Annotated in this window: 104 protein-coding genes and 1 pseudogene (1 of these 105 running past the window's edge); 62 read left to right on the top strand and 43 right to left on the bottom strand. The window is 66.0% G+C overall.

The annotated features are described in order from the left end of the window. The 5 genes in view from AC1D3B_RS24605 to AC1D3B_RS24585 are tightly spaced (at most 3 nt apart) and all read left to right on the top strand, a layout consistent with a single transcriptional unit that may run on beyond the window. A protein-coding gene (locus AC1D3B_RS24605; protein WP_478193294.1) for a glycosyltransferase crosses the window boundary here: on the top strand, positions 1-594 show its 3' portion. It extends 489 nt beyond the left edge of the window; the window shows 594 of its 1083 coding nt (coding positions 490-1083); its start codon lies beyond the left edge, outside the window; the stop codon is at positions 592-594. Further along, positions 591-1631 (top strand): glycosyltransferase family 2 protein, encoded by a 1041-nt coding sequence (locus tag AC1D3B_RS24600; RefSeq protein WP_478193293.1) that lies wholly within the window; start codon positions 591-593, stop codon positions 1629-1631. The genes AC1D3B_RS24605 and AC1D3B_RS24600 overlap by 4 nt, the downstream gene beginning before the upstream one ends. 3 nt (positions 1632-1634) lie before the next feature. Then, the gene (locus AC1D3B_RS24595; protein WP_478193292.1) at positions 1635-2354 is read left to right on the top strand and encodes a class I SAM-dependent methyltransferase; all 720 of its coding nucleotides are present in this window, start codon (positions 1635-1637) and stop codon (positions 2352-2354) included. Further along, on the top strand, positions 2347-3501 hold the full coding sequence (locus AC1D3B_RS24590; protein ID WP_478193291.1) for a DegT/DnrJ/EryC1/StrS family aminotransferase: 1155 nt from the start codon (positions 2347-2349) through the stop codon (positions 3499-3501). Before AC1D3B_RS24595 ends, AC1D3B_RS24590 begins: the two co-directional genes overlap by 8 nt. Next, positions 3501-4100 carry a sugar transferase gene (locus AC1D3B_RS24585; protein ID WP_478193290.1) on the top strand — a complete coding sequence of 200 codons (600 nt, stop codon included), beginning with the start codon at positions 3501-3503 and terminating at the stop codon, positions 4098-4100. The genes AC1D3B_RS24590 and AC1D3B_RS24585 overlap by 1 nt, the downstream gene beginning before the upstream one ends. 111 nt (positions 4101-4211) lie before the next feature. On the opposite strand, the gene AC1D3B_RS24580 is transcribed toward AC1D3B_RS24585, so the two are convergent. From AC1D3B_RS24580 to moaC, 7 genes are all read right to left on the bottom strand, one after another. After that, positions 4212-8198: a pilus assembly protein gene (locus AC1D3B_RS24580; RefSeq protein WP_478193289.1), complete on the bottom strand. Its 3987-nt coding sequence runs from the start codon at positions 8196-8198 to the stop codon at positions 4212-4214. Positions 8199-8243: 45 nt separating this feature from the next. Then, the gene (locus AC1D3B_RS24575; protein WP_478193288.1) at positions 8244-8936 is read right to left on the bottom strand and encodes a pilus assembly PilX family protein; all 693 of its coding nucleotides are present in this window, start codon (positions 8934-8936) and stop codon (positions 8244-8246) included. Positions 8937-8944: 8 nt separating this feature from the next. Then, the gene (locus tag AC1D3B_RS24570) at positions 8945-10084 is read right to left on the bottom strand and encodes a PilW family protein (RefSeq protein WP_478193287.1); all 1140 of its coding nucleotides are present in this window, start codon (positions 10082-10084) and stop codon (positions 8945-8947) included. A gap of 10 nt (positions 10085-10094) precedes the next feature. Next, positions 10095-10484 carry a type IV pilus modification PilV family protein gene (locus tag AC1D3B_RS24565; RefSeq protein ID WP_478193286.1) on the bottom strand — a complete coding sequence of 130 codons (390 nt, stop codon included), beginning with the start codon at positions 10482-10484 and terminating at the stop codon, positions 10095-10097. Positions 10485-10558: 74 nt separating this feature from the next. Then, positions 10559-11143: a GspH/FimT family pseudopilin gene (locus AC1D3B_RS24560; protein ID WP_478193285.1), complete on the bottom strand. Its 585-nt coding sequence runs from the start codon at positions 11141-11143 to the stop codon at positions 10559-10561. Positions 11144-11161: 18 nt separating this feature from the next. Further along, positions 11162-11653: a type IV pilin protein gene (locus AC1D3B_RS24555; protein WP_478193284.1), complete on the bottom strand. Its 492-nt coding sequence runs from the start codon at positions 11651-11653 to the stop codon at positions 11162-11164. A gap of 283 nt (positions 11654-11936) precedes the next feature. Beyond that, on the bottom strand, positions 11937-12419 hold the full coding sequence (gene moaC / locus AC1D3B_RS24550; RefSeq protein ID WP_478193283.1) for a cyclic pyranopterin monophosphate synthase MoaC: 483 nt from the start codon (positions 12417-12419) through the stop codon (positions 11937-11939). Between the two features lie 54 nt (positions 12420-12473). On the opposite strand from moaC, the gene AC1D3B_RS24545 reads away from it, so the two are divergent. Then, positions 12474-14048, top strand: coding sequence for a M48 family metalloprotease (locus tag AC1D3B_RS24545; RefSeq protein ID WP_478193282.1), 1575 nt, complete (start codon positions 12474-12476; stop codon positions 14046-14048). 21 nt (positions 14049-14069) lie between these two features. On the opposite strand, the gene AC1D3B_RS24540 is transcribed toward AC1D3B_RS24545, so the two are convergent. Genes AC1D3B_RS24540 through AC1D3B_RS24530 form a run of 3 tightly spaced genes read right to left on the bottom strand, consistent with a single transcriptional unit; the run spans position 14070 to position 15694 of the window. Beyond that, complete coding sequence (locus tag AC1D3B_RS24540; protein WP_478193281.1) at positions 14070-14423, bottom strand: phage holin family protein; 354 nt, start codon at positions 14421-14423, stop codon at positions 14070-14072. A gap of 15 nt (positions 14424-14438) precedes the next feature. Further along, complete coding sequence (locus tag AC1D3B_RS24535; protein WP_478193280.1) at positions 14439-14906, bottom strand: hypothetical protein; 468 nt, start codon at positions 14904-14906, stop codon at positions 14439-14441. A gap of 50 nt (positions 14907-14956) precedes the next feature. Beyond that, a complete protein-coding gene (locus AC1D3B_RS24530) occupies positions 14957-15694 on the bottom strand; it encodes a TerC family protein (protein WP_478193279.1) in 738 nt (245 codons plus the stop codon). A 416-nt stretch (positions 15695-16110) separates the two neighbouring features. On the opposite strand from AC1D3B_RS24530, the gene AC1D3B_RS24525 reads away from it, so the two are divergent. Both AC1D3B_RS24525 and AC1D3B_RS24520 read left to right on the top strand, forming a co-directional pair. Beyond that, positions 16111-16572: a DUF3717 domain-containing protein gene (locus AC1D3B_RS24525; RefSeq protein ID WP_478193278.1), complete on the top strand. Its 462-nt coding sequence runs from the start codon at positions 16111-16113 to the stop codon at positions 16570-16572. An 8-nt stretch (positions 16573-16580) separates the two neighbouring features. Then, complete coding sequence (locus AC1D3B_RS24520; protein ID WP_478193277.1) at positions 16581-16886, top strand: DUF2007 domain-containing protein; 306 nt, start codon at positions 16581-16583, stop codon at positions 16884-16886. Between the two features lie 150 nt (positions 16887-17036). Here the strand turns inward: AC1D3B_RS24520 and AC1D3B_RS24515 are convergent, their stop codons facing one another. Genes AC1D3B_RS24515 through AC1D3B_RS24500 form a run of 4 tightly spaced genes read right to left on the bottom strand, consistent with a single transcriptional unit; the run spans position 17037 to position 21216 of the window. Continuing rightward, positions 17037-17597 (bottom strand): YaeQ family protein, encoded by a 561-nt coding sequence (locus tag AC1D3B_RS24515; protein WP_478193276.1) that lies wholly within the window; start codon positions 17595-17597, stop codon positions 17037-17039. Continuing rightward, a complete protein-coding gene (gene purB, locus AC1D3B_RS24510) occupies positions 17597-18976 on the bottom strand; it encodes an adenylosuccinate lyase (protein WP_478193275.1) in 1380 nt (459 codons plus the stop codon). The genes AC1D3B_RS24515 and purB overlap by 1 nt, the downstream gene beginning before the upstream one ends. Positions 18977-19012: 36 nt before the next feature. After that, positions 19013-20077, bottom strand: a complete 1065-nt coding sequence (locus tag AC1D3B_RS24505; protein ID WP_478193274.1) for a M48 family metallopeptidase — start codon at positions 20075-20077, stop codon at positions 19013-19015. Beyond that, the gene (locus tag AC1D3B_RS24500) at positions 20074-21216 is read right to left on the bottom strand and encodes a YjgN family protein (protein ID WP_478193273.1); all 1143 of its coding nucleotides are present in this window, start codon (positions 21214-21216) and stop codon (positions 20074-20076) included. The genes AC1D3B_RS24505 and AC1D3B_RS24500 overlap by 4 nt, the downstream gene beginning before the upstream one ends. Before the next feature lie 102 nt (positions 21217-21318). Here AC1D3B_RS24500 and AC1D3B_RS24495 point away from each other — a divergent pair, with 102 nt between their 5' ends. Continuing rightward, complete coding sequence (locus tag AC1D3B_RS24495; RefSeq protein WP_478193272.1) at positions 21319-21930, top strand: glutathione S-transferase N-terminal domain-containing protein; 612 nt, start codon at positions 21319-21321, stop codon at positions 21928-21930. A 379-nt stretch (positions 21931-22309) separates the two neighbouring features. On the opposite strand, the gene AC1D3B_RS24490 is transcribed toward AC1D3B_RS24495, so the two are convergent. Further along, entirely contained in the window at positions 22310-22891 is a 582-nt protein-coding gene (locus AC1D3B_RS24490; RefSeq protein WP_478193271.1) for a glutathione peroxidase, read from the bottom strand. A gap of 128 nt (positions 22892-23019) precedes the next feature. Between AC1D3B_RS24490 and AC1D3B_RS24485 the strand changes: the two genes are divergently transcribed. After that, positions 23020-23877 carry a ferritin family protein gene (locus AC1D3B_RS24485; RefSeq protein WP_478193270.1) on the top strand — a complete coding sequence of 286 codons (858 nt, stop codon included), beginning with the start codon at positions 23020-23022 and terminating at the stop codon, positions 23875-23877. Between the two features lie 122 nt (positions 23878-23999). Here the strand turns inward: AC1D3B_RS24485 and AC1D3B_RS24480 are convergent, their stop codons facing one another. Together AC1D3B_RS24480 and glnE are read right to left on the bottom strand one after the other, a co-directional pair. Further along, entirely contained in the window at positions 24000-25052 is a 1053-nt protein-coding gene (locus tag AC1D3B_RS24480) for a septal ring lytic transglycosylase RlpA family protein (RefSeq protein WP_478193269.1), read from the bottom strand. A gap of 7 nt (positions 25053-25059) precedes the next feature. Beyond that, positions 25060-27840, bottom strand: coding sequence for a bifunctional [glutamate--ammonia ligase]-adenylyl-L-tyrosine phosphorylase/[glutamate--ammonia-ligase] adenylyltransferase (glnE, locus tag AC1D3B_RS24475; protein WP_478193268.1), 2781 nt, complete (start codon positions 27838-27840; stop codon positions 25060-25062). A gap of 25 nt (positions 27841-27865) precedes the next feature. Here glnE and AC1D3B_RS24470 point away from each other — a divergent pair, with 25 nt between their 5' ends. The 4 genes from AC1D3B_RS24470 to AC1D3B_RS24455 all read left to right on the top strand — a co-directional run bounded on the left by AC1D3B_RS24470 (position 27866) and on the right by AC1D3B_RS24455 (position 35794). Then, positions 27866-32032 (top strand): YhdP family protein, encoded by a 4167-nt coding sequence (locus AC1D3B_RS24470; RefSeq protein ID WP_478193267.1) that lies wholly within the window; start codon positions 27866-27868, stop codon positions 32030-32032. A gap of 22 nt (positions 32033-32054) precedes the next feature. After that, complete coding sequence (locus tag AC1D3B_RS24465; protein ID WP_478193266.1) at positions 32055-32870, top strand: carbon-nitrogen hydrolase family protein; 816 nt, start codon at positions 32055-32057, stop codon at positions 32868-32870. A 113-nt stretch (positions 32871-32983) separates the two neighbouring features. Then, positions 32984-34936 carry a two-component system sensor histidine kinase NtrB gene (locus AC1D3B_RS24460; RefSeq protein ID WP_478193311.1) on the top strand — a complete coding sequence of 651 codons (1953 nt, stop codon included), beginning with the start codon at positions 32984-32986 and terminating at the stop codon, positions 34934-34936. Between the two features lie 231 nt (positions 34937-35167). Then, on the top strand, positions 35168-35794 hold the full coding sequence (locus tag AC1D3B_RS24455; protein ID WP_478193265.1) for a response regulator transcription factor: 627 nt from the start codon (positions 35168-35170) through the stop codon (positions 35792-35794). On the opposite strand, the gene AC1D3B_RS24450 is transcribed toward AC1D3B_RS24455, so the two are convergent. Further along, complete coding sequence (locus tag AC1D3B_RS24450; RefSeq protein WP_478193264.1) at positions 35791-36441, bottom strand: YiaD family glycine zipper/OmpA-like lipoprotein; 651 nt, start codon at positions 36439-36441, stop codon at positions 35791-35793. The genes AC1D3B_RS24455 and AC1D3B_RS24450 overlap by 4 nt on opposite strands. Positions 36442-36646: 205 nt before the next feature. Beyond that, a complete protein-coding gene (locus tag AC1D3B_RS24445) occupies positions 36647-36802 on the bottom strand; it encodes a hypothetical protein (RefSeq protein WP_478193263.1) in 156 nt (51 codons plus the stop codon). On the opposite strand from AC1D3B_RS24445, the gene mltA reads away from it, so the two are divergent. After that, entirely contained in the window at positions 36801-37943 is a 1143-nt protein-coding gene (mltA, locus tag AC1D3B_RS24440) for a murein transglycosylase A (RefSeq protein WP_478193262.1), read from the top strand. The genes AC1D3B_RS24445 and mltA overlap by 2 nt on opposite strands. Positions 37944-37961: 18 nt before the next feature. Continuing rightward, positions 37962-38336, top strand: a complete 375-nt coding sequence (locus tag AC1D3B_RS24435; RefSeq protein ID WP_478193261.1) for an SMR family transporter — start codon at positions 37962-37964, stop codon at positions 38334-38336. A 21-nt stretch (positions 38337-38357) separates the two neighbouring features. Here the strand turns inward: AC1D3B_RS24435 and AC1D3B_RS24430 are convergent, their stop codons facing one another. Further along, positions 38358-40757 carry a PhoX family protein gene (locus AC1D3B_RS24430; protein ID WP_478193260.1) on the bottom strand — a complete coding sequence of 800 codons (2400 nt, stop codon included), beginning with the start codon at positions 40755-40757 and terminating at the stop codon, positions 38358-38360. 214 nt (positions 40758-40971) lie between these two features. Between AC1D3B_RS24430 and AC1D3B_RS24425 the strand changes: the two genes are divergently transcribed. The 6 genes from AC1D3B_RS24425 to dctA all read left to right on the top strand — a co-directional run bounded on the left by AC1D3B_RS24425 (position 40972) and on the right by dctA (position 47046). Continuing rightward, positions 40972-41127, top strand: coding sequence for a hypothetical protein (locus tag AC1D3B_RS24425; protein WP_478193259.1), 156 nt, complete (start codon positions 40972-40974; stop codon positions 41125-41127). 192 nt (positions 41128-41319) lie between these two features. Beyond that, a complete protein-coding gene (locus AC1D3B_RS24420) occupies positions 41320-42180 on the top strand; it encodes an HTD2 family dehydratase (RefSeq protein WP_478193258.1) in 861 nt (286 codons plus the stop codon). 32 nt (positions 42181-42212) lie between these two features. Continuing rightward, entirely contained in the window at positions 42213-43403 is a 1191-nt protein-coding gene (locus tag AC1D3B_RS24415) for a CaiB/BaiF CoA transferase family protein (protein WP_478193257.1), read from the top strand. A gap of 10 nt (positions 43404-43413) precedes the next feature. Continuing rightward, complete coding sequence (locus AC1D3B_RS24410) at positions 43414-44244, top strand: HpcH/HpaI aldolase/citrate lyase family protein (RefSeq protein ID WP_478193256.1); 831 nt, start codon at positions 43414-43416, stop codon at positions 44242-44244. A 41-nt stretch (positions 44245-44285) separates the two neighbouring features. After that, entirely contained in the window at positions 44286-45632 is a 1347-nt protein-coding gene (locus tag AC1D3B_RS24405) for a class-II fumarase/aspartase family protein (protein WP_478193255.1), read from the top strand. Positions 45633-45711: 79 nt separating this feature from the next. Continuing rightward, the gene (gene dctA / locus AC1D3B_RS24400; protein WP_478193254.1) at positions 45712-47046 is read left to right on the top strand and encodes a C4-dicarboxylate transporter DctA; all 1335 of its coding nucleotides are present in this window, start codon (positions 45712-45714) and stop codon (positions 47044-47046) included. A 40-nt stretch (positions 47047-47086) separates the two neighbouring features. On the opposite strand, the gene AC1D3B_RS24395 is transcribed toward dctA, so the two are convergent. Next, positions 47087-48016, bottom strand: a complete 930-nt coding sequence (locus AC1D3B_RS24395) for a LysR family transcriptional regulator (RefSeq protein WP_478193253.1) — start codon at positions 48014-48016, stop codon at positions 47087-47089. Between the two features lie 158 nt (positions 48017-48174). Between AC1D3B_RS24395 and AC1D3B_RS24390 the strand changes: the two genes are divergently transcribed. After that, positions 48175-49146 (top strand): Bug family tripartite tricarboxylate transporter substrate binding protein, encoded by a 972-nt coding sequence (locus AC1D3B_RS24390; protein ID WP_478193252.1) that lies wholly within the window; start codon positions 48175-48177, stop codon positions 49144-49146. A gap of 112 nt (positions 49147-49258) precedes the next feature. On the opposite strand, the gene AC1D3B_RS24385 is transcribed toward AC1D3B_RS24390, so the two are convergent. Then, complete coding sequence (locus AC1D3B_RS24385) at positions 49259-49723, bottom strand: Lrp/AsnC family transcriptional regulator (RefSeq protein WP_478193251.1); 465 nt, start codon at positions 49721-49723, stop codon at positions 49259-49261. Between the two features lie 107 nt (positions 49724-49830). Here AC1D3B_RS24385 and mdeB point away from each other — a divergent pair, with 107 nt between their 5' ends. The 7 genes from mdeB to AC1D3B_RS24350 all read left to right on the top strand — a co-directional run bounded on the left by mdeB (position 49831) and on the right by AC1D3B_RS24350 (position 58187). Continuing rightward, a complete protein-coding gene (gene mdeB, locus AC1D3B_RS24380) occupies positions 49831-52488 on the top strand; it encodes an alpha-ketoglutarate dehydrogenase (RefSeq protein WP_478193250.1) in 2658 nt (885 codons plus the stop codon). Between the two features lie 160 nt (positions 52489-52648). Further along, the gene (gene ltnD, locus AC1D3B_RS24375; RefSeq protein WP_478193249.1) at positions 52649-53551 is read left to right on the top strand and encodes an L-threonate dehydrogenase; all 903 of its coding nucleotides are present in this window, start codon (positions 52649-52651) and stop codon (positions 53549-53551) included. Then, entirely contained in the window at positions 53548-54816 is a 1269-nt protein-coding gene (otnK, locus tag AC1D3B_RS24370; RefSeq protein WP_478193248.1) for a 3-oxo-tetronate kinase, read from the top strand. The genes ltnD and otnK overlap by 4 nt, the downstream gene beginning before the upstream one ends. An 85-nt stretch (positions 54817-54901) precedes the next feature. Further along, on the top strand, positions 54902-55579 hold the full coding sequence (locus AC1D3B_RS24365; protein WP_478193247.1) for a class II aldolase/adducin family protein: 678 nt from the start codon (positions 54902-54904) through the stop codon (positions 55577-55579). A 141-nt stretch (positions 55580-55720) separates the two neighbouring features. Further along, a complete protein-coding gene (gene otnI, locus AC1D3B_RS24360; RefSeq protein ID WP_478193246.1) occupies positions 55721-56545 on the top strand; it encodes a 2-oxo-tetronate isomerase in 825 nt (274 codons plus the stop codon). Beyond that, a complete protein-coding gene (locus AC1D3B_RS24355; protein ID WP_478193245.1) occupies positions 56542-57732 on the top strand; it encodes an amidohydrolase family protein in 1191 nt (396 codons plus the stop codon). Before otnI ends, AC1D3B_RS24355 begins: the two co-directional genes overlap by 4 nt. Continuing rightward, on the top strand, positions 57729-58187 hold the full coding sequence (locus tag AC1D3B_RS24350; RefSeq protein ID WP_478193244.1) for a RidA family protein: 459 nt from the start codon (positions 57729-57731) through the stop codon (positions 58185-58187). Before AC1D3B_RS24355 ends, AC1D3B_RS24350 begins: the two co-directional genes overlap by 4 nt. Before the next feature lie 6 nt (positions 58188-58193). On the opposite strand, the gene AC1D3B_RS24345 is transcribed toward AC1D3B_RS24350, so the two are convergent. The 5 genes and pseudogenes from AC1D3B_RS24345 to AC1D3B_RS24325 form a co-directional block, all read right to left on the bottom strand. Next, positions 58194-59609 (bottom strand): XVIPCD domain-containing protein, encoded by a 1416-nt coding sequence (locus AC1D3B_RS24345; RefSeq protein ID WP_478193243.1) that lies wholly within the window; start codon positions 59607-59609, stop codon positions 58194-58196. Continuing rightward, positions 59606-60157, bottom strand: coding sequence for a hypothetical protein (locus AC1D3B_RS24340; RefSeq protein ID WP_478193242.1), 552 nt, complete (start codon positions 60155-60157; stop codon positions 59606-59608). The genes AC1D3B_RS24345 and AC1D3B_RS24340 overlap by 4 nt, the downstream gene beginning before the upstream one ends. A gap of 258 nt (positions 60158-60415) precedes the next feature. Next, the gene (locus AC1D3B_RS24335; protein ID WP_478193241.1) at positions 60416-61075 is read right to left on the bottom strand and encodes a TetR family transcriptional regulator C-terminal domain-containing protein; all 660 of its coding nucleotides are present in this window, start codon (positions 61073-61075) and stop codon (positions 60416-60418) included. 37 nt (positions 61076-61112) lie between these two features. Then, the gene (locus AC1D3B_RS24330) at positions 61113-61469 is read right to left on the bottom strand and encodes a 2Fe-2S iron-sulfur cluster-binding protein (protein ID WP_478193310.1); all 357 of its coding nucleotides are present in this window, start codon (positions 61467-61469) and stop codon (positions 61113-61115) included. Next, positions 61469-61951 (bottom strand): annotated as a pseudogene (locus AC1D3B_RS24325) (creatininase family protein); the annotation flags it as partial. The pseudogene AC1D3B_RS24325 and the gene AC1D3B_RS24330, both read right to left, overlap by 1 nt. A 257-nt stretch (positions 61952-62208) precedes the next feature. Here AC1D3B_RS24325 and AC1D3B_RS24320 point away from each other — a divergent pair. Then, complete coding sequence (locus AC1D3B_RS24320) at positions 62209-62592, top strand: VOC family protein (RefSeq protein ID WP_478193240.1); 384 nt, start codon at positions 62209-62211, stop codon at positions 62590-62592. Continuing rightward, positions 62576-63826 (top strand): NAD(P)/FAD-dependent oxidoreductase, encoded by a 1251-nt coding sequence (locus tag AC1D3B_RS24315; protein ID WP_478193239.1) that lies wholly within the window; start codon positions 62576-62578, stop codon positions 63824-63826. Before AC1D3B_RS24320 ends, AC1D3B_RS24315 begins: the two co-directional genes overlap by 17 nt. 1 nt (position 63827) lies before the next feature. Here AC1D3B_RS24315 and AC1D3B_RS24310 read toward each other — a convergent pair whose 3' ends face one another. Together AC1D3B_RS24310 and AC1D3B_RS24305 are read right to left on the bottom strand one after the other, a co-directional pair. Then, positions 63828-65453: an MFS transporter gene (locus AC1D3B_RS24310; protein WP_478193238.1), complete on the bottom strand. Its 1626-nt coding sequence runs from the start codon at positions 65451-65453 to the stop codon at positions 63828-63830. Between the two features lie 6 nt (positions 65454-65459). Next, positions 65460-65954, bottom strand: coding sequence for an Lrp/AsnC family transcriptional regulator (locus AC1D3B_RS24305; RefSeq protein ID WP_478193237.1), 495 nt, complete (start codon positions 65952-65954; stop codon positions 65460-65462). A 172-nt stretch (positions 65955-66126) separates the two neighbouring features. Here AC1D3B_RS24305 and AC1D3B_RS24300 point away from each other — a divergent pair, with 172 nt between their 5' ends. The 5 genes from AC1D3B_RS24300 to AC1D3B_RS24280 all read left to right on the top strand — a co-directional run bounded on the left by AC1D3B_RS24300 (position 66127) and on the right by AC1D3B_RS24280 (position 75887). Then, positions 66127-69744 (top strand): indolepyruvate ferredoxin oxidoreductase family protein, encoded by a 3618-nt coding sequence (locus AC1D3B_RS24300; protein ID WP_478193236.1) that lies wholly within the window; start codon positions 66127-66129, stop codon positions 69742-69744. Positions 69745-69949: 205 nt separating this feature from the next. Beyond that, a complete protein-coding gene (gene yajC, locus AC1D3B_RS24295; RefSeq protein WP_478193235.1) occupies positions 69950-70282 on the top strand; it encodes a preprotein translocase subunit YajC in 333 nt (110 codons plus the stop codon). Positions 70283-70464: 182 nt separating this feature from the next. Further along, positions 70465-72342 (top strand): protein translocase subunit SecD, encoded by a 1878-nt coding sequence (secD, locus tag AC1D3B_RS24290; RefSeq protein ID WP_478193234.1) that lies wholly within the window; start codon positions 70465-70467, stop codon positions 72340-72342. Positions 72343-72354: 12 nt separating this feature from the next. Then, a complete protein-coding gene (gene secF / locus AC1D3B_RS24285; protein ID WP_478193233.1) occupies positions 72355-73308 on the top strand; it encodes a protein translocase subunit SecF in 954 nt (317 codons plus the stop codon). Between the two features lie 146 nt (positions 73309-73454). Next, the gene (locus AC1D3B_RS24280) at positions 73455-75887 is read left to right on the top strand and encodes a DUF1631 family protein (RefSeq protein ID WP_478193232.1); all 2433 of its coding nucleotides are present in this window, start codon (positions 73455-73457) and stop codon (positions 75885-75887) included. 225 nt (positions 75888-76112) lie between these two features. Here the strand turns inward: AC1D3B_RS24280 and AC1D3B_RS24275 are convergent, their stop codons facing one another. From AC1D3B_RS24275 to AC1D3B_RS24265, 3 genes are all read right to left on the bottom strand, one after another. Beyond that, positions 76113-76628: a Smg family protein gene (locus tag AC1D3B_RS24275; protein ID WP_478193309.1), complete on the bottom strand. Its 516-nt coding sequence runs from the start codon at positions 76626-76628 to the stop codon at positions 76113-76115. A gap of 81 nt (positions 76629-76709) precedes the next feature. After that, on the bottom strand, positions 76710-77849 hold the full coding sequence (gene dprA / locus AC1D3B_RS24270; RefSeq protein WP_478193231.1) for a DNA-processing protein DprA: 1140 nt from the start codon (positions 77847-77849) through the stop codon (positions 76710-76712). Positions 77850-77867: 18 nt separating this feature from the next. Next, positions 77868-79091 carry a LysM peptidoglycan-binding domain-containing protein gene (locus tag AC1D3B_RS24265; protein ID WP_478193230.1) on the bottom strand — a complete coding sequence of 408 codons (1224 nt, stop codon included), beginning with the start codon at positions 79089-79091 and terminating at the stop codon, positions 77868-77870. Positions 79092-79254: 163 nt separating this feature from the next. On the opposite strand from AC1D3B_RS24265, the gene def reads away from it, so the two are divergent. The 5 genes from def to AC1D3B_RS24240 are packed head-to-tail and all read left to right on the top strand — an operon-like array spanning position 79255 to position 82315. Further along, a complete protein-coding gene (gene def / locus AC1D3B_RS24260) occupies positions 79255-79788 on the top strand; it encodes a peptide deformylase (RefSeq protein WP_478193229.1) in 534 nt (177 codons plus the stop codon). After that, positions 79788-80276, top strand: coding sequence for a hypothetical protein (locus tag AC1D3B_RS24255; protein WP_478193228.1), 489 nt, complete (start codon positions 79788-79790; stop codon positions 80274-80276). The genes def and AC1D3B_RS24255 overlap by 1 nt, the downstream gene beginning before the upstream one ends. A 7-nt stretch (positions 80277-80283) precedes the next feature. Next, a complete protein-coding gene (gene fmt, locus AC1D3B_RS24250; RefSeq protein ID WP_478193227.1) occupies positions 80284-81234 on the top strand; it encodes a methionyl-tRNA formyltransferase in 951 nt (316 codons plus the stop codon). After that, the gene (locus AC1D3B_RS24245) at positions 81234-81974 is read left to right on the top strand and encodes an AzlC family ABC transporter permease (protein ID WP_478193226.1); all 741 of its coding nucleotides are present in this window, start codon (positions 81234-81236) and stop codon (positions 81972-81974) included. Before fmt ends, AC1D3B_RS24245 begins: the two co-directional genes overlap by 1 nt. Next, positions 81971-82315: an AzlD domain-containing protein gene (locus AC1D3B_RS24240; protein WP_478193225.1), complete on the top strand. Its 345-nt coding sequence runs from the start codon at positions 81971-81973 to the stop codon at positions 82313-82315. The genes AC1D3B_RS24245 and AC1D3B_RS24240 overlap by 4 nt, the downstream gene beginning before the upstream one ends. Here AC1D3B_RS24240 and AC1D3B_RS24235 read toward each other — a convergent pair whose 3' ends face one another. The 6 genes from AC1D3B_RS24235 to AC1D3B_RS24210 are packed head-to-tail and all read right to left on the bottom strand — an operon-like array spanning position 82316 to position 87836. Continuing rightward, a complete protein-coding gene (locus AC1D3B_RS24235) occupies positions 82316-83287 on the bottom strand; it encodes a Bug family tripartite tricarboxylate transporter substrate binding protein (RefSeq protein WP_478193224.1) in 972 nt (323 codons plus the stop codon). Between the two features lie 32 nt (positions 83288-83319). After that, positions 83320-84279, bottom strand: coding sequence for an MBL fold metallo-hydrolase (locus AC1D3B_RS24230; RefSeq protein ID WP_478193223.1), 960 nt, complete (start codon positions 84277-84279; stop codon positions 83320-83322). Further along, the gene (locus AC1D3B_RS24225; protein ID WP_478193222.1) at positions 84276-84494 is read right to left on the bottom strand and encodes a DUF2783 domain-containing protein; all 219 of its coding nucleotides are present in this window, start codon (positions 84492-84494) and stop codon (positions 84276-84278) included. Before AC1D3B_RS24225 ends, AC1D3B_RS24230 begins: the two co-directional genes overlap by 4 nt. Before the next feature lie 15 nt (positions 84495-84509). Next, positions 84510-86150, bottom strand: coding sequence for an FAD-dependent oxidoreductase (locus tag AC1D3B_RS24220; protein ID WP_478193308.1), 1641 nt, complete (start codon positions 86148-86150; stop codon positions 84510-84512). A 17-nt stretch (positions 86151-86167) separates the two neighbouring features. Next, positions 86168-87289, bottom strand: a complete 1122-nt coding sequence (locus AC1D3B_RS24215) for an alpha/beta hydrolase family protein (RefSeq protein ID WP_478193221.1) — start codon at positions 87287-87289, stop codon at positions 86168-86170. After that, entirely contained in the window at positions 87282-87836 is a 555-nt protein-coding gene (locus AC1D3B_RS24210) for a VOC family protein (protein WP_478193220.1), read from the bottom strand. Before AC1D3B_RS24210 ends, AC1D3B_RS24215 begins: the two co-directional genes overlap by 8 nt. A gap of 93 nt (positions 87837-87929) precedes the next feature. Here AC1D3B_RS24210 and AC1D3B_RS24205 point away from each other — a divergent pair, with 93 nt between their 5' ends. The 7 genes from AC1D3B_RS24205 (at position 87930) to AC1D3B_RS24175 (ending at position 95497) form a co-directional block, all read left to right on the top strand. Then, complete coding sequence (locus AC1D3B_RS24205) at positions 87930-88838, top strand: LysR family transcriptional regulator (protein WP_478193219.1); 909 nt, start codon at positions 87930-87932, stop codon at positions 88836-88838. 84 nt (positions 88839-88922) lie between these two features. Next, entirely contained in the window at positions 88923-90113 is a 1191-nt protein-coding gene (locus tag AC1D3B_RS24200; RefSeq protein ID WP_478193218.1) for a phosphoglycerate kinase, read from the top strand. 169 nt (positions 90114-90282) lie between these two features. Continuing rightward, positions 90283-91731 (top strand): pyruvate kinase, encoded by a 1449-nt coding sequence (pyk, locus tag AC1D3B_RS24195; protein WP_478193217.1) that lies wholly within the window; start codon positions 90283-90285, stop codon positions 91729-91731. Positions 91732-91945: 214 nt separating this feature from the next. Further along, the gene (gene fba, locus AC1D3B_RS24190) at positions 91946-93010 is read left to right on the top strand and encodes a class II fructose-bisphosphate aldolase (protein WP_478193216.1); all 1065 of its coding nucleotides are present in this window, start codon (positions 91946-91948) and stop codon (positions 93008-93010) included. 102 nt (positions 93011-93112) lie between these two features. Then, positions 93113-94018 (top strand): phosphoribosylaminoimidazolesuccinocarboxamide synthase, encoded by a 906-nt coding sequence (locus tag AC1D3B_RS24185; RefSeq protein WP_478193215.1) that lies wholly within the window; start codon positions 93113-93115, stop codon positions 94016-94018. Positions 94019-94135: 117 nt separating this feature from the next. Further along, the gene (locus tag AC1D3B_RS24180; RefSeq protein WP_478193214.1) at positions 94136-94801 is read left to right on the top strand and encodes a helix-turn-helix transcriptional regulator; all 666 of its coding nucleotides are present in this window, start codon (positions 94136-94138) and stop codon (positions 94799-94801) included. A gap of 51 nt (positions 94802-94852) precedes the next feature. Further along, complete coding sequence (locus AC1D3B_RS24175; protein ID WP_478193213.1) at positions 94853-95497, top strand: Crp/Fnr family transcriptional regulator; 645 nt, start codon at positions 94853-94855, stop codon at positions 95495-95497. Between the two features lie 26 nt (positions 95498-95523). Here AC1D3B_RS24175 and AC1D3B_RS24170 read toward each other — a convergent pair whose 3' ends face one another. Together AC1D3B_RS24170 and AC1D3B_RS24165 are read right to left on the bottom strand one after the other, a co-directional pair. Then, entirely contained in the window at positions 95524-96018 is a 495-nt protein-coding gene (locus tag AC1D3B_RS24170) for an META domain-containing protein (protein ID WP_478193212.1), read from the bottom strand. Between the two features lie 23 nt (positions 96019-96041). Further along, the gene (locus AC1D3B_RS24165) at positions 96042-96962 is read right to left on the bottom strand and encodes a tetratricopeptide repeat protein (RefSeq protein WP_478193211.1); all 921 of its coding nucleotides are present in this window, start codon (positions 96960-96962) and stop codon (positions 96042-96044) included. Between the two features lie 36 nt (positions 96963-96998). On the opposite strand from AC1D3B_RS24165, the gene purE reads away from it, so the two are divergent. Genes purE through AC1D3B_RS24150 form a run of 3 tightly spaced genes read left to right on the top strand, consistent with a single transcriptional unit; the run spans position 96999 to position 99711 of the window. Further along, entirely contained in the window at positions 96999-97541 is a 543-nt protein-coding gene (gene purE / locus AC1D3B_RS24160; RefSeq protein WP_478193210.1) for a 5-(carboxyamino)imidazole ribonucleotide mutase, read from the top strand. Beyond that, entirely contained in the window at positions 97538-98704 is a 1167-nt protein-coding gene (locus AC1D3B_RS24155) for a 5-(carboxyamino)imidazole ribonucleotide synthase (protein ID WP_478193209.1), read from the top strand. Before purE ends, AC1D3B_RS24155 begins: the two co-directional genes overlap by 4 nt. 5 nt (positions 98705-98709) lie before the next feature. Further along, on the top strand, positions 98710-99711 hold the full coding sequence (locus AC1D3B_RS24150) for an L-threonylcarbamoyladenylate synthase (RefSeq protein WP_478193208.1): 1002 nt from the start codon (positions 98710-98712) through the stop codon (positions 99709-99711). Positions 99712-99718: 7 nt separating this feature from the next. Here the strand turns inward: AC1D3B_RS24150 and AC1D3B_RS24145 are convergent, their stop codons facing one another. Together AC1D3B_RS24145 and dacB are read right to left on the bottom strand one after the other, a co-directional pair. Then, complete coding sequence (locus AC1D3B_RS24145; protein ID WP_478193207.1) at positions 99719-101266, bottom strand: alpha/beta hydrolase family protein; 1548 nt, start codon at positions 101264-101266, stop codon at positions 99719-99721. Positions 101267-101375: 109 nt separating this feature from the next. Then, complete coding sequence (dacB, locus tag AC1D3B_RS24140) at positions 101376-102806, bottom strand: D-alanyl-D-alanine carboxypeptidase/D-alanyl-D-alanine endopeptidase (RefSeq protein WP_478193206.1); 1431 nt, start codon at positions 102804-102806, stop codon at positions 101376-101378. A 138-nt stretch (positions 102807-102944) separates the two neighbouring features. Between dacB and AC1D3B_RS24135 the strand changes: the two genes are divergently transcribed. The 9 genes from AC1D3B_RS24135 (at position 102945) to AC1D3B_RS24095 (ending at position 111432) form a co-directional block, all read left to right on the top strand. Further along, positions 102945-103961: a DMT family transporter gene (locus AC1D3B_RS24135; protein ID WP_478193205.1), complete on the top strand. Its 1017-nt coding sequence runs from the start codon at positions 102945-102947 to the stop codon at positions 103959-103961. Continuing rightward, positions 103954-104643, top strand: a complete 690-nt coding sequence (gene tsaB, locus AC1D3B_RS24130; RefSeq protein ID WP_478193204.1) for a tRNA (adenosine(37)-N6)-threonylcarbamoyltransferase complex dimerization subunit type 1 TsaB — start codon at positions 103954-103956, stop codon at positions 104641-104643. The genes AC1D3B_RS24135 and tsaB overlap by 8 nt, the downstream gene beginning before the upstream one ends. Then, the gene (gene rimI / locus AC1D3B_RS24125; protein WP_478193203.1) at positions 104640-105224 is read left to right on the top strand and encodes a ribosomal protein S18-alanine N-acetyltransferase; all 585 of its coding nucleotides are present in this window, start codon (positions 104640-104642) and stop codon (positions 105222-105224) included. Before tsaB ends, rimI begins: the two co-directional genes overlap by 4 nt. Positions 105225-105365: 141 nt before the next feature. Further along, complete coding sequence (locus AC1D3B_RS24120; protein ID WP_478193202.1) at positions 105366-106169, top strand: uracil-DNA glycosylase family protein; 804 nt, start codon at positions 105366-105368, stop codon at positions 106167-106169. Between the two features lie 11 nt (positions 106170-106180). Next, complete coding sequence (pyrF, locus tag AC1D3B_RS24115) at positions 106181-107005, top strand: orotidine-5'-phosphate decarboxylase (protein ID WP_478193201.1); 825 nt, start codon at positions 106181-106183, stop codon at positions 107003-107005. A 180-nt stretch (positions 107006-107185) separates the two neighbouring features. After that, on the top strand, positions 107186-109042 hold the full coding sequence (locus AC1D3B_RS24110) for a DUF1800 domain-containing protein (protein WP_478193200.1): 1857 nt from the start codon (positions 107186-107188) through the stop codon (positions 109040-109042). Between the two features lie 11 nt (positions 109043-109053). Beyond that, complete coding sequence (locus AC1D3B_RS24105) at positions 109054-110526, top strand: DUF1501 domain-containing protein (RefSeq protein WP_478193199.1); 1473 nt, start codon at positions 109054-109056, stop codon at positions 110524-110526. Positions 110527-110575: 49 nt separating this feature from the next. Continuing rightward, positions 110576-110926, top strand: coding sequence for a GFA family protein (locus AC1D3B_RS24100; RefSeq protein WP_478193198.1), 351 nt, complete (start codon positions 110576-110578; stop codon positions 110924-110926). Further along, positions 110926-111432: a GFA family protein gene (locus tag AC1D3B_RS24095; protein WP_478193197.1), complete on the top strand. Its 507-nt coding sequence runs from the start codon at positions 110926-110928 to the stop codon at positions 111430-111432. Before AC1D3B_RS24100 ends, AC1D3B_RS24095 begins: the two co-directional genes overlap by 1 nt. On the opposite strand, the gene AC1D3B_RS24090 is transcribed toward AC1D3B_RS24095, so the two are convergent. Continuing rightward, positions 111374-112201, bottom strand: a complete 828-nt coding sequence (locus AC1D3B_RS24090; protein ID WP_478193196.1) for an IclR family transcriptional regulator — start codon at positions 112199-112201, stop codon at positions 111374-111376. The genes AC1D3B_RS24095 and AC1D3B_RS24090 overlap by 59 nt on opposite strands. Positions 112202-112320: 119 nt before the next feature. Here AC1D3B_RS24090 and AC1D3B_RS24085 point away from each other — a divergent pair, with 119 nt between their 5' ends. Next, the gene (locus AC1D3B_RS24085) at positions 112321-113280 is read left to right on the top strand and encodes an MBL fold metallo-hydrolase (protein ID WP_478193195.1); all 960 of its coding nucleotides are present in this window, start codon (positions 112321-112323) and stop codon (positions 113278-113280) included. The last annotated feature ends 38 nt before the right edge of the window (positions 113281-113318 follow it).

The raw sequence follows: 113318 nt of genomic DNA, 5'->3' as shown, positions 1-113318 counted from the left end.
ACTCCGTGGAGCGACAAGGCCGGATTTCAGATCGTCAGCTTGCGGGCGTGGGAGCCGAACTACCGCGTCGACAAGATCATCGAAGGGCTAAGCCTTTTCTTGAAGCGCAATCCCGAAGCAGATGCACATTTGAATCTGCTGGGCGGCGGCAGCCTGGAAAATGCACTGACCGCTCAAGTGCATGCCCTTTGTCTGGCTGACCGAGTGACCTTTGCCGGACGTGTCGACGATGCAGAGATGGTTGCCACGCTCCAGAAGAGCAAGGTTTCGATCTCCATCCCAGCAAGTGACGCGACGTCGGTGTCGGTACTCGAAAGCATGGCCTGTGGTCTGCCGGTGATCGGCTCCGACCTGCCTGCCAACCGCCAGTGGCTGCGAGCCGACAGCGGCCTCCTGATTTCGGAGGACAGCGCCGCGGGAGTTGCCGCGGCCTTCGAACGCTTGTGGCGTGACGACGCCGATGCTCGGAGAATTGGCGAAGAGAACCATTCACGAATGCTCGAAAAGGGCGCGCGTTCGGTACAGATGGATGCCGTCGTGAAGCTCTACCAAGGTTTGCTGCGAAATCACCCGCAGGGAGCACGACTCGCATGACTGAGGCCACCAGGACCGTGACGGTGATTGTTCCCTGTCGCAATGAGAGCCGCTACATCGAAGCCTTCTACAGAAGCGTTCGGGCGCAGGTGTTGCCGCCACATTGGACACTCGAACTCTTGATCGCCGATGGACTGAGCAGCGACGGCACCACCGAAGTGTTGAGTCGCCTGAGCGCCAACGATCCGAACATTCGATGCATCGACAATCCCGGGCGCATCGTCTCGACGGGTCTGAATCGAGCGTTGGCCTTGGCGAATGGTGAGGTCATCGTTCGAATGGACGTCCACACGGAATACGCACCGGACTATGTGGCGCAATGCATCGCCGTGCTGGCGGAAACCGGTGCCGACAATGTGGGTGGCCCGTGGCACGCGCAGCCGGATGTCGATGCGGGTCCGATGCAGCAAGCCGTCGCAGCCGCATTTCAGTCTCGATGGGTTGCCGGTGGTGCGCTATCTCGCAAACTCGACCACAACGGCTGGGTCGACACGGTCTATCTGGGTTGCTGGCCGAAGTCGACATTCCGGCGCTTTGGCGGATTCGACGAGTCCTTGGTCCGAAACCAGGACGACGAGCACAACCTCCGACTGTCGCTGACGGGTGCTCGGATCTGGCAATCGTCGCGAATACTCAGCGTATACCGGCCCAGATCATCGTTCCTGCAAGTGCTTCGTCAGTACTTGCAATACGGGTACTGGAAGCCCTTCGTGATCCGCAAGCATGGACAGGTAGCTTCGCTGAGGCATCTCGCGCCATCCATCTTCGTGGGGCTGCTCGCGCTATTGGGTCTTGCTGCGATCGTCGGGGCGCCCGCGTGGCCATTCCAGGCGTGGCTGCTGCTCTATGCCTGTGGGGTGTGTGCGCTGACCCTTGGTGTGATCATCGACCGATCTCCTGGCCCGGTGGCTGCGCTCCTGGTCCCCGCGGTCATCGTTGCCAGTCATTTTGGATATGGAATCGGTACGTTCTTTGGCTGGTGGGACGTTCTCGTTCGCGGCAAGGGCCGCCATCGATTCGCGGCCTTGACGAGATAGCCCATGATTGCTGATCCGCATGTGGACCCGGAAGACGAACCGCGACTCGTTCGGGCACGCTACGCTCGTCGTGCGTTGCGAGACGCACGCTACAGCTTGACCAATCCCTCGGCACTTCTCGCCATGCAGGAGCGCCAGCGCGCCATGGTCCGGATGCTTGTTCGCGCGGGTTGCTCGGATGCGTCGGTGCTCGATGCAGTCGAGGTGGGGTGCGGAGACGGTGGCAACCTTCTGGAATTCCTGCGCTTGGGTTTTTCGCCGGAGCGCTTGAGGGGCATTGAATTGCTCGACGAGCGGTACGAATCGGCCAGGGCGCGGCTCCCTGCAGCGGTTCGGCTGATTCACGGTGACGCGGCCACGGCGCCACTTGAGCCGGCGAGCTTCGATGTCGTCTTTGCCTCTACCTTGTTCTCGTCCCTTCTCGACGACGCTTTCCAGCAGCAACTGGCTGAGAGGATGTGGGCCTGGACCAAGCCCGGGGGAGCTGTTCTCTGGTACGACTTCACCTACGACAATCCGTCCAACCCCGATGTCCGCGGCGTGTCCTTGGCTCGGGTTCGACAACTCTTCCCGCTCGGAGAAATTGCCAGCAATCGCATCACCTTGGCGCCCCCGCTCGCTCGGAGGGCGTGTGCATTGCATCCATCGTTCTACGGTCTTCTAAACAGCATCCCTTGGCTGCGCACCCACGTACTCTGCTGGATCCAAAAACCCAATGAGTGAATCATTCCTGCCCTTCGCGCTGCCGGACACCGATGAAGAGGAGATCGCGGCTGCGGCGTCAGCGCTGCGATCCGGTTGGGTCACGACCGGCCCGAAAGCCAAGGAGTTCGAACAGGCCTTCGCGGCGTATCTCGGTGGATCACTGGAGGCGGTCGCAGTCAATTCCGCCACGGCAGGTCTCCACCTCGCCCTGGAAGCCCTCGGCATCGGCCCCGGCGATGAAGTGATTACGACCACGCACACCTTCACTGCCACCGCGGAGGTCGTCCGCTACCTCGGCGCCGATGTGGTGCTGGTGGACGTCGATCCGGTGACCCTCTGCATCGATCCGCGACTGGTGGAAGCCGCGATCACGCCTCGCACCAAGGCGGTCATTCCGGTCCACTACGCCGGACTGTCCGCCGACATGGATGCGTTGCTCGCAATCGCAAAACGGCACGGACTGAAGATCGTGGAAGATGCGGCGCACGCGCTGCCGACGACCTGCGGCGGGCGCCTCGTCGGAACGCTCGATACCGACGCCACGGTCTTCAGCTTCTACGCCAACAAGACGATGACGACAGGCGAGGGGGGAATGGTCGTCACACGCGACGCCGACATCGCTCAGCGGATGCGGATCATGCGCCTGCACGGCATCAACCGCGATGCGTTCGATCGCTTTCGATCGAAAACGCCCAGCTGGTATTACGAGGTGGTCGCGCCCGGCTTCAAGTACAACCTGACCGACATTGCCGCGGCCATCGGACTGGTTCAGTTGACCAAGCTGCCCCGCTTCCTGGAACGTCGGCAGTACTTGGCCCAACGCTATCGCGAACAGTTGTCGTCCTTGCCGCTTTTATTGCCCGCTCATGCGCCGCAGGGCGATCTGCATGCCTGGCACCTGTATGTCATACGCCTCTCATCATCCGCGAAGGTGACGCGGGACGAACTGATCCAGTCGCTGTCCGATCGAGGGATCGGCACCAGCGTGCACTACGTCCCGCTTCATCGCCAGCCTTACTGGCGCGACCGCTACTCGCTGACAGCAGAAGCGTTCCCGCACTCTGAGGCCGCGTACCAGTCGATGGTCAGCATTCCACTGTTCACTGCGATGAGCGACGAGGACCAGGATCGCGTCATCGCGGCCTTGCACGAGATCCTGGGCTGATGCTCAAACGCCTGTTCGACATCTGCTTTGCGCTGTGCGCGCTGGTGGTGTCGGCGCCGGTGCTCGTGGGAGTGTCGCTCTGGATCAGATTCGATTCTCGCGGGCCGGCACTGTTCAGGCAGCAGCGGGTGGGCCTGCACGGCAAGCCCTTCGAGATCTACAAGTTCCGCACGATGCGGGCGGAACGGGGAGACACAGGCTCGCAAATCACGGTCGGCGCCGATCCGCGCATCACCCGGGCCGGGGCGATGCTTCGCAAGTACAAGCTCGACGAACTCCCACAATTTTTCAACGTCCTGATTGGCGACATGAGCATCGTCGGGCCGCGACCCGAAGTGCCGCGTTACGTGGCGCTGTATCCACCAGATGTTCGTGAGGTGATCCTCAGCGTTCGCCCCGGCATCACCGATCTGGCTTCGGTGGCGTACAGGGATGAGAGTGCGTTGCTCGGCGCAACGTCCGACCCCGAGGCCCTCTACGTCAGGGAGATCCTCCCAGCCAAGCTGGAGCATTGCCTTCAATACGTGCGCACCCGAAGCCTCTGGCTGGACCTGGTGATTGTTGGGAGGACGGTCGCTGCCATCCTCCGTAAACCGTAGTTTTCGCCGCCCGTCTCGATCCCCGGATGGCCCGCCAGCGACACCGCTACGCAAAGTGGCAGCGCGTGCCGCGATTCAATCGACCAGGTCGATGAGTGACGGGGCCGCGGATCAATCCGTCAGTTCGCGCCACGACGACCGGTGCGCGGTGCCGCCGCTCGGCATCGTCGGGATGGGCGGGATCTCGGTCTTGATGTCGCCGTTGCTGCCCTGAAGAATGATTCGCACATTCCCGTTGGTGTCCTTGATCCAGCTCAGGCCGACGATCAGCGAACTGCTGCTCCATTGGACGCCGGACGGGTTGGTAGTCACCACCCCTCCATTCTTCACATCGAGGAAGTAACGCCAGGACGAACCGCCTGAGGCACAGGCGTCGCCGTTCGGGATGGCGCTGGCAATTGCCAACGTGTTGAACTGCAGTCCCATGCTCGTAACCACCCGCTCGCCCGAATGCGGGAGGTCGACCCACCAGCCGCCTTTGGTCGTCCAGTCGACTTCGGTGTCCGTGACCGCGGCGTCGGTTGCGCTCGCTGCGGATCCGTTCAACGTGAATGTCTGCCGGACGAAGTTCGTCGTGTCCGCGCGTACATCGCCCCAGCCGGTGGCATTCAGGTTGTCCTTGATCGCGTACACGCTTTGCTGTGTCGTGTCGGTGATGTCCGAGATGCCCAGGTAGCGTCCCGTCGCCACGACGACCACGGGCTTGTTCATGACCAGTGACAACTCGGGCCTGGTCGTGATTGGCTGCGGTGTGCTTGTGTTGATCTGCAGCGTGGCAAGCAGCAGCGCGGCCTGGTTCGGTGCCACAAGATTGTCGATATCGAAGCGCCAGAGGTTCCCCTTGAGGTCGCCGCCATACAGACGCTTGGCGGTGTTGTCTGCCGTGTTGTCGATCCAGGCATTGATCTTCGCCAGGCCACTCGGGTCCGCGGTGCTGCCGACGCCTGTCGAGATGTTCAGGAGCGAGGCTCCGCTATTGGCGTCGACCACATAGAGGTGTCCCTTGCCGTCGCCGCCCGTGTTGTTGTAGCCGGAAGTGAACGCAACCACCCAGGTACCGTCGGATCGCTTGGCAATCACCGGGTTGCCATAAGTCAGGCCCATGTTCGCATCAGTGAACTCCCAGAGCGCCCGGGGATTCATGGGGTCCGTGATGTCGAGGGCGTAGTAGCCACGACCACCGGAGTTGAGGCCTGCGACGAGGATGGTCTTCCAGGTGCTTCCCACCTTGATGTCGGCCATGACCGGCGCCCCGTCCGCGAAGTACTGGTGCTTCGAAGCGTAGGTCGAATCGGCCAGCTTGTAGAGGTTCGGCATCACCTCGCTGGGCACATAGGCCCAGAGCTCGGTGCCGCCATTGGCGGGATCAGCGGAGAACGCGTGCAGCATGCCATCGTTGGACGCGACATAAACCACATTGGTGCGATTGCTCTGCGCCGTCACGAAGTCGGCGTAGCCGGCGTCGCCGTACTTGAACGGGGGCTTGCCCACGTGGACCGGTGCGCCGTTGATGATGTCGCCTAGCAAGTGGTCGCGCTTGCGATAGAGCGCGGACGAAGTGGCACTGATACCTGTAGAAGCAGACGCCACGGGCGCTTCGTAGCTCCGGACACCCTTCAGGTAGTCGATCAGGTTCGCCCCGGCATTGGCCAGGGCCTTGTCGGCGTCATTGAGCGTCGCGCATTGCCCTGCCGTCACGGTCTTTGAGCACAGATTGTTGAAATAGGCCTGCTGTGCAGTTGATAGATTGTCATAGGCGAGGGTCTGCAGTCCACTCGATCCACGGAAATAGATGGTTCGATTCGCGACCGGCATGCTGTCCAGCTTGGCCTGGGCAGACCAGGTGGGTGTGGCTGCGATCGTGGCGTCCGCACCGTTCAGCGCATAGGCTTGCAAGTCGCCGGTCCAGGCCTCGGTCGTGTAACTGGCCCGGTAGACCTGGTTGTTGTTGCCGGCAACAAGTTCGAGCGAGCTGGTCGAAGCGGCCGAAGCCGAGCCGGAGACCTGTTGAACAGTCGTGATGACGCCGTTGATGGCGTCTGCCAGCAAGCTGGCATTGAGGGCCGAGTAGTACTGGCCCCGGCCATTGACGGCAGCGTGCCACAAGTCGTCGACGTTGGTCGCATTGCCGCCGCCATCTGTTTCCGCGGGCGTCGGCCAGTTCACGCCGCTGGCGGGGTTGCTGAGGTCTACGTAGGAACCCACCGATTGGGTCAGATAGTTCCGGTCGTAGGTCAGGGTACCGCTCACACCCAGGCCGATGGTGAACGAGTTCATGTGCTGCCAGGTGGCCGTGTCGTTGCCCGCCTGTCGGACGATGTTGCTGCAAACGTCCTGGCTGCTGCCTGAGCTGGTCGACGTGCAGTTGCTGAGCGCGTTGGTTCGCAGGTCGGTCTTGTAGTAGTACTCGGCAACGTCAGCCAGCGTGTCCGACGAGCCGCCCGACGTGGAAGGTGTCTCGACTGGCGTGCCAGCCGAGTAGGAGCCTACGGCAGGCGTGGTGTAGCTGGGAGTGCCCGCAACCCAGGGACCCCAGCCTGCTGCGGCGGGAGTCGAATAGCTCGGCACGTCGTTGCCGGCGGTGGTTTGCGTTGTGACAACGGGGGGGGTGCTGCTGTTCGACCAGGTGCTGCTGCCCGACGGTGCTCCCTTGTCGGTGCCAGCGACGATGTTGGAGGTAGCGGCGGCCGTGTTAGTCCATGTGGAATAACTGACCGCGCTGGTGACGGGGCTGGCAGCCACGCCGTCCCTGGTAACCACGGTGACGGTGTACGTGGCCGTTGCCGATTGGGGTGTCGTGTCGGTCCGCGCTTGCGTCTGCTGTGCATAGACCTGCTCCTGTTTCGTGATCTCGTATTCCGGCTTCTTCTTGGTGCCGGTATTTTTAGAGGACACCGTTGTGGCAGTCCGCGTCCAGGTCAGGGCGTTCGAGTAGGGGGAGGTGGCGCTTCGCGTTGCCGTAGCCGTGTAGGTCGTGACCGTAGTCACGATGCTCGCACTGTCGTCCTTCATGGGCCGCACTTCGGTACCGTCCTGGTTGCCCACCCGCGTCGCATTGTCAAGCTGGTAGGGCCCGAACTTCGGCGAGGACGTGCTTTCGTTGTGGGTGTTCCAGTAACCGTCGGTCGACAGCAACGCGTAGTTGCGCTGGCAGGAGTACTGCAGGGGGTCGTAGGTCTGGCCCGACACCTTGTTCGCAAAATATCGACCCGCCTTCGAAAGCGCACCCCGCAGCGGTGTGTACCCGCTGGGCGGAGCGGCGTAGAGGCTGCTATAGAAGTTGGCCTTCTGCGTTGCGTTGAAATCCTTGACGTCGCGGAAATAGTTGGTGCCGTCCGCGGCCGTCTTGTCGCTGATCGTGCTGAAGCCGACGCGATAGCTTGAATCGAGTGCAGCGATGGCCCGTCCCATGGCGGTCCGCATAAGAAGGTACCGCTTGCGATAGTACGAATACCAGTTGGCATAGTTCTGCCAGTCCGTCGAAGCACTCGTCACCGTGACCTTGGTGAACAGCGTCGTGGTCACATTGCTGCGGGTCCTGCACTCCTGAAGGAAGGTGTTGCTGATGGGACCGGTGCTGGTGTACGTCCAATTCATCTTGGGCTGACGGACATTGCTGCTGCCGGTGCCCTGGCCGTTGTAGACGTAGTAGTAGCTGTCTGCCAGATTCTTCGTGGAACTCGTCGACGAAAAGCCATCGCTCTTGGCTGCAGTGAAGCTGGCGTTCGGAAAGGAAGAGCCGTCGGAGTTGATGGGCGGCGCGTAGGTGACCGTGGGGTCGTACGCCACGCCGTTGCACTGCGCCGAACGATATCCGTAGTACTCGTTCGGTTGGTTTTGACTGAGGCCGTCGTCCATGTCGTCCGGCATGAAGTCGCTGTCCATACTGCCGGAGTCGTCCAGGATGAACAGCAGGTTGGGCTTGGCCTGGACGGTGGGACGCGTGGCCAGTGGCTGATTCGACAAGTCGGTCTCGGCGGCCGTTGCGATCTGCCCGAACGCCGCAATCATCGAGGCGCAAATGAGCGTCAATGTTGCACATCGAGTGGCGAGCCGGCCTCGGCTGAGCGCCCCGGCGGCAATGATTTTGTTCTTCATGGCAGTTTTTTCCTCTCTCTGTTCGCGCCAGTCGGCGCTCCCTCGTCAGAAATGCACGATCGTTTCGGTGAAGCTGGCGGTGTTGCGTGCTCCCCGCACGCGGACGATGATTCGGTAGTACGCGCTGGTCGTTGCGCAGGAGAGCGGGTTGTCGCTGTAGCTCAAGGCGCCCTTCGATCCGCACGAGTCGGTGCTGGCGGCTCGCTGGGCGCAAGTGATGGTCTTGTCGGTCATGTAGTCGCCGGCCTTCGAGCACAGCCTGAACACCACGAAGCGCGCATCATTGCCATTGATGGTGCCGGCGCTCGCCGACCGCACGGTGCAGCCGTTGAACGTGCCGTTGACTGCGCTCTGGCAGTTGTTGCCGTCCCAATCGACCAGTTGGCGAACGGCAGTGGCAATCTGCTGGCCTGTGACATCGATCGGCGGCTTGATCGTCACGCCGTCTGCGGCAAGTTCCTGCGTGCTGGCGTAGTAGCCGTTGCCCGGGATATCGGTATTGAGGGCGGCGTTGTTCAGCGTCAGCCAGTCGATGGCCTGGCGAGCGGCCTGGTCTGCCGATGCGGTGGCATCCTGCTTGAAGCCGACGTTGCCCAGCAGCAGGGCGCTCGTATCGACCGATCGCACGAGCGCGAGGGTTGCGAGAGACAACGCAACCAGCGCCAGCAAGGCGAACAACAGGGAGACGCCGCGCTGGACGCGCGGATTCGAAACGGTGGGCGATACGTTGTGATGCATGATGGGACTCAGGAATTCCAGAGCACGTTGCGCAGAGGCACGATGGTGTCGAAGACCTTGTAGCGGTAGTGCTCCCAATCAGTCAGTTGATCCACCTTCAGGGCAATGCACTTGCTGGTGCCGTTGCAGGTCGTTGTGGCGGGTCCGGTGATCGTTGCCGTCGCGCCCACGTCCCATTGGGGCGCGGCTGTCGTCACGACCTCTTTCTCGTATTCGTTGCTGCGTGCCACCACCGCGATGCGGATCGCGACCACTCTGCGCCAGTCGGCATTGGTGAGCGGCGTGACGTTGTCGTAGGTGTCGACCACGACGTTGCCACTGGCGTCGATGGTCCCTTTGCCGTAGAGAGCCTGCAGGTTGACGATCTGCGGGTAGAGATCCTGGGGTGCCTTCAGCCCGGTGACGAGCGACAAGTCTTCGACCCGAAGATTGTTGGCGTTGTTGGTTGTATTGATCGAATACGTCCGTGACACCATCGATCCCAGGTTCAGCAGGTAGTCGTCCTTGATGTAGCCGGAGGGCGGAAACACGCTGCTCTGGTTCCATTTGCTGGTGGTGGTCAGCACGTGGGGCACGACCTCCGCGCTCAGCGTTGTTTCAGGGGCTGCAACGTCGTTGGTCACGCTGAACAGGGTGCACCAGTGGTTGGCGTCCTGCGCCCGCGGCACGGCAATCATCATGTTGCCGGCGACTGCTCCGAACGACGAGTACACGGCGAAGTGGTTGTCGGTCGCCGTGTGAGCGCCGGCCATACCCATGGGCGCGGAGAAGCCCGCCGTCCGGCCGCGTAGCACGGTGATGGTGTCGGGCGCATCGTTGGCACCGTCGTTGATCACGACAGGCGCCAGCGTGAACGTGAAAGCGGCGCCTGCGTCGTACTTCGCCTTCACCGAGCAGCCGAGCGCATCAAGGCTCGACGTGGCACCGTAGCCGGCCATCTGGATATCGCGCTGCAGGGTATAGAGCGCCATGGCTCCATTGACCTGCGCGTCGCTGCCCATGGACACCGAGCGCTTCTTCCCCTCCGACAGCACCAGCACCTGCGCAATGACCAACACGGTCAGCATGCCCAGGACCAGGCCGACCATGAGCTCGACCAGCGTGAAGCCGCGTTGCCTGGAAGATGTGTGCCTGGAAGATGATTGCATGGTGCGCATTTCAGCCCCCTGCCTTGGTGACGGTCGTGTGGGTGACGTACTTGTGGGATTCACCGCCCGGCATCTTCCAGGTGACGCTCACCTCGACATCACCGGTCGTGGCATCAATGACAAGGGCCCCGGTGCCGCCGGGAAGCTTGTTGGTCACCTTGGTTTGCCATTCCTTGCATCGAGGCGCCGACGCGCAGCCGCTCCCGTTGTAAGTCGCCATGCCGGTGAGATCGGACCACATGCGACCCACGACGTCGGTGGCAAGCATTGCCGCGTCGGCACGGAACTTGGCCTCGGTCTGTGCACGTGTCATCGCACCCTGCAGACCCAAAAGCCCGATCACGCCGAGCACGAAAATAAGCATGGCCACCAGGACTTCGATCAGCGCGATGCCTCGCATGCCCCGTGCGTTACGAGGGGGGCGGGGCCGCCGCATTCTGCGGATTGTTCGAGCGTGCATCTCTCTTCCTCGCTTTAGCACTTGCGCGGATCAGTGGAATCGTTCACCCGGGGATCGCACATGCGCACCAATCCTCCAGGCGAAACAATCAAGCTCAGATTGACGCTGGAAACTGGTCCGTTGACATCGATACGGCTGATGGCGTCGGTGTTTGCGATTCTTCCGAAGCCGTCGAATGTGATTGACTGTCCGGCGGTGTTATCGGATTGCACGGAAACGACGGTGACTCTGCCGCCGGCATCGCCGATGGCCCGGCCCGTGACCAGCATGGGCGACGAGACGGTCGAAGGAGCGTCGGCGCAATGCCCCAGCGGTGAATTCACGCTGATCACCCAGGAGCCGCTGGTGGAAGAAAGAGTGCAGTCGTTGCTCAGGACGCCCGGATCGTTGAGCGCAACGAGCCAGAAGGAAACGTTCTGATTGCGTCTCACCGCTTCGGCCCTCGCGGTCTGAATCCCGTTCTGGAGGGAGTCTGCGACATTGCGAATGCGTGCGTTGCCAACCCAACTGCCCACGCTTGGCATGGCCGCCATGAGGATCAGCGCCAGCACCGCGAGGGTGATCACTAGCTCGACGAGCGAAAAGCCGCGTTGTCGCATGATTGTTCCGCCCAGGCGTCAGCAGGTGGACGCTTTTGTGAGCCAGCAGGGCGCCGTGACAGTGCCGCCCTTGAATTTGGTGGTTGCGCGATCGCCCTTCTGGTTGATCGTGTAGTCGTTGCCGAGCGCCGCTCCCCCGCTCCCGGTCGCGGTCAGGGTGTAGCTCTGCTGGGTGGTGTCACCTGGGTCCGTGTTTGTCAGACAGCGGAACGTGAAGTACTTGGTCGGGGCGAAGTTGTTCCAGGTATTGGCAGTCGGGTCGACAGCACAGGCAGTCGAACTGCCGTAGTTGCGATTGTCTTGGTAGTACTGCTCCAGCTTGGCCCGGTAGTCGGAGAGAAAGCCGAAAGCCTCCTGAACCTGGCCGCGGCGAACGTAGTCGTTGTAGGCCGGTAGCGCGATGGCAGCCAGGATGCCGATGATGGCCACCACAATCATCACTTCGATGAGCGTGAAACCATTGGCGGAAAAGCGCCCGACGCCGGAGCGGGGATAGACCTGTTTTTTCACGGTAGATGGCTCTTGAGATGCGGTCGAACAGAAATTTCTTGCGAAATTTGAGATGTGTCCGATTGTGTCGGACGAGTTTAGGTGTTCAAGAACCGCTGATCGGCGCCCAGACGCCTTCTGTCCTTCCGAAGCGGCAACAAGACGAGTCCTGAACAATGGTTCGCATCGCTGGGGCACGCCGATCCCGCGCAGCGCGCTGATTCGCGGCCTGACTGGCGCTCATGCCCCGGTGGCGGGGCTGCGACTTGAGACTTGATTTACGTGGAAGGGCGACGCGGGAGCGTCAGGGCTCCGCCACGTAGCTACCAGACTTCCCGCCGTGCTTCTCGACCACATGCACGCCGGTGATCGTCATGCCCCGATCCACCGCCTTGCACATGTCGTAAATGGTTAGCAAGGCAACTTGGACGGCGGTCAGCGCCTCCATTTCGACGCCCGTGGGACCGACGGTCTCGACGGTCGCGGTGCACCGGACCAGTGGCGAGCCACCGCCAGCAGTCTCAAATTCCACGGCGACTCGCGTCAGCGCCAGCGGATGGCACAGCGGAATCAGATCACTCGTCTTCTTCGCCGCCTGGATGCCGGCGATGCGCGCGACGCCCAGCACGTCGCCCTTCTTCGCGGTGCCCGATTCGATCAGCGCCAGCGTCGCCGCCTGCATTTCGATCCGGCCGGTCGCCACCGCCACGCGATGGGTGGCAGGCTTGCCTGCCACGTCAACCATGTGTGCCTGGCCCTGGGCGTCAAAATGTGTAAGGGAACTCATCTGTGAACGATCCGCGATGTGCCGCATCATACGAGCCCGAACCATTGACGAGGAATGTCTCGGTTGAATCCATTTTTCCCTTCTTCGGGCAAGCGCCGGCCCTTGCGTCGCCGCTTGCAGGGCCTGGGCGTGGCGGTGTTGATCGCCTCCCAGTTGGCACTGCCGATCCCCGCCCGGGCGCAGCTGCCGGGCATGGGCGATGGCGGCGAAATGACTGCCGCGGCCGAGCGCCACCTCGGCGACCAGATCGCCCGCGAGCTGTATCGTGATCCGGACTACATCGACGACCCCGTGCTCGCGGAGTACGTGGACGACATCTGGCAGCGTCTGCTCGCGGCCGCGCGCACGCGAGGCGACCTGACCCCCGAGCTCGACGAGCGCTTCGCCTGGACGGTCGTGCTGGGTCGTGACCGCAGCATCAACGCCTTTGCGTTGCCGGGCGGCTATCTCGGCGTCAACCTGGGGCTTGTTGCCGTGGTCGGCAGCCGGGACGAACTCGCCACGGTGCTGGGGCATGAGCTGTCGCACGTCACGCAGCGCCATATCGCGCGAATGATGTCCAAGCAGAGCAAGCAGTTGCCGCTGATGCTCGCGGGAATGATCCTCGGCGTGATCGCCGCCAGCAAGAGCCACAGCGGAGATGCCGGGCAGGCCATGATCATGGGAAGTCAGGCCGCGTTCATGCAGAACCAGCTCAGTTTTTCGCGCGACATGGAGCGCGAGGCCGACCGGGTCGGTTTCGGCGTCATGACGCAGGCCGGGTATTCGCCGCAAGGCGCGGCCTCGATGTTCGAGAAGCTCCAGTACGCCTCGCGCCTCAATGACAACGGCTCCTATCCCTACCTTCGCAGCCACCCGCTGAACAGCGAGCGGATCGCGGACATGCAGGGGCGCTTCCAGTTCAAGCCCGGATCGCCGCCCGCCCCACTGCCGCTTGCGATGGACCACGCCATGATCGCCTCCAGGGCGAGGGTGCTCACGCGTCCGGGCGTCGATGTGTTGCGTTTGTGGATCGATTCCGCTGCAGGCGGCGAGTTTGCGAAGAGTTCGCCCGCGCAACAGGCGGGGACGCTCTACGCGGCGGCGCTGGCGGCCAGCGAACTGCGCGACTTCAAGGCGGCTCGGGCGCTGGCGCAGCGCCTGGTCACGCGAACCGCGGGCGATGCACCTGCTTCACGCTTGGCCCGATTGCTGTCCGCCGAGATCGAACTCGCCGCCAATGCGGCCCCCGCGGCTGCGGCGCTGCTCGATCCCAAGGCCAAGGACCGGCCTGAAATGCTGCTGGCGGCGCAGGCGGCTGTCGCCACGAGAAATCCGGCGCCGATGATCCCGCCCCTGCGCGACTGGGTCGCCGTTCATCCTCGCGACGCGACCGCCTGGCGAACCCTGGCCAACCTCTACGGTGCGCAGAACGACACGCTCCGCGCGGTGCGCGCCGACGCCGAGGCCAACGTGGCCATCCTGGACTTTGCGGGGGCGCGAGACCGCTTCAGGGCGGCCCAGGATCTGATTCGCAACGGAGGACAAGGCGTGCCCATCGATCACTTCGAGGCGTCGATCATCGACACCCGCGCACGCGCCGTGGAGGCGCTCTACAAGGAGCAGGCGGCGGAGGCGCCGCTCAGATAGGGGACGGCGCGCAACGGCGCGTCAGCGCCTCGCGAACAGCCCGCCCAGCGCGGATTCGATAACCAGCCCGAGCAGCGAATAGATCAGCGATCCGATCAGCGCGGCAAGGAAGCCATCCACGTGAAAGCCTGAAAGCAGCCCGGACGCGGCCCAGAACAGCAGCGCGTTGATCACGAACAGGAACAGGCCCAGCGTGACGATGGTGACCGGCAGCGTCAGCACGATCAGCACTGGGCGCACGAACATGTTGAGCAGTCCGATCACCGCGGCGGCCAGCAGTGCCGAGGTGTAGCTCGTCACCTGGACACCACTGTAGAAGTACGTCACCGCCAGCAGCGCGAGCGCGCTGAGCAGCCACTTGATGAGAAGTCGCATTCAGTGGTTGCGCGCCTAGTCGGACAACTCATTGGCCAGCATGAGCAGTGCGCCCATGCCGACCACGGCGCCCGGCAACGCCCAGCTCGATTGTCCGGGCGGCGCCACGTCGGGCGCCACCGGTTCGAGGTCGACCCCCACCTTGGGCCGACGCGCGTCGACCACTTGCGCCGCGCCGTGCTGCATTTTCAGGCGCTTGGTCAAGTCTGTCAGCGGCCCTTTGGCGAGGACCGGCAGGACCTGTCCGCCTTCCTGTGCCAGCAGCGGAATCACCTGCTCCTGCACCTTGGCAAACCACTTGGCCCGCCAGTTCTCGCGTGCGCTGTGGCTCACCCACTTGCTGATGCGGTGCGTCATGCGCGGGGCGCAGGCCACCAGCACCCATTGGCGCGGCCCAGCGCTGCTGCCGGCATCGGCCGCGACCTTGGCGAGAAACTCGCGCGCGTAGGCTGCGTCGTCGACATACAGAATGATCTTGTCCATGAGTGCTCCTTCTTTGGTTGGTTGGAGTGGCAGAGGCATCGGGTTGGAGATCAGACGGTCACGGTGGCCGCAGCCTTGGGACGGCGCGCCGCGACCCACTTGCCGATCGCGAGGACCAGCAGCGCTCCGAGGACGCCTGCGGCATAGCGGACCACGTCGCTTTGCGGCACCTTCGGCACCCAGGTCCAGGCCGCCGCATTGGCGACGGCGGGATCCGACACGGCCATGGTGCCCGCGATCCAGCCCAGCAGCATGCCGCCGAGCGTGATGATGATCGGGAAGCGGTCCATCAGCTTGATGACCAGCTGGCTGCCCCAGACGATGATCGGGATGCTGACCAGCAGGCCGAAGATCACGAGCGGCATCTGGTGGCCTTCGCCGGCACCCTGTGCGGCGCCTGCGATGGCGATCACGTTGTCGACGCTCATCACCAGGTCGGCAACGATCACGGTCTTGACGGCGGCCCACAGCTTGTCGCTCGCGCTGATGTTGCCGAGCGCGTCGTCATGCTCCGGGGCCAGCAGCTTGACGCCGATCCACACCAGCAGGAGTGCGCCCGCCAGCTTCAGGAAGGGGATGGCGAGCAGCGTAAGCGCAAAGAAGATCAGGATCACGCGCAGCAGGATGGCGCCCGCGGTGCCCCAGAGAATGCCCTTGGTGCGTTGCGCCGGCGGCAGCTTGCGGCAGGCCAGCGCGATGACGACGGCGTTGTCGCCTCCGAGCAGGATGTCGATCATGATGATCTGACCCACAGCGACCCAGAACTCGGGGGTCATCAACAGTTCCATAAAGTCCTCCATTCGTTTCGATTCCGCCTGTGCGGGTCGGATGAAGCGGCTGACTGAGAATCGGGGATCCTCGAGGAACTTGCAATCGCTTCGATCAAACCCGGCGCAGGTTCAAATCGAAGGTCTTGCTCGACAGCGCAATGACTGCCCGACAGGCCGGAAGTGTTGTGCTTCGTATTGACGACCTGGCGATGCCCGCTCACGTGCGAGCGGGCGGGAGCTACTCCCCTTCGTGGGCGGGATTAGAGCATCGGAGTCGTTGCAAGGCAACCTGCCGGCAACCGCTTCACATGAGAAACGCGCTGGAACCCCGCATCAGCAGGACTTTCGATGCTATGTATTTGATAGCAATCAATTCCTTCGACGATTGCGGGACTTTGCCGGACTATGATGCCCGCTCGCATTTTTTCGTCCCCATGGCCGCCATTCACATCACCGACATCGAGGCCGCCATCAACTTCTGGCGCGACAGGAAACCTTCGCCCGACGGCATCACGCTCGCGCCCGAGTTGCGCGCGCTGGCGGAGGTCTACGCGCTGATGGTGTTTCATCACGAAGATGAGGTCGACGAAGTCGGTTTCCCCGCCGAAGCGTGGGCCGCCTGGCTCACGTGGTACCACAGCACACCCGACACGCCCTGCATCGCGATCTGCTCGACCAGCCAGGGCGATGACGAATGCAAGGGCTGCGGCCGCAGCTTCGACGAGGTCCAACACTGGCCCGCAATGACGCCGGCCGAGAAGCGATTGACCTGGCGTCGCATCACCATGCAGGACAGCGCATGGCGCTTCAACAGGTACGCCGAGCGCGCTCGCGAGGCCGAGCACGTCTGGCCCGATGAGGCTTCGGGCGACGCGGTATCGGGCAAGACGGACTGATCTTCGCCATGCGTCGCCTCGCGCAAGCTCCGAACCTGGCCATCGCCACGCTTTGGGCGCATGCGTTGCGTGAGGACGGCGTGGAGGCATCCATCCAGCGCGAATATCTTGGCGCCGCGGCAGGCCAGTTGCCGCCCGACCAGTGCCTGCCCGAAATCTGGATCGAGGATGACGAGCAGTTCGCCCTCGCCGAGCGCCTTCTGCACGAACTTCGCCATCGACCGCAACGACGCTGGCACTGCGCCTGCGGCGAACTGATCGAAGGTGGCTTCGAACAATGCTGGCACTGCGGCGCAATGATGCCGCTCGCCTGACAAGTTCGTGAAACACCGCGGAACCGGCTCCGCCGGGCCGCTGGTGTTGCCCCCGGCAGGGGGTGGGCGGCTACACGAAGTGAGCAAGCCTGGGGGCGAGTTCTCGGCTCAAGCCCGGGGGCGAGTTCTCGGCTCAAGCCTGGGGGCGAGCTACCTCAGCTTTACGGGTTCGATGTCGATGTTGTGCGTGCCGTCGCCCAGCATCAGCGCGCCTTCCTGAATGGTCGCTTGCAGTTGCATCGATCGCTGCGCGAGTGCTGCCAGCGACTGCGACGCTGCGGTCGGCACGCGGAACACGCTGAGGTTCTGCGGGCGCGTCAGCTTGTTCTCGATGCCGCGCCACCAGATCTCTGCCGCATGATTAAAGCAGTAGACGACGACCTCGTCGGCCTTGCCGCACGCCTTGATGATGGGCTTGTCTTCCGGTTGCCCGACTTCGATCCACAGCTTGACCTCGCCCGTGAAATCGCGCAACCAGACGTCGGGCTCGTCGGGGTTCGAAAGGCCGGCGCCGAAGGCGAGCGTGCCATCGCCGTTGCACACGTCCTGCAGCTTGTACGCGTTGAGGGCCAGCGCCACCAGCCGGATCATCATCCGCTCATCGGTCTCGCTGGGATGGCGTGCGAGCGTCAGCGCGTGGTCAGCGTAGTAGTTGTGGTCGATGTCGGCGACAGCCAGGTTCGCTTTGAAGATGGTGGATTTGAGCGCCATCAGACCCGCCGGGCCAGTTCGGCTGCCTTGCCGATGTAGCTGGCAGGTGTCATCGCCAGCAGACGCTCTTTTTCCTCTTCCGGAATGGCCAGCGAGCGGATCAGCCCGTGCAGTGCCTCGGCCGTCACGGTCTTGCCGCGCGTGACTTCCTTCAACTGTTCGTAGGCGCCCTGCACGCCGAAGCGCCGCATCACGGTCTGGATGGGCTCGGCGAGCACTTCCCACGATGCGTCGAGGTCTTCGGCCAGCGCCTCCTCGTTCAGCTCGAGCTTGCCCAGGCCGGTCGCGAGGCTGGCATAGGCCAGCGTGGCGTAGCCGAACGCAACGCCAATGTTGCGCAGCACGGTGCTGTCGGTCAGGTCGCGCTGCCAGCGGCTGATGGGCAACTTCTCGCTGAGGTGGCGCAGAACGGCATTCGCGAGGCCCAGGTTGCCCTCGGCGTTCTCGAAGTCGATCGGGTTGACCTTGTGCGGCATCGTCGATGAGCCGATCTCACCCTTCTTCAGGCGCTGCTTGAAGTAGCCCAGGCTCACGTAGCCCCAGATGTCGCGCGAGAAGTCGACCAGGATGGTGTTGGTACGTGCCACAGCGTCGAACAGTTCGGCCATGTAGTCGTGCGGCTCGATCTGGATGCTGTAGGGCTGGAAGGTCAGTCCCAGGCCCAGCGGCGCCGGGGTTTCGACGACCTTGCGGCTGAAGGCCTCCCAGTCGAAGCCGGGCCAGGCCGCCATGTGGGCGTTGTAGTTGCCGACCGCACCGTTCATCTTGCCCAGCAATTGCACACCGGCAATCTGCTCGCGGGCCTTGGCCAGGCGCACGGCGACATTGGCGAGCTCCTTGCCGACGGTCGTGGGGCTGGCGGTCTGTCCATGCGTGCGGGAGAGCATCGCGACGCCGGCGAACTTGTTCGCCATGTCGCGCAGGGTTGCGATGAGGCCATCGATGGCCGGCAGCATGACCTTTTCGCGTGCCGCCTGAATCTGCAGCGCGTGGCTGGTGTTGTTGATGTCTTCGCTGGTGCAGGCGAAATGAACGAACTCGGACGCTGCAAGCAGTTCGGGACGCGCCTCGAACTTCGACTTGATCCAGTACTCCACGGCCTTCACGTCGTGGTTCGTGGTCTTCTCGATCTGCTTGATCGCGACCGCGTCCGCCTCGGAGAAGTTGGAGACAAGGCCCAACAGGTACTTGCGGGCACCCCCCGTGAGGGGCTTGAATTCGGCAAAGCCGCAGTCGGACAGCGCGATGAACCACGCCACCTCGACCTGCACCCGCCGGTGCATGTAACCCTGTTCGCTCATCAGCGGCCGCAGCGCCGAGAGCTTGGCCGCATAGCGACCATCAAGGGGAGAAAGTGCGGAAACGGTGGAGAAACTCATGGGCGAATTTTAGGTTGCGCCCCGGGGGAAGCAATTTCAGTCCTCCGGCGCATCCCGGAAGTAGGCGATACGCTCCGCCGTGGCCGGGTGCGAGGAGAACGCGAGGCCGATGACATCGCCATCTCCGCCCGCGCCGCCCTTCGCCGTTTCGCGCCACTGCTCGACGGCCTCGAAGAAGGCGACCATCGCACGTGGCGGGATGCCGGCCGCCCGCATCAGGCGCAGCGACTCGGCATCCGCCTCGCGCTCCGCATCGCGCGAATAGCCGAGCGAGGCGAGCACCACGGGTGCGCTGCTGATCAGCGTGCCGTAGTCGCCGACCGCAACGGACGCCGCGAAGCCGATCGCCGACACCTGCACCAGTTGCCGCATCGCATGGCGCTGGTGGACATGGCCGAACTCGTGCGCCAGGACGCCGAGCACTGCGTCATCGTTGTCCGGTATCAGCGCAACCAGTTCGTCGGTCAGCACGATGGTGCCTCCCGGCAAGGCCAGCGCGTTGGGGCCCAGCTTCCGGGCCGATTCGCGGCTGCTGCGGAATTCGAGCTTCCATGCAGGCGCATCGCCGGGGTGGCTGGTCCGCACCATCAGCTCGAAAGCCTTGCGGATGCGGTCCTGGTCCGCCGAGGCGAGCGCGCTGGGCTGCAGCAGCGTCTGGTCGAGCGATTCCAGGACTTGCTCGCCGATCATCGTGTCGACGCGCAGCGGCACCATCGCCGTCAGGCCGCGCGCCATCCAGGGGAGGCCCCATTGGTACATCGCGGCAAGTCCGGCCACCAGCAACACGAAGGCGACGGCGACCCCGCGCCAGCTCTGCTGGGCGCGGACGATCCAGCTTTCAGTCCGGCCGACGCGCGCCATCCATGCGTCCCAGTCGGCGGCATCGAGCGCCTGCACGCTGGCACCTTGCGGCAACTGCGCGATGCGGCCGCCATGTCGGGTGCGCTCCGGCCAGCGAACCTGGGCAAGAGAGACCGTCAACGGCGGGAAGGTCTCGTCAGGCAGAGGGACGACCACCAGGCAGTCATCCTGCACCCGCAGCTGTGCCGCATGCGGCTTGCTGCTGCAGCCGTCGAAATAGCGGACGTCGAGGCTTGTCACATGCCGATGTCCACGCCGAACAGGTCTGCCGCCATGTCGCCGACCGCGCCGGGGTGCTCGATGGCCGCCACTTGCGTGATCTCATCCAGCGCAATGCGGGTGCGCAACTCGACGGCTTCGACCTGGGCCCGTCGGGTGTTCACGACCGCGAAAGGCCAGTAGAGGCCGAGCGTCAGGATGATCAACAGGTAGTTCTTGCATTGCAGGCGGAGATAGCTCGCCAGGCGCAGGCTGCTCTTGAACCGCAGCACGTCGTTGCCCGTCTTCGACCAGATCAGGTTCTGGAGCCGGACCTGGAGATAGGACTTGGGAAGGATGTTCAGCAGCAGGATGCCGGCAAATCCCAGCATCACGGACAGGCCGATGAATCCCGCACCCGCGCCGACGCGCTTGCCGGTATAGACAAAGGCGCCGACCAGGACGCCGATCGCCAGCAGGGCCAGCAGTGTGACGCCGACGAGCTTGATGAAAATCCCGTAAAGCACGCCCACATCGGCGTCGAGCCGGGTCTGCAGGTCCCCGATCGCATAGTTGCCGTGCTGGTAGCGCCGCACGCGCCAGAGGAAATAGGGCAGTCCCGCGAAGAAGACGAGCATCCCGATGCCCATCAGCCCGGAGGCCGCCGGCGGCATGCCGCGCGGTGCCATCGTGCCCGCGATCGCCACCGGCAGCAGCGCCAGGGCGAGCGGCGGCAACATGCACGCAAAAGCGCCCCGCATGTCGCCGAGGAAGCGGAAGCGCAGGCCGCGCCAACTCGTGTTGGCCAGACGGAAGCGCATGGCGGCGCGGAACAGCGCGGGCCACAGCGCCACGAAGGCCAGGGCCGCCAGCAGCGCGGCCCACCCGGAGAAATTGCTGCCGATCGAATAGGTCACCAGGAACGCCGCGGCGATCAAGGTGCCGCGCAGCATCTTGCGGGGATCGCCGTGGAAGTCGAGTGCATCGCCATCGACCCAGGTATTGCTGTAGAAGTACTTGAGCTTGCGAACCTTGGCCCACGGAAGGTAGACGCCGAGGGTGACCAGCGTCAGGAGCAGATTCACGATCCAGATGCGGAAGTACTCGCTGCCGGTCGCCGTGAATTCGATCGGATGTCGGTGCAGCGCCGTCCCGGCCGGTGTGTTGGATCCCTCGTTCACGCTCGCTCCCCCTCTGGTCGGTGATGGGCCAGGATTCTGCACTGCGCGTGTTCCCCTAGAATCAAAGCGCTATAACGATGCCCTGATGGGGGGAAAGCTCGCATGAAACTGATCGGATCCGCTGCCAGTCCTTACGTGCGCAAGGTACGCGTGGTCATGGCCGAAAAGCGGCTCGACTACCAGTTCGTGATCGAAGACGTCTGGTCTGCCGACACCACGATTTCCAGCGCTAACCCCCTGGGCAAGGTGCCCTGCCTGATCATGGACGGCAGCGAGGCCATGTTCGATTCTCGCGTGATCGTCGAATACCTCGACACCATGTCGCCGGTCGGCAAGCTGATACCGCAGCAAAGCCGCGAACGTGCCGAAGTCAAGACCTGGGAAGCGCTGGCAGATGGCGTGATGGACGCCGGCGTGCTCTGGCGTCTCGAAGCGACCTGGGCGCACCGCGCCGAGGGAGAGCGCAGCCAGGCCTGGATCGACCGCCAACGCGGCAAGGTCCTCGGCGGCATCGCCGCCATGGCCAAGGGACTGGGCGAAAAGCCGTTCTGCAGCGGCATTCACCTGAGCCTGTCGGATATCGCAGTCGGTTGCGCCCTCGGCTGGGTCGGCCACCGCTTCCCCGAGATCGACTGGCGCGGCGATTACGCCAACCTCGCCCGCCTCTACGACAAACTCATGCTGCGCCCCAGCTTCGCCGACACCAAACCCTGAGCCGCTACAGCAAACGAAAAAAAGCCCCGCCATGCGGGGCTTTTTTGTTGGTGAAACACCGCGGATCCGGCTCCGCCGGGCCGCCGGTGTTGCCCCCGGCAGGGGGTAGGCGGCTACGCGAAGCGAGCAAGCCTGGGGGCGAGCAATACCCTTTATAAAAACGTTGCGAGGCGCCCCAAGACGAAGGAGGGAGGGAGGGAGGAGGAGAAGAATCGCCTCGGGATTTCAACCAGACAGTAGCGCCCAGAAGACCTCGCAACATGAAAACGTTCGGGCTGTCCATGCCCGAAACCATAAGAGATCACCCCATACGGCCCGGTTCCCACTGCAGTGGTAAACGTTTGTGACGCCTCGATGTTCGCCCGCCGACCGGTCCGCCTCAGTTCGGTCCGAGCTCCTTTTCGACGGCGCGGACGAAGGAACGATCGTCCGGCGCCGTCATGCTCGAATAGGAATCGACGACCTTGCCGTCGCGGCCGATCAGGTACTTGTAGAAATTCCATTTGGGCGTCGTGCCCGAAGCTTGCGCCAACTCCTTGAACAGCGGATTGGCGTCCACGCCTCGGACAGAGGATTTTGCAAACATCGGGAATTTGACGCCGAAGGTGTTTTCGCAGAATTCGGCAATATCCTTGTTCGAGCCTGATTCCTGGGCGAAGTCATTCGAAGGGAATCCCAGGACCACCAGTCCGCGCGACCGGTATTTGCTGTCGAGCGCTTCCAGCCCCTTGTACTGCGGCGTGAACCCGCAAAAACTCGCCGTATTCACCACCAGCACTACCTTGCCCGTGTACTGGCAGAGTGCCTGGGGCTTTTCGTCCTGCAGTCGCGGAAAGGTGTGCTGCAGGATGGCCGGACAACCCGCCGGCGTCGTCTGCGCACTGGCGCCGCCGGGCAGGAGGCAGGCCGCGATCGCCATCGCCGGGACAAATGGCACTAACCGTTGAATGGGGATTCGCATGGCGGATTTCCCTGTGTAAATAGCCTTTGGACCGGCGCCGTCAAGCGGCGCAAATACGCATCATCGCGCTCTTGTCACAGGTGCGCCAAACCTGCCGACTAAAATCCGTCGGCTCAAGAAAGACATAGATGCTCTACCCGGAACTTTTCAGACAGCTCGAATCCGTCCGCTGGGACATGGACAAGGATATTCCGTGGCAGTCTTTCGACGCGACCCGCCTCTCCGACGAGCAGGCCCAGACCATCAAGATGAATGCCATTACCGAGTGGGCGGCCTTGCCGGCCACCGAGATGTTCCTGCGCGACAACCGCCATGACAGCGATTTCTCCGCTTTCATGTCGATCTGGTTCTTCGAGGAGCAGAAGCACTCTCTCGTATTGATGGAATACCTGAAACGCTTCAGCCCGCAGCACGCCCCGACCGAGCAGGAACTGCACGAGGTGCGTTTCGACTTCGATCCCGCGCCGCCGCTCGAGACCCTGATGCTGCATTTCTGTGGCGAAATCCGCCTCAACCACTGGTATCGCCGCGCGGCCGAGTGGCATACCGAGCCGGTCATCAAGCACATCTACACCACGCTCAGCCAGGACGAAGCGCGCCACGGCGGCGCCTACCTGCGCTACATGAAGCGCGCGCTGGAGAAGTTCGGCGACGAGGCGCGCTCGGCCTTCACCAAGGTCGGCGTGCTGATGGCGAGCGCGCGCCGGACGGCGCAGGCCTTGCATCCGACCAATCTGCACGTGAACAAGGCGCTGTTTCCGAACGACACCATTCAAAGCCGTGTGCCCGATCCGGACTGGCTGGAGCATTGGCTGGACAAGCAGATCAAGTTCGACTCCGTCTGGGAGAACAAGGTCGGCGATCGCATCCTGCACAACCTGAGCCTGTTGATGAACAGGAGCTTCAAGACCGTGCAGGAACTGAACCGCTACCGCAAGGAGCTGGCGGCTTCGCTCGGCCCCAAGCCCGAGTACCAAGGGGCATAGGGCTCGCCCCCAGGCTTGCTCACTTCGTGTAGCCGCCCACCCCCTGACCGGGGGCAATACCAGCGGCCCGGCGAAGCCGGTTCCGCGGTATTCCTGGGATTTCGGCCCTTCGCCTTGACGGCTTAGTGGCGTTCGACGATGACGGGCGTCAGTTGGAGGCCGTTGCGGACTTGCTCTGCGGTGTCGCGGGCGAGGTCGCGTGATGCGTAGGGGCCGGCCTGCAGTCGGTGGGTGCCGCGTTCGCTGAACACGTTGAGGGACGGGGCCAAGGCAGGCAATTCACGTGCAACCTGCTGCTGGAAGCGGGCGGCGCCATCGCGTTGGCTGAAGGCGCCGAGTTGCACCCAGAAGCCGGGCGGCGGCGCGGATGTGATTCCATCGGCCGACGCTGGAACAGGCAAAGCGCTCGGTGGAGGCGTTGCCGGCAACGCAACGGGGGTCAGGGGCGGTAGCGCGACAACTTCCATCGACTCGACACGCGGGGCGGCTGCGACCGGTGCAGTCCATGCCGCCGGGACCGCGACGTTGTCGGAGGCAGGCGCCGGCTGGATGCTGGCCGTCGACATGCCGGGCGGTGCGCGTTGTGCCAACTGCGTCGAGTCCACATTCCCACGCCGCCACGCACCGGTGCGAATGTCCTCGTTCGTGATGCGCTCGATCTCCACCGGCGCCACGCCTCGCAGCAGGTCGAGCTTGAGCGCCGCGGTGTAGCTGAGGTCGATGACGCGATCGTCGTGGAAGGGCCCCCGGTCATTGACCCGCACGATCACCTCGCGCCCGTTGGCCGGATTGCGCACGCGCACGTAGCTCGGCAGGGGCAGCGTCTTGTGCGCTGCCGTCATGGCGTACATGTCGTAGGGCTCGCCGCTCGCGGTGGACTGGCTGTGGAACTTGCGGCCGTACCACGATGCAAGGCCGCTTTCGCGGAAGGGCCGGTCGTCGACGATCGGCACGTAGGACTTGCCGAGCACGACGTAGGGCTTGCTCGTGCCCCCGGTTCCGCGGATCGGCTCGACCCGAGGCTCCGCATCCGGCACCTGGCCTAGGCCCGCCGGCGGATTGGCATCCGCGCCGTCGCGGCCGATGCCGGAACCGCCCCGCGGCCCGCTCGCGCAGCCGGCCAGGAAAAGCAGCGTCGCGCCCGCGACCAGCGCGATGGCGCGTTGCGACGACAAGCCCGGCCTAGCCAAACACCGCCTTCCACAAAGCCAGCATCGCTTCGCGCTCGGCGACAAGCGAACTCATCGGCATCTGCGTTGGCTCTTCGTTGAGCCGCGCCCGATGCTGCACGCGCCGCAGCTCGCGATAGGCGGACGCCGCGTTCCGGCCCACGCCCTCCGGTAGCAACCCGGCGGCTTCCGCGCGCAGGAGCAGCGCGATGTTGCCGACGTTGGGCACCAGCTCCGGATGCGTCTTCGCCTCCGACAGCACCAGGAACTGCACGGCGAATTCCGCGTCGACCATGCCGCCTGCGCTGTGCTTCACGTCGAAGCGGTCGGGCTTCACGGGGCGCGCGGCGCGCACCTTCTCGCGCATCGCGACGATCTCGGCCTTGAGCGCCTCGCGATCGCGCGGGGCGGTGATCACCGCCTCCCGGACGCGGTCGAAGCGCTCGCCCAGCGCGGCATCGCCCAGCACGAAGCGCGCGCGGGTCATGGCCTGGTGCTCCCACGTCCACGCCGTGTTGCTGCCCCGGCCGAGCTGGTACTTCTCGTAGGCCTCGAAGCTGGTCGTGAGCAGGCCCGAATTGCCGTTGGGGCGCAATGCGGTGTCGATCTCGAAGAGATCGCCCTCCCGCGTCTTTACCGTGAGCCAGTTGATCAGTTTGCGCACATAGGCGGCGTAGACCTCGCCGGCGCGCTCGTCGTCGTCGTCGTAGACGAACACGATGTCGAGGTCGCTGCCGTAGCCCAGTTCCTTTCCGCCCAGCTTGCCGTAGCCGATGATCGCGAACTGCGGCTGCTCCCGATGCGGGCTGCGCAGGTGCGGCCAGCACCAGCGCGCCGTGACGCGCAGCACCGCGTCGGCCAGCGCGCTGAGGTCGTCTGCCACCTGTTCGACAGTGATGCGGCCGTCGACATCGCGCGCCAGCGTGCGAAACAGCTCGGCATGGTGCGCGTGGCGTAGCAGGTTGAGCAGGCGTTCCTCGTCGGCTTCCCCGGTACGCGTCAGCGACAGGTGGCGACTCTCCAGCTCTCGTTCGAACTCGGCCGCGACGAAGCGGCCGGAGAGCATTTCGTCGCTGGCCAGCTCGTCGATCACGCCTGGATGCTGCATGAGATAGCGTGCCGGCCACTTGGCCGAGCCAAGCAGGCGCAGCAGCCGTTCCTGCACGGCGGGCCGCTCGACCAGCAAGGCGATGTAGCTGTCGCGGCGCAGCAGGGGCTCGATCCAGTCGGCCCAGCGCAGCGCGGCATCGACGTGGTGGCCGACCTTGCCCGGCGCGTCGCTGTCGGGTTCGCGCAGCCACTGGCCTGTGCGCTGCACCAATTGCCGCAGGCGCGCCCGGGTTTCGTCGCGCAGCGCCAGCACGCGCGGGTTCTCGCGCCAGCGCCTGATGCGTGCAGCGAATGGTTCCGGCAGTCCGTCGATCAGGTCGGCCAGGTCGATGACGGGAACGGCCTTGGAGTTGCCGTTGCAACCCGTGCAAGGCTTCTTGCCGCCGAGCAGCTTGTCGAACTCCTGCGCCACGAACTCCCGATGCGCATCGAGCTGTGCCAGGAAGTCGCAACAGTCCGCGTAGCCCAGCGTTTGCGCGATCCAGCGCACGTCGTCGTCGTTGACCGGCAGCACATGGGTCTGCTGGTCGTCGAGGTACTGGATGCGATGCTCGACACGGCGCAGGAATTCATAGGCGGCGGCCAGCGCATCCGCAGCTTCCTGCGGCATGAGATTGGCGCGCGCCAGGCGCTGCAGTGCGTCGAGCGTGGGACGCGTCCGAAGCTCGGGAAACTGGCCGCCTCGCACCACCTGCAGCAGCTGCACGGTGAACTCGATCTCCCGGATCCCGCCGCGCGACACCTTGACGTCGTTCGCGCGTTCCGGACGGCCCGCGCTCCTGCGCGCCGCCTGTTCGCGGATCTGTCGATGCAGCGTGCGCAGGGAGTCAAAGACGTTGTAGTCGAGATAGCGCCGGAAGACGAAGGGCAGTACCACGCCGCGCAGGGCCTGCGCCGATCGATCGGCCACCACCGAATTCGGGGCGACGACGCGGCTCTTGAGCCAGGCAAAGCGCTCCCATTCCCGGCCCTGTCGCTGGAAATACTCTTCGAGCGCGTCCATCGAGACCACGCTCGGACCGGAATTGCCATTGGGACGCAGCGCCAGGTCCACGCGGAACACGAAGCCGTGCTCCGTGGTGTCGCCCACCAGCGCGTAGATGCGCTTGACCGCATGCGCGAAGTATTCGTGGTTCGACAGGCGCGAACGTGCGTCGCCCGCCGTCTCGCCGTCCTGGTCGTAGAGATAGATGAGATCGATGTCGCTCGAGACGTTGAGCTCACGTGCGCCCAGCTTTCCCATGCCCACGACCCAGAGCTGCGCGCGCTGGCCATCCTCGCCGAGGGGTGCGCCATGCACGGCATCGAGTTCGGCACAAGCCTCCCTGCACGCGACATCGAGCGCGAATTCGGCGAGTTCGGTGCATGCAGTGGTGACGACGGACAAAGGCGCCTGCTCGTCGCAGTCGAGCGTGACCAGCCGCTCCATCACGAGCTGCCGGACGATGCGCAGCGAATCGGCGACGCTATTCCCTCGATTTCGAAGGGCTTCGTAGGCTTCGGCCATGTGCGTCTTCAGGGGCGCACCTGGCGGCAACAGCGAAAGTTCGCCCGCATAGCGACGCCGCAGTCGTTGCACGAAGCGCGAATAGGCGGACAACGGAGTCGACGGAATGGATGCCGAAGGCGACCGATGCGCCATGGCGTCGGCCTCGGTGGAACCCGGGTGGGAGCTGGCGGTCATAATTCCTGCCACAGCGCGATCCTCAATGAACGACACGACGTCTTCCCCTTCACGTCTGCTCAAGATCACCGCTGTGACGGCGCGCTGGTTGTTGGGTTTGCTGATCGGTGCATGGCTCCTGCTGGCGCTGTCAGTCGTTGTCCTACACATTTGGATTGTGCCGCGAATCGGCGACTACCGTGTCGCGCTCGAGGCGCAGGCCACGCGCGCCATCGGCGTACCGGTCCTGATCGGTTCGATCTCCGCCCGATCGGCTGGCATCTTTCCCACCGTCGAATTGCAGAACGTGGTGCTCCAGGATGCCCACCAGCAGGCAGCGCTGCGCCTCGAACGCGTGGTCGCCAGCGTCTCGCCCAGATCGCTGTGGAAACTGAGCTTCGAGCAGCTCTACATCGAACGACCCGAGGTCGAGGTGCGCCGCGATGTGCTCGGCAAGCTCCATGTGGCGGGGCTCGACATGCCCACCGATACCACCGGCGGAGGCGACGGCGCCGACTGGTTCTTCGCCCAGCGCGAGGTGGTCGTCCAGGGCGGCACGGTGCGCTGGACCGACGACATGCGCAAGACGACGCCGCTGCTCCTGACCGACGTGCAGTTCATTGCCCGCAACGGCAGCCGGCGCCACGACATGCGCGTCGATGCCACGCCGCCCACAGGCTGGGGCGAGCGTTTCACCGTGCGAGCCAGGTTCCGTCAGCCGCTCCTCTCCGTGCGCAGCGGCAACTGGCGAACCTGGGACGGGGAGGTGTACGCGGACTTGCCCTACATCGACGTCACCCGACTCGGCAGCTACGTGCATTTCGACGGACGGATTCGCGAAGGCAGCGGTGGCATGCGCCTGTGGGCCGACGTCAACGACGGCCGGCTGACGGGCGCCGTGGCCGACCTGGCACTGGCGAAGATCGACGCGTCGCTCGCCAAGGGCCTCGAGCCCCTGGTGCTGCGTGGTGTCACGGGGCGTCTCGCCGGCAAGATGACGGACGAAACGCTGGAGTTCGCCACGACCAATCTCCAGTTCGATACCGCCGACGGCATGCGCTGGCCGGGCGGCAACCTCTGGTTCCAGCACACGCCAGCGAAGGATCGCATTGCCGAGCGCGGCGCGGTGCGTGCGGACCGCCTCGACCTTGCCGCGCTGGCGCTGATTGCCGATCGCCTGCCTCTCGACGACGCCACGCGCAAGCACATCGCGTCGTACGAGCCGCGCGGACTGGTCGAGCGCATCGAGGCGAGCTGGCAAGGCTCGCCCGGTGCCCCCGACAAGTACCAGTTGCGCGGCCGCTTGAGCAACTTCAGCATCGCTTCGCAGTCTGGCGAGCACGTCGAGGCCGCCGGGGCCGAAGCGGCGCAAAACGCGGCTGGCCGCAGCGCTCCACGACCCGCCGCCCCTTCGACCGGTGCGACGGCATCAGCGGCCTCGGAACCGCCGCCCGTGCCGGTGGGAACACCCGGCGTGCGCGGCGCCACCGTCGATTTCGATGCCAACCAGGCGGGCGGCAGCGCGTCGCTGTCGATCGCGAAGGGCGCACTCGATCTGCCCGGCGTGTTCGAGGAACCCGTGGTTCCGATCGACCAACTGTCGACCCAGCTTCAGTGGAAACTCGATGGCGAGGCCGTCCAGCTCCAGCTTTCGGGCCTCCGCTTCGCCAACGCCGACGCCGACGGCGAGGCGCAGGCGAGCTGGCGCACGAGCGATCCCGCCGTCTCGCGCAGTGCGGCGCGATACCCGGGCGTGCTCGACCTGCAGGGCAAGCTCACGCGCGCCGACGGCACACGGGTCTATCGCTACCTGCCGCTGCACATCCCCAAGCAAACGCGCGACTATGTGCGCGATGCGGTCACGAAGGGCGCCGCGAGCAGCGTCGACTTCAAGGTCAGGGGCGACCTTCACGACATGCCTTTCATGGACCCGAAGCAGGGCGACTTCCGCATCGCCGCGCGGGTCGCCGACGTGACCTACGCCTATGTGCCCGCCATGCCGGGCGCCAAGGTCGTCTGGCCGGCGCTGAACAATCTGTCGGGTGAACTCGTCTTCGAGCGGGCCGGCATGCTGGTGCGCAATGCACGCGGTCGCATCGTCGGCGCGCCCGGCATCGAAGTGACCCGGGCCGAGGCGCAGATCGCCGACATGGCGCACCATGCGCCGCAGCTCAAGGTCGATGCCCAGGCCAGGGGCCCGGTCAACGAACTGCTGCTCGCCGGCGCGCCACTGACGGGACCCGCCGAGTCGACCCTCGCTGGCATGCGCGTGACCGGCAACGCCGACTACAAGCTGAAACTCGAGCTGCCGCTCGCAGCCCTCGACAAATCCAAAGTGCAGGCCAGCGTCGCGCTGTCGGACAACGAGATCCATCTGTCGCCGCAGGCGCCGTCGCTGTCGCAGGCGAAGGGCATGCTGAACTTCACCGAAGGCGGCTTTTCACTGGCGGGCGTGCAGGCCCGTGCGCTGGGTGGCGCGATACGCGTCGAAGGCAGTGGCCGATTCGGCGATGCTGCGCAGGACCTGAACTTCAAGGTGCAGGGCACCGCGACCGCCGACGGCCTGCGCGCCGCACGCGAGGTCGACTGGCTCCCGCGCCTCGCCGCCAACGCGACCGGCAGCACCCCCTATGCGCTGAACTTCTCGGTGCGCGAAGACGCAACCGAATTCCTGCTCACCAGCACGTTGCAGGGCCTCGCGCTGCAACTGCCGCCACCGTTGACCAAGTCCGCCGACGAATCGATGGCCCTGCGCGTCGAGAAGAAGGTGATCTCGCGCGAGGCACGGTCATCGCCGGGGATGAACGATCAGATCTCCGTCGAACTCGGCCGCGTTGCGTCGGTGGTGTACGTGCGCGACATCACCGGCAGCGAGGCGAAGGTGCTGCGCGGCGGCATCGGCATCGGCTTGGCGGCGGGCGAATCCGCAGCCCCGCCGGAGCGCGGCGTGTTCGCGAACCTGCGGTTCTCGCGGCTCGACGTGGGCGCCTGGCAGTCGATCTTCAGCGCGACAACCGGCAAGGCACCCGAGACCGTCGCGACTGCCGACGGCACGGATGACCTGCAGTCCTACCTGCCTACCGTCATCGCGCTGCGGGCGCAGGAACTGGTGTTCGGCGGCCGCACGCTGAACAACGTCGTGCTCGGCGGCACCCGTGAGGGGCCACTCTGGCGCGCGAACGTCGACGCAGTCGAACTCAGCGGCTATGCGGAATACCGGCACACGCAGGCGGGGCGCCTGTTCGCGCGGCTCGCACGGCTCAAGATCGCGCCCAGCGAGGCCAAGGCGGTCGAATCGCTGCTCGATGAGCAGCCGAGCACCTTGCCGGCGCTCGACATCGTCGTCGACGATTTCGAGCTGTTCGGGCATCGTCTGGGCCGCGCCGAGATCGATGCGGTCAACCGCGGCGGCGCGGGCCGCGAATGGCGGCTCAACCGGCTGGCGCTCTCCAACCCGGATGCCACGTTCACCGCGCAGGGCAGCTGGGCTGCGCCGCCCGGGACCACACCGGCAGCCGGGCGCGACCAGCGGCGCACCAGCATGGATTTCAAGCTGGATATCGCCGATGCCGGCGGACTGCTCACGCGCTTCGGCATGAAGGACGTCGTGCGGCGAGGCCGTGGGCGCCTGGAAGGTGGCGTGAACTGGACCGGATCGCCCTTCACGCTCGACTATCCGAGCCTCGGCGGGCAACTCCAGATCAATGTCGAATCGGGCCAGTTCCTCAAAGCCGACCCGGGTATCGCCAAGCTGCTCGGCGTGCTCAGCCTCCAGGCCTTGCCGCGGCGCCTCACGCTGGATTTCCGCGACATCTTCAGCGAAGGCTTCGCCTTCGATTTCCTGCGCGGGGACGTCAAGATCGACCAGGGCGTGGCGTCTACCAACAACCTGCAGATGAAGGGCGTGAATGCCGCCGTGCTGATGGACGGCTCGGCGGACATCGCGCACGAGACCCAGAACATCCGCGTGGTCGTCGTGCCCGAGATCAGCGCGGGCACGGCCGCGCTGGTGGCGACCGCGATCAACCCGGCCATCGGCATCGGCACTTTCCTCGCGCAGATGGTGCTGAGCAGGCCGCTGATCGCCGCTGCCACGCAGGAGTTCCAGATCGACGGCACCTGGACCGACCCCAAGATCACCAAGGTGGCGCGCCGGTCGACACCCGAGGCCCTGGCCCCTGTAAGCCCAGCCGCCGCACCGGCCGTACGATAGAACAAGCACAAGGAGACTTGCCATGAAAGTCGCTGCGATCCAGATGGTGTCGGCCATCGCACGCGAGGCCAACCTCGCTCGCGCGCACGCGCTGCTGGCCGAGGCCGCGGCGGAGGGCGCCGAGCTCGCAGTGCTCCCGGAGTACTTCTGCATGATGGGTGCGCGCGACACCGACAAGCTCGCCCTGCGCGAGACCGCCGGTGCCGGCTCGGTGCAGAGCTTCCTCGCCGATGCCGCGCGCGAGTTCGGGTTGTGGATCGTCGGCGGCACCCTGCCGCTCGAAACGGAAGACGACAACCACGTCTTCAACAGCTCGCTGGTCTATGCACCGGACGGCGCGTGTATCGCGCGCTACGACAAGATCCACCTCTTCTTCTTCGACAACGGCCGCGAGCGCTACGACGAGCGCCGCGTCATCGCGCCGGGCTCGCAGCCCGTGTGCTTCGACCTCCCCTCGCGCGACGGCCACCGCTGGCGGATCGGCATGAGCGTCTGCTATGACCTGCGCTTCCCGGAGCTCTATCGCGCCCTCGCGCGGCAGGGGGCCGAGTTGTTGCTCGTGCCCAGCGCCTTCACCCGGACCACGGGCGCCGCACACTGGGAGGTGCTGCTGCGTGCGCGCGCGATCGAGAACCTCGCGTGGGTCGTCGCTCCCGCGCAGGGCGGCACCCATGAGAACGGACGGCACACCTGGGGCCAGTCGATGGTGGTCGATCCCTGGGGCGCGGTGGTGGCGCAACAGGCCGTCGACGAAGCCGTGGTGCTGTTCGACATCGATGCCATGCAGGTGGAGCGCGCGCGGTCGCAACTGCCGGCGCTTTCCCACTGCGTACTCTGACGACGGTGTCCTCGCCTCCGCTGCCTGTCTCCCGCGTCCTCCGTCCCGCGTTCGCGCGGTTGCGCTTCCTGCGCTCGGTGTGGCGGCGCTGGTTCCTGTGGGTGCTGCTCGCCATGCTCGTGCTGGCATTGCTCGTCACCGTGGTGTGGCTGGCGGGGCGCCACGAAGTCGAGCAGACCCAGAGCGTGCTCGAACGGGACACCGCCGACGCCGTGTCCGACCTTCGCGTCGGGCTGCAGCGCAACGCACAGACCTTGCGCGCGTCGCTCGGCGAGGGCGTCGATCGCGAACATTGGGAAAGCCGCGCATCGGACCTCCTGCGCCAGCACCGCGAGTGGTTGCGGCTCGAATGGCGCGACGCGAGATTGCGACTGCGTGGCGCGGCCGATACGCCCTATCGCCAGCACATCTTCGATGAAGGCGTGCGCGGTGCCGACCAGCCCGACGTGATGCTCGCCTGCGCCGCGGCGCGCAAGCTGGCGGCGCCTGCGTATTCGCCAAGCCACTACGTGCCAGTCACCCAGGGCAACGGCCTCGAAGTCATGGAGCTGTGCCTGCCGGTGGAGGGCGGAGGCTACCTCGTGGCCTCGTATTCGTTGCGCGACACGCTCATCGAACTCGTGGCGCCCACGCTCAGCCGCGGGCAGGAGGTGGCCTTCACCGAAGCCGACGGCACGCGGCTCGTGGCCATCGGTGCGCCGCGCCGCGTGGGCACGCGCGTCTTCACGGCGCAGCAACTCATCGACCTGCCGGGCGCGCCCATGATGCTGCGTGTCGACGGCTGGCGCGCGGTGCCGGATCTCTTCCCGAACATGCTGACCGCGCTGGTCACCGCGATCTCGATCGCCCTCGTCTCGGTGCTGGTGCTGCTCGCCCGCGACACGCGCAGACGCCTGCGCGCGGAGCGCGACCTGGCCGACGCGCTCGCGTTCCGCAAGGCAATGGAAGACTCCGTCATCACCGGCTTGCGCGCACGGGACCTGCAAGGCCGCATCACCTACGTGAACCCCGCGTTCTGCGAGATGGTGGGCTTCAGCGCCGAGGAACTCATGATCAGCGAAGGCACGCCCTACTGGCCGACCGAACTCGCGCACGAGTACCAGCGGCGCCAGGCCGTGCGCCTGGCGGGCGCCATGCCGCCGCGCGAAGGCTTCGAGTCGGTCTTCATGCGCAAGGACGGCAGCCGCTTTCCGGTGCTGATCTTCGAGGCGCCCCTGATCAACGCGCATGGCTCGCAGACCGGCTGGATGAGCGCCTTCATCGACATCAGCGAGCAGCGCCGCATCGAGGAACTCTCGCGCGCCAGCCAGGAGCGCCTGCAGGCCAGCGCGCGTCTGGCCACCGTCGGCGAAATGGCATCGCTGCTCAGCCACGAGCTCACGCAACCACTCGCGGCGATCACCAGCTACGCGAACGGCTCGCTCAATCTGCTGAATGCCGACCAGTCCCAGCGAAGCCGCGACCACGATGACATCGCGATGGCGGTTCGCCGCATCTCCGAGCAGGCCGACCGCGCCGGACAGGTGATCCGCAGCGTGCATGACTTCGTGCGCCGGCGCGATCGCACCCGCGAACCCGTCGCGCCGCATGCGCTGGTCGACGCGGTGCTGCCCCTGGTGCGACTGCAGGCGCGCAAGCTGGGTGTGCGCATCGAGCTTTCGCTCGAAGACCGCCTGCCCGCCGTGTTCTGCGACCGCACCCTCGTCGAGCAGGTTCTGCTGAACCTGGCGCGCAACGGCATGCAGGCCATGGACATGCCGGAGCTGACCGATCGCGTGCTGCGCCTGAAAGTCGTTCGCGCAGGTGGCATCGGCCGGGATGGCGGAGGCGCGACGGCTGCCGACGCGCGCCGCTGGCTCGAGTTCTCCGTCGCGGACGTGGGTTGCGGCATCAGCGGCGAGGTCGCCGAACGCCTCTTCACGCCCTTCTTCACCACGCGCCCGGACGGCATGGGCCTGGGCCTGAGCCTGTGCCGCACCGTCGTCGAACAGCACGGCGGCGTGCTGATGTACGAACCCCACCGCCCCCGCGGCACGATCTTCCGCTTCACCCTTCCGGTGATATGACTAACCCCCAGGCTTGCCCACTTCGTGTGGCCGCCCACCCCCTTGCAGGGGGCAATGCCAGCGGCCCGGCGAAGCCGGTTCCGCGGCATTTCTGGAAGAATGCAATGCGCCCCACTCGGCCCTCCCGTGATCGGGAAATACCGCAGAACCGGCTTCGCCGGGCTGCTGGTATTGCCCCCGGTAGGGGGTGGGCGAAGCGACACGAAGTGCGCGCACCTGGGGGCGAGCCAAATGATGATTGATGCGCTGATTTTTATTGTTGACGACGACGCCAGTGTTCGCGAGGCGCTGGCTTGGCTGTTGCGTTCGCGACGGCTGGTGAGCGAGAACTTTGCCAGTGCGGAAGCGTTCGAGGCGCGCCTTGCTGACGAACCATTGCTCGACCAGCCGCACTGCCTGCTGCTCGACGTGCGCATGCCGGGGACCAGTGGGTTGGTGCTGTTCGATCGTCTCGCGGAGCGGGGGCTGCTGGAGACGATGCCTGTGATCTTCCTGACCGGGCACGCCGATGTGCCGACGGCGGTCGATGCGGTGAAGCGCGGCGCCTTCGACTTCTGCGAGAAGCCGTTCTCGGACAACGCGCTGGTGGACCGCATCGAACATGCGCTCGGGGCGTCCTTGCGCGCCATCGAAGCCAAGCGTACGCGGCAACGCCTGAAGCACCGTATCGACGAACTGACCGATCGCGAGCGTGACGTGATGCGTTGCGTGGTCGAAGGGCTGCCCAACAAGCTGATCGCGGAGCAACTCGCGATCAGCGTGCGCACGGTGGAAGTTCACCGTGCGCGCGTGTTCGAGAAGATGGAAGTCAAGTCGGCCGTCGAACTGGCCAACTTGCTTCGCGGCGTCCAGACTTAGGCCGGGGAACGTTCACCGACATAGATCTCTACGCGGCGATTCTGTGCGCGGCCTGCGTCGGTGCTGTTGTCCGCGATCGGTTCGCGCGAGCCGCGGCCTTCGATGCGGAATGCGGTGGGCGACACGCCGCGTGCGACCAGGTAGTCGCGCGTGGCCGCGGCACGCTCGACCGACAGCGGGTTGTTGATGGCATCGGTGCCGGTGCTGTCGGTGTGGCCGATGATGCGCACGTCGGCGTTCGGGTTGTTGCGCAGGCCGGTCGCGAACTGGTCGAGGATCGGCGAGAAGTTGGGCTTGATGGCCGCGCGACCCACGTCGAAGGAGATATCGCTCGGGATTGCGAGCTTCAGCTCGTTGTTCGGCGTTTGCGTCACGGCAACGCCGGTGCCCTGGGTGGCTGCTTCCATCTGCTTCTTCTGGTTTTCCATGCGCTGGGACCACAAGTAGCCGCCCGCCGCGCCCGCCAGTGCGCCGATTGCCGCACCCGTGCCGGCCCTGCCTCCGGTGGCGCTGCCGATCGCCGCGCCAGCCAGTGCGCCGCCGCCGGCGCCGATGGCCGTGTTGCGTTGCGTGTCCGTCATGCCGCCGCTTGCGCAGCCTGAAAGAACGATCGCTGCTGCACAGGTGGCGAGTACGAATTTTTTCATGTCAGTCCCTTTCGACTATGGATTCAAAGAGCGCCGATTATCCCGAGCGCTCCACGTGAATCGCCCCGCCCGGGCGTTTCCGCGTGTAACGTTCGATTTTCGGCCGTGGTCTGGAGAGGCGCGCGAAATCTCGCGTGCCCGCTATCGAATGAATAGCGTGCAAGGCGCAGGCCGACACGTCGACGCGCCATCGAATGACGCGTGGTCAATCGCGCGGAGAAGTGTCCTTGGATGCAGGCGCCTCTTCGGCATCGGCCTCTTCATGCAGCTCGCCGCGCTTGCGGCCGGAGAACATGGTCCACCAGATGATGAGGATGAACACGATTCCCGCGCCAAGTGCTTCAAGCAAAATCAGACCCATGAAAAAAGGACTCCAGTGGCTGGTTGGGCTCGCGATCGTAGCAATGCTCGCAGCCTGCTCGACCGGAACGCGGCAGCCCGAAGCGCCCGTCTTCACCCCCATACCGGGCACGAGCCCATCGCGCGACCTGGGACCGCTCACCGGCTCGCTCGCGCATCCGAAGAGCCGGTGGGTGCCCGTCGCGTGGTCGGAGCTTCCCGGCTTCAACGAGGACGCGCTGCACGAAGGCTGGGTCGCCATGCTTTCCAATTGCGCGCGCCCCAATGCCGCCTTCGCGCCCCTGTGCCGCGAGGTGCGTCAGCTGTCGCTCGCCGAAACCGCGGAACAGCGCGAATGGATGATGCAGCGGCTGCAGCCCTTCCGGGTCGAGTCATACACGGGCCCCACGGACGGCAAGCTCACCAGCTACTACGAGCCGGTGTTCGATGCCACGCGCAGGCCGACGGCGACCAACACTGTGCCGCTGTACCAGGCACCCACCGGCCTGGTGCCCAAGCGCCCCTGGTACACGCGCCAGGAAATTGACACGCTCCCGCAGGCCCAGTCTGCGCTGCGCGGCCGCGAGATCGCCTGGCTCGCGGACCCCATCGATGTGCTCATGCTCCACATCCAGGGGTCGGGGCGCCTTCGCATCACCGAGCCCGACGGTTCGCAGCGCGTGGTGCGCGTGGCCTTTGCGGCCACCAACGAGCAGCCCTATCGCAGCGTGCAGCAGTGGTTGATGAGCCAGGGCGTGACCAAGGTCAGCCTCTGGCCCGACGACACCAAGCTCTGGGTCGCGCAGAACCCGCAACGCCTTTCGCAGCTGCTGTGGAGCAATCCCCGCTACGTGTTCTTCCGCGAGGAGCCGTTGAGTGAGGTCGATGCGTCCTCGGGTCCGATCGGTGCGCAGGGCGTGCCGTTGACGGCCGGCCGCTCGATCGCGGTGGATCGGGACAGCATTCCCTACGGCACACCGGTCTGGCTCGCTTCGCCGGGTCCGGCGGTACCGCTCGCCAAGCTGGTGGTCGCGCAGGACACGGGCAGCGCCATCGTCGGCGCGGTGCGGGCCGATTACTTCGCGGGCACCGGTGCCGACGCGGGACGCCTGGCGGCCCGGATGAACCAGCCGCTGCGCCTGTGGGCGCTGTGGCCAAAATAGGACGGAAGCCCGAACGCCATGAACCTGAGCACTTTTTCGATCATCCTCGCCGGCGTCCTGCTGAACTCGGCGGCGCAGCTCCTGCTCAAGGCCGGGGCCAGGACACTGGGCTCGGTGTCCATGGGAAGCATTGCCTCGCTCTTCGCCACGGCGTTGGGCGCGGCCACCCAGCCCTGGATCCTGCTGGGCCTTTTCTGCTACGTCGTGAGCGTCGGGCTGTGGATCGTCGCGCTGACCCGCGTGGACGTCACCATCGCCTATCCGATGCTCTCGATCGGCTACGTGGTCGCGGCACTCCTCGCGTGGCAGTTGCTTGGCGAGCCCCTGACCTCCGGCCGGGTGCTGGGCATCGCCATCATCCTGGTGGGGGTCGTGGTGCTGGCCAGAAGCTGAGCAGCGCAACGCCCCGCCTGATCAAAGCCCGATCACGCCACCGTCGTCCTTCGTGATCATCACCGTCGCCGAGCGCGGACGTGCCGTGCTGCCGCCCGCGCCGTAGGCCGTCACGCCGGCACCGTTGCCGGGCCAATGGCTTTCGTACTTGCCCGGGTCGGCGATGTTGGTCGCGACGGTGTTCTCGCCCGGATGCTGGATGTTGATGAACAACGCCTTGCCGTCCGGCGATTCGGCCAGGCCGGTCACTTCCGCGCCGAGCGGCGCCGTGAGGAAGCGCTTGAAGATCGTGTCGTTCATCTTCTTGCCCGCGTACGTGGTCACTGTCACCGGGCCGGTACCCGCCGCGCCGGGCTTGCCGTTGGCCTGGTTGACCACGTCGAGCTTGCCGCCGTCGCCGTAGGTGCCCGGGACCGCCGCCAGCAGCATGCAGTTGGTGACGTCGGTGTAGGCGTTGTCGTCGGTCTCGATCCAGAGGATGCCGCTCGCGCGCGAGAACCAGCAGCCGTCGGGCTTCGAGAAGTCGTTGACGTCCGACAGGCCCGACAGGTTCACGTTCTTCTGGTAGTTCACGTCGTCGAGACCGGCGTCGGCCTTGGCCTGGCTGCCGAACAGGAAGATGTCCCAGTTGAAGGTGGCGGCCGACGCATCGTTGTCGGTCTCGCGGATTCGCATCACCTGCCCGTTGACATCGCCCTTGGAGACCGACGCCGTGGCGTTCTGCGTGGAGACGCCCTTGTTGTCGAGCCAGTAGCGCGGGAAGGCCGGGTCGACGTCCGGGTTCGGCACGTTGTTGCTGCTGGTCGTGCCGACCGCGCCGCGGTCCGGGTTCTCGGTCATCGTGATGTAGATCTCGCCGTTCTTCGGATTCACGGCGGTCCATTCGGGGCGGTCGCACTTCGTCGCGCCAGCGGCGTCGGCTGCCAGCCGTGCGTTGACCAGCACGTCGGCCAGGTCGGCGAAGGCGTAGGCGCCGTTGCCCGAGATGGCGGCGTTCGTCAGGTCGAGCTTGAGCCACGTGCCCGAGCCGTCGGCGTTGAACTTCGCCGCATAGAGCGTGCCCTCGTCGAGGTACTTGCTGCCCGTCGCCAAGCGGTCTGCGGGATTCGCGTCCGCCGCGCTCCAGACGGCCTTGGAGACGTACTTGTAGACGTACTCGCTGCGCGAATCGTCGCCCATGTAGAAGGCGAGCGGCTTGCCGACGACCGGGTTGCTCGGCCATGCGCCTTCGTGCGCGAAGCGGCCGAGTGCGGTGTGCTTGACGGGCGTCGACGACGGGTTGTACGGATCGATCTCGACCACCCAGCCGAAGGTGTTGGCCGTGTTGCGGAAGTCGTCCGTGCCGTCGGTCGATGCACCGAGGCTGCTCGTGTCCCAACGCGCGTATTCGGTGTTCGTGCCGTCGGCCGGCACGACAGTCGCCCAGCGCTGGCCGCCGCCTGCGCCTTGCGCGAGGCCGATGCGCTTGAAGGCAACCAGTTCCTTGGCGCTGCGCTTCGCATCGTCGGCCGAGCCGCGACGGAAGAAGCCCGCGAAGTTTTCCTCGCAGGTGAGGTACGTGCCCCAGGGCGTGTAGCCGGACGCGCAGTTGCCGATCATGCCGCGCGTGCCGGTGCCGGCGGGCGAGTATGCGGTCTTCAGCAGCGCGGAGCCGCGCGCCGGGCCACCGAACTCCATCGGCGTGCGCGGCGTGACGCGGCGATTGAAGGTGGAGTTCTTGACCACACCGAACTTGCCGCCCGACTTGGCGATCTCGACCACCGAAGCGCCGTGCGCCTCGACCTCCTTCAGTGCCTCCGCTTCGGGACGCGGGCCGGCGCTCGAACCGATGTTGGTCTGGCCGCTCGGGTGCATGAACATCACGGTGCCGTTGATGGCTTCGTGGTTGATACACATGAGCGCACGCTCGGTGCTGCTGAGGGACGGCTTGCTGTCGGCAGTCAGGCCGAAGTAGTGCATGCCGTCGTGCTGGTCGCCGCTGCGGCGGCCGAAGGTGTCGTCGGTGCCGTCGTTCTTGTAGTCAGTGACTGCGGGGTCGATCGAGTCGCCGGTCGCGTAGATCACGGTGGCCGTGTAGCCGGCCGGCACGGTGATGCGGTCGGCGAGGTCCTTGCCCACGGCGGAGAAGCCGAGCTTCGGATCGGCAGCGGGTGCCGGCGCCGGAGCGGGAGGAGGCGGTGCCGGTGCGGGCGCGGGCGGCGCGATGGGGAAGACGCCGTCGTTTCCGCCGCCGCAGGCGCTCAGGGCCAGCGGACCGAGCGTCGCGGCCGTCAGCGCGCCCACGCCGCCGCGCAGAAGATGGCGGCGATGCACGCGTGCCGCGATGACTTCATGCAGGCTGGTGTTGGCGGTCGGGTTGTTGTCGAGGTCGTCCGGGTCGATATATTCGTCGGAAACGGCAGGCGTGGGGAGGTTTTTCATCGTGAAAGGTGGGCTGACGGAAGCCTGACCTTAGCGACGGAAGATGAAACTTTTGTTGCAGTGGCCCGCATCTGGCTGTGCGCCATGACGGACGGCGTGGCACAAGGCGACGTCGGCAGCCGAAATCCCCTGCAGCGTTGAGCCTGAAATGTGTGCGCCTCCCACATTCGCGCGCCAGCGATCGAGCTACCTTTGTTTGCAAAAGGAGCCTTCCATGCCAAACCCCAAGTTTCCTTCCGAGGACGACCCGGCGCAGCTTCCGGTCGAGCCGGAGTTTCCGACCGATACCGACCCCGGCAATCCGCATTCGGACGAAGGCAAGCCCGGCGTCGATGAGAACGCCGCCGTCTTCGCGAAAGAAAAGCTCTAGCCCCGTCCGACGTCGCCGCGCTGCGTCCGGCACGCGTATCTCGCTGCGTTCCCGGTTACTCGGGAAGCATGCCTTTTATTGCGCTTCATGCATCAATAGGACCAAACATTGCAATTCCCCTAACGTAGGCTGCGTCGCACACTTGCTCCCCAGAACTGCTGCCGCTTGGTGCAGTCAGCAAAGGAGACAACATTGGACGCACAGCAAGATCAGCTGCAATCGTGGGTCGGACGCAGCGAGAGAATCGAAGACACCATCAACCCCACCCCCGTGGTCGCACTGACGGCGACTCTCGACCATCCAGCGGCGCCGGTGATTGCGGGCACCACGCTTCCCCCACTTTGGCATTGGCTCTACTTCCTGCCGATGCACCGGCAGAGCGAAATCGGCGCCGACGGCCATGCCAAGCGCGGCGGCTTCCTTCCGCCGGTCCCCCTGCCTCGACGCATGTGGGCCGGCAGCCAGTTCGAGTTCCGCTCCCCGATCCGCGTGGGAGACCGAGTTGCGCGCACCTCGACCATCGATGACGTCACAACGAAGGAAGGCCGCACCGGCAAGCTCGTATTCGTGAAGGTGCGTCACGAAGTGCGCTGCAACGAGGCCGCCGTGCCGGCGCTCGTCGAGTTCCATGACATCGTCTATCGCGAAGCACAGGGCCCGGACGATGTCGTCCCACCACCCCAATCCGCACCGGTAGAGGCCGCCTGGCGCCGCCAGATCGTGCCGGACGACGTGCTGCTGTTTCGTTACTCGGCGCTCACGTTCAATGGCCACCGCATCCATTACGACCGCCAGTACGTGACGCAGGTCGAAGGCTATCCGGGCCTGATCGTGCATGGTCCCTTGATCGCGACACTGCTGATGGACCTCCTGCGCCGGCAGTTGCCGGACGCCGACGTGGCGAGTTTTCGGTTCAAGGCGGTCCGCCCGACATTTGACCTGAACGCCTTCCATGTCAGCGGCCAACCGCAGGCCGACGGCAAGACCATTCATCTCTGGGCCTCGGACCACGAGGGTTGGCTGACGATGGACGCCACTGCAGTGCTGCGCTGATCCATCACGACAACATCAAGAGAGACAAACCCATGCAGCCACTCAAAGGCATCACCGTCGTCACGCTGGAGCACGCGATTGCCGCGCCCTTCGCCACTCGCCAGTTGGCCGACCTGGGAGCCCGCGTCATCAAGATCGAGCGTCCAGGTTCGGGCGACTTCGCCCGCGGCTACGACGAACGCGTTCGCGGCCTGGCATCGCACTTCGTCTGGACAAACCGATCCAAGGAAAGCCTCACGCTCGACGTGAAACACCCCGAGGCAGCTCGAGTGCTCGAGCGACTGGTCATGGAGAAGGCCGACGTCGTCGTGCAGAATCTGGCACCGGGCGCAGCCACGCGCCTCGGCCTGGGCTACGACAAGCTTTCCAGCGCCAAGCCAGGCTTGATCGTCTGCGACATCTCCGGCTATGGCGACGACCCGCGCAATCCCGGCCCGTACCGCGACAAGAAGGCCTACGACCTGTTGATCCAGAGCGAGGCCGGTTTTGTCTCCGTCACAGGCACGCCTGAAGAGCCCTGCAAGGCGGGCCCCTCGATCGCCGACATCGCCGCCGGCATGTACGCGTACAGCAACATCCTCGCGGCGCTGTTGCAGCGCGGCCAGACCGGCAAGGGGCAACGCATCGACATCTCGATGCTGGAGTCCCTGGCCGAATGGACCAGCTACCCGCTCTACTACGCCTTCGAAGGAGCCGCCCCACCGCCGCGCACCGGCGCCAGCCACGCGACGATCTATCCGTACGGGCCGTTCCCAGCCGGCGACGGCACCACCGTGATGCTGGGATTGCAGAACGAACGCGAATGGGTCAGCTTTTGCGACAAGGTGCTGGAGCAACCCGATCTCGCGATGGATCCGCGGTTCACCGCCAACTTCAAGCGTGTGGCGGAGCGGGTCGCGCTACGCCAGATCATTGTGGACGCCTTCGAGCCGCTGACTGGTAAGCAGGTGGTCGAGCGACTCGAGCTCGCGCAGATCGCCAATGCGCAGGTCAACACCATGAAGGAGGTCTGGGCGCATCCTCAACTCGAGGCACGTGGGCGCTGGACCGAGGTGGGGACGGCCATGGGGCCGGTGCCCGCCATGCTGCCGCCCGGCACCTGGGATACCGGCCCCCGCATGGACCCGGTTCCTGCACTCGGCGAGCACACGGACGCGATCCTGGCCGAGCTCGGCTACAGCGCGGCCGAGATCGCCGGACTGCACACATCCAAAGCTGTTTGAGGTCGCCGCCATGCCCGCTGAATTGCTGCTTCCCGCTCGCACCTATCTCTTCGTGCCCGGCACGCGCCCGGAACGCTTTGACAAGGCGCTGGCCAGCGGCGCCGACAGGGTCGTGCTGGACCTCGAGGACGCCGTGGCTCCTGATGACAAGGCCAATGCACGCAGCACCGTCGCGACATGGCTGCAGGGTGTGATGCCCGCAACCCGGTCGCGCATCGTGGTGCGTATCAACGACGCCGGCTCGCCCTGGTTTGCCGCCGACCTCGCGGCGTTGCGCGACGCGGCCGGGATCGGCGTGCTCTTGCCAAAGGCCGAGTCGGCCGCGCAAATCGCCAGGACCCAGGCTGCGTTGCCGGACGCCGGCATCCTCGCGCTCATCGAAAGCGCACGCGGCGTGTCTGAAGTCGACCGCATCGCGGCCGCCGGCGCGCAGCGACTGGTGTTCGGCACGCTCGATTTCGCGCTTGACCTCGACATCGACATCTCGACGGACGCCTCCGGCCTTGGCTATGCAGCCAGCCGCATCGCGATCGCCTCACGCTTGGCGGGCCTGCCGGCACCGGTAGCAGGCGCCACCCCGCAACTCGACGACGAAGCTCGCCTGCTCTCGGATCTTGCGGAGGCTCGACGATTCGGCTTCGGCGCCAAGCTGTGCATCCACCCCCGCCAGGTACAGCCGATCCACGCGGCACTGCATCCGAGCGCGGAGGCGCTGGACTGGGCGCAGCGCGTCCTGGTTGCCGATGCTGCATCACCTGGCGCTGCCCGGCTCGACGGACGCATGGTCGACCGGCCCGTGGTGCTCCAGGCACAACGCATGCTGGCCTTGGCCCGCAACTGACCTTATTCACCAACTTCCACCGCAGAAAGAGACAACACACCATGGCCTCCACCATCATCGACTCGCGCATCTTCGGCGACATGTTCAGCGATGCACGCATGCGCGACGTCTGGTCCGACGAGAACCGCACCGCCAAGTACCTGGACATCGAGCGCGCCCTCGCGAAGGTCCAGGGCGAACTCGGCATCATCCCGAAGGAAGCGGCGGACGAGATCGTTCGGAACTGCAATCTGTCGCAGATCGACTGGGTCAAGCTGAAGGCCAAGACCGAACAGATCGGCTATCCCATCATTGCCGTGGTCAACCAGATCAATGCGAACTGCCGGGACAAGCTCGGCGAGTATTGCCACTGGGGCGCGACCACGCAGGACATCACCGACACGGCCGCCGTGTTGCAGATGCGGGAAGGCCTCGCCCTGGTCGAGCAGGATCTGGACGAAATCGGCGATGCGCTCGCCGCCCTGGCAAAGAAGTACCGTGCCACGCCCGTCATCGGCCGCTCCAACCTGCAGCAGGCCACGCCGATCACCTTCGGCTACAAGATGGCGAGCATCCTGGCTGGCATCGATCGTCATCGCGAGCGCCTGCAGCAACTCAAGCCGCGTGTCCTGATGGGTGAGTTCGGCGGCGCATCCGGCACCTTGTCCTCGCTCGAGAAGGGCGCCATGGAAACCCAGGCCGGGCTGATGAAGGAGTTGGGTCTGGCCCAACCGCTGATCTCGTGGCACACGGTGCGCGACACCATCGCGGAAGTTGGAGCTTTCCTCGGACTGGTCGGTGGCTCGCTCGGCAAGATCGCGATGGACGTCAAGCTGATGATGCAGACCGAAGTGGCGGAGGTCTTCGAGCCCTTCGCGCCGGGTCGCGGCTCGTCGTCGACCATGCCGCAAAAGCGCAACCCGATCTCCTGCCTCTACATCCACGCCAACATCTCGGTGGCGCGCCAGCATGCGGCTGCCCTGATGGATGCGATGGTGGCTGACCATGAGCGCTCGACCGGGCCTTGGGAGATCGAGTGGGTCTCGCTTCCCGAGATCTTCTGCCTGATGTCAGGCGCATTGAAGCAGACCAAGTTCATCCTCAAAGGCCTGGAGGTCGACGCCACCCGCATGCGCGCCAACATCGACATCACGAACGGCCTCGTGATGTCCGAGGCCGTGATGATGGGACTAGGCCCCTACATCGGCCGTGAATACGCCCACGACCTGGTCTATGACCTGTGCCGCCAGGCACTGGCCGACAACCGGCCGTTGATCGAGATCCTGGTTGCCCATCCCGAGATCAACAAGCACGTCACGCGCGCGCAGCTCGATGCGATGTGCGACCCGGCGAAAAACCTTGGCCAAGCCGGCGTCATGGTCGATCGCGTGCTCGCGGCGCGCCGCTGAGCCCGGCCCCGGCCTTCATCACCGACCAACCGGCGCAGACCGGTATGCATCTGTTCGCCCTGAACTTGGAGACAACGTCGTGAACCTTCGCAAGCTCTTGAAGCTCCTCTACGTCCAGGTCCTGATCGGCCTGATCCTCGGCATCACCGTGGGCCACTATTGGCCGGACTTCGGTGCCAGCCTCAAGCCGCTCGGCGATGGCTTCGTCAAGCTGGTCAAGATGATGATCGCCCCGGTTGTGTTCTGCACCATCGTCACCGGCATCACCTCGCTAGGCGATTCGAAGGAAATCGGCAAGACGCTGCTCAAGGCGATGGGCCTGTTCTACGCGCTGACGATCCTTGCGTTGATCACCGGCCTCGTTGCCGTGTTTGTGATGCAACCGGGCGCCGGCATGCACATAGACCCGAAGAACCTGGACGCCTCGGTGGCGACACGCTTCGCGAACGAGATTCACATCCATGGCTTTACCGACTTCGTGCTTCACATCATCCCCAACGCCTTCTTTGGTGCTTTCGCCGACGGCGAAGTACTACCGGTGCTGCTGCTGGCCGTCTTGTGCGGCTTCGGCCTGACACGCATCGGCACGGCAGCCAAGCCGGTGCTCGACGGCATCGACGGCTTCTCGCACATGCTTTTCGCGGCCTTCAGCATCATCATGCGGCTGGCGCCGATCGGTGCTTTCGGCGCGATGGCCTTCACGGTAGGGCGCTACGGCATCAAGTCGATCGGCTCCCTCGGGCTCCTGATCGGGACCTTCTATGTGGCCTGCATCTTCTTTGTCGTCGTGGTGCTCGGCGTGCTGTCGCGTCTGCACGGGTTCAAGCTGTGGCAGCTGATGCGCTACATCAAGGAAGAGTTGCTCGTGGTGCTCGGCACCTCGTCGAGCGAACCGGTGCTCCCCCGCCTCTTGCTGAAGCTCGAGCGCCTCGGTTGCAAGAAGGGCGTGGTCGGGCTGGTGCTGCCGACGGGCTATTCATTCAATCTCGACGGGACGGCAATCTACCTCACGTTGGCGTCGATGTTCATCGCCCAGGCCTGCGACATCCATCTGTCGTGGCTCCAGATCGGCTCGATGCTCGGCATCATGCTGCTGACCTCCAAGGGCGCCGCAGGCGTGACGGGCAGTGGCTTCGTCGCCCTCGTGGCCACGCTCACCGTCATGCCTGAATTGCCGGTTGCCGGCGTAGCGCTCATCGTGGGTATCGATCGATTCATGTCCGAGGCGCGCGCGCTCACCAGCACCATCAGCAATGCCGTGTGCTGCGTCGTGGTCTCGATTTGGGAAAACGCTTGCGACCGAAACGTACTACGGCGCGAATTGGCCGCGAACTACGCCAACACCGAGCACGAACTCGAAGAGGGTTCCGCAGACTTCCCTACGCCGCTCGGCCACGCTGGCCCTGCGCACTGACACCGGCCGACGAGCCTTGAGCATGGCCGGCTCCTGATCTTCAACTCACCGCGCGGCGGCCTTCTGGCTTGCCGCGCCTTGCCTTCATCCCGGAGAAGAACGCGTAGAGCTGCTGCGCTGCCGGCGACAAGGTCCGGCCTTTGCGCCGGATGAGGCCGATCTTGCGGGTGATCACCGGGTCGTAAAGCGGAACGCTCACAAGCAACGGATGGTCCGCGTCCGGCATGGCGATCGAAGGCACCGCCGCTACGCCCAGGCCCGCCTCTACCAGGCCGAGCATCGTCGTCACGTGCTGGGTCTCGTAGATGCTCTGCGGACGGCCAGGCAGGCCCGAAAGCGCCTGATCCAGCAGGAGCCGGTTGCCCGACGCCTTGCTGACCGAGATGTAGTCGTACTGGGCCAGTTCGGTCCAGCTCACGCGGCGCTTCTTCGCGAGTGCATGGTCGCGCCTGCAAGCCGCGACAAAGCGCTCCTCCAGCAAGGGCTTGAATTCGATGTCCGGCTCCTTGCCGCCAACAAAGTTGAGCCCGAAATCGGCCTCGCCGCGCGACACGGCCGAGAGCACCTCGTTGGCGCTGGCGTCGAAGACCTTGACCCGGATCTTCGGGTAGCGCTCGTGGTAGCGCGAGATCACTTGCGACAGGAAGTAGTAGACGGTCGAAGGCACGCAGGCGATCGTCACCTCACCCATGCGCGTGGCCGCCACGCCGCGGATGCCCAACAGCGTGTGGTCGAGGTCGTCCAGGAGTTGCTGCACCTTGCGATCGAAGTCGCGTCCTACCGAGGTCAGGCTCACGCGCCGCGTGGTGCGGTCGAGCAGTCGCACGCCGAGCGCCTCCTCGAGCTTTTCGATACGCCGGCTGAAGGCGGGCTGCGAGACATGCAGCGCCTCGGCTGCCTTGCGGAAGCTGTTGAGCTCGGCCACCGCCCGGAACGCCTGCAGATCGTTGAGATTGAAGTTGATGGCCATGTCGCCGCGCTCCCGAGGGCAATGCATTGATCCACAGTGTGCATCAATCGATCCTGAACATGCAATTCACAGAAGTCTTTCAAAAGCGGAACATTCGATCAAGGCCAAGCAAGAGCCTCCCAGAAATCAGCTTTCGACATTCCACCGGAGTAGACAAATTGAAGATCCAGAAGATTCGCCTTGTGGGCACTGTGGCGCTGGCAGCGTCCTTGGCTTGCGGCGGCGCAGCAGCCGCCTTTCCTGAAAAGTCGATCACCCTCGTGGTCCCGACGGCGGCGGGCGGTGCCAACGATGCCATGGCGCGCGTCATCGGTCAGGCCATGTCGGCCATCCTCAAGCAACCCGTCATCGTCGACAACAAGGCGGGCGCCAATGGCGCGATCGCTAGCGAATATGTGATGCGCGCCGCGCCCGACGGCTACACGCTCATGCTGGGTTACGTCGCAACGCATGCGATGAACCCGGCACTGCAAAAGCTTCGCTACGACCCGGTCAAGGACTTCGAGCCCGTCGGAATGATCGGATCGTCGGCCACGGTGATGGTGCTTAATCCCGCCGTCAAAGCCGGCAACGCCAAGGAAGTCGTGGCGATGCTCAAGGCCGCTCCGGACAAGACCAGCTACGCCTCGGCCGGCAATGGCACGGCGCCGCACTTCGCCGCCGAGATGTTCAAACTTTCGACAGGGACCCACATGCTGCACGTTCCCTACAAGGGCTCCGCGCCGGCCATCACGGACACCATTGGTGGCCAGACGCAAGTGATGTTTCCCAGCCTCTTCACGGCCATGCCGTATGTCAAGGCCGGCAAGCTGAAGGCAGTCGGCGTTGCAGGCCCCAAGCGCTCGGCGCTCATGCCGGACGTACCCACGCTCCAGGAACAGGGGATCGCCGACGTCGACGTTTCGCAGTGGTACGGCATCTTCGCGCCGGCGAAAACACCCAAGCCGGTGATCGAACAGCTCAACAAGGTGCTCAATGAGGTGCTGGCAGACAAGAGCGTGATCAAGCGTCTCGAGGACCACGGTGCCGAAGTCTCGACCATGACGACCGACCAGATGCGCACCTATGTTGCGCAGGAGCAGGTCAAGTGGAAGAAGGTGGTCCAGGCCGCCAGGATCACCGCGGATTGAGGATCAGGTCGATCCCTTGCGTGCTGATGCTCAGCTCGACGGGGTGGGCGGCGGCAGCGAGCGCATCGACCGAAGGCCATCGAAGGACCTTCACAGGCGGTTGCAAGGCGATCTATCGCGGCAGCGGAAGCGCCGTCTTGTACCGCACCTGCTTGAGCGCAAAGCTGGACCGGATCTTCTCGATCCCCGCAATCGGCGTGAGCTGTTCGAGAATGAACTTCTCCAGCGCCGCAATATCGGCCACCGCAACCCGGATCAGGTAGTCGCTGTCGCCCGTCATCAGATAGCACTCCATCACCTCATCGTGCTCCGCAATCCGCTGCTCGAAGTCGGCCAGCGATTGCTTGCTCTGCGTCTTGAGACTGATCGAGATGAACACGTTGAGCCCAAGCCCCAGCGCGCTCGCACTGGCCAGGGCGACGTAGCGCTGGATCACGCCCGTATTTTCGAGCGCCTTCACGCGCGCCAGGCACGGCGAGGGCGACAGGTGGACCCGGCGCGCGAGTTCGACATTCGAGAGCGCGCCGTCGCGTTGCAGTTCGTCCAGAATGCGGAGATCGATTGCGTCGAGTTGCATGAAATGCTGCAAAAGGGCCAAATCGCGGCATTCTATGTGGCCGATATGGCATTTGAGGGTCTCCAAACAGCATCTCATTCCAAAACCAGCGGCCTAAAGTGCGGTTCATGAACGCCCCCATGTCCCCCGATCAGCTGCGCGCATTGCTCGACATGTCCCTCCACGATGCCGACCCTGTCGAAACCGCCGAATGGCGTGACGCCTTCGTCGCCCTGGCCGAGACGCATGGCCCCGAGCGGGCGCGCTGGATGCTCGACGAACTCGCGCGCATGGCACGGGCGCAGCGCATCGGCTGGCAGCCCGAGCTCTCGACGCCGTACGTCAACACCATCGCCCCCGAAGCCCAGCCTGCCTTCCCCGGCGATCTCGCGATCGAGGAGCGGCTCGCGTCCCTGATGCGCTGGAACGCGCTCGCGATGGTCGTGCGCGCCAACCAGGCGTATGGCGAACTCGGCGGCCACATCGCCAGCTATGCCAGTGCGGCCGACCTGTTCGAGACGGGGTTCAACCATTTCTTTCATGCGCGCACGGAGGCGCATCGCGGCGACCTCGTGTTCTTTCAGCCGCACAGCGCGCCCGGCGTGTATGCGCGCGCCTTCCTCGAAGGCCGCCTCAGCGAGGCAGACCTGACCCACTACCGCCAGGAACTCACCGCCCCCGCCTTCACCGAGGGCAAGGGCGCACGCGGGCTCAGCAGCTACCCGCATCCCTACCTGATGCCGGACTTCTGGCAGTTCCCGACCGGCTCGATGGGCATCGGTCCGATCAGCTCGATCTACCACGCGCGCTTCATGCGCTACCTCACGCACCGCAACCTGCTCGACTGCGAAGGCCGCAAGGTCTGGGGCGTGTTCGGCGACGGCGAGATGGACGAGCCCGAATCCATGAGCGCGCTCACGCTCGCCGCGCGCGAGAAGCTCGACAACCTGGTGTGGGTGGTCAACTGCAACCTGCAGCGCCTCGACGGCCCGGTGCGCGGCAACGGCCGCATCATCGACGAGCTGGAGAAGCTCTTCGCCGGCGCCGGCTGGAACGTCATCAAGCTCGTGTGGGGCAGCGACTGGGACGGCCTCTTCGCGCGCGACATGAACGGCGCCCTCGTGCGCGCCTTCGCCAACACCGTCGACGGCCAGATGCAGACCTTCGCCGCCAAGGACGGCCGCTACAACCGCGACACCTTCTTCGGCCAGGACGAGGAACTCGTGCGCCTCGCCCAGGGCATGACCGACGAGCAGATCGACCGCCTCAAGCGCGGCGGGCACGACCTCGTGAAGATCCACGCCGCCTACGCCGCGGCCGCAGCCCACCAGGGGCAGCCGACGGTGATCCTCGCCCACACCAAGAAGGGCTACGGCATGGGCAGCGCGGGGCAGGGCAAGATGACCACGCACTCGCAGAAGAAGCTCGACGACACCGACCTCATCGAGTTCCGCAACCGCTTCAACCTGCCGCTCACGGACGAGCAGGCGACCCAGGCCGCTTTCTACAAGCCCGCCGACAACAGCCCCGAGATGCACTACCTGCTGGGCCGGCGCGCGGCGCTCGGCGGCAGCATGCCGCGCCGCGAAACCGCGTGTGAAGTGGTGGCCAAGCCCGACATCGCGGCCTATGCGCAGTTCGCGGTGGCCGCTGCCGGCAAGGAGATGAGCACCACCATGGCCTTCGTGCGCGTGCTCGGCAATCTCATGAAGGACAAGACGCTCGGCCCGCGCGTCGTGCCCATCGTCGCCGACGAGGCGCGCACCTTTGGCATGGCCAACCTGTTCAAGCAGGTCGGCATCTATTCGAGCGTGGGGCAGCGCTACGCGCCGGAAGACATCGGCTCGGTGCTCTCGTACCGCGAGGCGACCGACGGCCAGATCCTGGAGGAAGGCATCAGCGAGGCCGGCGCCATCGCGAGCTGGACGGCCGCGGCCACCAGCTACAGCGTGCACGGCCTGGCGATGCTGCCGTTCTACATCTACTACTCGATGTTCGGCTTCCAGCGCGTGGGCGACCAGATCTGGGCCGCCGCCGACCAGCGGCCACGCGGCTTCCTGCTCGGCGCGACCTCGGGCCGCACCACTCTGGGCGGCGAGGGCCTGCAACACCAGGATGGATCGAGCCATCTCATCGCAGCGACCATTCCGAACTGCAAGGCCTACGACCCGGCCTTTGCCGGCGAGATGGCGGTCATCGTCGATGCGGGCATCCGCGAGATGCTGGTCGAGCAGAAGGACGTCTTCTATTACGTCACGCTCATGAATGAGAACTACGCCCAGCCTGACCTGCCGGCAGGCGCGGAAGCCGATGTGCTGCGCGGCTGCTACCGCTTCGATGCTTGGAAGGGCGCGCAACCGGAATCCGCCAGCGCGAAGGTCACGCTGCTGGGATCGGGCGCAATCCTCACCGAGGTCGTCAAGGCCGCACAAGTGCTGGCTGACGAGGGCATCGCGGCCGAGGTCTTCAGCGTCACGAGCTGGAGCGAACTGGCCCGGGACGGCCGCGCCTGCGAAGAGCGCGCACTCGCGGGCGATGCCGAACCGGGCACGCCCTTCATTGCAAGGCAATTGGCCGGCGGCAGCGGCCCGGTGATCGCCGCGACCGACTATGTGCGCGCCGTACCGGAGAGCGTCCGAGCCTTCCTGCCGGAAGGCCGCCGCTACCTCACGCTGGGCACCGACGGCTTCGGCCGCAGTGACACACGCGCCGCGCTGCGCCAGTTCTTCGGGGTCGACGCGCAGAGCATCGTGCGGGCCGCGCGGCACGCGCTGTCCCGGCGCTGATTCGGTCCGGCCGCATGGCCACGCGGGGTTAGTCCCGTTGTGACGCGGCCGCGTGAATTTCTATGATGGCCCCCTGACCCGTGCGGCCAGCCAGTCTGCCCGCGCGGACGCCAGCCCGTTTCTTGCGTGTTGGCCTCCATCGAACCCCTCGGGAACATCCATGAACAAAGCAGGACTCATCGGCCTGGGCGCCATGGGCGCAGGCATCGCGGGAACGCTGCGCGGCAAGGGCTTCGAGATGCACGTATGCGACGTGCGTCCCGGCGCGGCGGTGCGCTTCGCCGAACAGGGCGGTGTCGCCTGGGCCACGCCCGCGCAGGTCGCGGCCGCGTGCGACGTGGTCGTCTCCGTCGTGGTCAACGCGCAGCAGACCGAGGCCGTGCTCTTCGGCGAGGGTGGCGCGGCCGCGGCGATGAAGCCCGGCAGCGTGTTCGTGATGTGCTCGACCGTCGACCCCAACTGGTCGATCGCGCTGGAAGGGCGCCTGAACGCGCTGGGCATCCACTACATCGACGCACCCATTTCCGGCGGTGCGGCCAAGGCGGCGAGCGGCCAGATGACGATGATGAGTTCGGCGCGACCGGACGCCTACGCGAAGGCCGATACGGTGCTCGACGCCATGGCCGGCAAGGTCTATCGCCTGGGCGACCGGGCCGGCGCGGGCAGCAAGGTGAAGATCATCAACCAGCTCCTCGCCGGCGTGCACATCGCGGCGGCGGCCGAAGCCATGGCACTGGGACTGCGCGAAGGCGTTGCGCCCGATGCACTCTATGAAGTCATCACGCACAGCGCCGGCAACAGCTGGATGTTCGAGAACCGCATGGCCCACGTGCTGGCGGGCGACTACACACCGCTGTCGGCGGTCGACATCTTCGTGAAAGACCTGGGGCTGGTGCTCGACACCGCGCGGGCGAGCAAGTTTCCGCTCCCGCTCGCATCCACTGCGCACCAGATGTTCATGCAGGCGTCGACGGCGGGCTTCGCGAAGGAAGACGACAGTGCGGTCATCAAGATCTTCCCGGGCATCGAACTGCCTGCCTCCAACTCCCCGGGCAAGTCATGAGTCTCCTGCTGGGCTGCATCGCCGACGATTTCACGGGCGCGACCGATCTCGCGAACAACCTGGTGCGTGCGGGCATGCGCGTGGTGCAGACCATCGGGGTGCCGGCTTCGCCGCTGGCCGCCGACGTCGATGCAGTGGTGGTCGCGCTCAAGTCGCGGACCATCGCGCCGGCCGAAGCAGTGGCGCAGTCGCTCGATGCGCTGGCCTGGTTGAAGGCACAGGGCGCACGGCAGATCTACTTCAAGTACTGCTCCACCTTCGACAGCACCGCGCGGGGCAACATCGGTCCCGTGACAGAGGCACTGATGGATGCGATGGGTTGCGACTTCACCATCGCTACGCCCGCCTTTCCGGACAACAAGCGTACCGTGTTCAAGGGTTATCTGTTCGCGGGCGACGTGCTGCTCAACGAAAGCGGCATGCAGAACCATCCGCTGACGCCGATGACCGATCCGAACCTCGTGCGGGTGATGCAGGCGCAGACGCGGCGCAAGGTGGGGTTGATCGACTATGCGACGGTGGCGAAGGGCGCGGTCGCCATCGGCGAGCGCATCGGGCAACTGCGCCGTGAAGGTGTGGGCGTTGCCATCGTCGATGCGGTCTCCAACGACGACCTGATGCGCCTCGGTCCGGCGCTCGCGGACATGTCGCTGGTCACGGCCGGGTCGGGCGTGGCGATCGGGCTGCCGGCGAACTTCGGCATTGCGCCTTCGTCCGCCGCCAGTGTGCTGCCTCCGGCAAGCGGTTTGCAGGCGGTGGTCTCGGGCAGTTGCTCGCTTGCCACCAATCGGCAGGTCGCGGACTTCATCGCATCCGGCCGTCCGGCGCTGGCGATCGATCCCTTGCAACTCGCTTCCGGCATCGATGCGGTCGGGCATGCGCTGGCGTGGGCAGCGCCCTTGCTCGAACAAGGGCCGGTATTGATCTATTCGACCGCGGACCCAGGCGTCGTCAAGTCGGTGCAGGGCCGCCTCGGTTCGGTGGAAGCGGGCGCGATGGTCGAGGAAGCCATCGCCGCCATCGCGCGCGGCCTGGTCGAGCGCGGCGTGCGGCAACTGGTCGTGGCGGGCGGCGAAACCTCGGGCGCGGTCGTGCAGGCGCTCGGCATCGCGCAGCTGCAGATCGGCGCGCAGATCGACCCCGGCGTGCCGTGGTGCCATGCGGCCAGCGATGCCGCTGGCGGGGCCGGTGTTCACATCACACTCAAGTCGGGCAACTTCGGCACCGACGACTTCTTCGGCAAAGCATTTACAGTGCTTGAATGAAGTACTGCCCCCACGCTCATCACTTCGTGTATCGCTGCCCCCCGAGGGGGCGCTCAGTGTCCTTCGGGCGGCCGGGCGTGCACTGATGAACGAAAACCAAGCGCGAGAAGAAATCTGCCGCATTGGCCGCAGCCTCTTCCAGCGCGGCTACGTGCACGCCACCGCCGGCAATATCAGCGTGCGGCTCGACAGCGGTTTCCTGATCACGCCGACCGACGCCTGCCTCGGCTTTCTCGATCCTGCGAAGCTCGCTCGGCTGGACGCGAACCTGCACCAGACGCACGGCGATCTCGCGAGCAAGACCATCGCCCTGCATGCGCGCATCTACGGGGCCGCCACACAGTTCGACAAGGGCACGCGCTGCGTGATCCACACGCACAGCACCCATTGCGTAGCGCTCACGCTGAATGCACCGGGCCCGGAATTGCTTCCGGCGTTGACGCCCTATTTCGTGATGAAGGTCGGCCATGTGCCGGTGATCCCCTATCACCGCCCCGGCGCGCCGGAGGCCGCCGCGCTGGTGGCGCACACCATCGAGCGCTACGGCTCGCAAGGCACGCCGATCCGCGCGGTGATGCTCGATCGCCTCGGCCCCAACGTCTGGCACGACACGCCCGCGGCCGCGATGGCCGTGCTGGAAGAGCTGGAGGAGAGCGCGAAGCTCTGGTTCCTGTCCGGCCAGGCGAAGAACGGTCGTCCTCCCGAGCCCCTGGGCCCGAACCAGATCAACGATCTCCGCCGCAACTTCGGCGCGCGGTGGTGACTATGCTCGCCCCCAGCCTCGCCCACTTCGTGTGGCTCGGGCACCCCCTTCCGGGGGCAACCCCGGCGGACCGGCGGAGCCGGTTCCGCGGGGTTTCTGGGATGGGGTGTGTGGGTCTTTTCTGAATTTTTGGAGCTCTTGATGCCACGGTTTGCTGCCAATCTTTCGATGCTCTATCCGGAGCTGGACTTTCTCGATCGCTTCGAGGCCGCTGCCAAGGATGGCTTCCGCGCGGTTGAATACCTGTTTCCCTATGCCCATGAGCAGCGCGAACTCGCGGCGCGGCTGTCGGCCAATGGGCTGCAGCAGGTTTTGTTTAATGGGCCGCCCGGCGACTGGGAGCGTGGGGAGCGCGGGCTTGCCTGTCTGCCGGGGCGCGAGGCCGAGTTTCGCGAGGGCATCCTGAAGGCGCTCGACTACGCGGCCGCGCTGGCTTGCCCGCGCGTTCACGTCATGGCGGGTCTGGTGCCGGGCGGCACGGAGCGCGACGCGGTGCAGCCGACCTACGTCGACAACCTTCGCTGGGCGGCGGTCGAGGCGGCCAAGGCGGGGCTCGACCTGCTGATCGAGCCCATCAACACGCGCGACATTCCGGGCTTCTTCCTGAACCGGCAGGACCATGCGCACGAGATCGTCGAGGCCGTGGGCGCGCTGAACCTGCAGGTGCAGATGGACCTCTACCACTGCCAGATCGTCGAAGGCGATGTGGCGATGAAGGTCCGCAAGTACCTTCCGACGGGCCGCGTCGGTCATTTCCAGATTGCGGGCGTGCCCGAGCGGCATGAACCCGACATCGGCGAGCTGAACCATCCCTATCTCTTCGACGTGATCGACGAGGTCTCCGCGCAGTGCGGCTGGGAAGGGTGGGTCGGCTGCGAATACCGGCCGCGGCGCGGCGCCGTGGCCAACGGCACTTCTGCCGGACTCGGCTGGCTGCGGAGCCTCCCGCGCAGTTCGCGCGCATGAAGCTCGAAGCTGTCCGCATTCCGCCGCGCCTCCAGGGCTTTGCACCGGCTGGGGCCGAGGTGTTCGACGTCACGCTGGCTGGTCCTCGTGTCGCCAGCATCGAGCCGAGCGCGCAGCCCGCGCGCGGCATCCTGCTCAGCGGCCCGGTGGACGCGCATGCCCACATCGACAAGAACTACACCGTGCGGGACGTTGGCGCCGCGGAAGGCAATCTTTTCGCGGCCATCGAGCGCATGGCGGCCCATCGTGCCCACTGGACCGCCGACAGCCTCCGTGTCCGCATGCAGCGAGCATTGCGCGAAGCGTGGGCCAGCGGCACGCGCGCCTTGAGAACCCATCTGGACTGGGGCGGGGCCGATCCTCCGGTCTCGCTCGCGGTGTTCGAGGCGCTCCGCGAAGAATGGCGCGACCGCATCGAACTGCAGTTCGTCGCGCTCACGCCGCTGGACGCGTTCGCCGATCCAACTGCCGGCGAGCGTATTGCCCAGGCAGTGAAGCGCGCGGACGGGGTGCTCGGCGCTTTCGTTTATCGCAACGATGGCATCGCGCACAAGCTGGGGCGCGTGTTCGATCTGGTGCAGGAATATGAATTGGAGATCGACTTCCATGTCGATGAGGGACTGGACGTCGAAGCGACCGGGCTGCGCACCATCGCGGAACTCGCCATTGCGCGCGGACTGCACGGGCGCGTGACCTGTGGGCACGCGTGTTCGCTCTCCGTGCAGGACGACGCGACCGCCAACGAGACCTTGGCGCTGTGCGCGCAGGCGAGCATCCACCTCATCGCCCTGCCGACCACCAACCTCTACCTGCAGGGAGCCTGGAACCGCACTCCGGTGCAGCGCGGCATCACGCGGATCCGCGAAGCCGCGGCGCACGGCCTGCGCGCGAGCCTCGCGACCGACAACGTGCAGGACGCCTTCTATCCCTACGGTAGCTACGACCTCGTCGAGACCTTCGGCCTCGGCGTCCAGATGGGGCATCTGGCGCCCGCCACCGACTGGCTCGACGCCATCACCGTCAGCCCCGCGAAGGCCCTCGGGCTGGCCTGGGACGGCCGCATCGCACCCGGCTGCCCGGCAGACCTGGTGCTGCTGGCAGCCGCCGACGAATACGAACTTCTGGACCCGCGCGGACGCCGACGCACCGTCATCCGCGCAGGCCTCACCCTGGAGAACACTGAATGAGCATGGGCAAACCGATGGCCAACTACGCGGCAGCAAAACGCGTAGGCGACTTCGTCTTCATGAGCGGCGTGGTGGCGGTCGATCCGACCACCCGCCGCGCCGTGGCGAGCTACGAGGACATTCCCGAAACGGCGCGCACGGCGTTGCGCGGCCTGGGCTATGCAACCGGGCAGATGTCGGTCGACATCTTCGAGGCGCCCATCGTGGCGCAGAGCTGGTTCGTGCTCGAACGCATCCGCCAGATCGCCGCCGAGCACGGCGGCACGATGGACGACGTGGTGAAGCTGGTGCAGTACTTCCGCCGCCTGTCCGACTACGCGCCGTACAACCGCGTGCGGGGGTTGTTCTATCCGGGTGAACCGCCGGTCAGCACGGTTGTCGAGGTGTCGCGCTTCCTGCCGGGAGACGAGGTGCTGGTCGAGGTGGAGGCGACGATGTACTTGCCGCAGCATTGAGAGGCTCTAGAGCCTCGTAGCGAATTCTTGTCGCTGCGCGGGTTGTTGCAGTGACTGTTCCTGGGCCTCATGCCGAGTCTGCGCGGAGTTCTGTTCCCAGGCGTCGCTGCTCTGTGCGATCGGCGTGTTGAGTGACTCCACCGTCGGCACGCTGGTGAATTGCTTGAACGGTGAGTTCAATGCGCCTTGCACTGCAAACACCTTGGACGCGTCCGTGCTCAGGGTCACGTGTTCGATCCGGTTCATCCCATGGCTGCGTGCGGCCACGACGAGCGCGGCGGCCAGTTGATCGCTTCGATGGTCGGGCGTGCGGCCGACTTGTGCATCGAGTCGATGCACGCCGGATTGCGCCTGCCGGAAGAGCGCGTGGTCTGGGTGTGTCGGGTCGGAGAGTTGTACCGCTAGCCCATCCTGCTTCAAGGCAAGGTGCAACTGGATAGGCCTTGGCAGGCCTTGAATCGGCACGTACCTGTGGGCGTCGGCGGTGTGATCGAAGTGCGCGTCGATCGCCGGAGCGTGAGTATCGACGTAAGGACATTGCGCGTCTGGCTTGCCCAGCGAAAGGCCGTTTTGCTCCAGCAGTGTCTCATGCAGTTTCAGGTGCTGCATATCCAGGTGCAGGGTACCGGCCAACGCCGGATTGAGCATTTCATACTGGCACACCGAGCCCACCAGGCCGGCTGCGTAGTAGTTGGTGTAGTCCGAGTTGCCGTGATACCCGAGTCGCGTGTCAGCCGGCACCTTGTCGAAATAATGCGTGGCGGCAGCTTCGATGTTGCGGGCGTCAGGGGTGATGGACAGGTCGGCGTTGAGCGTGAAGCCGGCCTTGGCGATGAACTGCTTGTGCCCGGCTTCTCCCTTGAGTTCGACAAAGTCGTTGACATACTCGACCTTCCCTGACAGTTCGCCCATGTCCGACAGTTTGGCTTCCGGATTGCCATGCTTCAACCGGCTGACCAGTGCATTCCATCCGGCAATATGGGCGCTGGCTTCGTCGCTGCGGTTGATTGAAAGCATCCGAGCCAAGGACTGACTGTAGTCATGAACCGGCTCACCACTTTCAAGCACGCGCCGAGCATCCTGATCGAACCTTTCAAGCCCCCGTCTTGTCCGCTCGAGGTTGGCGCCGTGCTGAACCTCATGGCCGATGATGAACGTGAGCGCATGGCGCTTCCTGGGATCCAGGACATCACTCTGCTTCAAGTTGACGGTTTGTGTGTCAGAACTGAAACTGGCCCCTGCATTTTCGTTCTCGTTCATCCAGGCGAAGTGCTTGAGATGGCCTCTTGCCACGGCGTCGTTCATCTGTTGCAGCAATGCAGGCGATTCCTCGATAAGCGCGCGCAGGTTCCGGTAGACCGGCGATACCGGGTCGCCGATCTCACGTATCACCTGCTCCAGCCGGGGGCTGAAGGTGCTCACTGCCGCGCTTCCGGATCCGTGGACCTTTCAAGGAAGTCGACGGAGACCCTCTTGATGCAGTCATGGCTGATTTTTTCAAGGCTTTCGCTGCTTTCGCCGACGACTCCGATCTCCACCTCGACCAATCCGCGCTGGTATTGCCGGGCCGGACTTGCTCGGCGTGTACTGCCGACATGCCGGTAGCCCATCTTGAGCAGCGCATCATGAAACTGCGCCGCGTCGAGTTGGCAGATGCCCGTCATGGGCGGACGAGGCGCGCTCCCTTGTGTTTGGTAAAACTGCAGCCCATAGCCAGGCAGATGGGTGACGTCGACCACATCCCATATCAGCATGAACGACCACTCATTGGTCAATGTCCCGAAGGCAAATAGCGCGCGGCTTTTGGGTGAAGCATCAACAAGACGGTCCATCGGCAACCGGAAGAATGGCGTCACTCGCTGCAACTCCAGATCCTGCGGTTGATGCAAGGTGTCGATCAGTGCCAGCAACCTGCGCAGTAGATCGGGGGCGTCCCGGGGCGGCGCCATTGCGGGTTCCGGGCTGGACATGGTCTTTTCCTCCGATGGGACGACAGTCCGCGTCAACTGCGAGCAGGCGCCGAGTGCCAACCCCATCGACAGACATAGAAGCCAAGGAAGGCGTTTGGTTTTCAAGTGCAGTGATACGAGCAAACTTGCGCGGTGGTCGCGGGATGACCACCGGCTGCATCGACTCTAGAAGCGTCCAAAACGCGCGTACATCAGACCGATTTCAGAAGGCCGAAGATTTTTCTCTTCGTTTGTCTCCGGTTTCCCGTACCCACGCTTCTATCGAACGCCGGCACCCTTCAGCAGGAATTCGGTGACTTGCTCGATCAGGTAACGCTGATCCTTGTCGTCACTCTCCGCCACGTTCCGGAAGAGCGCTACCTGCGTCGCGTGATCCGCATAGAACTGCGTCACCGCCCACAGGTGGAACAGGAAGAGCATCGGGTCGACCGCGTCCATCAACCCCTGGTTGATCCAGTTCTGGATCACCGCCGCGGCCTGGTCGGTGCGCTGCTTGCTCGTGCCCATCATCTCGCGCAGGACGGGCGCGCCGCGCATCATTTCGGCGGTGAAGATCCTGGAGCGCAGAGGGTGTTCGAAAGAGAACACCATCTTTCGCCGGATCAGGTCGCTCAGCACCTTGCGCGGGCCGAAGGCCTCGTCGCTGAAGCCGAAGACGCCGATCCAGTCGTTGATGATGTCCTGCAGCACCTGCCGGTACAGCGCTTCCTTGCTCTCGATGTAGTAGTGCAACTGCGGCTTCGACAGGCCGGCCTTGTCGGCGATGGCCTGCGTCGAGGCCCCGGCGAGGCCGTCGTTTGCGAACACTTCGACCGCCGCCTGGTAGATCACTCCCAGCACCTGCGTGTACTTGCGCGCGCGGCCGCGGGTGGCCGGTGCGTCCGGCCCGTCTTCCAGGGTGCTCGGTGTCGTGCTCATCGAATATGCATGGTGCCAGAGCCGAAGCTGATGCGGATCACAACGCGATCACCAGTTCATCGCCTTTGGCGCGCGAACAACACAGCGCCACCTTGTGGGCGCGTTCGCTGCGGGTGAGGCAGAAATCGCGGTGTTCGGCGCTTTCGCCTTCACACCCCACCACGCAGGTGCCGCACAGGCCCTGTTCGCACGACACCGGGATGTCGACGCCGAAAGCGTGCAGCGCATCGACGGCGGTCTGGTCGCCCGCGACCGGCACGATGATGCCGCGCTGCGCCAATCGCAGCACGAAGGGCTTGCCGGTGCCGCCAGCCGCATCCGCTGGCGCAGCGAAGTACTCGGCATGGACCACGTCCTCGGGCCAGTGCGCGGCCGCATTGCGCACGGCCTGCATGCGCTGAAGAGGCCTTCGGGCAGGCCCAGCGTGTACCAGTTGGCCGCTACGACCATCATGTCGTGCGCCTCGCGCAGGTCACGGGCGACGATGTCCATGATCGACATCTGGCCGCCGTGGCTGTTGTAGAGCACCAGCTTGCGCACGCCGGCCTTGGCGACGCAGGCTCCAATGTCCTTCCAGAGCGCGATCAGCGTCGAGGCCGATACCGTGAGCGTGCCGGGGTAGCGCGAGTGCTCGTTGCTCTTGCCGTAGGCGACCGTCGGCAGGAAGAGCACGGGCAGGTCGTCCGGCAGGTACGGGAGGGTCGCCCGCACCATGCCGTCGATGGTGGCCGTGTCCGTCGACATCGGCAGGTGAGGACCATGCTGCTCGGTAGCGCCCACCGGCAGCACGGCAATCAGGCGGGAGCGGTCGAGGCGGGAAAACTCCTCGCTGGTCAGGTCGGACCAATAGCGGCTGCGCGGGCGGGCGGATGGCATGAAGCACTTCGTTCGTCGTGAAGGGTGATTAAATTAACCACTTGGTCAAAAAAGATGGCTCAGCGTTTATCCGAAAGAGATCTCTCCGAGCTGAAACCGTGAGTAAGTGTCACGCACGCGCTTCAATCGGTCTTCTCAGATATGACCAGATGGTCAATTGTCGTTGTTCGACTCCACACGGCTCTCATGGCCTCGCGCCTTCGTTGCCCGCGGCTGACGCCAGTGCGCCATATTCGAGAATCGCGTCGAGGAGCAGCATGTCCATCCAGTTGAACCACACGATCGTCAAGGCCCGCGATCCGCAGGCATCGGCAACGCTACTGGCCGCGATTCTCGGACGCGGCGCGCCGGTCCGATTCGGCCCATTCCACGGCGTGGAGATCGACAACGGCGTCACGCTCGATTTCATGCGTGTCGATGAACCGTTCGACTGGGCGCACTACGCGTTCCTCGTGAGCGAAGCCGAGTTCGACGAAATCTTCGGGCGCATCCGCGAACGCGGGATTCCCTACTGGGCCGATCCCGGTCACCACCAGCCGGGCGTGATCAACCATGGCGACGGCGGGCGTGGCGTCTACTGGGACGACCCGGATGGCCACAGCCTCGAGATCCTGACCCGGCCCTATGGCAGCGGCGGCTGATCCGGTGGCTTGGGCGCAGGCGGCGGACGTGTGCGACGTGCTCGTGATCGGCGCCGGGCCGGCGGGGAGCGCTTGCGCCCAGGTGCTGGCGCGCGCGGGATTCGATGTGGTGCTCGCCGACCAGCAGGTGTTCCCGCGCGACAAGGTCTGCGGGGACGGGCTGATTCCGGACGCGCACCGGGCGTTGGAGCGGCTCGGCGTGCTCGACGAAGTGCTGGCACGCGCACGGGGTGCAACGCATGTCGCCTGCGTCGGACCGAGCGGCGGCCGGGTCGAGGTGCCGGCGCATCTGGCGGTGTTGCCGCGTCGCGAACTCGACGAGATCCTGCGCCGGGCGGCGCTTGCGGCGGGCGTGCGCTGGCTCGCGCCGGCGCGCTTCGAGGCGCCGCTGCTCGATGCAGGTCAGCAGGTGATCGGCGCGCGCCTCTCGCTGCCGGACGGCGGCGCCCACAAGGCGCACGTGTTGCGCGCGCGCTGGACCGTGCTCGCCACCGGTGCGGCGTCGATTCCATTGATCGCGGCCGGCATGTGCAGCCGTCGCGCACCGAGCGGCATGGCGCTTCGGGGCTACGTGCGCAATGAAGCAATGGCAGAGCGGATCACCGGACTCGACGTGGTGTGGCACCGCGCGCTGCGACGGGGCTATGGCTGGATCTTTCCGTGCGCGGGCGGCGTGTTCAACATCGGCGTCGGGATCACCCACGGTCGCGCGGACGCACGCGACGTCAATCTGCGCGAGCTGTTCGCCACCTTCGCCCGCCTGTACGCGCCCGCGCGCGATCTGATGGCGCAGGGCGAGCCGCTCGGTGGGCTGAAAGGCGCGCCGCTGCGCTGTTCGCTCGATGGCGCGCGATGGTCGCGGCCGGGCCTGCTGGTGGCGGGCGAGGCCGCAGGCAGCACCTACCTCTTCACCGGCGAGGGCATCGGCAAGGCGCTCGAGACGGGCATGCTCGCGGCGCAAGCCATCGCCGACGGTCGCGACCGGCAACTGGGCGACGCGCGGGTGCGTGAAAGCTACGAGGCTGCATTGCACGGCCTGAAGCCCCGCTTCGATGGCTACGAGAAGGCCAATCGCATCAACAACCATCCATGGCTGGCCGACCTCCTGATCTGGCGCGCACGCCACAGCGAAAGCGTCAGGCAGCGCCTGAGCGGCGTGATCGAGGAAACCCACACGCCCCGCACCCTCGTGACGGCCACGGGCGTGCTGCGGCTGCTCTTGCCGTCGGCCTGACTCACCGGTGAGAGATGTACCGGGTGACGACAGGCAGCGACTCGCCCTGGTGAAACGCCAGACGCCGCTCGCGCAGCGCGATGTCCGCCGCCGTCGCGCGATGGAAGCGCCGCAGATGCTCGGTCCATGATTCGTCGACGATCTGCTCGACGTAGCGGCTCGGCTCCGAGATGTCGTGGAGCAGTTCCCACCCGATCGCGCCCTGGCTCAGCCGCGTGCGGCGCGTCTGGTGCATCACGATCAGGAAGGCGGCAGCGCGCGCGGGGTCGATCAGGTACTCGACGGTGATCACCACGCGGCCCTCTTCGCCCGGCGCGCTTTTCGGCGGGCCGGCGGCCCATCCTTGCTGGGCGGGGCTGGTGTCGTCCTCTTCACCGGTGCCGTCGGTCACGTAGCGCAGCGCGGCCAGCATGCAGAGCGTGCCGGTCGCCGCGGCGATACCGAGGCTGACATAGAGCGACGTGAGTTCCGCCACCTGGCCCCAGAGCGCCGCGCCAAAGGCACTCGCGCCCATGATCGCCATCTGGTACGTCGACATGCCGCGGGCGCGCACCCAATCCGGCAAGGCCAATTGGGCCGATACGGACAGTGAATTGGCGACCGTGATCCAGGCCATGCCGCCGAGGAACATCGCGGGCACCGCCACCCAGGCGTTGGGCGCCACCGCCATCACCGCGGTCGCGCTCGACTGCAACACGGTTCCGCGCAACACCAGTTGGTCGCGGGTCATCGCCTGGCGCAGCCGCGGCAGGAACAGCACCGCCACGATCGCGCCGGAACCCATCGCCGCCAGCAGCAGCGTGAAGGTGCCGGCCCCGCCGCCGCGCAGGTTGCGCGCCAGCAGCGGCAGCAGCGCCAGCAGCGCGGTGGAATGCAGGAAGAAGAGCGCCACGCGCGTGAGCACTGCCCGCATGCGCTGCGACTGGCGCACGAACTGCACGCCGACGCGCATGGCGCTGATGAGTTTCTCGCGGCCCAGCGGATTCGGCGTGTGCTCGCGCCGCCAGTGCAGCACGACGAAGCCCGAGGCCACGCACATCACGGCGTTGATCCCGAACACCCACACCGTGCCCGCGCTCGCGATCAGCGTGCCGGCCAGCAGCGGACCGATGATGCGCGAGGCGTTCATTGCGATGCCGTTGAGCCCGAGCGCGGCCGGCAGGTGCGTGCGCGGCACCAGTTCGGGGACGATGGCAGAGAACACGGGCCAGCGCATCGCCAGGCCGATGCCGTTCGCGAAGGTCAGCGCCAGCAGCAGCGGTGCGTTCATCACGTCCATCACAACGGCGACGCACAGCACGATCGCGGTGCCGGCCAGCCAGAACTGGGTGGCGACCAGCCAGCGACGCCGGTCGAGGATGTCGGCCAATGCGCCGCTCGGCAGCCCCAGCAGGAAAACCGGCAGCGTGGAAGCCGATTGCACCAGCGCGACCCAGATCGGCGAGGTGGTGAGCGAGGTCATCATCCACGCCGCCGCCACGTCGTTCATCCACATGCAGATGTTGGCGATGAGCCAAGTGCTCCACAGCATGCGGAACACGGGGAGCTTGAGCGGTTCGAGGGGCCCTACGCGCGACGGCTGCACGCGCGGAGCAGTGGGAGTTTCGAGGGGCGAAATCGGTGGCATCGACGCCTATTGTCGGCGCGTCGTCGGCGCGGCCAGATGCTCGAGCGGCAAGGCATGGCTCGCCTTCACCTCGCCGAGCGAGAAGCTGGTGTGCAGGTCCTTCACGTTCGGCAGGTTGAGCAGGTGCTGCAGCGCGAAGCGCGAGAAGCTGTCGAGGTCCTGCGCGACCACCTGCAGTTCGAAGGTGCCGGTGCCGCTGATGTAGTGGCACGCGACGACTTCGGGCAGCTTGCGGATCGCGTCTTCGAGCTTGCGCGTGACGTCGCCGGTGACGCGCTCGGTGTCGACGCGCACGAAGGCGAGGACCCCGAGCCCGATCTTGCGGCGGTCGATCTCGGCGTGATAGCCCTTGATGTAGCCGGCTTCCTCGAGCGCCCGGACGCGGCGCCAGCAAGGCGCGGCCGACAGGCCCACGCGCAGCGCAAGTTCGGCATTGGTCAGGCGCCCGTCGGCCTGCAGTTCTTGCAGGATGGCGAGGTCGAACTTGTCAATGCTTTCCATTTCAGAGGATTTTAAGCAAGATCCTTTCAAAACAACCCATCCAGCGGGCAAAGAACGCAAACACCTGTCAAGACAGCAGGCATACACTTTGCGTCATGATGGCCGAGGGGACTCCGACCCGGAGGCCTCGCAAGCCACAGCCCACAAGGCTCAGCCCACTGGAGACAGCACGATGAATGCACCCCTGCCCGAGCACATCCGCAAGGCCCTGGAAACGGTCACGCTCGACGACAAATACTCGCTGGACTACGGCCGCGCCTTCATGAGCGGCGTCCAGGCGCTGGTCAAGCTGCCCATGCTGCAGCGCCTGCGCGACCAGCAGCAGGGCAAGAACACGGCGGGCTTCATCAGCGGCTATCGCGGCTCCCCGCTCGGCGGCTACGACCAGGCGCTGTGGAAGGCCAGCAAGTTCCTCAAGGAACAGAACATCGTCTTCCAGCCGGGCGTGAACGAAGAGCTCGCGGCGACCGCGCTATGGGGCACCCAGCAACTCGGCTTCTCGCCGGCGGGCACCAACAAGTTCGACGGCGTCTTCGGCATCTGGTATGGCAAGGGCCCGGGCGTCGACCGCTGCTCCGACGTCTTCAAGCACGCCAACATGGCAGGCACCACGCCCTGGGGCGGCGTGATCGCGGTGGCCGGCGACGACCACATCTCCAAGAGCTCGACCGCGGCGCACCAGAGCGACCACATCTTCAAGGCCTGCGGCACGCCGGTGTTCTTCCCGGCCAACGTGCAGGAAATCCTCGACCTCGGCATTCACGCCTTCGCCATGAGCCGCTTCGCCGGCATCTGGTCGGGCATGAAGACGATCCAGGAGATCGTGGAATCCAGCGCCACCGCGATGATCGACCCCGAGCGCGTCGAGATCGTCATGCCCACCGACTTCCAGATGCCGCCCGGCGGCCTGCACATCCGCTGGCCCGACCATGCGCTGGAGCAGGAAGCCCGGCTCATGCACTACAAGTGGTACGCCGCGCTCGCCTACATCCGCGCGAACCGGCTCAACCACAACGTGATCGAGGGGCCGAACGATCGCTTCGGCATCATGGCCAGCGGCAAGGCCTTCAACGACACGCGCCAGGCGCTGATCGACCTGGGCCTGGACGACACGGCCTGCCGCCAGCTCGGCATCCGCCTGCACAAGGTGTCCGTGGTGTGGCCGCTCGAAGCGCAGCTCACGCGCGAGTTCGCCACCGGCCTGCAGGAAATCCTGGTGGTCGAGGAAAAGCGCCAGGTCATCGAATACCAGCTCAAGGAAGAGCTCTACAACTGGCGCCCCGACGTGCGGCCCAACGTGGTCGGCAAGTTCGACGAGGGCGAAGTGCATCAGGCCGAGGGCTACTCGGGCGGTGAATGGTCGATGCCCAATCCGACCTCGCACACCCTGCTGCGCGCCAACGCGGATCTGAACCCGGCGCTGATCGCGAAGGCGATCGCCCAGCGCCTCAAGAAGACAGGCCTGCTGGCGGCCGCCGGGGCCGACATGGCGGCGCGCATTGACACCCAGCTCGCCATCCTCGAAGCCAAGGAGCGCGCCATGGCGGCGCCGCAGGCCACCGGCGTGTCGGACGCGGGCCGCCAGCCCTGGTTCTGCTCGGGTTGCCCGCACAACACCAGCACCGTCGTGCCCGAAGGTTCGCGTGCGATGGGCGGCATCGGCTGCCACTTCATGGCGACCTGGATGGACCGCTCCACCATCGGCTTCACGCAGATGGGCGGCGAAGGCGTGCCGTGGGTCGGCCAGCAGCCTTTCACGACCGACCAGCACATCTTCGCCAATCTCGGTGACGGCACCTACTTCCACAGCGGCCTGCTGGCGATCCGCCAGAGCATCGCGGCCGGCGTGAACATCACCTACAAGATCCTCTACAACGACGCGGTCGCGATGACCGGCGGCCAGCAGGTCGGAGAGCGTCCCGAAGGCCACTCGGTGCTGCAGATTGCCGAAAGCCTGCACGCCGAGGGGGCGGTCAAGGTCGTCGTCGTCACCGACGAGCCGGAGAAGTACGAGGGCGTGAACGTCCCCGGCGAGAACGTCAAGGTGCGACACCGCGATGAACTTGACGAGATCCAGCGCGAGTTCCGCGAGATCAAGGGCACCACGGCCATCATCTACGACCAGACCTGTGCCACCGAGAAGCGCCGCCGGCGCAAGCGGGGAACGGCGGTCGATCCGGCCAAGCGCGTGGTCATCAACGAGCTGGTGTGCGAGGGCTGCGGCGATTGCAGCGTGCAGAGCAACTGCCTCTCGGTCGAGCCGCTCGAAACGGAGTTCGGCCGCAAGCGCACGATCAACCAGAGCACCTGCAACAAGGACATGAGCTGCCTCAAGGGCTTCTGCCCCAGCTTCGTGACCGTCGAAGGCAGCCAGCTCAAGAAGAAGTCGAAGGGCAAGGGTGCGACGCCTGCCGAACTGGGCGTGCTCGCCGAGCCGGCGCTGCCCTCGCTCGCGGGCGGCAATGTCTGGGGCATCGTGGTCGCCGGCGTCGGCGGCACGGGCGTCATCACCATCGGCCAGTTGCTCGGCATGGCGGCGCACATCGAAGGCAAGGGCATCGTCACGCAGGACGCCGCGGGCCTGGCCCAGAAGGGCGGCGCCACCTGGAGCCACGTGCTGATCGGCGACACGCAGGACGACATCCGCACGACGCGCGTGGGCACGGCGGCGGCCGACCTGATCCTGGCCTGCGATCCGCTGGTCAGCGTCAACGCCGAGACGATGGCGCGGATGCGCGAAGGCCGCACGCACGTCGCGCTCAACAGCCACAGCAGTCCGACCGCGTCCTTCGTGCGCAACGCCAACTGGCAGAACCCGCAGGATGCGTGCGCGGCCGAAATTGCGCGCGCGGTCGGCCCCGACGCCGTCGGGGCCTTCGATGCCGATGCGGCGGCGACCTCGCTGATGGGCGACTCGATCTACGTCAACCCCATGATCCTGGGCTATGCGTGGCAGAAAGGGTGGATCCCGCTCGAGCATGCTTCGCTGATGCGCGCGATCGAACTCAACGCGGTGGCGATCGACAACAACAAGGCGGCCTTCGAGTGGGGCCGCCAGGCTGCGCAACGCCCAAGCGAGCTGCAAAAGCGCGTCCAGCCGGGCCAGGTCATCGAGTTCAAGAAGCGCGAGACGGTCGAGGGCCTGGTGGCGCGCCGCGTGGAATTCCTGACCGGCTACCAGAACGCCGCCTACGCCGACCAGTACAAGGCCTTCGTCGCCAAGGTGCAGAAGGCGGAGTCCGCCCTGGGCAAGACCAGCCTGACCGAATCCGTCGCGCGCTATCTCTTCAAGCTGATGGCGTACAAGGACGAATACGAAGTCGCGCGGCTGCACACCGACCGCAGCTTCCTCGAACGGATCGAGGGCATGTTCGAAGGGGAGATGGGCAAGGACTACAAGGTCAACTACCACCTCGCCCCGCCGATCATTGCGAAGAAGAATGCCAAGGGCGAATTGCAGAAGCAGAAGTTCGGCCCGGCGATGCTGACCGGCTTCAAGGTGCTCGCCCGGCTCAAGGGCTTGCGCGGCACGGCGCTGGACATCTTCGGCCGTACCGAGGAGCGCAAGGCCGAGCGCGCCCTGATCGACGAATACCGCGCGAGCATCGAGGAAGTGCTGGCTGGCCTCAACGCCGCCAACCACGCGACGGCCCTGGAAATCGCGAGCCTGCCCGAGCAGATCCGCGGCTACGGGCACGTCAAGGAGCGCAACCTTGCTGCCGCTCGCGTGCGTTGGAATGAGCTTTTGACCAAGTGGCGTAGTCCGCAAGCCGCGCGCGCAGCGGCCTGATTCTCGTCGTCCGACGCTCCGCCCAAAGCCCCCAATTGCCTCGCCGGGATAGCCCCCGGCGGGCCTATCCCCGCCGAATACAATGCGCGGTGCTGTGCGCGGCCAGGCACCGCGCTGCGCGACGGGTTCGCGCCGCTGCGGGCCGGCGGGACCTCTTGTTTTGGAGGCCTGCGCTCTTATTTCTTCCCTTCTGCTGGAGACTCCCTTGTTCATTTCCTCTGCTTACGCCCAGACCGCGCCCGCTGCTGCCGGAGGCAGCGACATGATGTCCTCGCTCGGCAGCATGCTGCCGCTGGTGTTGATGTTCGTGGTGCTGTATTTCGTGATGATCCGCCCGCAGATGAAGCGCCAGAAGGAAGCCCGGGCGATGATCGAAGCGCTGGCCAAGGGCGACGAAGTCGCGACCGCCGGTGGCGTGCTCGGCAAGATCACCCAGATCGGCGAGCAGTACCTGACGATCGAAATCGCCAAAGGCGTCGAAGTCCAAATCCAGCGCAGCGCGGTAGTCCAAGTGCTCCCCAAGGGCGCAATCAAGTAACGCTCGGCCCGGCTCAGCCGGCCCGATTCAATGAACAGCGATTTTTTCCCCCATCAGCCGCGCGCAGCGCGCTGCTTTCGTGAGCTGTCGTGGAACCGGCTTCGCCGGGCCACAGACAGCGCCCCCGGCAGGGGGTTGGCGAAGCGACACGCAGTGCGCGCAGCCTGGGGGGGAGCCAATATATGAACCGATATCCGGTTTGGAAGTACGCGGTCATCGTGATCGTGCTGCTCGTGGGGTTGATCTACGCGCTGCCCAATTTCTTCGGCGAGGCGCCTGCGGTGCAGGTGTCGTCGGCCAAGTCGACGGTCAAGGTCGACGCAGGCACGCAAGCCCGTGTCGCCGAGGCGCTCAAGGCCGCCGAACTGACGCCCGACCTGTTGACCCTCGACGCCACTTCGGTGCGCGCGCGCTTCACCAACACCGACGATCAACTCAAGGCGCGCGACGTCTTGCAGCATGCGCTGGTGCCGGATCCGAGCGACCCGCCCTATGTGGTGGCGCTCAACCTGCTGTCGCGTTCGCCCTCCTGGTTGACGGCGCTCCACGCGTTTCCGATGTACCTGGGCCTCGACTTGCGCGGCGGCGTGGACTTCCTGTTGCAGGTCGACATGAAGGGTGCCATCGACAAGAAGGCCGAATCCTTCGCGAGCGACCTCCGCACCGGCCTGCGCGACAAGGGTGTCCGCGGCAGCGCGGTCAATCGCAACGGCCAGACCATCGAGATGCGCTTCCGCGATGCGGCCGGCGTGACGGCCGCCAAGGCCTTGCTCCAGGACCAGTTCGCGGACCTCTCCGCGGTCGAGAGCCAGGAAGGCAGCGACTACAAGCTCACCGTCTCGATCCGGCCCGAGGCGGCGCGGCGGCTGCAGGACGCGGCGCTCAAGCAGAACATCACGACCCTGCACAACCGGATCAACGAACTCGGCGTGGCCGAACCGGTGATCCAGCAGCAGGGCCTGGACCGCATCGTGGTGCAGCTGCCCGGCGTGCAGGACACAGCCAAGGCCAAGGACATCCTCGGCCGTACCGCGACGCTCGAGATGCGCCTCGTCGACGAAAGCGCCGAGGCGCGTGCCGCTGAACAGGGTGCGGGCCCGGTGCCATTCGGTTCCGAGAAATTCCTCGACCGGCAGGGCCGCCCCGTGATCGTCAAGAAGCAAGTGCTGGTAACGGGCGAGAACCTCACCGATGCGCAGCCCGGCTTCGATTCGCAGACCCAGCAGCCCAAGGTCGACCTGACCATGGACTCCAAGGGCGGGCGCATCATGCGAGACGTCAGCCGCGAGAACATGCACAAGCGCATGGCGATGCTGATCTTCGAGAAGGGCAAGGGCGAGGTGCTCACCGCTCCCTCGATCAACGGCGAACTGGGCAACCGATTCCAGATCTCGGGTTCGATGAGCGTCGTCGAGGCCAACGACCTCGCGCTGCTGCTGCGCGCCGGCTCGCTGGCCGCGCCGATGGAGATCATCCAGGAACGCACCATCGGCCCGAGCCTCGGGGCCGACAACATCAAGAAGGGCTTCGACAGCGTGATGTACGGCTTCGCCGCAATCATGGTGTTCATGTGCGTCTACTACGCGCTGTTCGGCCTTTTCTCGTCGATCGCGCTGGCGGTCAACCTGCTGCTGCTGGTGGCGATCCTGTCGATGCTGCAGGCCACCCTTACGCTGCCCGGCATCGCGGCCATGGCGCTCGCGATCGGCGTGGCCATCGACTCCAACGTGCTGATCAACGAGCGCATCCGCGAAGAACTCCGCGGCGGGGCGTCGCCGCAGGCGGCCATCCATGCCGGCTACGACCGCGCCTGGGGCACGATCCTCGACTCCAACGTGACCACGCTGATCGCCGGCATCGCACTGCTGGCCTTCGGCTCGGGCCCGATCCGCGGCTTCGCGGTGGTGCACTGCATCGGCATCGTCACTTCGATGTTCTCGGCGGTGTTCTTCTCGCGCGGCCTGGTGAACTTCTGGTACGGAAGCAAGAAGAAGCTCAAGTCCGTGTCCATCGGCACCGTCTGGAAGCCGTCCACCCAGACCGCGATCGACGCGAAATAAGGGACCCGAAAAATGGAATTCTTCCGAATCCACAGGACGATCCCGTTCATGCGCCACGCGCTGGTGCTGAACGCGATCTCGGTCGTCACTTTCCTGCTGGCCGTGTTCTTCCTGTTCCATCGCGGGCTGCACCTGTCGGTGGAGTTCACGGGCGGCACGGTCATGGAGGTCGCCTACCAGCAGTCGGTCGACGTCGGCAAGGTGCGCGAGACCATCGCCAAGCTCGGCTACCAGGACGTGCAGGTGCAGAACTTCGGCACCTCGCGCGACGTGCAAATCCGCCTGCCGGTGCAGAAGGGCCAGAGCTCGGCAGAGCAGAGCCAGCAGGTGATGGCGGCGCTCCAGGCGGTCGATCCGTCGGCGACGCTGCGCGGCAACGAGTTCGTCGGACCGCAGGTCGGCGAGGAGCTCACCACCAACGGCCTGAAGGCGCTGGGCATGGTGGTGGTCGGCATCATGATCTACCTGGCCTTCCGCTTCGAATGGAAGTTTGCGCTGGCCACGGTGCTGGCCAACCTGCACGACGTGGTGATCATCCTGGGCTTCTTCGCCTTTTTCCAGTGGGAGTTCTCGCTGGCGGTTCTGGCGGCGGTGCTGGCGGTGCTGGGCTATTCGGTCAACGAGTCCGTGGTCATCTTCGACCGGGTCCGCGAGAACTTCCGGCGCTATCGGAAGTTGACCACGCGCGAAGTGATCGACAACGCGATCACTTCGACCATCAGCCGGACCATCATCACGCACGGCTCGACCCAGCTCGTGGTGTTGTCGATGTTCTTCTTCGGCGGACCGACCCTGCATTACTTCGCGCTGGCACTGACCATCGGCATCCTGTTCGGCATCTACTCCTCGGCCTTCGTGGCGGCCGCGATCGCGATGTGGCTGGGCGTCAAGCGCGAGGATCTGGTCAAGGGACCGGTCAAGCGCGAAGGCGACCCGGACGATCCGAACGCGGGCGCCACTGTATGAGGTCGGCGAGCGCCGTGCCTGCTGGCCCGGGGCTTGCGTTTGGCATCGGTGTTGGGGTTGCCGAGCATTGCCGGCTCTTGTGCGGTTACGCTTCCCGATGCAAGCTCGTGCTTGTCGACCCGATTTAATTGCCGACCTGACCATCCATGTCCACGCGGTCCCATGCCTCTTCTCTCCAACTCTCCCGCGAGACGCGCGAGCGTTTCGTCGCCGCCACCGAAGGGGTGATCGCGCCGGTCGCGACTGCGATCGGCGAAAGGCTGGTGGCGCTGGCCACGCAAACCGGCAATGCCCGGGACATGCAGGAGAACCGCGACGGCTTCCTGGCCTTCCAGGCCCAGGGCGCCAATTGGGTGCAGCTTTCGCAGAACGCGTGGCGCAAGGCGCTGGCCAACAGCACGGCTGGCGGAACACCGTCCAACTCGCTGTCTCGCCTCGAACTGATCGGCGACGAGGTGGTGGAAACGAGCATCCTGTCGTCGCGGCTGGCCCAGTCGATCCAGGACAAGGCCAATTTCGAACTCAACGACCTGCGGTTGCGCATCCAGCATCTCGAGGGTACGCACGAACTTGAAGCCAAGGACATTCTCAAGCCCGAGGCGCTGGCCAAGGTGATGGTCGACCAGTGGCTGGCCTCCGGCCTGAGCCGCGGCCTCTGGACCAAGGTGCAGGACCAGGTGCAGATTCACATGGTCGACGCGGTCGTCAAGGCCTACAAGGATGCCAACGCCTTCCTGGTCGCCAAGGACGTGATGCCCGAGATCGACCTGAAGAGCTTCGTCCGGCGCACAGGCTCTGCCAATTCCGGCAATGCGGCGCTTGGCGGCAGCTTCGCGGGCAGCCATGCAGGCGGCGGCAGTTCGGCCATGGGCATGACCGTCCAGCAACCGGCCATGCGCGGCGGTTTCGGTGCGCCCGCGGGAAGCTTTGCGCCGGCGGCCATCGGCGTCGGCATGGGACGCGGCGCCGCGGGCGGATCCGCCTATGCGGGTGGTGACACCATGGTCGCCTCCGGCGGGTCGCCCCTGCTGATGGCACGGCAACGCGCGCAGGGCGTGCTGCTCAATCTCAAGCGCTTCGTGAGCGCGCGCATCGGCGGGGATATCACCCAGCGTCGCTCGTCCGCGCCCGGCGAAATGGTGGAAGGCGGCGGCGAAGGAGGTGGAGGCGGCGGTGGCGGCGCTATGGCCGGCGGCTCGCCCGCGTTCGTGGCGGCCATCGCGGACGCGGAGGCGGCCTATCAGGTCGCCGCTTCGCATTACGTGGTCGGCGACGAAGCGACCGCGATCCACAATGCGTCGGCCGAACTGCGCCGCCGCACCAGCGAACTCAAGAAGAAGGCGCCGACGACCGCGGACAAGGCGACCGTCGAGATCGTGGCGCTGATGTTCCAGGCCATCCTGGCCGAAGAGCGCATTCCCTTTTCTGCCCGCGTCTGGTTCGCGCGGCTCCAGATGCCGGTCCTGCGCGTGGCCATCGCGGAGCCGGAGTTCTTCGGCACTCTGCAGCACCCCGCGCGCATGCTGATCGACCGCATGGGCTCGTGCGTGATGGGCTTCGACGCCGCCGCCATCTCGGGCAGCGCGCTCGAAGGCGAGATCCGTCGCGTCGTGCAGGTGATCGAGCAGTATCCCGAAACCGGCCAGCGCGTCTTCAAGCTGGTGTTCGACGAATTCGTCGTCTTCCTCAACAAGTACCTCACGCAAAGCGACACCACCCAGCGGGTGATGAGCGTGGCGCAGCAGGTCGAGCAGAAGGAGACGATGGCGATCCAGTACACCATCGAGTTGCGCAAGATGCTCAACGACATGCCGGTGCGCGAGGAGATCCGCGAATTCCTGTTCAAGGTCTGGGCCGAAGTCCTGGCGATTGCGGCCCTGCGCTACGGCCCCCAGGACGAGCAGACGGTGACGCTGAAGCGTTCCGCCTCCGATCTCGTCTGGGCCGCCAGCGCCAAGCCGAACCGCAACGACCGCACCCGCGTGATCCAGGACCTGCCCAAGCTGCTCCAGCGCCTCCGTCAGGGCATGACGCTGCTCGGCATCGTGGGCGAGCCGCAGGAGGCGCACATCAAGACGATCGGCGCGACGCTCTCGGACGCCTTCCTGTCGAAGACCGAGGCCATCCCGCCCGCCAAGATCGAGGCCATGGCGAAGCGCCTCGCCAACCTCGAGGACTTCGTGTCCGACGAAAACGCGACCGACCTGCCGCTCGACGCCGCCAGCATCGAGCTCCTGCTCGGGGTCGATGCCGCGTCGATCGAGGTCGTGCCCGACACCGGCACCAAGGTCGGCGAAGACATGCTCGCCTGGGCGCACGAACTGCAGGTCGGCACCTGGTTCATGCTCGACCACAACGACAAGGTGAGCCAGGTCCAGTTCGTGTGGCGCAGCGACCGCAAGCAACTGCACCTGTTCGCGTCCAGCGATGGCCGCAGCTTCTTGATCCAGGTCGGAAGACTGGCGTCCTACCTGCAGGCAGGCTTGTTAGTGCCGGCCGAAGAGGAAACGCTTACGGTCCGCGCCACCCGCGAGGCCCTCGCAAAACTCGACGCCAACCCCGAACGCCTCTTGAACTGACCCCGGCCGGCGCAGCCAGGCCCGTTGGTAAAACACCGCGGAACCGGCTCCGCCGGGCCGCCGGTGTTGCCCCCGGTAGGGGGTAGGCGAAGCGACACGAAGTGCGCGCAGCCTGGGGGCGAGTTCAGTAACACCGCGGGACCGGCTCCGCCGGGCCGCCGGTGTTGCCCCCGGTCAGGGGGTAGGCGAAGCGACACGAAGTGCGCGCAGCCTGGGGGCGAGCAACTAGTGCGCTACTCGGGCGGCGGAGTCGTCGCAGAGTTCGTCCAGCACCAGCGCGTCGGGCTCGACGCCGGTGCTCCAATGCACCATCAACACGATGATCTTGAGTTCGTCGAGCGCCAGCGGATCGCCCGGCGTTGCCATCGCGCGCTCGATCACGATTTCACGCATGCCGGCAGGCAGGACGCCGGAGGACTCGAGAAAGCTGACGAAGCCGAGGCACTCTGCGCCGATGTGCTCCTGCTCGGCGCCCGAATAGACGCGCATCGAGCCGGGTGACTGCGGGATCACTTCGGTGTCCGCGCTGCGAACGCTCACGGTTGCGGAGACGCCGTCGGCGTGCCGGCTGAGCTGCACGCCCTGAGTCGCGAGGCTCAGGCCGTCGAGCCAGTGCAACGCGTCGCGGATTTCCTCCGCGTCGAAGCCCTGCGCGCTGAGCTTGCGGCCCAGTTGTTCGGGTTGGGGACACGCATCGCCGCGCCAGTAGTTTTCGTAGACAAACACGAGCACTTCGAACATGGAGCCAATATAGCCCACCCGGCGCGTCGCGTCGCGCATTGCGAGTTGCGCGAACACGACGCCGCGCGTAGGGCCCGATGGTCAGCCGAGCGCGACGCGCTGGAACAATCCGCCCGGCAAGCGCGCGACGCTGCCGGCAAGTTCGAGCTCGAGCAGTTGCACCTGCAGGTCGGCTGCGCTGTAACCGGTGCGTGCGCAGAGCACGTCGAGGCTCACCGGATCGAAGCCAAGTTCGCGCAGCAACGGGGATTCGCTCGCCGGGTCGCTCTGCGGGCCGGCTGCGCCGCCGACGCGGGGCGACACGTTGTCGAAGCGGAGCTCTTCGAGGACGTCCTGGACCGACTCGACCAGTTTCGCCCCCTGACGAATCAATGCGTGGCAGCCACGTGATTGAGGCGAATGGATCGAGCCCGGAATCGCGAAGACCTCCCGGCCTTGCTCGACGGCGAGCCTCGCAGTGATGAGCGAACCGGATTTGAGTGCGGCTTCCACGACCAGCGTGCCGCCGGTGAGCCCCGCGATGATGCGATTGCGCTTCGGGAAATTCTGGTTGAGTGGCGGCGTGCCCAGCGCGTACTCGCTGACGATCAATCCCTGGGCCGCGATTCGATGCGCCAGGTCCCGGTGCCGGGCCGGATAGACCCGGTCCAGCCCGGTGCCTACCACCGCCACCGTCGCAAGCCGGTGGCTGCCTTGGGCTGCTTCCAATGCGCCCTCATGGGCAGCACCGTCGATGCCGAGCGCCAGGCCCGACACCACCGTGATTCCCGCTTCGCCGAAGGCTCGCGCAAACGCCCGCGCGCTCTCCGTACCCTGCGATGTGGGATTGCGGCTGCCGACCATGGCGATGCTGCGACCGAGTTGCGTGAGATCGAATTCGCGCGCACCGAGCAGGTAGAGCATCAGCGGCGGATCCGCCGTCTCGAGCAACGACGCCGGATAGCCGGCATCCCCCAGGGTCAGGATGCGCCGAGTCGCGCCCTGGCTGTCGGTGCGCTGCAGCCAGTCGAGCGTGTTGGCGACCAGCGCCGGCAGTTCCGGCGGCTCCCGGAGCAACGCCTGCACCTGCGCCTCCGTCGCGACCTGCTGGAGTGCGTCGGGCGTCTGGCGGAAAACGTCGGCGGGCAGGCCGAAGGCGGCGAGCAGCTTGCGGCCGGCGGCGTTGCCGATGCCCGGCGTCAGCGAAAGGCGCAGCCAGCCTGCGAGTTCTTCATGCTCCACGCGAAAGCGAAGCGGCCATCAGGGGTTGACCAGCAAGTCGCCGGGCTTCGGCGCATCGCTGATCTCGAGCACCAGTGCGTAGGAGGCCTTCTCGAACGGGCGGAACACCATCAGCAGGCCGATGCGCTCGTTCGGCAGCTTCACGACTTGCTTGCCGTCGTAGTTCGGGTTGGACGCACGGTCGACGATGGTTTCGCCGTTCTTGAGGATGGCCAGCACATGACCGGCCTCAATGCCGTCGCGCGTGCCCTTGTTGATCACGACGATCTGGTTCTGCGTCACGAACTGCACGGCATTACCGTACACCGAGACGATGCGGCCGTTGATCACCTGTTCAGGCGCGCGCGGCGCGTAGCTCATCAGCTGGCGTTGGGGTTCCGGCAGCAGGCGGTCGCCGGCGCGCATTTCCTCGCGTGCCGCAATGATGTCGATGGTCGCCGGGACGACGTTCACCACTTCCTTGCCTTCGACCAACTGCCCTTCGACCGACTGGCTGCGCTTGAGTTGGGCCCGGCCGAGGTACGCGGCCTCGTAGCCAAGGAGTTCGCCCGTCGCCGGGTCGGTCAGCGGCGTCGCGTTGCGGAAGATGCGGAAGGTCTGGATCGGGCCGGCCGCCTCCATCAGTGGCGAATTGGTATCGCCCAGCGCATACGCACGGTCGCCGCGGGCCAGGAGCACGCGGCTGTCGTTGCCGGCCACGATGTGCGGCGCGCTCGCGAGCGTGTTGTCGTCGATGATGATCGGCTCGCTCAGGAAGGGCTCGATCAGGCTCGGATTGAGCGTCGGCAGCGCCATGCCCGACAGCGATTCGTAGCGCGTGCGCGGCGACAGCTTGACCGTGCCTTCGGGCCCGCCGGAACCGCGGCGCGTGCTCAGGCGGGCGCGGCCGCCGGTCTTGTCGAGATAGAGCACCTGGCCCGGATAGATCCGGTGCGGGTTCGAGATCTCGCTGATGTTCATGCCCCACAACTCCGGCCAGCGCCACGGGCTGCGCAGATAGAGCCGTGAAATGGCCCAGAGCGTGTCGCCAGGCTTCACCGTGTATTCGTCCGGCGCATTCGGTGCGAGTTCGCTCACCGGAATGCCCGCCTGCGCCGTCTGCTGAGCCGTGGCCCGCTGCTGCGGCGTGACGGGATAGTTCTGCGCGAAAGCCGCCGTGCCACCCATGCTCGCCACGGTGATCGCCGTCAGCGTAGCGAAGAAGCTCGGACGCAGACCTTTGTTGATACGGAGTTTGTTCATGGTTTATGGTGGTGGCACGCGCTGCGCCGGGCAGCTTGTACGAATCCTCACAATTTGCTACGAATTTTGCGCTGAAGCCCTTGATTGGGCAACGTATATGACCTCGGAGCGCCTCGGCGCGTCGTGGAAATGGCGAAAATAGCGACAACTTTTCCTCGCTTTCATGGCCAAACGAACCATTTTGAGTTACCCCGACGCGCGACTGCATACGGTCGCGAAGCCAGTCCAGGGTGTGGATGCTCGCATCAAGACATTGGTCGCCGACATGCTGGAGACCATGTACGACGCCAACGGCATCGGTCTCGCGGCGACGCAGGTCGACGTGCATGAACGGCTGGTCGTCATCGATGTCTCCGAGGACCGTGACACGCCGATCGTCCTCATCAATCCCGAGATCGTCTGGGCCAGTGATGAAAAGGTTCTCAACGAAGAGGGCTGCCTCTCCGTGCCCGGCATCTATGACGGCGTCGAGCGCTCGACGGCGGTCCGCGTGACCGCACTCGATCTCGACGGCGAGCCACGGACCATCGAGGCCGAAGGGCTGCTGGCCGTCTGCATCCAGCACGAGCTGGACCACTTGCTCGGCAAGGTGTTCGTCGAATATCTTTCTCCGCTCAAGCGCAATCGCATCAAGAGCAAGCTGCTCAAGCAGCAGCGCGAAGACCAGAAACTCGAACAACGAGAAGGAAGACGTTGATGTTCAGATCCCTGGGGCTACTGGTGTTGGCGGCGGTCCTGGCGGGCTGTGTCAGCGAACCAACCCGGCTGCCACTGGGCACCGACCGAGCGACGACTCTGGACCGACTGGGCAAGCCGACCAGCACCTATCCGCTGCCCGGCGGCGGCGAGCGTTTCCAATATTCGCGGGCGCCCTCGGGCTACGCGGTGACCAACATCGACATCGACGCGAGTGGAAAAGTCTTCTCCATCCGGCAGGAACTCTTCGAAGGCCTGTTCGACAGCACCATCAAGCCCGGCGAGTGGCGCACCGAGGATGTGCTGCGCACCTACGGTCGCCCCTTCGAGATCTCGCGGGTGACTTCCTTCGACGGCGAAGTCTGGGCCTGGCACTTCAAGTCGCTCAACAATCGGCGACTGCTCTATATCTATATCGATCCAACAGGGTTCGTCGACCACTATCACACCGCGGACGAACTGTTTCGCGATACTGAAACGGGTCGGTGAGCGGCACATGAGGTTGGTTTTTGCGGGCACGCCCGAGTTCGCCCGCGTTGCGCTTGAAGCGATCGCCGGCGCAGGCTTCGACATCGTGCGGGTACTGACCCAGCCCGACCGGCCCGCCGGCCGCGGAATGAAGCTCCAGGCCTCTCCCGTCAAGCAATTCGCGGTGGGCCGCAACTGGCCCGTCGCCCAGCCGCGCAGCCTTCGGCTCGACGGCAAGTACCCCGAAGACGCCGCCGCCGCGCGCACCGCCATTGCTGACGCGAAGGCCGACGTGATGGTCGTCGCCGCTTACGGCCTGATTCTTCCCCAATGGGTGCTCGACGCACCGCGCCTCGGCTGCCTCAACATCCACGCGAGCCTCCTGCCGCGCTGGCGGGGCGCGGCGCCCATTCACCGCGCGATCGAAGCAGGCGACGCCGACACCGGCGTGACCATCATGCAGATGGATGCCGGCCTCGACACCGGCGACATGCTGTTGCGCGAGTCGCTGACGATCGGCGACGACACCACGGCGCGCCTGCACGACCGGCTGGCCGCGCTGGGCGGGCGGATGATCGTCGACGCGCTGCGTCAGGCCGAAGCCGGGACGCTGCACGCGGAACCCCAGCCCTCCGAGGGCGTGACCTACGCCCACAAGGTCGAGAAAGCCGAGGCGCAGGTGGATTGGACGCTGGACGCCGCGACGATCGTGCGCCGCGTCCGCGCCTTCGACCCGTTCCCCGGCGCCAGTAGCGCGCTCGATGGCGAGACCGTGAAGCTCTGGGCCGCAGAGGCCCAGGCAGGCGCGCCGGTCGAAGTGCCCGGCACGGTGCTCGCGGTGACGCCTTCAGGCATCACCGTGGCCGCAAAGGGCTCCCTGGTTACTCTGACTGAACTGCAACGCGCCGGCGGCAAACGCCTGCCGGTGGCCGACTTCCTGCGCGGCTTCGACGTGAAGCCCGGCCAGGTCTTCGGCTGATGTTCCTTTCCCCTTCGATCCGTCGCCAGCCGGAGTTCGGCCAGGGCGTGCGCGACATGTCTTCCGCCGCAGTGGGCATCGGCGCCTGGGGCCTGATGACCGGGGTGGCCATGCTCAAGGCGGGAATGAGCGTCTTCGAGTCCATCGCGATGACCTTGCTGGTCTACGCCGGCAGTTCCCAGCTCGCGGCCATTCCGCTGCTGATCGCGGGCGCGCCGGCCTGGGTCGTGCTGGCGACGGGCTTCTGCGTCAACTTGCGCTTCGTCGTCTTCAGCCTGCACCTGCGCCCCTACCTCATGCACATGCCGCGCTGGCGGCGCATGACACACGGCTACCTCACGGCCGACATGAGCTATGCGCTCTTCACGCGGAAGTATCCGCAGCCGCCCGTGACGGAGGCCGAGAAGCAGTCGCAGGAGGCCTACCTCACGGGCAACTACTTCGTGACGTGGTGCGCGTGGATGGGCATGAGCCTGCTCGGCATCGTGCTCGCGAACATGATCCCGCAGAGCTGGGGGCTGGGCTTTGCCGGCGTGCTGAGCCTTGTCGCGATCGTCTGCTCCATGGCGACCACGCGACTGCGCCTGCTGGCGGCCCTGATCGCCGGGGTCACGGCCGTGGCAGCGTACGCATTGCCGCTCAAGCTGAACATCGTGACGGGCATCGGCGTTGCCGTGCTGCTGTGCTTCTGGCTCGAGAAGCAGTTCGGGCTCGATCCCGATGCAGAGGACGACAAATGATCCACGGCGGCGAAACCGATCTGTGGACCCTGGCCGTGATCATCGGCCTGGCCGGCGTCACCGTGCTCACGCGTTGCTTCTTCTTCATTCTCGACCGGCCCTGGGGCCTGCCGGAGTGGGCGCACCGCGCATTGCACTACGCGCCGGTCGCCGCGCTGGCGGCGGTGATCATTCCCGAGATCGTCATGACGCAGGGCCATCTGATTTCGACCTTGAAGGATGCGCGGCTCTACGGGGCTGCGGCCGGCGCGGCGTACTTCTTCTGGCGGCGTGGCGTGCTGGGGACGATGCTGGCGGGGATGGCGATCTACCTCCCACTGCACCTGGGGCTGGGCTGGTAGTCAGTCCAGCTGCACCCCCGCCGTCTTGATGATCTGCCCCCAGCGCTCGCTTTCCGCCCTCGACAGCTTGTAGAAATCCTGCGGCGTTCCCGGGAGCGCCTCGAAGCCGAATTCCGAGAACAGCTTCACCACCTTCGGCGCCTGCATCGCCTTCTTCAATTCGCTATTGATGCGGTTCACGGCTTCCGGCGGCATGCCGGCCGGGCCGATGAGCCCGTGGAAGGCATAGGCGTTGACGTCCTTGTAGCCCAGCTCCGCAAAGGTCGGCACATCGGGCAGCGCGCTCGCCCGCTGCGGCAGGGCGATCGCCAGCACCCGCACCTTGCCCGACTTGATGATCGGCAGTCCGGATGCGAGGTCCAGCATCATGGTCGGCACCTGCCCGCCCATGATGTCGGTCATCGCGGGCGCAGCGCCCTTGTACGGCACGTGCTGGATGCTGATGCCTGCCTTCTGCTTGAAGAGTTCCATCGCCATGTGGTGCGGCGAGCCGTTGCCGGGCGAGGCGTAGCTCACGCTGTCGGGATGGGCCTTCACGTAGCTCACGAATTCCGCGACCGTCTTGGCCGGGAAGTCGGGATGGACCACCAGCGCGACGGGGAAGCGGCCGATGGTGCCGATGTAGGTGAAGTCGGTGGCGGGCTTGTACGGGAGCTTGGCGAACATGTGCTCGTTGAACAGCAGCGCCGCGTTCTCGGCCTGCATGATCGTGTAGCCGTCGGGCTTGGCCTGCATCAGCACCGAGACGCCGATGTTGGTCGACGCGCCCGGACGGTTGTCGATGACGATCGGCTGGCCGAGCGATGGCTGCATCGCATCGGCGAGCGCACGCGCGAGGTTGTCGGTTCCGCCGCCTGCCACGTAGGGGACGATCCAGCGCACGGGCTGGCTGGGATACGCGGTCTGCGCGGGCGCATGGCTGGCCGCCGCGAGCGTCAGGCCGGCGGCGAGCAGTTGCAGGAATCGTTTCATCGTTTGTCTCCGGGGTTGAAGGAAATCTGGAATCAGCCGCGCAGGGTCTGCCACAGCGCGCGGTCGCGGTCCGCCGTCCACACGACGGGGTGCTCGATGCCGCGCAGTTCGTCATAGGCGCGCGACACGTCGAAGGGCAGTACGTGCTGGAAAACGGGCCAGTCGCCGAAGCGCGGCTTCATGGCCTTCTCGGCGCGCTCGAAGCAACCGCGGAGGCTGTCGCCTGCGTCGATGCCTGAGCGCACGCTGCCAATCAGTGTGGACAGAAAGCCCTTCGTGAGTTCGATCGCTTCGGCGCATGCCGCCTCGCCCTTCAGCACGGCGCCGCGGCCGGGCACGAGCACTTGGGACCTGAGTGCCGCGACGGCATCGAGCGTGCCGGCCCAGTCCTGGATATAGGCATCACCGGCATAGACCCCGCAGCGGTTCTCGACGACATCGCCGGAGAACAGAACGCCGCAGTCAGGCAGCCACGCGACGGTGTCGCCACCCGAATGGCCACGGCCGAGGCACATCAGCCGCACTTCGCGGGTGCCGAGCCACAAGCTCATCTCGCGTTCGAATGCCATGGTCGGGACCGTGAGCCCCGGGATCTCCTCGACGCCGGCGAAGAGACGCGGAAAGCGACCGACTTCCGAATCGAAATCGGCCTGCCCGCGCTCGCGAACCCAGTCCAGCGTGCCCTGGCTGGCGATGATGGCCTGCACTTCGTCGAAGGCGCTCGCGCCCATCACGCGCACCGCGTGATAGTGCGTCAGAACAATGAACTTGATCGGCTTGTCGGTAACGGCGCGGATGTCGGCCAGGAAGTCGCGCGCCATGCGCGGCGTGGGCCGGGTGTCGATCAACACGACGTGCTCGTCGCCGACGATGAAGCCGCAGTTGGGATCGAAGTCGCTGATGTAGCCGTACACGTTGGGTGCGAGCTCGCGGACTTGCGGCTTCTGCTCGCGGGTGTCGGAGGCGGAGGCGAAGGAGACGGTTGCGTTCATGCGGGGCTTTGTGTGACGGGATGGGTGGACTCGCCGCTCTCGCGCGCCGCGGCGATGCAGTCCAGCAGCACGGACTGGTCGCCGCACTGGTTGGCAAGCAGGAGCACGAGACGGGCATTGAAGTCGCCGCTTTGGGATTCGGTCAGTCCTTCGATGGCGCCGACCCAGGCCGCATAGAAGCCGTCGGGATCGGGGATGTGGGGCTCGGTGATCATGGCGTTCTGTCTTTCTCAGCGATGGGCCAGCGCGGTATGAACCGCGGCCGAAATCGATGCGGGCGTCGGATGGCTCAGCACCGCGGCGCGATAGGCGTCAGGGCGCACGAGGCACAGGCTGCCGGCCGCCGGATTGCCGAGTTGGCGCGCCAGCGCATCGTCGGGCTGCAGCGTGGGCAGGTGGCTGTCGCCGCCTACGGCCACGAGGCGAAGCGGTAATGACGCAGCGGTGTCGGCCGCAACTGCAGCTTGCGCGCGAGTCGGTGCGAACCAGAGGCCGAGGCATTGTGTGCCGTCGGCCAGCAGGTCCATCAGCGTGGCCTGCGTTCCGTCCATGCGCCGCAGCGGGAGGTTCTGCACCGTCCGCGCGCCTTCGGGCAGATGGGGTGCGACGGGATACTCGTTGGCGACCGACATGCGACCCGTGTTCACGAGCGCCCGAGCGAAAGCATGACGCGATGCAAGCGCGACCACCGCACGTCGCAGGGTGTGCTCGGCCGGCGATCGCGGCGCGAGGAATCGCGCCGACCGGCTGGTGACGCGGAGGTTCTCCGCCGCAGCCGGGCGCCGCTCGGCATCGTAGGTGTCGAGCAGTGCGTCATCCGCCTGCCCCTGCGCGACCAGTGCCAGCTTCCAGCCGAGATTGGCCGCGTCCTGGATGCCACTGTTGCCGCCTCGCGCGCCGAAGGGGCTCACGACATGCGCCGAATCGCCGATGAAGAGGATGCGGCCATGCCGGAAGTTGTCGAGCAGGTGATCGCGATAGCCATAGGGCCCGATCCAGACGAACTCGAACTCCACGCCCGGTCCGAGCTGCTCCCGCAAGCGCGCGCCGGCCACTTCCGGCTTGCTGATGTGGGCCGTGTCGCAGTTCTCGGGCATCTGGTAGTCGATGCGCCAGACGCCGTCGCCCATCAGGTGCTGCCAGACGGCGCGGCCTTCGTTGAAACTTGCGTCGACCCAGGTCCAGCGTTCGGTCGGCAGCGGCTTCTTGAAGCGCACGTCGCTGATGCACCAGCGGTCGGTGCTGCGCGACGGATGCGCATCGATGCCGAGCTGGGTGCGGATCGGGCTGTTGGCGCCGGTCGCGTCGATCAGGTGATCCGCCTCGATCGTGTAGTTGCCGGCCGGGGTTTCGACCTGCACCCGGACGCCGTCGGCGAGCGGCGTCGCTTGCGTCACGCGGTTCTTCCATCGCAGGTCGGTCAGGCCGAGTTCGAGAATGCGGTCGACCAGGAACCACTCGACGTAGAACTGCTGCAGGTTGATGAAGGGCGGCTGCACCGAGACGCTGTCGGTCTTCAGGTTGAAGTTGTAGACCTCCTGCTCGCCGGAGAAGGTGCGGCCGAAGGACCAGGTGATACCTTTCCCGGCGATGCGCTCGTAGACGCCGAGACGCGCGAAGATCTCCAGGCTCTTCTGCGCGTAGCAGATGCCGCGCGACGAGGCACCGCGCACGCCGACCGTGTCGTCCTCGTCCAGCAGCACGGCGCGCACGCCGCGGCGTGCGAGGTCGCAGGCCAATGTCAGTCCGGCCGGGCCGGCGCCGACGATCACGATCGGATGGCGGGTGATGGTTTCGCGGTCCAGCTCGGGCGGCGGCACGAAGGGCCAGTGCGGCAGTTCGTATTCGGGGGCGAAGGCGTAGGTTTCCATCGGAATGTCGGGCGTGTTCACAGCGCGTGCGCCCATTCGGCAACCGCATCGGCAGCCTGAAGCACCAGCTCCGGCTGCCCGGCGAGGTAGTGGTTGCCGCCGACGATGTCGACGTTGCGGATGCGCGTGCCGCCCGCGGCCATCCATGCATCGCGCGTGCTCGGGAAGGTCGACTGGTCGCCCGTGTAGGTCAGCAGCAGCTTGGGCACCGTCGTGCGCGAGAGATTCGACGGACCGTCGGCCTGCGAGCGCGAGGACCATTGCGACAGGAACGCTGTCAGCGAGGTGGTGCGGCCCATCGCATTGGCCGAATAGTTCACCTGCCGTGCATCGCCCCAGACGCTGCCCGGTGCGCGATCGTTCGGATCGATCGACAGGTCCACGCATCGCGGATCCGCATGCGTGCGGTAGACGATGAAAGCCTGGTCGCGCGGCGCACCGGGCGTGCTGCGCAGCATCCGCAAGCGCTCCAGCGCCCAGTGCTCGATGCGGTCGAGGCGAGCCTTCTGGGCCGCACTGAAGCGTGCGAGGAATTCGGCGCTGTAAGGCACTTCGTGGCGCGCGTCGTACATGTCCAGCGCGGGGTCCACCGACATCGAATCGTGCTCGTCGGTGACAGAGGGATCGATCCAGTCGCGCATCAGCTTCGATCGGCCCTGATGCGCCGCGCACAGCGCGATGCCATCCACCGGCGGCAGGTCGCCGGGATGCAGGTGCGTCGGGTCGCCATCCGGAAAGTGGTGTGCCGTGAGCTTCTCTGCCTGCGACTGATAGAAGCTCGCCAGCGCGGCACCGCCCGAGTTGCCGATCAGCACGACCTTCTCGTACCCGGCCGCCCGCAGGAACTGCACACCAGCGCCCAGGTCCTGGATGGCGCGTTCCATCAGCAGTACCGTGTCGTTGCCCATGTAGCGCGAGTTCAGGCCCATGCAGCAGATGCCGCGCTCGGCCAGCGGGTCGATCAGGTAGTGGCCCATGAAATTGCTGGTGGGGTGCATCACGATCGCAGCGACCTTCTTCGGACCGCTCGGCGCGCGGTACGCGCCGTAGATGCGCGGGCGCAGCATCTGCAGGCCCGATTGGCTTTCCAGCGACGCACCGGGCTTGACGTCGATGACGGCCAGTTGCAGATCAGCCATGGTTCGCAGCCTTCCGCAATTCGGCCTTTCGCACCGTCCATGCGTCCAGCTCGGCGCGGGCGCGCTGTGCGTGGGCGTCCATTTCCGCCTTCGATACCGTGGGCGTGGTGAGTTCGAGGCGGATGCCGTTGGGGTCGAAGAAGTAGATCGACTCGATGATGTGATGGTCCGTGGGGCCCAGCACGTCGACGCCGGCCGCTTCGAGTCGGGCCTTCGCTGCCATCAGTTCATCGACCGAATCGACGCGCAGCGCGATGTGGTTGACCCACGCGGGCGTGTTGGGCGACGGAAGCGCTGCGACATCGTCTCCGAGATCGAAGAAGGCGAGGTGAGAGCCGTCCCGCATCTGGAAAAAGATGTGGACGTAAGGGCAGAACTCGCCCGTGCTGGGTACGTGATCGCTCTTGATCACGTGGGTCAGCGGGAGGCCCAGCAGGTCTTCGTAGAAGCGCCGGGTTTCTTCGCTGTCGCGGCAGCGCCAGGCAAAGTGGTGCAGGCCTTGCACCGGCACGGGTGATGTGGCGAGAGGCGCGGTCTCGGCGGGCATGGTTTGTCTCCATCAGGGGGGCTTGGAGGGATTGGGCCGTTGTTCTTCTTATGATTCAATCGAAATAAATTCATTGATTGATGAACTGCGGCCATGAATCTGACATTGCGCCAGTTGCGAGCCTTCGCCGCGGTCGCCGAAACCGGCAGCTTCACGGCGGCGGCCTCGACCCTGCATCTCACGCAATCGGCATTGAGCGTGCTGGTGCGCGAACTGGAGCGCGAGATGGGCGTGCAGCTCTTCGATCGCCACACGCGGCGCGTGCTGCTCTCCGAGGCCGGGCGCGAATTCCAGCCTTCGGTGCAGCGCCTGCTGGCGGACCTTGCAGGCGCCGTGGCCGGCGTGACCGACCTGCGCGACAAGAAGAAGGGCGTGCTGCGCCTGGCCGCGCCGCAGCTCATGGCCTGCACGTTGATGCCGCGCGTGATCGCCGCTTATCGCGAGCGCCATCCGGACGTCGACGTGCGCCTGGCCGACACGCTGCCCGAGCACTTGCTGGACGGCGTGCTTTCGGGCGAGGTCGAACTCGCCGTGGGGCAGGACGTGGCCGTCGAATCCACCATCGAGCGACGCACGTTGTTCCGCGACCGTCACTGGCTGATCTGCCCGCCGGACCACCCCTTCGCGCGCCGCCGAAAGGTGCGCTGGAGCGAACTCGGGCCCTACACCTTCATTGCACCGACGCGTGACTTTCGACAGCGCGTGCTGCCCGAGCTCGATGCCGACGCGCGGGAATTCATGCTGCGCGCGACCACCCAGGAGGTGTCGTACATGACGACTGCGCTCGGCATGGTCGCTTCCGGTCTGGGCCTGACCGTCTGCCCGACCTACTCCGCGTCGCTGGTGCGCGCCCACGGGCTTCAGATGATTCGGCTCGATCAGCCGGACTTCCACCGCGAGGTGTGCGTGTATGGCGCGTCGAAGCGTTCGCTGTCCCCGGCGGCGGCCAGCTTCGTCGAATTGCTGGAAGGCTTCGTTCAGAAGCCCGGCCTCGCCGGCTGACATTCGCCTGAAAGCGGGCGAAACCTACAATGTCCGCTGCTGCCCGTCGAGGCACCTTCATTCGCATCCAAACTGCCCAATCCCATGAACGTTCTTCGATTCACCGACCTCTGTGCGCAAGGCAAAGTCTCCGGCCAGCGCGTGTTCATCCGAGCCGACCTCAACGTGCCGCAGGACGACACGGGTCGCATCACCGAAGACACGCGCATCCGTGCCTCGGTGCCGTGCATCAAGCTGGCGCTCGATGCGGGCGCCGCAGTGATGGTCACCTCCCACCTCGGCCGGCCGACCGAAGGCCAGTTCAAGCCCGAGGACTCGCTGGCGCCTGTCGCAGCGCGCCTGGGCGAACTGCTGGGCCGCGAAGTGCCGCTCGTATCCGACTGGGTCGATGGCGTGCAGGTGGCGCCCGGCCAGGTTGTCCTCCTCGAGAACTGCCGCCTCAACAAGGGCGAGAAAAAGAACGACGAGGGGCTCGCTCGCAAGCTCGCCGCGCTGACGGACATCTACGTCAACGACGCCTTCGGCACGGCGCACCGCGCCGAAGCCACGACCTACGGCATCGCGCAGTTCGCCAAGGTGGCCTGCGCCGGCCCACTGCTGGCGGCGGAGATCGACGCCATCACCAAGGCGCTGGCCCAGCCGCAGCGGCCGCTGGTGGCGATCGTCGCGGGCTCCAAGGTCAGCACCAAGCTCACCATCCTCAAGAGCCTGGCCGACAAGGTCGATCAGCTGATCGTCGGCGGCGGCATCGCGAACACGTTCATGCTGGCCTCGGGGCTGAAGATCGGCAAGTCGCTGGCAGAACCCGATCTGCTCGACGAGGCCAAGGCCGTGATCGAGGCCATGCGTGCGCGCGGCGCAGCGGTGCCGATCCCGGTGGACGTCGTCACGGCCAAGACCTTCGCCGCCGATGCGCGCGCGACGGTGAAGGACGCGAGCGACGTGGCGGATGACGACCTGATCCTCGACATCGGACCGAAGACCGCCGACCTCCTGGCCGCTCAATTGCGCGAGGCCGGCACCGTGGTGTGGAATGGGCCCGTGGGCGTGTTCGAGTTCGACGCCTTCGCCAATGGCACGAAAACGATCGCTCATGCCATCGCCGACAGCAAGGCTTTCTCGATCGCCGGCGGCGGCGACACCTTGGCCGCTATCGCCAAATACGGCATCGAAGACAAGATCGGCTACATCTCGACGGGCGGCGGCGCGTTCCTGGAAATCCTCGAGGGCAAGACGCTGCCGGCGTTCGAGATCCTCTCGAAACGCGCTGGATAAGCTCGCCCCCAGGCTGCGCGCACTTCGTGTCGCTTCGCCTACCCCCTGCCGGGGGCAACACCGGAGGGCCGGCGGAGCCGGTCCCTCGGTGTTTCTGGAAGGGAGTCACAAAACGCTGGCGGGTGGGGGGCAAAGTGTATACAGTGTGGAATACAAACTGGAGACCTTCATGAGCACGCCTCGCCTTCCACGACATGCCACCAAGATCGTCGCGACGCTGGGTCCGGCATCGAGTTCGCCCGATCTGCTGGAACAGATGATCAACCACAAGGTCAGCGTGGTGCGGCTCAACTTCAGTCACGGCACCGCGCAAGACCACATCAATCGCGCTGCGATGGTGCGCGACGCGGCCCGCCGTACGGGCCGGGAAGTGGCGATCATGGCCGACCTGCAGGGCCCGAAGATCCGGGTCGGCAAGTTCGCCGAGGGGAAGATCTGGCTCGAGCCCGGCGCGAAATTCGTGCTCGACGCATCGCGAACCGAGCTCGGTGACATCGACGCCGTGGGACTGGACTACAAGGACCTCCCGCGCGACGTGAAGCCAGGTGACAGCCTGCTGCTGAACGACGGGCTCATCGTCCTGACGGTCGATGCAGTAAAGGGCGACAGCGTCTTCACCACGGTGCGACTGGGCGGCGAGTTGTCCAACAACAAGGGCATCAACAAGCAGGGTGGCGGCCTCACGGCGCCGGCGCTGACCGCCAAGGACATGGAAGACATCAAGACCGCGATGAGCTTCCAGGCGGACTACGTGGCCGTGAGTTTCCCGAAGAACGCGACCGACATGGAGATGGCGCGGCAGCTCTGCAACGTGGCTGCGGCGGAATTCGGGCACAAGCCCGGCATGATCGCCAAGATCGAACGCGCCGAGGCCATTCCCAAGCTGGAAGAAATCCTGCGCGCGAGCGACGGCATCATGGTCGCGCGCGGTGATCTGGCCGTCGAGGTCGGCAATGCCGCCGTGCCGGCGCTGCAGAAGAAGATGATCCGCATGGCCCGCGAGATGGACAAGGTCGTCATCACCGCCACGCAGATGATGGAATCGATGATCACCAACCCGGTGCCCACGCGTGCTGAAGTCAGCGACGTCGCCAATGCGGTGCTCGACGGCACGGACGCGGTGATGCTCTCGGCCGAGACCGCTTCCGGGCGCTATCCCCTCGAGACCGTGCAGGAAATGAGCCGCATCTGCGAGGCTGCCGAAGCCGCGGAAGATCCGCACCTCGATGCCGATTTCAGCGGCCAGAAGTACAGCCGCATCGACCAGTCGATCGCGATGGGTGCGCTTTTCACCGCCCATCATCTCGGCGCCAAGGCGATCGTCGCGCTGACGGAGTCGGGCTCCACGCCCCTGTGGATGAGCCGCCATCGTGCGCACATCCCCATGTATGCGCTGACGTCGCGCCTGTCGACACAGCGCAAGATGGCGTTGTATCGCAACGTTCGACCGCTGCTGATGGATTCGGAGAGCGACCGCGACACGGCGCTCGAGCGGGCCGAAGCCCACCTGAAGAGGCGGGGCATCGTGCAGACGGGCGATATCTACGCGATCACCTGCGGCGAGCCGATGGGTGCGCCGGGTGGCACGAACATGCTCAAGATCTGTAGGGTCAGTTGACTCGCCCCCAGGCTTGCCCACTTCGTGTGGCCGCCTACCCCCTACCGGGGGCAACACCTTGCGGCCCGGCGGAGCCGGTTCCGCGGTGTTTCCCGAATGGGGGGACTAGGCTCTGGGGCCTTGGGGGGGCCTTGGGGGGCCGTTGGCGGGGGTGGTTAGTAGAATCGTTGGAGTTTTTCCGATCCATCCCTAGATTTCCCGCGAGGTAATTCCAATGGCACTCGTCTCGATGCGCGAACTGCTCGACCACGCCGCCGCCAATGGCTACGGCATCCCGGCGTTCAACGTCAACAACCTCGAACAGGTCCAGGCCGTGATGGAGGCCGCCAAGGAAGTCGGCGCGCCCGTCATCCTGCAAGCCAGCGCCGGCGCTCGCAAGTACGCGGGCGAAGCCTTCATCAAGCATCTGATCCAGGCGGCCATCGAGGCCTATCCGACGATCCCGCTGGTGATGCACCAGGACCACGGCCAGAGCCCGGACGTCTGCAAGGGCGCCATCGACCTGGGCTTCAGCTCGGTGATGATGGACGGTTCGCTCGAAGCCGACGGCAAGACCATCGCGAGCTACGACTACAACGTCGACGTGACCAAGAAGGTTGCCGACATGGCGCACAAGTACGGCGTCACGGTCGAAGGCGAACTCGGCTGCCTCGGCTCGCTCGAGACCATGAAGGGCGACAAGGAAGATGGCCACGGTACAGACGCGACGATGACGCGCGATCAACTGCTGACCGATCCGGAGCAGGCCGCCGATTTCGTCAAGCGCACGCAGATCGACGCGCTGGCCATCGCCATCGGCACCAGCCACGGCGCCTACAAGTTCACCCGCAAGCCCACCGGCGACATCCTGGCGATCGACCGCATCAAGGAAATCCACCGCCGCATTCCCAACACCCACCTGGTGATGCACGGCTCGTCGAGCGTGCCGCAGGAACTGCTGGCGATCATTCGCCAGTACGGCGGCAACATGAAGGAAACCTACGGCGTGCCGGTGGAGGAAATCCAGGAAGCCATCAAGCATGGCGTGCGCAAGATCAACATCGACACCGACATCCGCCTGGCGATGACCGGCGCCGTGCGCAAGTTCCTCGCCGAGAACCCCGAGAAGTTCGATGCCCGCGAATGGCTGAAGCCGGCGCGCGAAGCCGCCCGCCTGATCTGCAAGCAGCGCTACATCGAGTTCGGCTGCGAAGGCCAGGGTCCCAAGATCAAGGGCGACAACCTGCAAATCGTCGCCGCGAAGTACGCCAAGGGCGAACTGATCCAGGAAGTCGTCTGATCACTTCTCCCTGAGGCAGAAGCCACCTTCGCGGTGGCTTTTTTCTGAGTGGCGCCGCGCGCACAATCTGCGACGTCCACGCACAGCTCCAGAAGCATCCCCATGACCACCGTCCACACCTCCACCATCCAGAGCCTTCCGCTGCTCGCGCGCGGCAAGGTGCGCGACAACTATGCCGTCGGCAATGACCGCATCCTCATGGTCGCGAGCGACAGGCTCTCCGCTTTCGACGTGATCATGGGCGAGCCTATCCCCGGCAAGGGCGTGATCCTCACGCAGATGGCGCTGTGGTGGTTCGACCGGCTGGGTCACCTGTGCCCTAATCATTTGACCGGCGATGCGCCTGAAAGCGTGGTGACGCCCGACGAAGTGCCGCAGGTGAAGGACCGCTCGATGCTGGTCAAGCGGCTCAAGCCGATTCCCGTCGAAGCCGTCGTGCGTGGCTACCTGGCGGGCAGTGGCTGGAAGGAATACCAGGAAAACCGAGCCGTCTGCGGCGTGCCGCTGCCCGAGGGGCTGACCAACGCGAGCAAGCTCCCGCGGCCGATCTTCACGCCCGCGGCCAAGGCGGAGGCGGGCGCGCACGACGAGAACATCAGTTACGACAAGGTGGTCGAGGTCGTCGGCCCCAAGCTCGCGCAGCAGATACGCGAGACCAGCATCGCGATCTACGAAGCGGCCGCCGAGATCGCGCTCGGCCAGGGCATGATCATTGCCGACACCAAGTTCGAGTTCGGTCTGGATGAGGCCGGCACCCTGGTGCTGATGGACGAGGTGCTGACCCCCGACAGCTCGCGCTACTGGCCAGTCGAAGGCTACGAGGCGGCGCTCGCCGCGGGCACCAATCCGCCAAGCTACGACAAGCAGTTCGTGCGCGACTGGCTCGAGGCCACGCGGATCAACGGCAAGCCCTGGGACAAGACGCCGCCAGCGCCGCGCCTGCCGGCTGAAGTGATCGAGAAGACCGCCGCGAAGTACCGCGAGGCCCTGCAACGGCTGACGGGCTGAAGTCAAGCCCTCTCCGGGGGCAATGTGAATAAATCACAAACGCCTTGGCAATAGTCACCGCCCGCCAGCCTCGCCGTATTCCAAACTGAGCGCATCCCTACAAATGAGGAGTGCGTCATGGAAACGGCAGCCGACTTCCAGATTCGTTACGTCCAGGACCGGAGTCCTGTCACGGCCAGCCCGCCCGATTCACTGCAGCCGGGCATGCTCGCCAGGGTCCTCGACGAGATCGATCACGGTCTGTTGCTGGTCGACCTGACCGGTCGCATCCTGCATACCAACTACCCGGCGCGCCGCGAGCTGGCCACGGGCCAGGTACTGCGCAACGGCGACGGCATGTTGTGCGCCGGCAACCCGAGTGCCCAGGCGAAGATTCGCCAGGCGCTCAAGGATGCGGAGCGCGACTGCCGAGGCATCGTCGAACTCGATCACGCCGGTGAAACGCTGTCGCTCGCCTTCATCCCCCTCGCTGCCGTGCACGGCGGCGCCACCATCGACACCGTCCTGATCATGTGCAGCCGCCGGCCCGGCTGCGAGTCGCTCACCATGCAGATGTTCGCGCGCGCCCGGCACCTGACCCGGGCCGAACAGAACGTGTTGTCGCGCCTGTGCGCCGGCCATGGCGCCGAAGAGATCGCCTGCCTGGAAGGGATTCGGATGTCCACAGTGCGCACTCACATCAAGAATGTGCGGCAGAAAACGGGCAGCAGCAGCATTCGCGAGGTCGTGCACCGCGTGTCCCGAATGCCGCAGATCGTGTCGGCCCTGCGGCTGGTCGAGTAGCGAGCTTCTCCGACGCTGCGCGCAGCCTGGGGGCACGCTTATATTCAATGGATGCCCCAAGCATCCCTTGTCGACCCCATCGTCCTGCCGCCCCCCTTGCAGAAGCTGGCCGAGCACGGCGTCCAGCGCCGCTACCGGACGCACGCGATGCTCATCGAGGAAGGCGATACCGGCGGCGCCATCTACATCGTGCTGTCGGGTCGGCTGCGCGCCTTTCTTTCCGATGCGCGCGGTCGTGAAGTGACGCTGGCCCTGCATGGGCCCGGCGAATACGTCGGCGAAATGTCCCTGGACGGCGGCCCGCGCTCTGCCAGCGTGCAGGCGGTCGAGCCGACGGTGTGTGCCGTGGTCACGCGCGAGACGGTGCTGCAGCACATCGGCGCGGACAAGGAGTTCGCTCTCGCGTTGATCGTTCGCCTGATCCGGCGCGCAAGGCTGGCGACCGAAAGCGCGCGCAGCATGGCGTTGCTGGATGTCTACGGCCGACTCAAGCTCCTGCTCGAAGAGCGCGCCAGCCTGCAGGCCGACGGAAGCCGCTGCATCGTCGAGCGCCTCACGCATCAGGCCATCGCGCGTGAAATCGGCTGTTCGCGGGAGATGGTCAGCCGGCTGCTGAAAGACCTGGCCGCTGGCGGATACGTCGAAGTCAACCAGGGACGAATGAACGTCAAGGGCCCGCTGCCGACCCGCTGGTAAGGGCCGGCGTCGGCGGGTTCAGGTGGTCAGCGGGTCGCGCTCAGCGTCGCAATCGTACGCCCGCCGGCGTCCAGCAGCGAAAGTTGCGAGGGCCCCTGCATCCGGTAGCTCGCCGTCGCCTGCAGCGCCGCAAAGAACTGCGATTCGCTCGCGCTGCGCGCCGGATCGGCACATGCCACCCGTGTCGAGGCCAACTGGCTCATCTTGAGCGTGCTGCCGCTGCGCTCGAAAGTCCCGGTCACGCGGTTGCAGCCGCCCGAACCGGTCAGGCGTCCGTTGCGCCGGTCGAACTGCACTTGCGGGTCACGCTGCGGATCGCCGCTCGGTGCGACCGGCTCGTTGCCGAGCTGTTCGAGACGCCAGACCGGGCCTTCGATCGGCTCGTCGAGACTGATGCCGCTGCCGCAACCGGCCAGCAGGCCTGCAGCGAGCAGGACGACTGCGTAAAGGGGGATGGCGCCGGCTTGGGCGGCGGGGCGAAAGCGCATGGCCTGTTGGTCCTTCTGGAGCAGGTTGATCACGGGCGCCATCGTATGCGAGACGGCTAGCTCAGGACCACGCTGCTGAGTCGGCGCCTGTAGCTTGCCACTGTCGGATCGTCGGGCGGGATCTGCCCGTCGGCCACCTTGATCCTCGGCGGTTCGATGATGTCCAGGACCGCGATGTAGGTCTTGCGCGCGAGATCCTCGTTCCAGCTCTTGTCGCGCATCAGGATGTCGAGCAGCTCGTCCATCGCATCGGTCCAGCGCTGGCTGCTCATGAGCAGGCGCGCGCGATCGAAGCGGGCGTCGAAATCACGCTTGTTGGCGGCGATGCGCGACTCCAGATCGGCGATCGTGGGCGCTGCGCCCGCGGCGGGCATCGCGAAGTCGATCGCGTCCATCCAGCGCTGGAGCGAATCGAAGCGGCGCACCAGCGATGTCCTGGCGATCACCGGCGCGAACGCGACCTTGGCGTCGTCGATGCGGCCCTCCTGCAGCAGCAGCTTGACGTAGTCGAAGCGTGCATCGTCATTGGCGGGGTCGGTCGCGACCGCATGCTGCAGCTTTTCGAGGGCACCTTCGGTGTCGCCTTCGGCCAGCGCCGCCTGCGCGGACTCTTCCTGTTCCAGGGCCTCGGCCTCGTCCGCACCCGGCACGTGCTTGTCGAGGAAAGCGCGGATCTGGTCGGCCGGAATCGCGCCGACGAAGCCGTCGACAGGCTGCCCTTCCTTGAACATCACGCAGAAGGGAATGCTGCGCACGCCGAACATCTGGCTCAGTTGCTGCGAAATCTGCGGCACCTTGTCGGCATCGAGCTTGGCCAGCGTGAAGCGGCCGGCGTACTCGACTTCGAGCTTTTCGAGCACCGGGCTGAGCTGCTTGCAGGGTCCGCACCATTCGGCCCAGATGTCCAGCAGCACCGGCGTGGTCATCGAGCCGTCGATGAGCTCGGTCTGGAAGTTTTCGAGGGTGATGTCGATCATCGCGGGATGTTGGGGGTGAAACGTAAAATTCGAACCATGAAGCAAGCAATTCAGGTCGGTGTGGTGATGGGCTCGAACTCCGACTGGGAGACGATGCGCAACGCCGTCGAGATTCTCCAGCAATTCGGCATCGTTCACGAAGCCCGGGTCGTATCGGCCCATCGGATGCCCGACGAATTGTTTGCCTACGCCGAAAGCGCCGCGCCACGCGGCCTGGCCGCGATCATCGCAGGCGCCGGGGGCGCCGCCCACCTGCCAGGCATGCTGGCCGCCAAGACGACCGTGCCGGTGCTCGGCGTGCCGGTCGCCAGCCGGCATCTCCAGGGGGTGGATTCTCTCTACAGCATCGTGCAGATGCCCAAGGGCGTGCCGGTCGCCACCTTCGCCATCGGCAATGCGGGCGCGGCCAACGCGGCCCTGTTCGCGGTCGCGATGCTGGCGGTGGGCAACCCGGCGCTCCGGGCGCAACTCGATGCCTTCCGCGAGAAGCAGACCCAGGCCGCGCAGTCGATGACGCTGCCGCCTGTGGAAGCCGCCGAGGTCTCTCCTTTTTCACCGCAGGGCGGGGGCGCGCTGTGACGACCATCCTGCCGGGCGCCACGCTGGGCGTGGTGGGTGGCGGCCAGCTGGGCCGCATGTTCGTGCATGCGGCGCAGAGCATGGGCTACTTCACCGCTGTGCTCGATCCTGATGCCGACAGCCCCGCCGGGCGAGTGAGCCATCACCACATCCACGCCGACTACGCCGATGTCGACGGTCTGGCGCGTCTCGCGGGCCTCGCGGACGCCATCACCACCGAGTTCGAGAACGTGCCGGCCGCTTCGCTCGAACACCTCGCAATCGCTCGGCCGGTCGCGCCGGCCGCCTCGGCCGTGGCGATCGCGCAGGACCGCATCCGCGAGAAAGGCCACTTCGTGCTTTGCGGCGTCGACTGCGCTCCCTATGTCGTCATCGAGACTGCCGAACAACTGGCCGCCGTGCAGCCGGACCTGCTCCCCGGCATCCTCAAGACCGCCCGGTTGGGTTACGACGGCAAGGGCCAGCGGCGGGTTGCGACCCATGCGGAGCTGACCGCTGCCTGGGAAGACAGCGGCGGCGTCCCCTGCGTGCTCGAAAAGCTGCTTCCGCTCGACTTCGAGTGCTCGGTGATCGTCGCGCGCGGTGCGGACGGGCAGGTGGTGCACTTCCCGGTGCAGCGCAACCTGCATCGCGACGGCATCCTCGCCGTTACCGAAGTCCATGCGCACAACATGCCCGAGTCGACCGCGCGACGCGCGGTGGCGGCCGCACGCTCGATCGCCGAAGGCCTGAGCTATGTCGGCGTGCTGTGCGTCGAATTCTTCGTGCTGGCCAATGGCTCGCTCGTCGTCAACGAGATGGCGCCGCGCCCGCACAACAGCGGCCATTGGTCGATGGACGCCTCGGACGTGTCGCAGTTCGAACTGCAGGTGCGGACGATGGCGGGCCTGCCTCTGAACCCGCCCCGCCAGCACAGCGTGGCGGTCATGCTGAACCTGCTCGGCGACTTGTGGTTCAACGACAGCGATGTTCCCGAAGAGCCGCGCTGGGCCGATGTTCTGGCCCTGCCCGGCACGCACCTGCACCTCTACGGCAAGACCGAAGCGCGCCGCGGCCGCAAGATGGGGCACCTGAACATCACCGGCGATGACGTCGAGGCAGTTCGCAGCACGGCGGACTTTGCCGCGGCGCTGCTGGGCCTGCCCATCCCGCTGTCGGAGTGAGCGGAATGATCCGCGACGGCCGCACGCCCGACGCCATCGATGAAGCCGCCCGGGTCCTGCATGCCGGCGGCCTCGTGGCCTTTCCGACCGAAACCGTCTACGGCCTGGGCGCCGATGCGGGCAGCGACACTGCCGTCGCCGGCATTTTTGCGGCCAAGGGCCGGCCGAGCGACCACCCGCTGATCGTGCATGTGGCGGCCGGAGAGACCGGTACCGAGGCCCTGGCGCATTTCGCCCAACCGCTTCCCTTGTTCGCGCAGAAACTGGTCCGCGCCTTCTGGCCCGGTCCATTGACGCTGATCGTCGCGCGGCAGCCAGGCGTCGGCACCGCCGCCGCCGGCGGGCAGGACACCATCGGCCTGCGTTGCCCTTCGCACCCTGTCGCGCAGTCGATGCTCGCGGCCTGCGCGCGACGAGGCGTGTACGGGGTCGCGGGGCCGAGCGCGAACCGCTTCGGGCGCGTGAGTCCCACGACCGCGCTCCACGTGCAGGAGGAATTCGGCGACGACCTTCTCGTCATCGACGGCGGCCCCTGCGAAGTCGGCATCGAGTCGACCATCGTCGACTGCAGTCGCGGCGCGCCGGTGCTGCTGCGCCCTGGCGCCATCACGCGGGCGCAGATCGAAGCGGCCTGCGGCGAAGCCTTGCGCGACAAGGACGATCTCGGCGCGCCGGATCCGCGCGCCTCCGGAACGCTCGAGGCCCACTACGCGCCGAGCGCCAAGGTGCGCCTGATGGACGCCAAGGCCTTGCAGATGGGGCTCGATGTGCTGGGTCCGAATGCCGCGCACATCGCCGTGTGGTCGCGCACCGCGCTCAAGAGCCGGTCGCAGCGCGTGTTGCTGCGTCGCATGCCGGACGACGCGGCAGCGACGGCGCAACAACTCTTCGCCGTGCTGCGCGCCTTCGACGCCGAGGGCGTCAAGCTGATTTGGGTGGAAGCGCCGCCAGCCGAGCCCGATTGGGAGGGCGTTCGCGACCGCCTGCAACGCGCGGCCGCGGCCTGAGCGCGCGTCAGAGTCCCGACGCCAGCACACCCTGGAAGAAGCCGCGCGCCGACACCATGCAGAAAGGCGGCACCAGCGTGCCGTGATACGCCAGCGTGACGGCCTGCGCCTGGTCAGCCGGCGTGCCCGTCGTGCTCGCGGCCAGGCTCGATTTGGCGGTGGCGAAACCGGACCGTGCGGGCGAGAACGCATCGTTGGTCGCGGCATCTTCGAGGTCCACCACCGTCAGCGCTGCAGGCGGCACGCCGCGGGCACGGAAGTACCCTGAGGTCGCTCGCGTGCTCAGGAAATTGACCGTGGGGTCGTTGGCCCCGCCGCACATCAGCATGGGCCGGGTCGGCAGCCAGTTGCGCAGGTCGTTCGCCACGGCCGCCTTGCGGAAGCCCAGCAGCGGCTGGCAGTCGAGCGGCGACGTCGTGCTCAACGACGCCGCGGTGGCCGGCAGGGCGTTGCCGGGGCAGGGCGTGGCCTGAAGGTCGTTGGCCGCCTGTGTCAGGTAGCTCTGCCTGATCAGGTTGTTCGGACCGTAGAAGATGGCCAGCGAAGGATTGACCGGCCCCGGCACCGCGTTGGCCGGATAAAGCGCGAGCTGTGGCAGCTTGCCGGTCTGGAACAGCGTGTTGATCGGCGTCAGGCTCGGCAGCAGGGTGTCGATGCCGGGCGCGTACTGGGCTTCATAGACGTCGCTGGTGGCCGTGTAGACATTGCCGAACTGCTTCTGCCAGCTGGTCGACAGCAGGGGCGTGAAGATGGTCGCGCCCAGGGCCGGCCAGCCGCTGAAGCTGTAGTCGGTCAGCAGGCTGATGGCCGAGGGCGCGGACAGCGGCGCCGAGGCCGTCACTGTCTTGCCGGTGGCCTGCATCTCGCGATGCGCCGCCATGGCCACGTAGCCGCCCTGCGAATAGCCTGTGATGAACAACGCGCCCGAGTCGGACGCGCCGATCACGGTGAAGGTCTTGCGCGCCGCGGTCAGCGCGTCGACCATGTCCTTGCCCTGCTGGTCGCCGTTGAGGTAGGGGTGGTAGGTCAGCGTCGACTTGTCGTAGCCCGCGTAGTTGGGTGCCACCACGTTGTAGCCCTGTGCGGCGAACATGGCCGCGACCAGCATGCCTTCGCCGCCTGCCGGCTGGTTGGCGTCGGTCCAGCGCGCGAGGTTGTAGTCGCGCGCCGGCGTGGTGCCGTGGGCATACAGCACCGTCGGGCGCTGTCCGGTACAGGAAGGATCGCCGCCGGTGGGCACCATGATGGCGGCCGTGGCATTGGTGGCCTCCCCCTGGCCGCCGATGGTGCGGTACTCCAGGTAGCGAATGTCCACACCGCACTTGGGCGCCCCGGCGACCTGCTGCAGTTGCGTGCCCTGGGGGGTCGATCCCATCAGGGCCGTGAACTCGTTGACCGTCAGTTGCTTGGTCCGCTCGGGTGGAAAGGTCACGACCGAACCGCGGCCCGAGTCGACCACGGCCGGGACGTTGAACGCGAAGCCGTTGTCGCCGCCTCCGCAGCCTGACAGGATCAATACGCTGCCCGTGAGGGCGAGGGCCGGCAGTCGGGTCATGGGCTTGTCTCCTGCTGTGGTCGGATTCCGGATTGGCGCTCGATTCTGGGCAGGGGGCGCTTGCGGCGCAAGCGGTGTTCGCCTACATGCGACGAAAGTCAGCTACCCGTCAGTCCTGCGCAGCCCAGTCGACCAGCGCGTCGAAGGCCGGTCGCGCCGCGACGGCGTTCGCGTGATTCGCGATCGCGATCACCACGTAGCGCCGTCCGCTGGCAGCGTGGACGAAGCCGGCCACGCCGGCCGCATCGCGCAGGGTGCCGGTCTTGAGGTGGGCCGCGCCGTCCGAGCGCAACCCCCGCTTGCGCAGCGTGCCGTCGACGCCCGAGGCCGGCAGCGACGACACCAGCTCGGGCATCACCGGCGAGCGCCAGGCCACTTGCAGCATCTTCGCGAGCGCCGCGGCGCTGATGCGCTCCTCGCGCGAGAGCCCCGACCCGTTGTCGAACACGGGCTGGCCCTCGCCGGTGCCGACGCGGTCGTTCCACCACTGGCGCAGCGTCGCGCGTGCGCCGTCGAGCGAGCCGCGCTTCTTCTGCTGCAGGCCCAGCGTGAGGAAGAGCTGCTGCGCCATCACGTTGTTGCTGTACTTGTTGATGTCGCGGATCACCTCGGCCAGCGGCGGAGAGGGCATTTCGAAAGCGGGCCTGAGTTCGGCGGGCACGCGGCCTTCACGCACCACGCCCTTGATACGCCCGCCCATCTCGATCCAGAGCCCACCGACCGCGCGCGCCGCGTAGCTGCGAGGATCCGCATAGGCCACGGGCCAGACCTTCTCGCCGCAGGCGGCGGGGTAGCTGCCCGCGAAGCCGATGCGCACCGGATCGGCGAAATCGGCCAACAGCGTGCCGCGCCAGTCGCCGCACTCGCCGGCCGACAGCGGCACCGTGGCCTGCGTCGTCACGCCGGCCAATGCGGGCTCGAAGCTCACCTGCGCCGTCTGCGCGCTGCGATTGGGCACGAAGGTCATGACCACCGACTTGAAGTTGATGAGCAGCGCATCGGGCGCGGCGTTGTAGGGGCGCAGCCCTTCGCCGTCGAACGCGGACGGATCCGTCTCGGCGACCTCGAAAGCGCTGCGATCCAGCACGATGTCGCCATTGATGCCCTGGATGCCGAGGCCCTGCACGCGGCGCAACAGCAGCCAGAGCCGCTCGAGCACGAGCTTCGGATCGCCCTGGCCCTTGATGTAGAGGTTGCCCTCCAGTACGCCATTGCGCACCGGCCCGTCGACGTACACCGGCGTGGTCCACGTGAAGGCCGGCCCCAGCAGGTCGAGCGCCGCGTAGGTGGTGACCAGCTTCATGATCGAAGCCGGATTGACCTGCGCCTGCGTGCGCCATGCCAGCCGGGGATTGTGCGTGCCGTCGGCGTCCACCACGAGCATCGTCACCGAATCCCGCGGCACCTTCGCGCGGACCAGCGCCGCATCGACTTCATTGGGAAGCGCCTGCGCGCCCGCATGGAGCGGCGCCAGCGCCAAGCCAAAAGCGATCGAAAGGAGCCAACTGGCGCGGCGCAAAGCAGGAAGCAAAAAGTACATCGACCAATTATCCCGGCCCGTCCCCACCCCCCTACCAGAAATACCGCGGAACCGGCTTCGCCGGGCCGCTGGTATTGCCCCCGGCAGGGGGTTGGCGGCCACACGAAGTGGGCAAGCCTGAGGGCGAGATAATGGTTCATGCCCGTCGCCCCCCGTTTCTCCGCTCGCACCATCGGCATCGGCGCGGCCATCATCACCGTCCTCGTGTGGACAGCCTTCATCGTCATTGCACGGGCCACCGCCGGACGGTCGCTCACGCCCTTCGACATCGCTTTCGCCCGCATCTGCGGTGCCAGCCTGGTGCTGCTGCCATGGGGCGCATGGCTGGTGGTGCGTTCGCGCGCCAGCGATCCTACGGCGCAAAGCTCGTTCTTCGGCCTGTCGCCCCTCCCGCTTCGCCTCACAGCCATCGCCGGCGTCTTCGGCGGCCTGGCCTATGCCCTGCTGGCCTACAGCGGGTTCGTCTTCGCGCCGGCCACGCACGCCTCCGTGCTGATGCCCGGGAGCCTGCCGCTGTGGACTGCGCTGCTCGCCGCCTTCGTGCTGCGCGACCGCATCACGCCGGGACGCGCCCTGGGATTGGCTCTGATCGTCCTGGGCGATCTCTTCGTCGGCGGCGCCAGCCTGCTTCACGCGCTGGAAGGCGGCGCGATCTGGAAGGGCGACCTCCTCTTCATGAGCGCCGCCTTCTGCTGGGCCTGCTACAGCGTGGTGGTACGCAAGCATGGGCTCGAGGCCGTCCGCGCGACCATCGCGATCACGGTGTTCGCCTTCATGACCTATGTGCCGGTCTATGCGCTGCTGGCGGCGTTCGGCGTGCTGGCGAGCCGGCTCGACAGTGCGCCTGTCGGAGAGATCGCTTTCCAGATGCTGTTCCAGGGTGTGGGCTCGGTCGTCATCTCGGGGATCACCTTCACGCGCATGGTCCAGTATTTCGGCCCCGTACGTACGACCATGATCACCGCGCTGGTGCCAGGTCTCTCGGCGCTCGGCGCGGTGGTCTTCCTCGATGAACCGTTGTACTGGAACCTCATTGCGGGCTTGCTGCTCGTCACGGCGGGCATCCTGTTCGGCGTCCAGCGCAACCGTGGCGCAGTCGTGAAGTCGACGCCCTCCGTGGTGACCGCGGCGGCGAGGGAAGGTGCGGATGCCTAGGCTGCTCGCCTTCGACACCAGCACCGAGGCGTTGTCGATCGCCGTGCGGCACGGCGACGTGCAGCTCGAACACGACGGCATCGGCGGCGCGCAGTCGTCGTCGACGCTGATCCCGCTCATCCAGCAACTGCTGGCCGAAGCAGGCCTGGCGTTCGGCGAACTCGATGCGATCGCTTTCGGTCGGGGACCCGGTTCATTCACCGGATTGCGCACCGCCTGTTCGGTGGCGCAGGGACTGGGCTACGGCGCCGGCGTGCGCCTGCTGCCGATCGACACGCTCCTTGCCGTCGCCGAGGAGGCGCGCCACCGCTTCGGCGTCCAGCGGGTGGTCGCGGTGCTCGATGCGCGCATGGAACAGGTCTACACGGCGAGCTATGACTTCGGCGTCGAAGTCATGGCCAGCGAAGCGGAACTGGTCGCGCCGGAAGCCGTCGCCGTGCCGGCTGGCTGGGCGCTCGCCGGCAATGCCTTCGCCGCGTACGGCGAGCGCCTGCCGCGTGCGGCGGCGCGCCACGAGGTGCTTCCCACCGCCGCTGCGATGCTGCGGCTCGCTCCCCCGTTATTGGCCGCCGGTCGGACTGTCGCGCCGGCCGACGCATGGCCGCTCTACGTTCGCGATAAAGTGGCGCAGACTACCGAAGAGCGCGCCGCCATCAAGGCGGCGGGCACCCATCCCTCATGAGCGCAGTCCTGCAACAGCCGCGTGAAGCCCGTCTCGAAGCGATCACGATAGAGCGCATTCCCGCTGTCTGCGCGATCGAGCAGACCGCGTTCACGCATCCCTGGACGCCGGCCAACTTCACCGATTCCCTGGCCGCCGGCTACCACTGCCAGTGCCTCGTGGCGCCTGCGGCCGCCGAAGGCGAGAGCCCGCCGGCCCCCAGCGGCATCCGCGCGCTGTGGAGCAGGGCGGTGGGCCGCACCGAAGGCGAAACGCTGATCGGCTACTTCGTCGCCATGAAGGGCGTCGACGAAGTCCATCTGCTCAACATCACGGTCGCACCGGCGTTCCAGAAGCAGGGATGGGCGCCGCTGATGCTGGAGGCGCTTGCGGGCTGGTCGCGCGGCCAGAACGCGCAGTGGCTGTGGCTCGAAGTGCGCGCGAGCAATGCGCGCGCGCTCGCCGTCTATGAACGCAACGGCTTTCGGCGGGTCGGCATGCGCAAGGGGTACTACCCGGCGCATGGCGGTCGACGTGAGGACGCAGTGGTCATGAGCCTGCGGCTACAGGAATCGAGCAGCGCCTGGGGGGGATTGAAGTGAAACACCCCCAGGCTTCGCGCACTTCGTGTCGCTTCGCTCACCCCCTTGCAGGGGGCAACACCGGCGGCCCGGCGAAGCCGGTTCCGCGGTGTTTAACGAATGGGCCTGGCTTTGCCGGCCGGGCATGCAGGGGCTTTTGATATGACGACGAGTGGATTGATGCTGGATGCGCGGCAGCGCGCAATGCTGGATGAGATGGGCATCAAGCTCTTCTGGTGGCCGAAGAATGAAACCGTTGAATCCGAAGCGGTTGAGGAGTCGCGCGCATCGGCTGTGGGCGACGCGACCACGGAACCCCGCCCTGCGGTCGAGGCGCCCGTGGCGCAGCGTGCGCCTGCGGCGCCGCTGCGAGCTGCATCGCCCGAACCCGCCGTATCGCCCGCGATGGCCCCCCGCGCGCCGGTGGCAGTGACCCACGGCGCCTCCATCCTCGTCGATGCCCCACGCCGCCTCTATGGGGACGCGGCCGCACCGCAAGGCGGCTGGCTGATCGTCGCGGACGTGCCGCCCGAACTCGACGGCCGTCACGGCGAACCCTTCGCCGGCGATGCGGGCCGGCTGCTCGACAACATGTTGCGGGCACTTCAACTGCACGTCGGAGAAACGCCCGTGCACCTCATGCGCACGCATCGCGGCGTGGCATCGGGTCAGCCGGAGAGCCCCCGCCCCATCGTCGACGTCTTCGCCGAGCATGCCGCCGCGCTGGCGCCGCGCCTCGTGCTCGCGATGGGGCCACTCGCAGCCCAGAGCCTGCTGCAGAGCGGCGATCCGCTCGGCAAGCTGCGCGGCCGGGCGATGCCGGTGGCGATCCTGCCGGGCATGCAGGACGGTCCGCCGGTCGTCGCCACCTACCATCCGGCCTACCTGCTGCGCAATCCGGCCGACAAGGGCCGCGCCTGGGCCGACCTCTGCCTGGCGGCCGAACAGCTGGCACGCGCCGCCTAAAATTCGGCCCCATGACCTTCCTGGACAAGCTGCGCGCCGCCGAGCGCCAAAACGGCTCGCTGCTGTGTGTCGGCCTCGACCCCGAACCGACGAAATTCCCGGCCCATCTCAAGGGCGACGCCAGCAAGATCTACGACTTTTGCGCCCGCATCGTCGACGCCACGGCCGACCTGGTGATCGCCTTCAAGCCGCAGATCGCCTACTTCGCCGCGCACCGGGCCGAAGGCCAGCTGGAGCAGCTCATGGAGCACATGCGCCGCAACGCTCCGCACGTTCCCACGATCCTCGACGCCAAGCGTGGGGACATCGGCTCCACGGCCGAGCAGTACGCGCGCGAGGCCTTCGAGCGCTACGGCGCCGATGCCGTCACGCTCTCGCCTTTCATGGGCTTCGATTCGGTCGAGCCCTATCTGCGCCACGAGGGCAAGGGCGCCTTTCTGCTGTGCCGCACCAGCAATCCGGGCGGATCGGATCTGCAGGGCCAGCGTCTGGCGGGCCTGGAAGGAGAACCCTTTCTCTATGAGCATGTGGCCCGGCTCGCGCAGGGCCCGTGGAATCTCAACGGCCAGTTGGGTCTGGTCGTCGGCGCGACCTACCCGGCCGAGATCGAGCGGGTCAGGTCGCTGGCGCCCACCGTCCCCTTGCTGATTCCGGGCGTGGGCGCGCAGGGGGGCGATGCGGTCGCGACGGTTCGCGCGGGCTGGCGTCCGGACGCGCCGATCGTGGTCAATTCCTCGCGTGCCATCTGCTACGCCTCATCCGGCGACGACTTCGCCGAAGTCGCCCGGCGCGAAGCGATCCGGACCCGCGACGGCCTCGAAGCAGCCAAGCCCTGAACGACATTTCGCGCCATCCGCCAAGTCTGCGCAGAGGCTAAGTGACGGAAAAAGTCACACTTTTTAGCATTTGTGTCTCGTTAACTCTTCACTTGTAGTCTTTCTGCTACGGCAAAAAGTCGGGCATGGCGCTTGCCTGAACAGAGCACAGCGCCTGGAGCGCCGAGGAGTGAGGAGTCCATGGTGGAAGACATCGCAACCGGTCGCGCCGAGGCGACCGACGAGTTCGCGCGCGTCGCGCCGACACCCATGCCAGTCGCGGCGGCCGAGCCGCACAACCCGCGCCCGCTCGCGGCCTCGCTGGCCGCGGCCGCGGCCCTTGCAGCGTGCGGCGGCGGAGGCGGCGGGAGCAGCGGCGGCGCCTTCCCTGGGCTGGGAGCCGGCACTGGCACCAGCACCGGCACCGGCGTGCAGGCCGGCTCCCTGACCCCGCTGGCTGCCACGCCGACCGCCCAGACCTACGTCTACACGGAAGCGAAGACGGACGACGAGGCCGCGCGCTTCCTCCTGCAATCGCAGTTCTCCGCATCCGACGCCGAGATCGCGGCCGTCCGCAGCAAGGGCTACCTGCCCTGGTTGGGCGAGCAGGTCGACCGTCCGGCCGAGCAGACGGGCTGGGACTGGATTTCGAGCAAGCCCTACAACACCGTCAACACGGACGACATGATCTGGAACCAGCTCATGACCGCGCCGGACGGTTTCCGCAAGCGCATGGCGCTGGCGTTCACCGAAATCTTCGTGGTCTCGGCCACCGACATCGGCTCCAACTGGTCCAACCACATGATGGCCCAGTACTGGGACACGCTGGTCGGCGGCGTCACCGGCAACTTCCGCAAGCTGCTGGAGGATGTGACGCTCAATCCGGCGATGGGCTACTACCTCAACACCAAGGGCAACCAGAAGGAAAACGCCCAGGGCCGCCAGCCGGACGAGAACTACGCGCGCGAGGTCATGCAGCTCATGACCATCGGGCTCTATCAGCTCAACCCCGACGGCACCCTCAAGACCGGCGCCGACGGTGCGCCGCTGGACACCTACACGCTGGATGACGTGACGAACCTCGCGCGCGTCTTCACGGGCTACGACCTCGACATCCGCGCCGACGAGAAGAGCGGTACCGCCGGCGCCTTCACGCCGCCAGGCGCCACCTATACCGTCGAGGGCAACGGGTGGACCACGCGTGCGATGGCGCTCACGGCCTCGCGGCATTCCACGCTCGAAGCCAAGTTCCTCGGCGCCACCGTGCCCACGGGCACCGAGGGCAAGGCCGCTCTCAAGATCGCGCTCGACACGCTGTTCAATCATCCGAATGTCGGGCCCTTCATCTGCAAGCAGCTGATCCAGCGGCTGGTGACCAGCAACCCGAGCCCGGCCTTCGTCAAGCGCGTATCGGACGTCTTCGCGGACAACGGCTCCGGCGTGCGCGGCGACATGAAGAGCGTCTTCGCCGCTGTGCTGCTCGACAACGAGGCCCGCAGCCCGGCGGGCCTGGGCGACCCGAACTTCGGCCGGCTGCGCGAGCCCATGCTGCGCTTCGTGCAATGGGCCCGTACATTCGGCGCCGGCTCGACCAGCGGCAACTGGAAGATCGGCGATCTCTCCCGTCCCAACGACCAACTGGGCCAAAGCCCGCTGCGGTCGCCATCGGTCTTCAACTATTTCCGCCCCGGCTATGTGCCGCCCTCGACGGCGATCGCGACCGCGAAGATGGTCGCGCCCGAATTCCAGGTGGTCAACGAAACCAGCGTCGGCGGCTACCTGAACTACATGCAGAACACGCTGCCGAAGAACACCAAGGACGTGAACGCGAGCTATGCCAGCGAACTCGCGCTGGTGCTCGACCCCGCGGCCCTCGTTCGTCGACTGAACCTGCTGCTCACCGGCAACCAGCTTTCGGCCGCCACGCAGGCCCTGATCACCGGTGCGCTCGGCACACCGGCCGTGACCGCGACCAGCACCGACGCCGTCAAGCTCAACCGCGTGTACGCCGCGGTGCTGATGGTGATGGCTTCGCCCTCCTACCTGATCCAGAAATAAGGGACCGCGCGATGTACCTGATCGATCCTGCAGCCCACACCCGGCGCGCCTTCCTGCGCCGCTCCGGCCAGCTCGCCATGGCGGGCACCGCCTTGCCCTTCGCGCTCAACCTCGCCGCGATGGGCGAAGCCGCCGCGCAGGCCGCGCCGAGCGACGACTACAAGGCACTGGTGTGCGTGTTCCTCTTCGGCGGCAACGACTACGCCAACACCGTCATCACCTACGACGACCCCAGCTACAACCTCTACAGCGGCATCCGCCTTCCCCAGGCCTCCGGCGGCATCGCCATCGCCAAGGCCGACATGGATGTGGCGAAGACGGTGCTGGCGCCCACCATTGCATTGGCCAACGGGCGCCAGTACGCGTTGCATCCGGCGATGACGCAACTGGCGAACCTCTTCAACGTCGACGGCAAGGCCGCGGTGCAACTCAACGTCGGCCCGCTGGTGGTGCCGCTCAACCGTGCGCAGTACAACAACAGCAACAAGAAGCTCTATCCGCAGCCGCCCAAGCTCTTCTCGCACAACGACCAGCAGTCGACCTGGCAGTCGTCCTCGCCCGAAGGCTCGACCGTCGGCTGGGGCGGCAATCTCGGCGACCTGGCGCTGTCGCAGAACACCAACTCGCTCTTCACTTGCATGTCCGTCGCAGGCAATGCCGTGTTTCTCTCAGGCGACCAGGCGCTGCAGTACCAGGTGAGCACCAACGGCGCCGTCGGCATCAACAGCGTGAAGAGCACCGGCGGCTTCGTGTCGACCTCGGTCAAGTCCGCAATGGGGCAGCTCGTGCAGGAGGCGCGCAGCCACGTGCTGGAGAACGAATACAACCGCGTGACCAAGCGCGCGGTGGAAGCCGAGACCACCGTGACGAGTGCGCTGTCGCCCGCGCTGCCTGTCGATTCCTTCGGCACGCTGAACACGGGCCTGTCCAGGCAGTTGAAGATGGTGGCGCGCCTCATCAACGGTCGCGCCGCGCTGGGCGTCAAGCGCCAGGTGTTCTTCGTCTCGATGGGCGGCTTCGACCTGCACGACAACCTGATCGGCAACCAGCCCGGGCTGATGCAGCAGCTCAGCGACGCCATGACCGCGTTCTACCGCCAGACGGCCGCGCTGGGCATCGCCGACAAGGTCACGGCCTTCACGGCATCGGACTTCGGCCGCACGCTGGCCAGCAACGGTGACGGCTCGGACCATGGCTGGGGCAGCCACCACTTCGTCGTCGGCGGCGCGGTCAAGGGCAAGCAGCTCTACGGCACGCCGCAGGTCGTCAGCATCAATAACGATGCAAAGTTGGACGGCTACGACGGACACGTGGGGCAGGGGCGGCTGATTCCCACGACCTCCGTCGACCAGTACGGCGCCACGCTCGCCAAGTGGTTCGGCGTGCCCGATGCCGACCTCCCGAACATCCTGCCCAACCTCAAGAACTTCGGCGGCAACGTCAACGGCATCGACTACCCCAAGAACGTGGGCTTCATGGCCTGAGGCCGTTGGAGTAATCTCCGAGACCCGATCCATTGAATGGGGGCTTGCGATGAACTACAAGGGTAGCTGCCACTGCGGAAGGATCGCCTTCGAGGCCGAGGGCGAGATCCAGGGCGCCCTGGCCTGCAACTGCTCCATGTGCCAGCGGAAAGGCTCGTTGCTCTGGTTCGTTCCGCGCACGCAGTTCACGCTGCTCACGCCGGAAGACGACAACATGGGCGCTTATCTCTTCAACAAGCACGCCATCCGGCATCGCTTCTGCAAGACCTGCGGCATCCACCCCTTCGCCGAAGCCACCGATCCGAAGGGCGTGCCGACGGCGGCCATCAACATCCGCTGCCTGGAAGACATCGACCTCGATGCGGTGCCCGTCAAGCACTTCGACGGGCGATCGCGCTGATGTTCCCGCTCGAGGGTGGATGCGCGTGTGGCGCGGTGCGCTATCGCATGGCGACGAAGCCGCTCTTCGTGAACTGCTGCCACTGCCGCTGGTGCCAACGTGAAACCGGCACTGCGTTCGCGCTCAACGCGATGATCGAGAGCGACCGCGTGGCGCTCCTGCAGGGCGAGGTCGAAATGGTCGACACGCCGACGCTGAGCGGCAAGGGCCAGAGGATCGCACGCTGCCCTCGTTGCCGCATCGCGCTGTGGAGCCACTATTCGGGAGCCGGCGAATCGGTGAAATTCATGCGCGTCGGCACGTTCGACACACCCGATGAGCTGCCGCCCGACATCCACATCTTCACAACGTCGAAGCAGCCGTGGGTGGTGCTGCCGCCCGGCACGCCGGCGGTGGAGGCGTACTACAGCCGCTCCGAGTACTGGCCGACCGAGAGCATCGAGCGTTTCAAGGCCTTGAAGGCACCGCCCCCAGCCGCTCCGAAACCTGATCCGCGCAAGCCTTGAGGGCGCGCGCGATCTCGCCGTCCCATTGCGTGTCGAAGACGGCGGTCGGCCCGATGGCCGTCAGGGCCAGCACGATGGCGCCCGTATGGTCGAAGGCCGGCGCGGACATCGCGCTCACGCCCGGAAGGATCTCGCCTTCCGATCGACTGAGGCCGTGGGTGCGCACCTCGTGCAATTGCGCCTCGAAGGCCTTCCAACTCGGGAGCGGTTGCACCGGGGGCATCCCCTGACGCGGCGCCACGGCGGCGCCTTTCTGCTCCCGCTGCCGTTCCTCTTCCAGCAACTGCCTGACCACCGGCGCATCGAGGTAGGCCCCGAAGAGCCGACCTGACGCCGTGTTGGTCAGGGAGAACACCGTGCCGTGCCGCATGTTCACGTGCAGCGGCGCCGGCGATTCGGCGATGCGCACGATGGTGGCGCCCCGATCGCCCCAGACCGCAATGGCCACCGTCTGGCCGATCTGTTGCGCCAGCTCGGCGATCAAGGGCGTTGCGACGTGCACCGGGTTCGCCTGCTGCAGGCTGATCAATCCCAGTTGCAAGGCGAGCGGTCCGAGCAGATAGTGGCCGCTGGTGCGGTCCTGCTCGATCAGCCCGAGGCGGCCGAAGCTGACCATGTAGGGATGCGCCTTGGCGGGAGACATCTCGGCTTCGCGCGCCAGGTCTTTCAGCGCCATCGGCCGGCCATGGTGCACCAGGGCGCGCAGGAGCTGGCCGCCCACCTCGATGCTCTGGATGCCGCGCTGCGCGCGATCGCTTTCTGTACTCATTGCCCTGCCCGTCGTTCGTTCATGCAGAAGACATTAGACATTAACTGATCGCCGAATTACACTGCGCTCATTCGTTCAGAACAAACCAGTTCACTTTAGACAAATCAAGGAGACCCGCGATGTCAGAGACCAAGAAGTTCGCAAGCCAGGCCGATCTGGAAGAAAAGAAGATCACCTTCAGCCAGATTTCGGAGCACGCCTGGGCCTACACGGCCGAGGGCGATCCCAACACCGGCATCGTGATCGGCGACGACTGCGTGCTGGTGGCCGACACCCAGGCCACGCCGGCCATGGCAGCCGACGTGGTCCGCCGCATCCGCGAAGTGACCGACAAGCCCATCAAGTACGTCGTGCTGACGCACTACCACGCCGTTCGCGTGCTCGGCGCTGCCGGCTACAAGCCGGAGCACATCATCGCCAGCCAGGACACGCGCGATCTCATCGTCGAGCGCGGCGAACAGGACAAGGCGAGCGAGATCGGACGTTTCCCGCGCCTGTTCCAGAACGTAGAGACCGTGCCGCCGGGGCTCACCTGGCCCACCATGACCTTCACCGGCAAGATGACGCTGTGGCTCGGCAAGCTCGAAGTCCAGCTCATCCAGCTCGGCCGCGGCCACACCAAGGGCGACACCGTCGTCTGGCTTCCGCAGGAGCGCACGCTGCTGTCGGGCGACCTGGTCGAGTTCGACGCCACGCCCTACGCCGGCGACGCCTACTTCCAGGATTGGCCGCAGACCCTGGACAACATCGCCGCTCTCCAGCCGAAGGCCCTCGTACCCGGCCGTGGCGCCGCCCTCACCACGCCCGACGAAGTCGCCAAGGGCCTCGCCGGCACGCGCAGTTTCATCGCCGATGTCTACAGCAGTGTGCAAGCGGGCGTGAAGGCGGGCCGCGACCTGAACGCGGTCTACAAGGACACCTACGACAAGCTCAAGCCGAAGTACAGCCAGTGGGTCATCTTCGACCACTGCATGCCCTTCGACGTGAGCCGCGCCTACGACGAGGCGTCGGGCCATGCCGACCCGCGCATCTGGACCGCGGATCGCGACATCGAGATGTGGAAGGCCTTGGAAGGCTGACCCTGTAGCTCCCTCCCCCTCTGGGGGAGGGCCGGGGT

This window comes from Variovorax sp. P5_A3 (assembly GCF_056400665.1).
The sequence above is the reverse complement of the archived record's forward strand: the minus strand, read 5'-3'. Positions and strand labels throughout refer to the sequence as shown.

Coding starts and splice junctions, on each gene's coding strand:
- AC1D3B_RS24600 (WP_478193293.1), top strand. CDS start 591: ATGACTGAGGCCACCAGGACCGTGACGGTGATTGTTCCCTGTCGCAAT.
- AC1D3B_RS24595 (WP_478193292.1), top strand. CDS start 1,635: ATGATTGCTGATCCGCATGTGGACCCGGAAGACGAACCGCGACTCGTT.
- AC1D3B_RS24590 (WP_478193291.1), top strand. CDS start 2,347: ATGAGTGAATCATTCCTGCCCTTCGCGCTGCCGGACACCGATGAAGAG.
- AC1D3B_RS24585 (WP_478193290.1), top strand. CDS start 3,501: ATGCTCAAACGCCTGTTCGACATCTGCTTTGCGCTGTGCGCGCTGGTG.
- AC1D3B_RS24580 (WP_478193289.1), bottom strand. CDS start 8,198: ATGAAGAACAAAATCATTGCCGCCGGGGCGCTCAGCCGAGGCCGGCTC.
- AC1D3B_RS24575 (WP_478193288.1), bottom strand. CDS start 8,936: ATGCATCACAACGTATCGCCCACCGTTTCGAATCCGCGCGTCCAGCGC.
- AC1D3B_RS24570 (WP_478193287.1), bottom strand. CDS start 10,084: ATGCAATCATCTTCCAGGCACACATCTTCCAGGCAACGCGGCTTCACG.
- AC1D3B_RS24565 (WP_478193286.1), bottom strand. CDS start 10,484: ATGCGAGGCATCGCGCTGATCGAAGTCCTGGTGGCCATGCTTATTTTC.
- AC1D3B_RS24560 (WP_478193285.1), bottom strand. CDS start 11,143: ATGCGACAACGCGGCTTTTCGCTCGTCGAGCTAGTGATCACCCTCGCG.
- moaC (WP_478193283.1), bottom strand. CDS start 12,419: ATGAGTTCCCTTACACATTTTGACGCCCAGGGCCAGGCACACATGGTT.
- AC1D3B_RS24545 (WP_478193282.1), top strand. CDS start 12,474: ATGTCTCGGTTGAATCCATTTTTCCCTTCTTCGGGCAAGCGCCGGCCC.
- AC1D3B_RS24540 (WP_478193281.1), bottom strand. CDS start 14,423: ATGCGACTTCTCATCAAGTGGCTGCTCAGCGCGCTCGCGCTGCTGGCG.
- AC1D3B_RS24535 (WP_478193280.1), bottom strand. CDS start 14,906: ATGGACAAGATCATTCTGTATGTCGACGACGCAGCCTACGCGCGCGAG.
- AC1D3B_RS24530 (WP_478193279.1), bottom strand. CDS start 15,694: ATGGAACTGTTGATGACCCCCGAGTTCTGGGTCGCTGTGGGTCAGATC.
- AC1D3B_RS24525 (WP_478193278.1), top strand. CDS start 16,111: ATGGCCGCCATTCACATCACCGACATCGAGGCCGCCATCAACTTCTGG.
- AC1D3B_RS24520 (WP_478193277.1), top strand. CDS start 16,581: ATGCGTCGCCTCGCGCAAGCTCCGAACCTGGCCATCGCCACGCTTTGG.
- AC1D3B_RS24515 (WP_478193276.1), bottom strand. CDS start 17,597: ATGGCGCTCAAATCCACCATCTTCAAAGCGAACCTGGCTGTCGCCGAC.
- purB (WP_478193275.1), bottom strand. CDS start 18,976: ATGAGTTTCTCCACCGTTTCCGCACTTTCTCCCCTTGATGGTCGCTAT.
- AC1D3B_RS24495 (WP_478193272.1), top strand. CDS start 21,319: ATGAAACTGATCGGATCCGCTGCCAGTCCTTACGTGCGCAAGGTACGC.
- AC1D3B_RS24490 (WP_478193271.1), bottom strand. CDS start 22,891: ATGCGAATCCCCATTCAACGGTTAGTGCCATTTGTCCCGGCGATGGCG.
- AC1D3B_RS24485 (WP_478193270.1), top strand. CDS start 23,020: ATGCTCTACCCGGAACTTTTCAGACAGCTCGAATCCGTCCGCTGGGAC.
- glnE (WP_478193268.1), bottom strand. CDS start 27,840: ATGACCGCCAGCTCCCACCCGGGTTCCACCGAGGCCGACGCCATGGCG.
- AC1D3B_RS24470 (WP_478193267.1), top strand. CDS start 27,866: ATGAACGACACGACGTCTTCCCCTTCACGTCTGCTCAAGATCACCGCT.
- AC1D3B_RS24465 (WP_478193266.1), top strand. CDS start 32,055: ATGAAAGTCGCTGCGATCCAGATGGTGTCGGCCATCGCACGCGAGGCC.
- AC1D3B_RS24460 (WP_478193311.1), top strand. CDS start 32,984: ATGCTCGTGCTGGCATTGCTCGTCACCGTGGTGTGGCTGGCGGGGCGC.
- AC1D3B_RS24455 (WP_478193265.1), top strand. CDS start 35,168: ATGATGATTGATGCGCTGATTTTTATTGTTGACGACGACGCCAGTGTT.
- AC1D3B_RS24450 (WP_478193264.1), bottom strand. CDS start 36,441: ATGAAAAAATTCGTACTCGCCACCTGTGCAGCAGCGATCGTTCTTTCA.
- mltA (WP_478193262.1), top strand. CDS start 36,801: ATGAAAAAAGGACTCCAGTGGCTGGTTGGGCTCGCGATCGTAGCAATG.
- AC1D3B_RS24445 (WP_478193263.1), bottom strand. CDS start 36,802: ATGGGTCTGATTTTGCTTGAAGCACTTGGCGCGGGAATCGTGTTCATC.
- AC1D3B_RS24435 (WP_478193261.1), top strand. CDS start 37,962: ATGAACCTGAGCACTTTTTCGATCATCCTCGCCGGCGTCCTGCTGAAC.
- AC1D3B_RS24430 (WP_478193260.1), bottom strand. CDS start 40,757: ATGAAAAACCTCCCCACGCCTGCCGTTTCCGACGAATATATCGACCCG.
- AC1D3B_RS24425 (WP_478193259.1), top strand. CDS start 40,972: ATGCCAAACCCCAAGTTTCCTTCCGAGGACGACCCGGCGCAGCTTCCG.
- AC1D3B_RS24415 (WP_478193257.1), top strand. CDS start 42,213: ATGCAGCCACTCAAAGGCATCACCGTCGTCACGCTGGAGCACGCGATT.
- AC1D3B_RS24410 (WP_478193256.1), top strand. CDS start 43,414: ATGCCCGCTGAATTGCTGCTTCCCGCTCGCACCTATCTCTTCGTGCCC.
- AC1D3B_RS24405 (WP_478193255.1), top strand. CDS start 44,286: ATGGCCTCCACCATCATCGACTCGCGCATCTTCGGCGACATGTTCAGC.
- AC1D3B_RS24395 (WP_478193253.1), bottom strand. CDS start 48,016: ATGGCCATCAACTTCAATCTCAACGATCTGCAGGCGTTCCGGGCGGTG.
- AC1D3B_RS24385 (WP_478193251.1), bottom strand. CDS start 49,723: ATGCAACTCGACGCAATCGATCTCCGCATTCTGGACGAACTGCAACGC.
- mdeB (WP_478193250.1), top strand. CDS start 49,831: ATGAACGCCCCCATGTCCCCCGATCAGCTGCGCGCATTGCTCGACATG.
- ltnD (WP_478193249.1), top strand. CDS start 52,649: ATGAACAAAGCAGGACTCATCGGCCTGGGCGCCATGGGCGCAGGCATC.
- otnK (WP_478193248.1), top strand. CDS start 53,548: ATGAGTCTCCTGCTGGGCTGCATCGCCGACGATTTCACGGGCGCGACC.
- AC1D3B_RS24365 (WP_478193247.1), top strand. CDS start 54,902: ATGAACGAAAACCAAGCGCGAGAAGAAATCTGCCGCATTGGCCGCAGC.
- otnI (WP_478193246.1), top strand. CDS start 55,721: ATGCCACGGTTTGCTGCCAATCTTTCGATGCTCTATCCGGAGCTGGAC.
- AC1D3B_RS24355 (WP_478193245.1), top strand. CDS start 56,542: ATGAAGCTCGAAGCTGTCCGCATTCCGCCGCGCCTCCAGGGCTTTGCA.
- AC1D3B_RS24350 (WP_478193244.1), top strand. CDS start 57,729: ATGAGCATGGGCAAACCGATGGCCAACTACGCGGCAGCAAAACGCGTA.
- AC1D3B_RS24340 (WP_478193242.1), bottom strand. CDS start 60,157: ATGTCCAGCCCGGAACCCGCAATGGCGCCGCCCCGGGACGCCCCCGAT.
- AC1D3B_RS24335 (WP_478193241.1), bottom strand. CDS start 61,075: ATGAGCACGACACCGAGCACCCTGGAAGACGGGCCGGACGCACCGGCC.
- AC1D3B_RS24330 (WP_478193310.1), bottom strand. CDS start 61,469: ATGCAGGCCGTGCGCAATGCGGCCGCGCACTGGCCCGAGGACGTGGTC.
- AC1D3B_RS24320 (WP_478193240.1), top strand. CDS start 62,209: ATGTCCATCCAGTTGAACCACACGATCGTCAAGGCCCGCGATCCGCAG.
- AC1D3B_RS24315 (WP_478193239.1), top strand. CDS start 62,576: ATGGCAGCGGCGGCTGATCCGGTGGCTTGGGCGCAGGCGGCGGACGTG.
- AC1D3B_RS24310 (WP_478193238.1), bottom strand. CDS start 65,453: ATGCCACCGATTTCGCCCCTCGAAACTCCCACTGCTCCGCGCGTGCAG.
- AC1D3B_RS24305 (WP_478193237.1), bottom strand. CDS start 65,954: ATGGAAAGCATTGACAAGTTCGACCTCGCCATCCTGCAAGAACTGCAG.
- AC1D3B_RS24300 (WP_478193236.1), top strand. CDS start 66,127: ATGAATGCACCCCTGCCCGAGCACATCCGCAAGGCCCTGGAAACGGTC.
- secD (WP_478193234.1), top strand. CDS start 70,465: ATGAACCGATATCCGGTTTGGAAGTACGCGGTCATCGTGATCGTGCTG.
- secF (WP_478193233.1), top strand. CDS start 72,355: ATGGAATTCTTCCGAATCCACAGGACGATCCCGTTCATGCGCCACGCG.
- AC1D3B_RS24280 (WP_478193232.1), top strand. CDS start 73,455: ATGTCCACGCGGTCCCATGCCTCTTCTCTCCAACTCTCCCGCGAGACG.
- AC1D3B_RS24275 (WP_478193309.1), bottom strand. CDS start 76,628: ATGTTCGAAGTGCTCGTGTTTGTCTACGAAAACTACTGGCGCGGCGAT.
- AC1D3B_RS24265 (WP_478193230.1), bottom strand. CDS start 79,091: ATGAACAAACTCCGTATCAACAAAGGTCTGCGTCCGAGCTTCTTCGCT.
- def (WP_478193229.1), top strand. CDS start 79,255: ATGGCCAAACGAACCATTTTGAGTTACCCCGACGCGCGACTGCATACG.
- AC1D3B_RS24255 (WP_478193228.1), top strand. CDS start 79,788: ATGTTCAGATCCCTGGGGCTACTGGTGTTGGCGGCGGTCCTGGCGGGC.
- fmt (WP_478193227.1), top strand. CDS start 80,284: ATGAGGTTGGTTTTTGCGGGCACGCCCGAGTTCGCCCGCGTTGCGCTT.
- AC1D3B_RS24245 (WP_478193226.1), top strand. CDS start 81,234: ATGTTCCTTTCCCCTTCGATCCGTCGCCAGCCGGAGTTCGGCCAGGGC.
- AC1D3B_RS24240 (WP_478193225.1), top strand. CDS start 81,971: ATGATCCACGGCGGCGAAACCGATCTGTGGACCCTGGCCGTGATCATC.
- AC1D3B_RS24235 (WP_478193224.1), bottom strand. CDS start 83,287: ATGAAACGATTCCTGCAACTGCTCGCCGCCGGCCTGACGCTCGCGGCG.
- AC1D3B_RS24230 (WP_478193223.1), bottom strand. CDS start 84,279: ATGAACGCAACCGTCTCCTTCGCCTCCGCCTCCGACACCCGCGAGCAG.
- AC1D3B_RS24225 (WP_478193222.1), bottom strand. CDS start 84,494: ATGATCACCGAGCCCCACATCCCCGATCCCGACGGCTTCTATGCGGCC.
- AC1D3B_RS24220 (WP_478193308.1), bottom strand. CDS start 86,150: ATGGAAACCTACGCCTTCGCCCCCGAATACGAACTGCCGCACTGGCCC.
- AC1D3B_RS24215 (WP_478193221.1), bottom strand. CDS start 87,289: ATGGCTGATCTGCAACTGGCCGTCATCGACGTCAAGCCCGGTGCGTCG.
- AC1D3B_RS24210 (WP_478193220.1), bottom strand. CDS start 87,836: ATGCCCGCCGAGACCGCGCCTCTCGCCACATCACCCGTGCCGGTGCAA.
- AC1D3B_RS24205 (WP_478193219.1), top strand. CDS start 87,930: ATGAATCTGACATTGCGCCAGTTGCGAGCCTTCGCCGCGGTCGCCGAA.
- AC1D3B_RS24200 (WP_478193218.1), top strand. CDS start 88,923: ATGAACGTTCTTCGATTCACCGACCTCTGTGCGCAAGGCAAAGTCTCC.
- pyk (WP_478193217.1), top strand. CDS start 90,283: ATGAGCACGCCTCGCCTTCCACGACATGCCACCAAGATCGTCGCGACG.
- fba (WP_478193216.1), top strand. CDS start 91,946: ATGGCACTCGTCTCGATGCGCGAACTGCTCGACCACGCCGCCGCCAAT.
- AC1D3B_RS24185 (WP_478193215.1), top strand. CDS start 93,113: ATGACCACCGTCCACACCTCCACCATCCAGAGCCTTCCGCTGCTCGCG.
- AC1D3B_RS24180 (WP_478193214.1), top strand. CDS start 94,136: ATGGAAACGGCAGCCGACTTCCAGATTCGTTACGTCCAGGACCGGAGT.
- AC1D3B_RS24175 (WP_478193213.1), top strand. CDS start 94,853: ATGCCCCAAGCATCCCTTGTCGACCCCATCGTCCTGCCGCCCCCCTTG.
- AC1D3B_RS24165 (WP_478193211.1), bottom strand. CDS start 96,962: ATGATCGACATCACCCTCGAAAACTTCCAGACCGAGCTCATCGACGGC.
- purE (WP_478193210.1), top strand. CDS start 96,999: ATGAAGCAAGCAATTCAGGTCGGTGTGGTGATGGGCTCGAACTCCGAC.
- AC1D3B_RS24150 (WP_478193208.1), top strand. CDS start 98,710: ATGATCCGCGACGGCCGCACGCCCGACGCCATCGATGAAGCCGCCCGG.
- AC1D3B_RS24145 (WP_478193207.1), bottom strand. CDS start 101,266: ATGACCCGACTGCCGGCCCTCGCCCTCACGGGCAGCGTATTGATCCTG.
- dacB (WP_478193206.1), bottom strand. CDS start 102,806: ATGTACTTTTTGCTTCCTGCTTTGCGCCGCGCCAGTTGGCTCCTTTCG.
- AC1D3B_RS24135 (WP_478193205.1), top strand. CDS start 102,945: ATGCCCGTCGCCCCCCGTTTCTCCGCTCGCACCATCGGCATCGGCGCG.
- tsaB (WP_478193204.1), top strand. CDS start 103,954: ATGCCTAGGCTGCTCGCCTTCGACACCAGCACCGAGGCGTTGTCGATC.
- rimI (WP_478193203.1), top strand. CDS start 104,640: ATGAGCGCAGTCCTGCAACAGCCGCGTGAAGCCCGTCTCGAAGCGATC.
- AC1D3B_RS24120 (WP_478193202.1), top strand. CDS start 105,366: ATGACGACGAGTGGATTGATGCTGGATGCGCGGCAGCGCGCAATGCTG.
- pyrF (WP_478193201.1), top strand. CDS start 106,181: ATGACCTTCCTGGACAAGCTGCGCGCCGCCGAGCGCCAAAACGGCTCG.
- AC1D3B_RS24110 (WP_478193200.1), top strand. CDS start 107,186: ATGGTGGAAGACATCGCAACCGGTCGCGCCGAGGCGACCGACGAGTTC.
- AC1D3B_RS24105 (WP_478193199.1), top strand. CDS start 109,054: ATGTACCTGATCGATCCTGCAGCCCACACCCGGCGCGCCTTCCTGCGC.
- AC1D3B_RS24100 (WP_478193198.1), top strand. CDS start 110,576: ATGAACTACAAGGGTAGCTGCCACTGCGGAAGGATCGCCTTCGAGGCC.
- AC1D3B_RS24095 (WP_478193197.1), top strand. CDS start 110,926: ATGTTCCCGCTCGAGGGTGGATGCGCGTGTGGCGCGGTGCGCTATCGC.
- AC1D3B_RS24090 (WP_478193196.1), bottom strand. CDS start 112,201: ATGAGTACAGAAAGCGATCGCGCGCAGCGCGGCATCCAGAGCATCGAG.
- AC1D3B_RS24085 (WP_478193195.1), top strand. CDS start 112,321: ATGTCAGAGACCAAGAAGTTCGCAAGCCAGGCCGATCTGGAAGAAAAG.